We start from the raw sequence: 115,343 nt of genomic DNA on the forward strand, positions 1-115,343 counted from the left end.
CCACATTCCGGACATCGAGTTGACAGGTGAGGTGTAAGCCGCTGTCCTGGTGGGCATGCTCGCGAACTTGGCGCTTTCCGTGACCCGCAACAGCGGGTCTGCCGGTGCTGCCCCCGCGCGCTGTCGCTGTACCTGTGCGTGTGCCTGTTCCAGCTGTTGAGCCACACCGTCTCCAGCCGTTGAACCGCTGAGCCACCGCCAGGCCCCGGTCACCCCGCTCCCCGGCGCCCGCTCCGCACCCGGCCCGCACCCCCGAGCAGCACCTCTCCGCTTTCTGCCCCGCGACACCCCAGCACTCTTACGTTGAGGAACCACCGCACCCCATGAACAGCGACAGCGACCTCCAGATCGCCGGCGACATCCTCGAAGTCCCCCACCTCCTCCAGCCCCCGCGCGAGCACCCCGAAACCGTCGCGGAGTTCGCCGGACTCGCCCGCGCCATCGCCGCCGACCGCGCCCAGTGGGCACCCCTCGTCCAGTACGACGCCACCAGCCGCTGGTACCACCGCCTGCGCACCGCGCCCGGCTACGAGGTGTGGCTGCTCTCCTGGGTGCCGGGACAGAGCAGCGGCTTCCACGGCCACGGCCGCTCCTCCGGCGTACTGACCCTCCTGGAAGGCCGGTTGACCGAACGCACCCGGCGCGGCAGCCGCACCCTCGCCGCGGGGGCGCAGCGCGTCTTCGCGCCCGGCTACGACCACGAAGTCGTCAACGACTCCCTGGAACCCGCCGTGAGCCTGCACGTCTACTACCCCGGCCTCACCGAAATGCCGATGCACACGGCCCGTTGCGAGGCACACGCGCCGCGGGACCCGGCGCGCGACGCACTCACCGCGTAGGGCGCGCAACCGGCGCGATCCCGCCGACGTCACAGCCGATCCCCCGGCCGCCTGCCGCACTGTCACACCCGCCTGCGATGCTGGGCACATGCGCATTGTGGTTCTGGCCGGCGGCATCGGCGGCGCCCGTTTCCTCCGCGGCCTCAAGAAGGCCGCGCCCGACGCGGCGATCACCGTCATCGGCAACACCGGTGACGACATCCACCTGTTCGGCCTGAAGGTCTGCCCCGACCTCGACACGGTGATGTACACGCTCGGCGGCGGCATCAACGAGGAACAGGGCTGGGGCCGCGAGGACGAGACCTTCAAGGTGAAGGAGGAGCTCGCGGCCTACGGCGTCGGACCCGAGTGGTTCGGCCTCGGCGACCGCGACTTCGCCACGCACATCGTGCGGACCCAGATGCTCGCCGCGGGCTATCCGCTCAGCGCCGTCACCGAGGCGCTGTGCGAGCGCTGGCAGCCCGGCGTGCGGCTCATCCCCATGTCGGACGACCGCGTCGAGACCCACGTGGCCATCACCGTGCCCGACAGCGACTCCGGCGAGCGCAAGGCCGTGCACTTCCAGGAGTACTGGGTCCGCCTGCGGGCCTCCGTCGACGCCCACGCGATCGTGCCCGTCGGCGCCGAACAGGCCAAGCCCGCGCCCGGCGTCCTCGAAGCCATCGCCGAGGCCGACGTCATCCTCTTCCCGCCGTCCAACCCCGTCGTCAGCGTCGGCACGATCCTCGCCGTGCCCGGCATCCGCGAGGCCATCGCCGAGGCCGGGGTGCCCGTGGTGGGCCTGTCCCCCATCGTCGGGGACGCGCCCGTGCGCGGCATGGCCGACAAGGTGCTCGCCGCCGTGGGCGTCGACTCGACGGCCGCCGCCGTCGCCGAGCACTACGGCAGCGGACTGCTCGACGGCTGGCTCGTCGACACCGTGGACGCCGCCACCGTGGAGCGCGTCGAGACCGCGGGCATCCGGTGCCGCGCCATCCCGCTGATGATGACGGACGTCGACGCCACCGCGGCCATGGCCCGCGAGGCACTCGCCCTCGCCGAGGAGGTCCGCGCGTGACCGCCCCGGCGTTCCGGGCCTGGGCCGTGCCCGGACTGCCCGAGGTCCGCGAGGGCGACGACCTGGCGAAGCTGATCGCCACGGCCGAGCCCGGCCTCGCCGACGGGGACGTCGTCCTCGTCACCTCGAAGGTCGTCAGCAAGGCCGAGGGGCGCGTCGTCGCCGCCGCCGACCGCGAGGCCGCGATCGACGCGGAGACCGTCCGCGTCGTGGCCCGCCGCGGCACCCTGCGCATCGTCGAGAACCGCCAGGGCCTGGTGATGGCCGCCGCCGGGGTCGACGCCTCCAACACCCCCGCGGGGACCGTCCTGCTGCTGCCCGAGGACCCCGACGCGTCCGCGCGCGCCCTGCGCGAGGGCCTGCGCGACGCGCTCGGCGTCGACGTCGGCGTCCTCGTCACCGACACCTTCGGGCGCCCCTGGCGCTCCGGCCTGACGGACGTCGCCATCGGCGCCGCCGGGGTGCGCGTACTCGACGACCTGCGCGGCGGCGTCGACTCGTACGGGAATCCGCTCCAGGCCACCGTCGTCGCCACCGCCGACGAGCTGGCCGCCGCCGGTGACCTCGTGAAGGGCAAGGCCGCCGGGCTTCCCGTCGCGGTCGTACGGGGGCTGCCGCACGCGGTGCGCGGCGCGGACACCCCCGACGACACCGACACCGGGGCGCGGGCCCTGGTGCGCGACGCCCGCGACGACATGTTCCGGCTCGGTACGAGCGAGGCCGTGCGGGAGGCGCTCGCGCTGCGGCGCACGGTGCGGGAGTTCACCGACGAGCCCGTCGACCCCGGGGCCGTGCGGCGCGCCGTCGCCGCCGCCGTGACCGCGCCCGCTCCGCACCACACGACACCCTGGCGGTTCGTGCTCCTGGAGTCGGCGGAGTCCCGGCTGCGGCTGCTCGACGCCATGCGGGAGGCGTGGATCGCCGACCTGCGGCGGGACGGCAAGTCCGAGGAGTCCATCGCCCGCCGCGTGCGCCGCGGCGACGTCCTGCGCAACGCGCCCTATCTGGTGGTCCCCTGCCTCGTCACGGACGGCGCGCACACGTACGGCGACGAGCGGCGGGACACCGCCGAGCGGGAGATGTTCGTCGTCGCCGCGGGCGCGGGGGTGCAGAACCTCCTGGTGGCCCTCGCCGGGGAGCGACTCGGGTCCGCGTGGGTGTCCTCGACGATGTTCTGCCGTGACGTGGTGCGGGACGTGCTGGGCCTGCCGCCGGAGTGGGAGCCGATGGGGGCCGTCGCGGTGGGGCACCCCGCGGGGGCGCCGGGGGCGCGGGTCGGTCGGGACGCGGAGGAGTTCCTCGTCGTGCGGTAGCCGGGCCCTCGCGGGGGCGCCCCAGGCCCGCCCCTTCCCGATCCGGGGGCTGCCGCCCCCGTGCCCCCGCTCTTTTCGGCGCTCCGCGCCTCGTCCTCAAACGCCGGACAGGCTGATTGGTGCCGGGCGGGCTCGTGGCTCAGAGGGCCGCGATGTCGGCTTTCGGCATCTTGGGCTTGCGGCGCGGCGGGGTGTGGCCGCTGAGGCAGATCAGCCGGGCCGCGCGGTGGCGCTGGCCCGCGTAGGGGGCCAGGAGTTCCAGCATGCGGGCGTCGTCGGCGTCGCGTTCGCCCGCCAGGGCGTAGCCGATGATGCCGGGCAGGTGCAGATCGCCGACGGTGACGGCGTCGGGGGCGCCGTTGCTGCGCTGGACCGTCTCCGCCGAGGTCCAGGGGCCGATGCCGGGGACCAGTTCGAGCCGGGCCCGGGCCTCTTCCACGGGCATCGCCGCCGCCTCCTCCAGGCGGGCGGCCACCCGCGCGGCCCGCAGGATCGCCGAGGCCCGCTTGTCGTCCACCCCTGCCCTGTGCCACTCCCAGGACGGGATGCGGCGCCACGTCTCCGGATCCGGCATCACGTGCATGCGGGCCTGCGGGGGCGTCGGGCCCGGGGCCGGTTCGCCGTACGCGCGGACCAGCAGGCGCCAGGCGCGGTACGCCTCGTCCGTGGTGACCTTCTGTTCGAGCACCGACGGGATCAGGGACTCGAGCACCAGGCCCGTACGGGTCAGGCGCAGGCCCTGGCGGCGGCGCTCCGTGTGCGCGACCAGGCGGTGGCTGGCGGTGAAGCCGTCCGGGGCGTCCGCCGCGCCGAGCAGGTCGGGCAGGGTGTCCAGGGCCCAGTCCGCGCCCGGACCCCAGGCCTCCGCCTCCGCCGTGCCCGCGCGCAGCGCCACGCGCAGGGTCGCGGGGCCCTGCGGGGTGCGGGTCGCCCGCCAGACCGAGCCGTCCGGGGTGGTGCGGAAGGTGGGGTCGGCGGGGCCCCGGCGCAGCGGGCCCAGGGTGAGGCCCAGGTGCAGCGGGGCCTCGGGGGTCCAGGTGCGGCGCATGGCCGCGGTGGCGGGCCGGGGGCTCGCCACGGGGACACGGGTTTCGCCGCCGCGCACGGTGGTGCGGGTGGGGCGGGGGGCGAAACGGGAGGACATCCGTCGAGGGTAGCCCCGCCGGAAGCCCGCACGCCCGCCCCTTCCCGAAGACGGGGCCCACGCCCCGGGCGACCTGCCCGAACCCGGGGGTCCGCCCACCCGGAGAGCCCACCCGAACACGGGGGGGGCCACCCGCCGGAGAGCCCGCCCGAACACGAGGGTCCGCCCACCGGAGAGCCGCCCGAGCACGGGGGCCACCCGGCGGTCCGTCCCGCCCGAAGGCGCCCTACTGGTCCGAGGAGAAGCGGACCGCTCCCGCCGGGAGCGTGGCCTCGCACCAGACGCGTACGCCGTCCCGCAGTTCGTTGTCCGCGCCGATGCGGGCGCCGTCGCCCACCACCGCGCCGGTGAGGACCGAGCGGGCCCCGACCGAGGCGCGGGCCCCGATGAGGGAGTCGGTGATGACGGCGCCGGGCTCGATGACCGCGCCGGACAGGATCGTGCTGCCGTACAGCCGGGCGCCCTCGCCCACCACCGCGTGTTCGCCGATCACCGTGCCGCCGGTCAGCTTCGCGTCGGAGGCGACCCGGGCGGACGGCAGGACCAGGCGGTCGCCGCAGCGGCCGGGCACCGCGGGCGAGGGGGCGCGGCCGAGGACGAGGTCGGCGGAGCCGCGCACGAAGGCCTGCGGGGTGCCGAGGTCCAGCCAGTACGTCGAGTCGACCAGGCCCTGCAGATGCGCGCCGGAGGCGAGCAGCTCGGGGAAGGTCTCGCGCTCGACGGAGACGGGGCGGCCCGCGGGGATGGTGTCGATGACCGAGCGGCGGAACACGTACGCGCCCGCGTTGATCTGGTCGGTGACGATCTCCTCGGGCGTCTGCGGCTTCTCCAGGAAGGCGAGGACCTTGCCCGTCCCGTCGGTGGGGACGAGGCCGTACGCGCGCGGGTCCGTGACCCGGGTCAGATGGAGCGAGACGTCCGCCCGCGTCCGCTCGTGCTCGGCGACCAGGGCACGGATGTCCAGGCCCGTGAGGATGTCGCCGTTGAAGACGAGGACGGGATCCTGCGGCCCGGAGCGCAGCCGCGACGCCACGTTGCGGAGGGCGCCGCCGGTGCCCAGGGGCTCCTCCTCGGTGACGTACTCGATGTGGAGACCGAACGCCGAGCCGTCGCCGAAGTACGGCTCGAACACCTCCGCCAGGTACGACGTGGCGAGGACGATGTGGTCCACACCCGCCGCACGGGCCCTGGCCAGCTGGTGGGTGAGGAACGGGACGCCCGCCGCCGGGACCATGGGCTTGGGTGTGTTCACCGTGAGCGGCCGCAACCGGGTGCCCTTGCCGCCGACCAGGAGGATCGCTTCTGTCACCTGTCGTCTCTGCTTCCTGCTGGGGCCGGCCGAACTCTGTTTCGGCCGGCCAGTGTATGCAGACGTGTATGCGGGCCGTGCGGTGCGATCGGGGTCAGCGGCCCTGGTAGCGCGCCGACGCGGTACGGGCCGTGCCGAGTTTGCTGTAAAGGCGGCGACCCGGGCACTCGGTGGCGAAACCGTCCCGGTGGCCGGAGATCACATGCAGCCGGACCTTCGTGCCTTTCGAGTAGAGGTTGCCACCTCCCGACTTCAGGTATGTCGTTCCGCGGGGATTCGCCCCGAACAGGCCCAGCTTCCACGCCGTGAGGCGGGCGACGGCGGTGACCGCGGCCTTCGGCGGGGCGGCACTGGTGTAGGTGCCGAGGACGGCGATGCCCATGCTGTTGGTGTTGAAACCGAGCGTGTGGGCGCCGAGGACGGCCTTCGCCACGCCACCGGCGCGGCCTTCGTAGATGTTTCCGCACTTGTCGACGGCGAAGTTGTAGCCGATGTCGCGCCAGCCACTGCTCTCGACGTGGTAGCGGTAGATACTGCGCAGGACGGAGGGCGCCTGTGAGCAGCGGTAGTTGTTGCCGGTGGCGCTGTGGTGCACGAAGGCGGCCTTGACGGTCTTCGTGTACGCGAAGTTCCGTTCGCGAAGCCGCTCGTCGGCGCCCCAGCCGCGGCGCGTGACGATGCGCGGGCGCGGGCCGACGTAGGGCCGGGCCCCGGTGGCGCCGGGCAGGCCGCGGGCGGCGAGCAGGTCCGCGCGGGTGCGCTCCTTCGTCAGCTCGGGGACGGCCAGGGCGCCCAGTGGGGCGAGGTCGGCGTTCACGGCGGAGGAGGCCGCGGCCTCGGCGGTCAGGGTGGTGGCGCGCGGGGCGTCGGCCGGGGCGCCGCCGGGCGGGGGCTCCGCCCCGGGATCCACGAGCTCCAGGCGCAGCCCGGCGGGGAGGAGCCCCGGGGAGCCGTCCGCCGGGGCACCGTCCGCCGAGGTCCGGCCTTCCACGCCGTCCGTCGGGGTCCGCCCTTCCACGCCGTCCGCCGAGGTCCGGCCTCCCCCGTCGCCTGCCGGGGCCCGGCCCTCCGCGTCGGCCGTCGAAGCGTGGGCGTGCGACGCCGGGGCGCGGTCGCGCGCGGTGTCCGGTCGTCCGGCGCGTGCGCCCGTCGCGGGCTCCGCGCCGCGCGCCCGTACGCGTACCTCCACTCCGTCCGAGTCCCCCACCCACAGGGGCGCCGTCGCCCCGCGCACCCGGCCCGAGCCGCGCTCGGCCGCGCCGGGGTCCGCGGCGTGCTCGTGGTTGTGCGTCTCGACGTCCTGCCAGGCGGACCAGACCGTGGTGCCGGTGGCGCGGGTGCGGACCTGGACGGTGCCGCGCAGCTCGGCGTCCGCGTCGTCCCAGACCACGCCGAGCAGCGAGAACGGCCGTACGTCACGCCGCGGCAGGCCCTCCGCCCGCGGCCCGCCGCCCGCCCGGTCGGAGCCGAGCGGGGCCAGCGGGAGCGACTGGGTACTGCCGGGCAGCGCGCCCGCCGCGGGCGGCCCGGCGGCCGTGGCGGCGGCCGTCGACGGAAGGGCGACGGGCAGGGCCAGCGCCGCCGCACAGGTGACACCGATCGAGGAAGCAAGGAATCCACGCATGCAGACGATCGTCCGCATACCGGTCATATCTGTCCATTGGGGAACTGACGGTCCGTCGGCCCGGAGTCGGCCGAACCGGTGTCCCCAACTGCCCCGCCCGCACCGGCGGCACGCGGGCCCCCGCGTACCCTTGCGGCCGTGAACGCCAACGACCGCACCCCTGCCGACCTGCTGCGATCCGCGCTCGCCGCCGACCCGGCGCGCCCGCTCGTCACGTACTACGACGACGCCACCGGTGAGCGCGTGGAATTGTCCGTGGCCACCTTCGCCAATTGGGTGGCCAAGACCGCCAACCTGCTCCAGGGCGACCTCGCCGCCGAGCCCGGCGACCGGCTCGCCCTGCTCCTTCCCGCGCACTGGCAGACCGCCGTGTGGCTGCTCGCCTGCTCCTCGGTGGGCGTCGTCGCGGACGTCGGCGGCGACCCGGCCGGCGCCGACCTCGTCGTCAGCGGCCCCGACACCCTCGAAGCCGCGCGGGCCTGCTCCGGGGAGCGGGTGGCGCTCGCGCTGCGGCCGCTCGGCGGGCGCTTCCCCGAGGCCCCGGACGGGTTCGCCGACTACGCGGTGGAGGTGCCGAGCCAGGGCGACCGCTTCGCGCCGTACGCGCCCGTGGACCCGGACGGACCCGCCCTGGCCGTCGGCGGGGCCGAGCTGACCGGGGCCGAGGTGGTGGCGCGGGCCCTGGACGACGCCGCCGGGCTCGGGCTCGCGGCCGGGGCGCGGCTGCTGTCCGGCCGCCCCTACGACAGCTGGGACGGGCTGAGCGCCGGGCTGTACGCACCGCTCGCCTCCGGCGGCTCCGTGGTGCTGTGCCGCCACCTCGACCGGGCCCCGGAGGGCGGCCTGGAGAAGCGGGTGGAGGCGGAGCGGGTCACCGTGACGGTGCGGTAGCCGGGGCGGGCCGGTGGCCGGTGAGAGCCGGTGGCCGGTGAGAGCCGGCCCCGGGGCCCCTCACCCGTTCGGCCCTCCATCCGCGAGCCCCCCGCCCCCGGCCGGGTCATGGTCGTAGGAGCGCCATGCACCGACGCAGCCACGAGGGGTGGATCCACACGTGACCGACAGCACGTACGGACCGGGCGCGGGAGCGAGTCCGTCGGGGCTCGCCGCGCGGCGCCGCAGACGACGCTGGCTGCGGTACGCCGGGGTCGGCACGGCCGTGGTCGTACTGGCGGCGGGCGGTGTCGGCTGGGCCGTGTACCAGAAGCTCGACGGGAACATCACGGAGGACACCGACGCCGCCGCCGAGCTCGCGCGGTACGAGAAGGAGCGGCCGACGCCGCTCGTGCACGACGCCCAGAACATCCTGCTGATCGGCTCGGACACCCGCTCGGGGCGCGGCAACCACAAGTACGGGCGCGACCTCGGCACCCAGCGCTCGGACACCACGATCCTGCTGCACCTGGCCGCCGACCGGCAGAGCGCCACCGCGGTGTCGCTGCCGCGCGACCTGATGGTGCGGATCCCGAGCTGCCGCCGCCCGGACGGCTCCCGCACGCGGGCCCAATTCGCGCAGTTCAACTGGGCGTTCGAGTTCGGCGGCACGGCCTGCACGATCCGTACGGTGGAGAAGCTCACGAACATCCGGGTCGACCACCACATGGTCGTGGACTTCGCCGGGTTCAAGGACATGGTGGACGCCGTCGACGGCGTGCAGGTGTGCCTCAAGGCGCCGGTGGACGACGCGGCCGCGAAGCTGCGGCTCCCCGCCGGACGGCAGACCCTCAACGGCGAGCAGGCCCTCGGATTCGTCCGCGCCCGCAAGTCGCTCGGCAACGGCAGCGACACCGAACGCATGGACCGGCAGCAGGAGTTCCTCGGCGCGCTCGTCAACAAAGTGCGCAGCAACGACGTCCTGCTGAATCCGGTGAAGCTCTATCCCGTTCTGGACGCGGCCACGTCGTCGCTCACCACCGACCCGGGACTCGCGAGCCTGCGCGGTTTGTACGAACTGGTGCGCGGACTACGCAATATCCCCACAGAACGGGTTCAATTCCTCACGGTGCCACGCCGCTCTTACACGTACGACGCGAATCGCGACGAGCTGGTGGAACCCGCGGCCGACGAACTCTTCACCCGGCTCCGCACGGACGAGCCGGTGCAGGTCACCCGCGCCCGGCCGGACGTATCGAATGCCTCAGCCACCTCGAACAGTGACGGATCCTCGTACGAGAACGGCGACGACGGCGGGGAGTACGAAGAAGAGGACGACTCCGGCGACGGAGCCGATGAGTACACGGACTCCGGGGACTACGAAGACGGCGGCGAGTGGAGCGACGAGAAGCCGGACGACCCCACGCACACGCCGAGTCCGGCACCCACATTCCGGGGCAACACGGCCGCCGGATCCACCTGTGCGTAATCCGAACACCGGGTGGACAGGGCCTCGCGGCCAAGAAATTGGGCGGATTGCCCAGTTGTAGGGGAGTGGAATTTGTCACCGGCGTCGCTGGACGCTGAACTGGGCGGATAGTGTGAGCCGATCCGGTGTCCGGCCGATGGGCCGCACACCGCTGGTACGACTGGACCGAGCGCCTTCTTGAGGGGGGAAAGGCGCCGCGTGGCCCTGACGGAGGACGCAAACAACCGTGGACGCGCAAGGCCGTGGGCGGGCGGAGAACATCGATCCCGCAGACCAGTGGGTACTCAATCCGCAGACCGGCGACTACGAACTGCGACTGAGCCCTTCCGCTGAGCAGTCGGCGCCCCAGACCGGCGTGCCGGGCCCGCGCAGGGGGGCGCCCCGGCGGGGAGCCCCGCGCCCGGCGGATCCGCAGCAGAGCACGCCGCAGCAGGGCGCCCCGCGCCCGGGTACGCGCGGGCCCGAGCGCCCGGGCGGCCGGGAGCAGCAGGTGCCGGGCCAGCGCAGGCGCCGCGCCGCGCAGCCGGAGGCGGCGGGCAGCCGCCGCAAGGGCAAGACCAAGAAGAAGAAGTCCACGGGCAAGCGGATACTGGCGTGGACGGGGGGCACGGTCGCCTTCGTGATCGTCGCGGCCGGCGTCGGCGGCTATCTGTACTACCAGCACCTCAACGACAACATCACGGCGGTCTCCGACGACGGCGCCGGCACCGGCGGGTTCAGCAAGGACCGCGCGATCAACATCCTGCTCGTGGGCACGGACGAGCGCAGCGGCGACGGCAACAAGGGCTACGGCGATGAGGGCAGCGTCGGGCACGCGGACACCACGATCCTGCTGCACGTGTCCAAGGACCGGTCCAACGCGACCGCGCTGAGCATCCCCCGGGACCTGATCACCGACATCCCGGACTGCCCCACCAAGCAGGACGACGGCTCCACCAAGACGATCCCGGGCTCGCAGAAGGTCCGCTTCAACGAGAGCCTCGGGCAGAACGAGCGCACGCCCAGCTGTGTCATGCGCACGGTCACGCAGATCACCGGCATAGAGCTCGACCACTTCATGGTGGCCGACTTCAACGCGGTCAAGACGCTGTCCAGCGCGGTCGACGGCGTGGACGTATGCCTCGCCAAGGACTTCGACGACCCCAAGTCGCATCTGAAGCTGCCCGCGGGCAAGCACTCGATCGAGGGCGAGGAGGCGCTGGCGTTCGTCCGGACCCGGTACACCGTGGGCACCGGCGGTGACCTCAGCCGGATCCAGCTGCAGCAGCAGTTCCTCAGCTCGCTGATGCGCAAGCTGAAGTCGAAGGGCACGCTGACCAGCCCGACGAAGATCATAAGTCTGGCGGAGGCGGGCACGAAGGCGCTGACCGTCGACTCCAAGATCAAGGACATACTGAAGCTCCGCGACCTCGGCATGGAACTCGGCAAGTTCGACATGAAGAACCTGACCTTCGCGACGACCCCGGTGATCGACAACCCCGCCGAGAAGAAGCCCGTCACGGTCGTGCTGAACAAGGCCAAGTCCGACGAGCTGTTCTCGATGCTGCGCGAGGACGTGTCGCTGACCGAGGTCAAGAAGAAGGAGAAGAAGGAGAAGGCCGCCGTGGCCGCGCGGCTCAAGGGCCCGCGCGCCGAGGCCGCCGACGTCCGCGTCGACGTCTACAACGGCAGCGACCGCAACGGCGCCGCTCAGGAAACTCTCAGCTGGCTGCAGAACACTGAGGGCGTGACGAAGTCCAGCCAGCTCGGCAACGCCGGCAAACAGGGCAAGACGACCGTGGAGTACAGCGCCGGGCAGGCCGACGAGGCCCGGAAGCTGGCCGACCTCATGGGGCTGCCCGCCGCCGCCCTGAAGCCGGGCAAGAGCGAGAAGAACGCGCAGGGCCTGCCGGCGATCGTGCTGACCCTCGGTGCCGACTTCAAGGGCGCGGGGGTGCCCGTCAAGGCCCCGTCGAAGGCTCCGGACGGCATCCAGAAGGTCGAGGCCGACAAAACCGTGTGTGCCAAGTGACCTGAGGCGGTCGTTTCACGTCTCACAGAACGCCCCGGTGGTTGAAGCGTGACATACCGCGCCGGCCGCCGGGGCGGCGGCAGCGTGCCGCAAGTGGCCACGGGTGGGCCACACTTGGGAAGCACGGCGGGGAGGGACAGGGGATGGGGCAGAACAGCGTGCGTGGGGAGGGAGTGTCCTCGGGGGCGGGCACCCACGAGGCCACGAGTGAGCGGTCCCGCGCGGAAGGCGACCGTCCGGACAGCGATGCCAAGGACGCGGAGCCACACGCGCGGGACACCGCGGAGCCACACGCGCGGGACACGAAGGCCCCGGGGCCGTCCCGCGGCACAGCGGGCGGGGGGCGCTCCCGCGGAAAAGGCGACGCGGAAGGCGAGGGCCGCTCCCGCCGCAAAGAGGCCCGGGGCTCCCGCAGCCGCACGCGCCGCGCGGCGCCCCGGCGCAAGCGGCGGGTGCTGCGCTGGTCGGCGACCGTCCTGGCCGTACTGATACTCGGCACCGCGGGGGCCGGATACCTCTACTACCAGCACCTCAACAGCAACCTCGAAACGGACGACCTGAACCTGGGCGACCACCGGGCGCCCGCGCCCACGCCCAACGCCGCGGGCCAGACCCCGCTCAACATCCTCCTGATCGGCTCGGACGCGCGGGACTCCAAGGCGAACCAGAAGCTCGGCGGCGCCAAGGACACCTTCGGCGGCCCCCCGCTCGCGGACGTGCAGATGCTGCTCCACCTGTCGGCGGACCGCACCAACATGTCGATGGTCAGCATGCCCCGCGACACGCTCCTGACCATCCCCAAGTGCACGGACCCGGACGACGGCAAGGTGTACGACGAGCTCGGGCCGCGGGCGATGACGAACGAGTCCCTGGGCCGCGGCGGCCCCGGCTGCACGGTCGCCACCTGGGAGAAGCTGACCAACATCCGCATCGACCACTTCATGATGGTCGACTTCTCCGGCGTGGTGTCGATGGCCGACGCCATCGGCGGCGTCCCCGTGTGCGTGGACAAGAACATCCACTCGCGCACCCGCGCGGGCAAGGGCTCCGGTCTGAAGCTGCCCAAGGGCACCTCGAAGATCCAGGGCGAGCAGGCCCTCCAGTGGCTGCGCACGCGCTACGGCTTCGAGGACGGCAGCGACATCGGCCGCGCCAAGGCCCAGCACATGTACATGAACTCGCTGGTCCGCACCCTGCGCGACAACGCGAGCCTGACCAGCCCGAACCGGCTGCGCAAGCTCGCCGAGAACGCCACGAAGGCCCTGAAGGTCGACCCGGGCCTCGGCTCGGTCCTCAAGCTGTACGACCTCGGCAACGAGCTGAAGAAGGTCTCGCCGGAGCGCACGACGATGACCACGATGCCGTTCGAGTACTCCGGTTCGCGCGTGGTGCCCAAGCCGGGCGACGCCGAGCAGCTCTTCCGCCTCGTACGCGACGACATCCCCCTGGACGGCAAGGGCAAGAAGAAGAAGCCGAAGGAGAAGCCGTCCGACGACCCGGCCGCGCCGGACGCCGACATCGCGGTGCAGGTCCAGAACGGCACCCGCACCGCCACCGAGCCGCCGGTCAGCGGCCGGGCGAGCACGGTCGCGCAGCTGCTCGCCGCGGCGGGCTTCAGCAAGGCGGCGCCGGACACGGCGACGGCCCTCACCGAGGCCAGGACGGTGGTGCGCTATCCGTCGGTCGACCTGGAGGGCGACGCCCAGCGGGTCGCGAAGTCCCTGGGCCTGCCGCTGAGCGCGGCCAAGAGGTCGACCGACGTCTCCGGCGTGACGCTGGTCGTGGGCGCCGACTGGCGCGAGGGCGACAAGCCGGAGAAGGCGAAGAGGCAGGACGACTCGACGCCGAAGTCGGCGGACGCGCTCAACGGCTCCGACAAGAAGGCGTGCATGAAGGTGGACCCGAACTTCACCTGGTGAGGCGGGAGTCCGGGTCCGGCCGCGGGCCCCGGGGTCAGGCTTCCTGGGGCTTGCGGTCCGTGCCGAGGACCGCGGGGCGGCGCGAGGCGATGACCTTCTTGGCGAGCGAGCGCGGGCTGGTGAGGAAGCCCCAGCCCCACGACATGTGCATCGTCGCGAGGGCCACGGGGATCTGGAGGCGCGCCTTCAGGGGCAGGCCCTTGCCCGCGGGCACGGACCCGGCGGCGATCGCCGCCAGATAGCCGCCGGGGATCACCAGGCCCCACGGCGTCAGGGCCGCGCCCACGACCAGGCCCGCGGCGATGGCGCACACGGCCGTCGGCGGCGCGAGGTAGCGCAGGTTGATGGAGCCCTCGTGGTAGCGGGCGACGACGTGCCGCCAGCGGCCGTAGTCCTTGTACTGCTTGGCGAGGGCCTTCACGCTGGGGCGCGGCCGGTAGGAGACCTTCAGCTCCGGCGAGAACCAGATGAGGCCGCCCGCCTCGCGGATGCGGAAGTTCAGCTCCCAGTCCTGGGCGCGGATGAACTCCTCGTTGTACCCGCCCTGTTGTTCGAGGGCCTCGCGGCGGAAGACGCCCAGATAGACCGTCTCGGCCTGCTGGGCGTCGCCGCCGGTGTGGAAGGCGGCGTTGCCGACGCCGATCTTCGAGGTCATGGCGGCGGCGACGGCGTGCTCCCAGTCGTTCTCGCCCTCGGCGTGCATGATGCCGCCGACGTTCATCGCGCCGGTCTCCTCCAGGAGGCGCACGGCGGTGGTGATGTACCCCGGCGAGAGCGCGGCATGGCCGTCCACGCGCACCACGATCGGGTGACGCGAGGCCTTGATGGCCGCGTTCAGGGCCGCGGGCGTACGCCCCGTCGGATTCGGGACCGTGTGCACACGGGGGTCCTCGGCGACCAGCTCGGCGGCGATCTCGTCCGTGCGGTCGGTGGAGGGGCCGAGTGCGACGACGACCTCCATCTCACCCGCGTACTCCTGCTTGAGGATCGCGTGGACGGCTTCGCGCAGATGCCGCTCCTCGTTGAGGACCGGCATGATCACGGAGACGGCGGGAGGCTGACCGTCAGAATTCACGTGCGGAGTTTCCTTCTCGTCTCGCGGCCCGGGTTCCCGGGGGACGCCCCCGGAGAATGCAGCATCGGGCGTCACGTTACCGCGAACGGGGGACACGGGCGCGCGCCGTCCGGGTCGCTACCCCGGGCCGCAGATCGTATGGGCCTACGGTTCTGGCGTCCCCCGGCTCACGCCGCGACCGCGGAGGTGTCCTCGCACGTGCCCGCACCGCACCGCTCCCCCGCCCCGCCCCCGCGCCGACCCCACCCGCCGCGGCCGCCGCGCCCCCCGGCCCGACCGGCGGCCCGGCGGACGCGGCGGCCGCGCTGGGCGATGCGGATCGCGACGGCGCTGTCCGTCACGGTGCTGGGCGCCGCCGGGATCGGGCATTCCGTGGTGTCCAGCCTGGACACCGGCATCAGGCGCGTCGACGCCTTCAAGGACATGAAGAACCGGCCCGAGGGCAGCCACGGCACGAACGTGCTGCTCGTCGGCACGGACGGGCGCGACCGGATCAGCCGCGCGGAGAAGAGGAAGTACCGGCTCGGCGGCGCCCCCTGCCACTGCACGGACACGATCATGATCGTGCACATCTCGGAGGACCGGGAGCGCGCCAGCGTGGTGAGCCTGCCCCGGGACTCGTACGCGGAGCTGCCGCCGCACGTCGACCAGAACTCGCGCAAGCACCACAGGTCGCACCCCGTGAAGATCAACGCGGCGTACGCGGAGGGCGGCCCCAACCTCACGGTCCGCACGGTCGAGCGCATGACGAAGGTGAAGATCGACCACTATCTGGAGGTCGACTTCACCAGCTTCATGAAGACCGTCGACGTCGTCGGCGGCGTGGAGATCTGCACCGCGATCCCCCTGAAGGACTCCTACACGGGCCTCGACCTGTCCGTCGGTACGCACCAGCTCAGCGGGGGCCAGGCGCTGCAGTACGTCCGCTCGCGGCACATCGACGGGGCCGCCGACCTCGGGCGGATGCAGCGCCAGCAGCGGTTCCTCGCGGCGCTCATCGCGAAGGCCACGAGCAGCGGCGTGCTGTTGAATCCGGTCAAGTTCCGCGACGTCTCGAAGACGCTGCTCGGCTCGGTGCGGGCCGACGACGGCTTCGGTACGACGGACATGCTGGCGCTCGGCCGGGCCATGCGGAACTTCTCGCCCTCGTCGTCGGAGTTCACGACCGTGCCGCTGGCGCCCAAGGGGCAGCTGATCCCCGGTGTCGGGTCGACGCTGAAGTGGGACCCGCAGAAGTCCGCGAAGCTGTTCCAGGCGCTGCGCGACGACAAGCCGCTGGCTCCGCACCGGGAGCGGCGGAAGGCGGCGCTCGTGCCGGTCTCCCCCGGGCAGATCCGGGTGCAGGTCGACAACGGCACGCGGACGTCCGGGCTCGGGCGGCGGGTGGACTCGGCGCTGCGCAAGTCCGGCTTCCGCACCTCCGGGGTGCCCGGCTCCGTCCCCCTCGCCCCCGGCGCCGGGCCCCTCGCCCGCACGGTCGTCGCCTACGACCCGCGCTGGGACCGCTCCGCGAAGTCCCTGGCCACCGCGTTGCCCGGCTGCGAGATGCGGCGGGTGAACGGGCAGGGGCCGACGCTGAAGGTGCTGGCCGGGGCGGATTTCCGCGGGGTCCGCGCGGTCCGGGCGGAGGACGCCCACCAGGGCGAGTTCGGCGCCATCACCGGCGACCAGGTGATCTGCCCCTGACCCCGGGGACCTCCGGTCCGCTGGGGCCTCACGGATGCCGCGCCCCCACCGGCCCCGTGGGACGCGACGCGCGGGCGCTCCGCGTCGGGGCCGGGCCTCGCGCAGCCGGGGAGGGACGGGTGGGCGGGTGGGAGAACCGCCGCGGTAGCGGCGGAAACGGGGACGGCGCCACGCGCAGGCGCACCGCGTCGGGGCCCGGCCTCGCGCAGCCGGGGAGGGACGGGTGGGCGGGTGGGAGGAAGCCCCGGCGGGGAAGGCGGGGCCGGGGCTCAGTCCTCGTAGCCCTCCCGGGCCCGGGCTTCGCGGAGGTCCTTGATGGCCCGACGCCGGGCCAGCCGGTGGGTGCGGCGGATCTGCGCCTCCTGGTAGCGCCGCCGGTCCCGGTCGGTCTCGGGCTCGACCGGCGGCACGAGCCGCGGCTTGCCGTCGGCGTCGACCGCGGCGAAGACCAGGTACGCGGAGCCCACCTGCTGCGCGGGCGTCGACTCGTTCCAGCGCTCGGCGAGCACCCGTACGCCGACCTCCATGGAGGTGCGCCCGGTCCAGTTGACCTGGGCTTTCACATGGACGAGGTCGCCGACGCGCACGGGCGAGAGGAAGGCCATCTCGTCCATGGAGGCGGTCACCGCGGGCCCGCCGGAGTGGCGCCCGGCGACGGCGCCCGCCGCGTCGTCCACGAGCTTCATGATCACGCCACCGTGCACCGTGCCGAGGAGGTTGGTGTCGGCGTGGGTCATGATGTGGCTGAGGGTGGTGCGGGACACCGAGGTCGGCTTGCCCGGAATCTCCGGCTCCGGAGCAGTGGCCTGATCTGTCATGCCCTCCACCCTATGTCGCCGGGGGCATCGTGCCGGTTACGGGCGCATTGCCACAGCTCTGCAACAGGCGTGACCCGAAATCACGCCCTCCCTGTAAGGGAGGGCTCGCGGCACTGCACACTAAGCCACATGAGCGATTGGCCAGACGCGCGGAACGGCAACAACGGGGACCGCCACGGGTACGGCAGCGGCAACGCACAGCCCGAGGGCGCCCGCGTGATGCGCCACGTCCAGCGGCCCGACGGAGTCCCGCGCCAGCCCTCGTACGACGACAACGTGTACGACGACCTGTACCGCGACCAGCGGGCCCAGCCCGGGCAGCAGCACGGCCAGCAGCACGCCCAGGGCCCCGGCGGCCCGGAGGGCTACGACAGCGGCTACAACACCGGCCAGGTGTACGGCTCGCCCGGCGGGCCCCGCCGCGGCCAGGCGCCCGGCGGCCCGCAGGGACCGGGCGGCCCGCCCGCCCCGCCGCGCCCGAAGCCCCCGGTGAACTGGAAGAAGCGGATCACCTGGGGCCTGGTGACGTTCCTCGCGCTGCTGATCGTGGTCTCCGTGAGCACGTACTTCTGGGCGGACTCCAAGCTCAAGCGCGAGGTCGACCTGTCGAAGGTGATCGAGCGGCCCGCGGGCGGCAAGGGCACGAACTACCTGATCGTCGGCTCGGACAGCCGCGCGGGCATGTCCGACGAGGAGAAGAAGAAGCTCCACACCGGCTCGGCCGAGGGCAAGCGGACCGACTCGATGATGATCCTGCACGTCGCGGACGACGGCGGGAACACGATGGTCTCGCTGCCGCGCGACTCGAACGTCACGATCCCGTCCTTCAAGGGAGCCGAGTCCGGCAAGCTCTACCCGGCCACGGGCCGCCAGACGAAGCTGAACGCCGCGTACGCCGAGGACGGCCCCGAGCTGCTCGTCCGGACCGTCGAGGCCAACACGGGCCTGCGCATCGACCACTACGCGGAGATCGGCTTCGGCGGCTTCGCGAAGATCGTGGACTCGGTCGGCGGCGTCGAGATGAACATCCCCAAGGACTTCAAGGACAAGTGGTCGGGCGCCGACTTCAAGAAGGGCAAGCAGAAGCTGAGCGGCCAGGAGGCGCTCGCCTTCGTCCGCACCCGGCACGCCTTCGGCAGCGACCTGGAGCGTACGAAGAACCAGCAGAAGTTCCTCTCGGCCCTCGCCCACCAGGTGGCGACGCCCGGCACCGTCATGAATCCGTTCAAGCTCTACCCCACGATGGGCGCGGGCCTGGACACGCTGATCGTCGACAAGGACATGGGCCTGTTCGACGTGGCGTCGATGTTCTGGGCGATGAAGGGCGTCACGGGCGGCGACGGCAAGTCCATGAACATGCCGATCTCGGGCTCGGTCGGCAGCAACCTCGTCTGGGACAAGGCGAAGGTCAAGCAGCTCGTCGAGCAGCTCAACAACGACGAGACGGTGACCGTGTCGGACAACTGACCGGACACCCGAAGCCCGCGGGCCCCGCCGTCACCGACGGCGGGGCCCGCGGCGTTCCGGCGGCGGCATACCCCGAACGCTCCGCCCGCCGCGAAGCCGCGGGCTCGCCGTGCGACGGTGGTGGACCAGCGAGAAAGTGCCCACCGGACCGCGGAGCTGCCATGGCGGACCTGCAGGACGAATTCGACACCACCGCAGAGGCCGGAGAGCTCGACCGGCTGCCGGACGCCGTACCGGGCGCCGGGGCGGCCGAGCCCGAGCCCGGCGCGCGCCTAGACGACGCCGACGGGCGGGCCCGTGCCCTGCTGGCCGCCCATCCCGTCGCCGACGGCTACAGCGGCCTGCCGTGGGCGCTGCGCGGCCTTCCGTACTGCGACCTGGAGCCCGGCGACAGCTGTTTGGAGACCGATGTGCCAAGGCTGAGAGCGGGTGCGGTCGGCGCGCAGTTCTGGTCGCTGCACGTGCCCGAGGACCTCGCCGGTGACCGTGCGGTGAGCGCGACCCTCGAACAGCTCGACCTGGTGCGCCACGTCGTCACCCGCTACGGCGACGACCTGCGGCTCGCCCGGGACGCCTCCGAGGCCGCCGACGCCCGCAACCACGGCCGCGTCGCCACCGTCGTCGGCCCGGCGAGCGCCCGCGCCATCGGCGACTCGCTGGGCGCGCTGCGCTCGCTGCACGCGCTCGGCCTGAGCGTCCTCACGCTCGCCGGTACGTCGTGGGCGGGCGGGGACGGGCTGAGCGCCTTCGGCGAGGAGGTCGTACGGGAGATGAACCGGCTCGGCGTCCTCGCCGATCTGTCCGGGGCGCCCGAGGAGACCGCGCGCCGGGTGCTCTCGGTGTCCAGGGCGCCGGTCCTGTTCACCCGGTCCGGGGCGCGGGCGCTGTGCGAGCACCCCGCGAACCTCGGTGACGACCTGCTCGCCGCCGTGGGCGCGGCGAAGGGCCTGTGCCTGGTGCCGTTCGCGACCGAGCAGACGGGGACCTCGGTACGGGACGTCGTGAGCCATCTGGAGCACGTGCGCCGGATCGCGGGGCCGGAGTGCGTGGGGATCGCGGGCACGTACGACACCACGGCCGCGCACCCCGAGGAGCTCGACGACGCCTCGCGCTTCCCCCGGCTCGTCACCGAGCTGCTCGGGCAGGGCTGGAGCGATGCCGAGATCGGGGCGCTCACCTGGGGCAACGTCCAACGGGCGCTGCGCGGGGCGGACTTCACGGCCCGGGCGGCGCGGGAGCGCAGGGAGGCGTCGACGGCGACGATCGGCCGGCTCGACGGCTAGCCGGGCGGCGCCGGGCCCGGGTCAGGCCACCGGCCTGCCCATGGCGCGGTACGTCCAGCCTCCGGCGCGCCAGCGCTCCGGGTCGAGCGCGTTGCGCCCGTCCAGCAGGACGCGGTGTCCGGCGACGGCCCCGAGCGCCTCGGGGTCGAGGTCGCGGAACTCCCGCCACTCCGTGAGGTGCAGGACGACGTCGGCGCCCCGGACCGCCTCCTCGGCGGAGGCGGCGTACCCGAGGGTCGGGAAGAGGCGGCGGGCGTTGTCCATGCCCTTGGGGTCGTAGACGGTGACCTGGCCGCCCTGGAGGTGGATCTGCCCGGCGACGTTCAGGGCGGGCGAGTCGCGCACGTCGTCCGAGTCGGGCTTGAAGGTGGCGCCGAGGACGGCCACCCGCTTGCCGAGGAAGGAGCCGCCGCCGACGGCCTCGCGGGCCAGCTCCACCATGTGTCCGCGGCGGCGCATGTTGATGGAGTCGACCTCGCGCAGGAAGGTGAGGGCCTGGTCGGCGCCCAGCTCGCCGGCGCGCGCCATGAACGCGCGGATGTCCTTGGGCAGACAGCCGCCGCCGAAGCCGATCCCGGCGCGCAGGAACTTGGCGCCGATGCGGTCGTCGTACCCGAGGGCCTCGGCCAGCTTCACCACGTCGCCGCCCGCGGCCTCGCACACCTCGGCCATGGCGTTGATGAAGGAGATCTTCGTGGCGAGGAAGGAGTTCGCCGCCGTCTTCACGAGTTCGGCCGTGGGGAAGTCCGTCACGACGAAGGGGGTGCCCTCGGCGACGGGCTTCGCGTAGACGTCGCGGAGCAGCTTCTCGGCCCGCTCGCTGTCCACGCCGACCACGATCCGGTCCGGGTGCAGCGTGTCGTCCACGGCGAAGCCCTCGCGCAGGAACTCCGGGTTCCACGCCAGCTCCGTGCCCTCGGGAAGGAGCCCGGACAGGCGCTGGGCCGAGCCGACCGGCACCGTCGACTTGCCGACGACCAGCGCGCCCGGCTTCAGGTGCGGGGCGAGGGAGGAGAAGGCGGCGTCGACGTAGCTCATGTCGCAGGCGTACTCGCCGTGCTTCTGCGGGGTGTTCACGCAGACGAAGTGGACGTCGCCGAACTCCGCGGCCTCGGCGAAGTCCATCGTGAAGCGCAGCCGGCCGCTGGATCCCTCGATCCCGGCGACGTGGCGGCGCAGCAGCTCCTCCAGGCCGGGTTCGTACATGGGGACTTCGCCCCGCGTGAGCATCTCGATCTTCTCGGGCACGACGTCGAGCCCGAGGACCTCGAAGCCGAGCTCCGCCATGGCCGCGGCGTGCGTGGCGCCGAGGTAGCCGGTGCCGATCACGGTGATCTTCAGGGCCATGAAGTGCTCCAGAGGTGTACTGGCCGGGGTGCGCTGCCCGAGCATAGTCGGGGCGCGGTCAGGCGTGCCCAGGGCTCTCACCGGGCACGTTTCCCCCTGTCGTCAAGCTCACGTATCCGTGGCGCGGGCGGCACCCTAAAATTCGAGTACCCATCGTGTTACTTAACGGTAATTAGCAAGGGTGACTAGCGTCCACAGCGTCCTTGGAGCGTGAGAGACCTTGGCCGGATCGGCTGACTTCGACCTGTACCGCCCGTCCGATGAGCACGTCATGCTCCGCGACACGATCCGCTCGCTCGCCGAGTCGAAGATCGCGCCGTTCGCCGCCGCCGTGGACGAGGAGGCCCGCTTCCCGCAGGAGGCCCTGGACGCCCTGGTGGCCTCCGACCTGCACGCGGTGCACGTACCGGAGAGCTACGGCGGTGGCGGCGCCGACGCGCTCGCCACGGTCATCGTGATCGAGGAGGTGGCCCGCGTCTGCGCGTCGTCCTCCCTCATCCCGGCCGTGAACAAGCTGGGTTCGCTGCCCGTGATCCTCTCCGGCTCCGAGGAGCTGAAGAAGAAGTACATGACGCCGCTGGCCAAGGGCGAGGGCATGTTCTCGTACTGCCTCTCGGAGCCGGACGCCGGTTCGGACGCGGCGGGCATGAAGACGAAGGCCGTGCGCGACGGCGACTCCTACGTCCTGAACGGCGTGAAGCGCTGGATCACCAACGCGGGCGTCTCCGAGTACTACACGGTCATGGCCGTCACCGACCCGGAGAAGCGCTCCAAGGGCATCAGCGCCTTCGTCGTGGAGAAGGGCGACGAGGGCGTCTCCTTCGGCGCCCCGGAGAAGAAGCTCGGCATCAAGGGCTCGCCGACCCGCGAGGTCTACCTCGACAACGTGCGCATCCCCGCCGACCGCATGATCGGCGAGGAGGGCACGGGCTTCGCCACGGCGATGAAGACGCTCGACCACACCCGCATCACGATCGCCGCCCAGGCCCTCGGCATCGCCCAGGGCGCCCTCGACTACGCCAAGGGCTACGTCCAGGAGCGCAAGCAGTTCGGCAAGCCGATCGCCGACTTCCAGGGCATCCAGTTCATGCTCGCCGACATGGCGATGAAGATCTCCGCCGCCCGCGCCCTGACCTACCAGGCCGCGGCCGCCTCCGAGCGCGGCGACGCCGACCTCACCTACCTCGGCGCCGCGGCCAAGTGCTTCGCCTCCGACATCGCCATGGAGGTCACCACGGACGCCGTCCAGCTCCTCGGCGGCTACGGCTACACCCGTGACTACCCGGTCGAGCGCATGATGCGCGACGCAAAGATCACGCAGATCTACGAGGGCACGAACCAGGTCCAGCGGATCGTGATGGCCCGCAACCTGCCGTAGCCCGACCGGACCGGCCCCTTCCCGCGCTCACGGGGAGGGGGCCGATCCGTCGGCGGGGCAGGCGAGTCGGCGCCCTTCCGGCTCGGCTTCACGGTGCGTCAGGCGAAGAACTCCACCAGCTCCGCCGTCACCTGCTCCGGCCGCTCCTCGGGGAGGTAGTGGCCGCTGCCCTCGATCCGCCGGAGGCGGAAGTCCTCGGCGTGGCCGGGCAGGATGGCGCGCAGATACGCGTGGCTGCGGTCGCCCGCGAGCGCGAGGACGGGGACGCCCACCCGGTCGTACGTCTCGAAGTCCTCGACGTCCTGAAGGAAGGTCTGGTACCAGGCGTTGCCCGCGCGGACCGCGTCGGGCGTGGCGTAGGCCGCCGCGTACACCGCGCGCGAGCGCTCGTCGATCGTGGACTGGTCCTGGAGCAGATAGCCGAAGAGCCAGTCGACGAGGACGTCGGTCCGGCCGGCGAGCAGCCGCTCCGGCAACCCCTTGACCTGGTTGAACGCGAACCACCAGAGATAGACGCCACCAGGGGTGGTCTCCCACTCGGCCCCGTCGCCGACCGGGAGCAGGGTGAGCTCGCGCAGGCTCGGGTCGGGGTGGGCCACGTCCAGGAGGGCCAGCTTCCGGGTGGCTTCGGGGTGGTTGACGGCGAAGGCGTGGGCGACCATCGCGCCGATGTCGTGCCCGGCGAGGTGCACGCGGTCGTGGCCGAGGTGGCGGACCAGCGCGTGGATGTCCTCGGCCATCGTCTTCTTGTCGTAGCCGGACGGCGGCTTCGCGGAGCCGCCCATGCCGCGCAGGTCCACGGCTATGACGCGGTAGCGGCGCGCGAGGGCCGGCATGACCTTGTGGAACTGCCACCAGGTCTGCGGCCAGCCGCCGAGCAGGACGAGCGGGTCGCCGCTGCCGCCCGCCACGTAGTGCAGCCGGACGCCGTTCACCTCGGCGTACGCGCTGGTGAAGTCGCCCTCCAGGGAGTGGGCCAGCTCCTCGTCGGTGGGCACGGCGGGAACGGCGTCGGACATGGGAGTCTCCTCCGAGAGTTTTAGACTGATCAGTTCATAACCTCTGCGAGGACGGTAGCCCATCCAGACCGATCGTTCAAGAATGAGGGACGACGAAGGGGCGCGGCCCTGCGGCCGCGCCCCTGACGCCCGGTGATGACCCGTCAGCCGTCGAGCTGCTCCAGGGTCGCGATCGACGGGCCCCTGCGGGCCTTCGCCGCGCGGGCCACGTCCTCCGCCGCGCCCAGGACCCGGGCCGCGTTCCGCCAGGTCAGCTTGGCGAGGTCGGGCTCGGACCAGCCGCGGTCGAGGAGCTCCGCGACGAGGTTCGGATAGCCGGAGACGTCGTCGAGGCCGGACGGGGTGAACGCCGTGCCGTCGTAGTCCCCGCCGATGCCGATGTGGTCGACGCCCGCGACCTCCCGCATGTGGTCGAGGTGGTCGGCCACCGTCGCCGCGGTGGCGACGGGGCGCGGGTGCGACTCCTCGAAGGCCGCGTGCACCTTCATGGCCTCCGGGGTGGTGTCCAGGTGGTGGAAGCCGTGCGCCCGCATGTTCTCGTCGGCCGCGAGGGTCCAGTCGACCGCCGCCTGGAGGACGAACTTCGGCACGAAGGTGGCCATCGCCACGCCGCCGTTCGCGGGCAGCCGCTCCAGGACGTCGTCCGGGATGTTGCGCGGGTGGTCGCACACCGCGCGGGACGAGGAGTGCGAGAAGATCACCGGCGCCTCGGAGGTGTCCAGGGCCGCCCGCATCGTCGTCGCCGCCACGTGCGAGAGGTCCACCAGCATGCCGAGCCGGTTCATCTCGCGGACCACCTCGCGGCCGAACGCGGACAGGCCGCCGACGCCCGGGACGTCCGTCGCCGAGTCCGCCCAGGCGATGTTGTCGTTGTGCGTCAGCGTCATGTAGCGCACGCCGAGGGCGTACAACGCCCGCAGCGTGGCGAGGGAGTTGTTGATCGAGTGGCCGCCCTCGGCGCCCATCAGGGACGCGATGCGGCCCTCCGCGCGGGCCGCCTCCAGGTCGGCGGCGGTCAGCGCGGGGCGCAGCTCCTCCGGGTGGCGGGCGAGCAGCCGCTGGACGCAGTCGATCTGCTCCAGCGTGGCGCTGACCGCGTCGTCGCCCGCCATGTCGCTGCGCACGTACACCGACCAGTACTGCGCGCCGACGCCGCCCGCGCGAAGGCGTGCCAGGTCGGTGTGGAGCCGGCCCGACTGGTCGGCGCCGACGTCCAGGCGGTCGAGGTCGTACCCGGCCTTCTCGCGCAGCGCCCACGGCAGGTCGTTGTGCCCGTCCACGACGGGGAACTCGGCGAGCAGGGAGCGGGCTCGGGCCAGGGAATCGGTCAGCGTCGTCATGCGGCCACTGTTCCCTCGATCGCGCGCGCTGTCACGGGGTCACTTCCCGAAGCCGAAGCCGGACCCCGCGCCCTCGACCTTGGCGCGCAGGCGCTTGCCCTTCTCGGTCGCCTGCTCGTTCAGCTCCTGCTGGAACTCGCGCATCCGGCCGAGCAGTTCGGCGTCGTGCGCGGCGAGGGTCCGCGCGGCGAGCAGGCCCGCGTTGCGCGCGCCGCCCACCGAGACCGTCGCGACCGGCACGCCCGCGGGCATCTGCACGATGGAGAGCAGGGAGTCCATGCCGTCGAGGTACTTCAGCGGCACGGGCACGCCGATCACCGGCAGCGGGGTCACCGACGCCAGCATGCCCGGCAGGTGCGCGGCGCCGCCCGCGCCCGCGATGATCACCTTCAGGCCGCGGCCGGCGGCCTCCTCGCCGTACGCGATCATCTCGCGCGGCATGCGGTGCGCGGACACCACGTCCACCTCGTACGGGATCTCGAACTCGTCGAGGGCCTTGGCGGCGGCCTCCATGACGGGCCAGTCGGAGTCCGAGCCCATGACGATGCCGACGACGGGACTGCTCACGGATGTGCTCATTCGGTGATCGTTCCTCGGAGGTAGCCGGCAGCGTGACGGGCGCGGTCGAGGACCTCGTCCAGGTCGTCGCCGTAGGTGTTGACGTGTCCGACCTTGCGGCCGGGCTTCACGTCCTTGCCGTACATGTGGATCTTCAGCTGCGGGTCCCGCGCCATGCAGTGCAGGTACGCGGTGTACATGTCGGGGTAGTCGCCGCCCAGGACGTTCGTCATGACCGTCCACTTCGCGCGCGGGCGCGGGTCGCCCAGCGGCAGGTCGAGGACCGCGCGGACGTGGTTGGCGAACTGGGAGGTCACGGCGCCGTCCTGGCTCCAGTGGCCGGAATTGTGCGGTCGCATCGCGAGCTCGTTGACCAGGACGCGGCCGTCGCGGGTCTCGAACAGCTCCACGGCGAGGTGTCCGACCACGCCGAGCTCCTGGGCCACGCGGAGCGCCAGCTCCTGGGCCCGACCGGCGAGTTCGTCGCTGAGGTCGGGGGCGGGCGCGATCACGGTGTCGCAGACGCCGTCGACCTGCCGGGACTCCACGACCGGGTACGCCACGGCCTGGCCGTGCGGCGAGCGCACGACGTTCGCCGCCAGCTCCCTGGCGAAGTCGACCATCTCCTCGGCGAGGACAGGCACGCCCGCGCGGAACGGCTCGGCGGCGTCGGCCGCGGAGCGCACGACCCAGACGCCCTTGCCGTCGTACCCGCCGCGCACGGTCTTCAGGATGACCGGGAAGCCGTCACCCTCCGTGGCCCCTTCCGCCGCGAAGGCCACGACGTCCGCCGGGTCCTCCACGATGCGGTGGCGTGGGCACGGCACTCCGAGCTCATCCAGCTTCGCGCGCATCACCCCCTTGTCCTGGGCGTGCACCAAGGCGTCGGGCCCCGGGCGCACGGGGATGCCGTCCGCCTCCAGGGCCCGTAGATGCTCGGTGGGTACATGTTCGTGATCGAAGGTGATCACGTCGCAGCCCCGCGCGAAGTCACGCAGCGTGTCCAGGTCGCGATAGTCGCCGATGACGACGTCGCTGACGACCTGCGCCGCGGAATCCTGCGGAGTGTCACTGAGGAGCTTGAACCTGATGCCTAGCGGGATGCCCGCCTCGTGGGTCATACGAGCGAGCTGCCCCCCGCCGACCATGCCGACTACCGGGAACGTCACACCCACAGGGTATCGGCCATCCGGGAACGGCCCGATCCCGTGCACTGGCGTCACAGCCGTGCCACGGATTGGACGGCGTCCCCGCGCACCACCGGGAGGGGCTGGTTAGCATGGCTGGGTTGACGCGACCGGGGAAACCGCAAACGAGGCGGGCGCGGCACCACAGGAGCGGCACCACCGGCACGACCCGCCGGCAGGGCCGGCCGACACGGGCAACACGACCGATGGACACCAAACACGGGGCTGGGGCGACCAACCATGACGGACCGCGGCGCACTGCGGGTGCGAATGGACCGGCTCACGCGGGAAGTGGCCAAGTTCGGGGCCGTGGGCGCGGTGGGGACGCTGGTGAACTTCGCCGTCTTCAACCTCGTGCGCCACCTCACCGACCTCCAGGTGGTGCGCGCCAGCGTCATCGCGACGGTGGTCGCGATCTGCTGCAACTACGTGGGGTTCCGCTACTTCACCTACCGTGACCGCGACAAGAACGGCCGCACCAAGGAGCTGACGCTCTTCCTGCTGTTCAGCGTCGTCGGCCTGGTGATCGAGAACGGCGTCCTGTACGTCGCGACGTACGGCTTCGAGTGGGACAGCAAGCTCCAGGCGAACGTCTTCAAGTTCCTCGGCATGGGCATCGCCACGCTGTTCCGCTTCTGGTCGTACCGCACCTGGGTGTTCCGGGCGCTGCCCGCGCGCGCCGCGGTCGCCGATGCCGAATCGTTCCTGGAGGACGCCCCGGCGGCCGACGGCGGGCGACCGGCCGCGTCGGGCGGGCGCCGCCAGGCCTGACCTGCGCCGACCCCGGCCCTCGGGCCCCGGGGGCGCGGGGGCACTCAGCGCACCGTCTCGTCCTCGTGGCGCTCCTCGCGGTGCGTCGGCGTCCGCGAGAGGAAAAGACCGAACACCGGCGGCTTGCCCTGGAGCATCTCCAGGCGGCCGCCGTCCGCTTCGGCCAGATCCCGGGCCACGGCGAGGCCGATCCCCGTCGAATTGCGGCCGCTGATGGTGCGCTCGAAGATCCGCGCGCCGAGGTCGGCGGGCACGCCCGGGCCGCTGTCCGTGACCTCGACGACCGCCTGGTTGCCGGTGACGCGGGTGCGCAGGGCCACGGTGCCGCCGCCGTGCATCAGCGAGTTCTCGATCAGCGCCGCGAGGACCTGGGCGACCGCGCCCGGCGTGCCGACCGCCTGGAGGTGGCGCTTGCCGGAGCTGACGATGGCGCGGCCCGCGCTGCGGTAGGCGGGGCGCCACTCCTCCAGCTGCTGCTTGATCACCTCGTCCAGGTCGAAGGAGACCGCGGAGCCCGTGCGGGGGTCGCGGGAGTTGGTGAGCAGCCGCTCCACGACGTCGGTGAGCCGCTCCACCTGGGTCAGGGCGATCGTCGCCTCCTCCTTCACCGTGTCCAGGTCGTCGGTCACGGCGACCTCCTCCAGGCGCATGGACAGGGCGGTCAGCGGGGTGCGCAGCTGGTGCGAGGCGTCGGCGGCGAGGCGGCGCTCGGCGGTGAGCATGCGGGCGATCCGCTCCGCGCTGGCGTCCAGGACGTCCGCGACCCGGTCGAGCTCCGGTACGCCGTAGCGGCGGTGGCGGGGGCGCGGGTCGCCCGAGCCAAGGCGTTCGGCGGTCTCCGCGAGGTCCGTGAGCGGGGAGGCGAGGCGGTTCGCCTGGCGTACGGCGAGCAGGACCGCGGCGATGATGGCGAGCAGGGCCACGCCGCCGATGATCAGCAGGGTGCGGCCGACCTCCTGGGTGACGGCGGTGCGGGGCTCCTCGACGGTGACCTTCTCGCCCTCCTCGCCGTCCTCCGTGGCCCGGATGACGTCGCCCGTAGGGCGGGTGCCGACCTCGATGGGGGCGCGGCCCGGGATGTCGATGCGGGCGTACCGGTCGGTGTCCACCTGTTCCCGCAGGATCGCCCCGCTGACGCGCTCGTCGCTGATCAGACGGCTGTCCACGATGCTCGCGAGGCGGACGGCCTCGGAGTTCACGCGTTCCTGGGCGCTGTTGCTGATCGTGCGGGTCTCGACGATCACCAGTGAGACGCCGAAGACGGCGATCACTACGAGTACGACGGCGAGGGTCGAGTTGATGAGGCGACGGCGCACGGGGCCCTCCGGCCGGGCAGGGGGACGGACCTGACCAGTGTGCCCCTCCCCCGCGGGGCCCTGGTGACCCCGGGCCCTTGCCCTGGCCTGGGCGGGGCCTCACCTTCCGGTCGCCCGGGGCGCCGTGCCGCCGCTGCCGCGGCGGGGCCTTTCCCACCCGCCCGCCCGGAACTCCCCGGCTGCGCGGGACCGGCCCCGACGCGGAGCGCCGCCGGCGAGTGGTCGCCTGCCCGGGTGGGGGCGGGTGGGTGGGCCCCCTCCGGGCGCGCGCAGCGCGGCCACGGTGCGCGGATCGCGTGCAGCCCGGCCCCGGCACGCGCCCCCGCAGGGAAGCGCGGCTACGACTTCTCGAAGCGGAAGCCGACTCCTCGGACCGTGGCGATGTAGCGGGGGTTCGCCGCGTCGTCGCCGAGCTTCTTGCGGAGCCAGGAGATGTGCATGTCGAGGGTCTTGGTGGAGGACCACCACGTCGTGTCCCAGACCTCGCGCATCAGCTGGTCCCGGGTGACGACCCGGCCCGCGTCCCGGACGAGTACCCGCAGGAGGTCGAACTCCTTCGCCGTGAGCTGGAGTTCCTCCTCGCCCATCCAGGCCCGGTGCGACTCGACGTCGATCCGCACCCCGTGCGTGGCGGGCGGCTGCGCCGACTCCGTGGCGCCGCGCCGCAGCAGGGCCCGGACCCGGGCGAGCAGCTCGGCGAGCCGGAACGGTTTGGTGACGTAGTCGTCGGCGCCCGCGTCGAGCCCGACGACCGTGTCGACCTCGTCGGCGCGCGCGGTGAGGATGAGGATCGGCACCGTGTGCCCCTCGGCGCGCAGCCGCCTCGCGACCTCCAGGCCGTCCATGCCGGGCAGGCCCAGGTCGAGCACGACCAGGTCCACGCTGCCCTGCAGCCCGGCGTCGAGGGCGGTGGGACCGTCCTCGCGCACTTCGACCTCGTAGCCCTCGCGGCGCAGTGCGCGGGCCAGCGGCTCCGAGATGGACGCGTCGTCCTCGGCGAGCAGTACACGGGTCATGGAGTGATGGTAGTCCGCTGCGGACGGCCGTCGAAGGGTGATCGCCAGGAGCGGGCGCGGCATGCGCCGGGGGCCCGTACGGGGCGGCCCCCCGGTACCGGAAGATCACAATCCAGGATGCGATCCTTGGATACATCTAGGGGACACCTTGGAATGTGTTCCATTGGTTCCTAGGTCACCTGTGATCCATGTCTCAACTCCTTCCAAATCACGCTCTGTCGTGGCGTATGGTGGCGAGACGCCTGTAGCACTACTCAAGGACCTTTGGCCCGCTATTGCGCGCCAAGGGTCCTTCTGTGTGTGGGCTGGTGATCACCAGCCTGAAAGCAATGACCTGTGGTCGGGCCCCGCTCGCGACGATGCGTCCGGGGTGTGGATCTCGGTGTCGCCGTCTCTCGTGCTCCGCCCAGCGGACCGGTTCCCCTCGCAGGCGTGGGGGGTGGACGGTCCGGCGCCGGTGCCGACCGCCCCCACCGGGCGCGCCCACGGCGGCCTCGCCACGCGCGTCCCGACACCACGAGGATCGACCCATGGCGTCCAGCCTGACGAAGGACTCGGCCAGCACTCCTGGCTCCGAGAAGACCTTCTTCGGCCACCCCCGCGGCCTGGCCACTCTCTTCATGACCGAGATGTGGGAGCGCTTCAGCTTCTACGGCATGAAGGCCCTGCTCCCCTTGTACCTGGTCGCGCCCGGCGGCATGGACATGAACGCCGCCACAGCCACGGCGATCTTCTCGATCTACATGGCGATGGTCTATCTGCTCGCCCTGCCGGGCGGCTGGTTCGCGGACCGCCTGTGGGGCCCGCGCAAGACGATCACGATAGCCGCTCTGGTGATCATGCTCGGTCACCTCACGCTCGCGCTGCCGGGCCAGGCGATGTTCTTCCTCGGCCTGGTCTTCGTGGCGATCGGCTCCGGCCTCCTGAAGGCCAACATCTCCACGATGGTCGGCCACCTCTACAACGGCCCGGACGACCCGCGCCGCGACGGCGGCTTCACGGTCTTCTACATCGGCATCAACCTGGGCGCCTTCTTCGCCCCGCTGGCCATCGGCACCGTCGGCGAGAAGGTCAACTGGCACCTCGGCTTCGCCATCGCCGCCTTCGGCATGGGCCTCGGCCTGATCCAGTTCCTGCTCGGCGGCCGCCACCTGAGCCCGCAGAGCAGCGTCGTGCCGAAGCCGGTGCCGCGCGCCGAGCTGATGGGCCTGGTCCGCAAGGCCATGCTGTGGATCATCGCCGCCGTCGTCTTCTACGGCGTCGCCGTCGCCACGGACGTCTACACCCTGAACTGGGCCATCGTCCCGATCACGGTCTCCGGTCTGCTCATCCCGATCTGGGTCCTGACCAAGATCAAGCGCGACAAGTCGCTGAACGAGACCGAGCAGTCCAAGATGACGGCGTACATCTGGTTCTTCGTGGCCGCCGCGGTCTTCTGGATGATCTACGACCAGGGCGCGTCCACCGTGGCCCTGTTCGGCAAGAACTCCACCGACACCTCGATCCTCGGCTTCGACTTCCCGGTCTCCTGGTTCCAGTCGGTCAACCCCGTCCTGATCATGGCCCTCGCCCCGGTCGTCGCCTGGATCTGGCTGGCGCTCAACCGGCGCGGCCAGGAGCCGAACTCGGTCGTGAAGTTCGCCTCCGGTCTCTTCATCGTCGGCATCTCGTTCTTCGTCTTCCTGATCCCGCTGTCCATGGCGGGCGACGGCGACAAGGTCGGCGCGTACTGGATCGTCGCGATCTACTTCATCCACACCGTCGGTGAGCTGTGCGTCTCCCCCGTCGGCCTGTCGGTCACCACGAAGATGGCCCCGGAGAAGTACGCCTCCCAGATGCTGGGCGTCTGGTTCCTCGCCGTCACCGCCGGTGACTGCACCACGGGTCTGCTCTCCATCGCGGGCGTCGACCTGAACAAGTCCGGTGTGGTCGCCATGGAGGCCACGATGGCGGTCATCGCGGCCGTCGCGGTGTTCATGTACCGCAAGAAGGTCAAGGCGCTCATGGGCGACGTCCACTAAGCGCTTCGCCGGTGCCGCGGTGGTGAACCTGCGGGCCGTCCGTGGCCGGTCGCGCTCGCGCGGCGGACCACGTCTGCCCGCCGCACGCCGCACCCGTACGAACTGAGGGCCGCCGCACCACCCGGTGCGGTGGCCCTCGGGCCTTTTCGGGGGCGGCGCCGCGGCCGCCGGTGCAGCATCGGGCCATGACCGTACGCCGGACGCTCCTCACCCTCGCCCTGTGCGGCACGCTCCTGTCCTCCAGCGCGGCCGCCGAGGCCTCGCACGCGCCCGGACGCGCCTACTCCTACGGGGCGCACCCGCGCCAGACCGTGACCGTGTACGGCCACGGCGGCACGGCCCTGGTGATCCTGCACGGCGGCTCGTGGGCGCGGGACAACGACTGGAGCGGCTGGTCCCGGTGGTTCGCCGCGCGCGGCTTCACCGTGTACGAGACCGACTACCGGCTCTCCTCGGACGCCGTCTGGCCCGCGCAGCGCACCGACGTCCTGGCCGCGCTGCGCTGGATCGCCCGCCGCGAGGGGCCGGGCGCGCCCCGGCCCCTGCTGCTCGGCTCGTCGGCGGGCGGGCACCTGGCCGTGAGCGTCGGGGCGTACCGCGACGGGCGCGCGTACACCCGGGGCGTGGCCGCCCTCTCCCCCGTCGCCTCGCCGTACCGGGCCTGGCGCGACGGCACCGCGCCGGGCGCCCCGGACCGGCGGCGGGCGCTCGCCCGGGCGGCGAAACGTCTCGCCGGGTGCGACCCGGACCGCGCCGGACAGCCCTGCCGGGAGCGCTGGGACGACCTGTCGGCCGCCTCCCACGCGTCGGGCCCGCGGGACGCTCCGCTGTACCTGGCGCACTCGGCGGGCGACTTCGTGCCGCCCGCGCACTCCGCGGACCTCGCCGCCGCGCAGCGCCGCGCGGGGCTGCGGGACGTGACCGTGCGTACGCTGCCGGGCGCGGCGCACGGCGGGGCTCTGCTGCGGGAGCGGGGGCTCGCCGCGGGCGTCCTGCGGTGGCTGCGGGAGCACGCCGGGCTGCCCCGGGGCCGGTGACCGGCTGCGGGTTCGCCGTGGCTGGTCGCGCCCGCGCGGCGGAGCCGCACAGAGACACAGCCCCGCGCCCCTTCGGGGCGCTTCAGCGCAGCCGCCGCCTCCCGCGCGGCAGGAACGTGAACACCGCGCCGCCCAGGAGGACCGCCGTGCCCGCGACCAGGCCGAGCGCCCGCAGCGCGCCGTTGTCGTCGGCACCGGTGTCGGCGAGGCCGCCGCCGGACGCGTCACCGGCACCGCCCGCGGAGCCGCCGCCGGAGCCCGAGCCGGACCCCGAACCCGAGCCCGAACCCGAGCCGCCTGCCGCGCCGCCCGGCTGCGCCGAGGTGTCGAGCACCAGGGACACCCCGGTCTTCACGGGCGTACAGGTGGTGGTCGTGCCGAGGGCCTTCACGGTGAGGACACCGGGCGAGAGCGTCGCTTTGCCGTCGGCGCCCGGGGTGTAGGTGCCGGTCAGGTCCGGGACGGCGATGGGCGCGCCGGACTTGATGGGCTCCTTGTTGGCGGGGCCCTCGACGGGCACCGTGCCTTTGTCGGCGCCGCCGAGGAGCACGGCCATGGAGGGCTTCACCGCGCCCTTGGGGATGTCGACCGGGCTGTCCATCACGGACTTCTTGAACCGCACGGTCAGGCCGTACTTCCCGCCGTCCTTCCGGGCGTCGATCTGCACCGGCGAGGTCGCCTCCTTGTCGCCGATCGGCGTCTTGCACTTGTACGGGACCTGCACCTCCTTGCCGGGGAAGTCGGTCTGGCCGTCGCCGCCGCCGGAGGAGCCACCGGCGGAGCCACCCGACGAGCCGCCCGTCGTCCCGCCCGACGTACCGCCGCTGTCACCGCCGCTGTCACCGCCGCCGGAGGTCGTACCGCCGGAGGACCCACCGGACGTCGTACCACCGGACGTCCCGCCCGAGGAGCCCCCGGACGTGCCGCCGCCGTCGGTCACCTTGATGGTCACGGCGGGCTTCACGGCCTCCTCGGGCTTGCACGGGGTGTCCGTGGAGATCGGCTTGTTCACGTTGATGGCGTACGCGCCCGGAGTCAGCGTCACCTCGCCCGGCGCGGTCAGCTTCAGCTTGCCCTTCATGTCGGACAGGACCATCGCGCCGCCCTTGGGGATGGGCGGATTGGTGCGGGTCCCCTCGACCTTCAGGTCGCCGCTCTGGGCACCGCCCACCGTGACGGTGCCGGTCGGCAGGACGGTGTCCTCGCCGAGGTCGAGGATGTCGGGGTTCTTGGAGGCGGCCTCGACCGTCTTCCACACCACCTCGACCTCGTCGCCGACCTTCGCCTCGGCGGGCGCCGTCACGTCCGCCTTCGTGGTGCCGTGCACCGGCGGCAGCTGGGAGATGGGCGGCGGCACGCACTCGGTCCTGTAGGCGACCTCGGCTGCGCTCGCCGGGCCCGCCGCGCCGAGCACGGCGAGGCCCGCGCCGCCGAGCGCCAGGGCGACCGAGGCCGCGGCCGCTCTCGTCCGGGGTGGTGCGCCCCTTCCCGGTCTGCCCGCTCTTCCCGCTCTCGCGCTCCGTTGCGTCGGCTTCCTCGTCACGGCTTTCCTTTCGTCGGGGGGCCGTTGTCGGACGGTGCGGAGAGCTGTCCCGCCGGGGCGCCCGGGTCGGTGTCCGGGGTGAACCACGGCAGGCCGGTGGAGGTGGACCCGGTGTCCCGGGAGGTGGGTGCCGGGTCGTCGGCGGCGGTGTCCGTCCTTCTGAGCAGCGCCGCCTTGGCGAGCAGGGCGCTCTTCGTGAGCCGGGTGCCGCCGGGCAGGGCCGCGGTGACGCGCCGCGTGCGGTGGCGGCCCTGCGGGCGGCCGCCGGGCCCCTTGGCGGGGCGGAGCCGGTCGACGGCCACCATGCCGACGCGGAAGACGGCCGCGGGCACGACGAGGGCGAGGAGCACCCAGAACAGCGTCACGCCCCAGGGCCGCCCCACGCCCCACGGCTGCTCGGCGAGGACGTCGCTGCCGTACCGGAGCGAGACCAGGTAGTCGCCGTGGGCGCCCGCGGGCAGCTCGACCGGCAGCCTGATCCTCGCCTTCGCGCCGGGCGCGATGGTGCCGCGCCACTGCTGCTGCTCCCACTGCGGGGCGAACACGCCGTGGGAGGTGCCGACCTGGAAGACCGGGTTCCTGACCGGCGCGGTGCCCAGGTTGCCCACGGTGACCACCAGCTGCCGCGAGGGCGGGGAGCCGAACCACGTGAGGAGGCCGCTCGACCCGTCGAGCCGGGTGTCCGCGAGCACCGCGAGCCGCCCGCCGCGCGGCTTGCGCAACGGCTTCACCGGATGCCCCGCGACCTTGAACGCCGCGTCCACCGCGGCCTTCCCGCCGGTCACCGTGGCGACGTGCACGACGCACGGGCAGGGCTTCGGCGGCTCGGCCACGGGCAGCCGCTTGCGGAACCTGCCGTCGCCGCCGGTGGTGACGGCACGGCCCTCGGCGTTGGCGCAGGAGTTGGTGCCGCCGGGCACCCCCGCGGCGGGCGTGCCCTGCCCGCAGACGAGCATCATGAGCAGCGCGCGCGGCCGCCACCCCTTGCCGGTCACGGTGACCGAGCCCCCGGCCCCCGCCTGGGACGCGGAGAGCGTCACCGTCGGCTTCGGCTCGGCCGCGGCGTCCGGCACGGCCCCGAGCAGCGCGCAGGCCAGGGCGAGGACCAGGGCCGACGCGCAGCCGCGCGGCCACGTCCGCTGTCCGTTCACGGCTTGCCTCCCGTCCCCGTGGCCGTCGGCTCCCGCTCCGCCGCCGCCTCCGCTTCCGCTGCCGTCTCCGCCGCCGCTGTCGCTTCCGCCGCCGCCTCCGCTGTCGCTGCCGTCTCCGCCGGTGCGCCGGCGTCCCGTCTCCGGCGGCGTACGGCGTGCCGTACGGCGCACCACGCGGCGACGCCCGCCGCGACGGCACCGGCGCCCGCGCCCGCGGCGGCGGGCCACGGCACGAGGCGTGCGGACGCGGACCCCTCGGCCCGCACCCCGCCCGCCGCCGTGACCGTCAGGCGCACGTCCACGGCGTCGAACGACGGCACGCCGGGCCACGGCTCGCTCAGCGCGACCCGGCTGCCGGGCGCGACACGCACGGGCACGCGGTGCGGCGCCCGGTCGAGCAGTTCCCCGAAGACGCCGTCGGCCCGCACCGCGACGCGCGGCGCCAGCACCGTGGTGCCCCGGTTCACCAGCTCGTACGTGATCCGCTCCGCGTCCGCGTCGAGGCGTACGCGCTCCACGGTCAGCGCGGCCAGGGCGGGCCCGGCCACCCGCAGGCGCAGGGGCACCCGGGCGTCCCGGCCACCGCCGCGCGCGACGACCGCGCCGGAGCGGTCGCCCGGCGCGGCCCCCTTCGGCACCGCCACGGTGAACGGGACGTCGGCCCGGGTGCGCGGCGGCACCGTCACCTTCCGCCGGGCGAAGGCCAGCCACGCCCCGATGCCGTCGGGGCCGGTGCCGCGCAGGGTCACCGTGCGGGGCCGCGCGCTCCGGTTCGTGACGGACACCTTGTCCTCCAGGACGGCACCGGGCGCGCCCTCCGCGTACAGGGACGGCCGTGCGGAGCCCGCGGGGTCGAGCGACCAGCCGTCGCCGTCGGCCGCGCGGGCGAGGGGCGCGGCAGCGCACCCGAGCAGCGCGCCGGCCGCGGCGAGCGCCCGCGCGGCGGCCCGCACCCGCATCGCCCGCGTCCCCGCCCTCAGCGCGGCGCCTGGTTCCGGCGCGTCAGCCACAGCACCCCGGCCGCGCCCGCGAGCAGCACCGTGCCGCCGAGCGTGCCGAGCGCGATCGCGGAGTCGGCGGGTCCGGTCTGCGGCAGGTCCTCGCCGCCGGACGGCGTGCCCCGCGCGCCGTCGGACGCGTCGCCGGAGCCGGAGCCCGTCCCGGAACCGGAACCGGCGTCGGATCCCGAGCCCGCGCCGGAGCCGGCGTCCGAGCCGCTCCCCTTCACGTTCAGGGTCAGCGACGGCTTCGGGTCGTTCGCGGGCGTGCACGTCGTCGTCGTACCGAGCGCCTTGATGGTCAGGACACCGGCGGTGAAGGTGACCTTGCCGGACTTCTTGGGCGTGTACGTGCCCGTCAGGGTGCTGATCTTGATGGGCGTGTTGGCCGGGACGGGCCCGGAGTTGGGCGGCCCCGACACCGGGACGGTGCCGCTCTCCGCGCCGCCGAGCTCGATGAGCGCGCTCGGCTTCATGGCGCCCTTGCCCAGCTCGACGGGGCTGGAGGAGACGCCCTTCTGGAAGGACATCGTGAGCTTGTAGCCGCTGCCGCTCTTGACGCTCTTGATGTCGATCGGCGAGACGGCGCCCTTGTTCCCGATGGGCGTCTTGCACTGGTAGTCGACGTCCTGGACCTCGGCCCGTGCGGCGGGTGCGGTCAGCAGCAGCGCCGATCCGGCCAGGGCGGCGGTGAGTGCGAGCGCGGTGGGTTTCCTCTGGTACGGCACCTCGTGGTCCCCTCATGCCGGTGGCGAAATCCGTGCCGCGCGCACTGATTTGCTGACGGCACATCAGATCGGGCGCTCAAGGTACGCCGGGGACCTTGTCGAGGGAAGACAAAGGACGCGCCGGATCCGTGGAGATCCGGCGCGTCCTTCGAACCGCGGGTAACCCTTGTGACTCCGGGCGCGGGCGCTAGCCCGGCGCCTCCAGCTCCGCCCACACCGTCTTGCCCGTCGCCCCAGGGGTCCGCACAACCCCCCAGTCCAGACAGAGCCGCTGCACGATGAACATGCCGTGCCCGCCGGGCCGCCCGGCCCGGTGCGGCGTGCGCGGCGCGGGCTGTCCGGCACCGCGGTCGGAGACCTCGATGCGCAGCACCTTCCGGCCGCCGTCACAGGACAGCCAGAGCTCGTCGGGGCCCTCGGCGTGCAGGCAGGCGTTGGTGACCAGCTCGGAGACCACGAGCAGGACGTCCTCCGCCGCGGCGCGCCGGTCGGCGGTGGCCGCGGGCAGCCAGCCCCAGGCGTGCAGCGCCTCGCGGGTGAAGTCCCGCGAGAGCGGGACCACGCCGCTCGCGCCGTCCAGGCTCAGCCTGCGGACCTGGCGGCCGCCGGGCCCGGGGGTGGCCGCGTGCGCGGGAGCGTCCGCGACAGCGGCCTCCGGCTCCGGGCCACGGTCGCCCGGCGAGTAAGGCCGGGTGGCGCTCATCAGCACTTCACCTCACCGACAAGAGGACTCTGGACAAGGACGGACCACGGGAGCCCGGCGGCGGGGCCTCCGCCCGCCCGGCCGCTCCCCGGCCGCTTGCCATTTCTGACGTTTGATCCGACGTTGGTCTGGCTGTGTTGGTCTGCTGTTCGGTCCGGCGCCCGCCGGACGACGGCCGACTCCGGATTCAGGGTGACTCCTGCCCGGCCGAACCGGACGAACACCCATGGATTCGGTGAGAACCGTGTGACGCTGGTAACGCATTGGTCACACAGCGGCAACTGACACATAACGCTTCACGTCACCCGTCATATCGCCCCCACACATCCCGTTCTCCCCGCGAAAAGAGGTCCGGCTCAGTCGGCCAGTGCCGCTTCGAGCGTCTCGTGGACGGTGAAGACGGCGTCGGCCCCCGTGATCTCGAACACCCTGGCCACCACCGGCAGCATCCCGGCGAGATGCACGCCGCCGCCCGCGGCCTCGGCCTTGAGGCGGGCCCCGAGGAGCACGTTGAGACCCGTGGAATCACAGAACTCCAACCGTGAGCAGTCGACCACGAGGCGCGAGAAGCCCTCGTCGACGCAGCCCTCGAGCGGTTCGCGCAGCACATCGGCGGTGTGGTGATCGAGCTCACCCGCCGGAGTCACGACGGCGCTGCGGCCCTCTTTCCGGACTTCGACCGAAAGTCGGCCCCTGTGTGCGCTGCCGACCGTCCCGCGGTCCATGCCGTCACTCTCTTCCGACCGTTGGGCTGTTACTGGCGCGCGCCGTGACGCGCGATGACGCCCTTGAACATTACGCCTTCCGTACGCCCCGGGGTACCCGAACATCCCCCTGAATTCGGACATTTCGCCACGCACCGCACTTGCGACTCCGCGTCGGAAGCGGGTAGGGGTAGAAGAGACATCACCCGACCCGGACGGCCATGGAGGCGCCGCACACCGCAGTGCACGTAGTGGCATCGGCAGCCATATGCCGAGAACGATGGAGGACACCATGTCACCCCGGCTCGACGAATCGCGTACTGACCAAGCGACGTCGACACCCCCGCCGAACCGCACCCGAACCTCGATCCCCGGCCCCGCCGAAGAGGCCCTGCCGGCGGCCGCGACGGACCCGTCGCGCCCCGACGAGCGGCCCGAGTCACTCTCCGGGCTCCCCGAGATCCCCCCGTTCGACGAGGTGGGCCCCCTCGACGCGCGAGCCCTGTCCAAGACGCTCTTCGAGCGGCTCGAGTCCCTCGAAGAGGGCACCCACGCCCACGCGTACGTACGCAACACCCTCGTCGAGCTCAACCTCGCCCTGGTGAAGTTCGCCGCCTCCCGGTTCCGCTCCCGCAGCGAGCCGATGGAGGACATCATCCAGGTCGGCACCATCGGCCTGATCAAGGCGATCGACCGCTTCGAGCTCAGCCGCGGCGTCGAGTTCCCCACCTTCGCGATGCCGACCATCGTCGGCGAGATCAAGCGCTTCTTCCGCGACACCTCGTGGTCGGTGCGCGTGCCGCGACGGCTCCAGGAGCTCCGCCTCGACCTCGCCAAGGCGGGTGACGAACTCGCTCAGCAGCTCGACCGCTCGCCGACGGTGGCCGAGCTCGCCGAGCGCCTCGGCCTCTCGCCCGACGAGGTCGTCGAAGGCATGGCGGCGTCCAACGCCTACACCGCGAGCTCGCTCGACGCGCAGCCCGAGGACGACGACTCCGAAGGCGCGCTCGCCGACCGCATCGGCTACGAGGACCACGGGCTCGAAGGCATCGAGTACGTCGAGTCGTTGAAGCCGCTGATCGCCGAACTGCCGCCGCGGGACCGGAAGATCCTCTCCCTGCGGTTCGTGGCGAACATGACCCAGTCGGAGATCGGTGAGGAGCTGGGCATCTCCCAGATGCACGTCTCGCGTCTGCTGTCCCGCACGCTGGTGCGGCTGCGCAGAGCGCTGACGGTCGAGGAGTAACAGCGCCCCGTCGTCGCTCCGCGCCCCGGAACTCGAACGCCGGAGGAGCCGGACGGTGCCGCTCGCGGCAGCGTTCGCCCCCTCCGGCGTTCGAGTTCCGGGGCCCCCTCCGCCGCGGTCAGGCCTCCGTACGCGCCCGCATCACCAGCTTGTTCACCGCCCACAGGGCGATGCCGATCGCGAGCAGCACGCCCGCGCGGACGTAGACGTCGGCCGGGCGGTCGGCGAGCGGGCTCGCGAGGACGAGCGCGGTGATCGCGCCGAGCACGGGCAGGGCCGTGGGCGTGCGGAAGTGGTCGTGGTCCACGGGGTCCCTGCGCAGCACCAGGACCGCGACGTTGACGACGGCGAACACGCACAGGAGCAGGAACGCCGTGGTGTCGCCGAGGCCCTCGATCTCGCCGGTGGAGACCAGGCCGATGGCGAGCAGGGACACGAACGCGATGCCCACGACGGGCGTGCGGCGACCGGCCAGGACGCGGCCCATGGAGCGCGGCAGGATGCGCTCGTTGGCCATGCCGTAGCAGAGGCGGGACGCCATCATGATGTTGATGAGGGCGGAGTTGGTGACCGCGAACAGGGCGATGAGCGCGAAGAGTTTGTGCGGGAAGTCCACGCCGCCCGCCTTCACCACCTCCAGGAGCGGTCCGCTGGAGCCCTCCAGGGTCCTGTAGTCCACCAGGAGCGAGGAGACCAGGGCGACCAGGACGTAGATGGTGCCGGTCACCGCCACGCCGATGAAGATCGCGCGCGGGAAGGTGCGGGTGGGGTCCTTGGTCTCCTCGGCCATGTTCACCGAGTCCTCGAAGCCGACGAAGGCGAAGAAGCCGAGCGCGGTGGCCCCGAGGACTCCCGTGAACAGGGCGTATCCGGTGCCGCTCGACTCGAACTCGGTGAGCCGCGACGGCTCCCCGTCCCCCGTGAGCACGGCCCACGCGCCGATCGCGAGGATGATCAGCAGACCGGTCAGCTCGACCGCGGTCAGCACGACGTTCGCCTTCACCGACTCCGACACGCCCCGCAGGTTCAGCGCGGCGAGGGCGAGGACGAACGCGATCGCCACCAGCGTCGGCGGCAGCGCGTCATCGGTCAGCTCGCTCAGGTAGTCCCCGCTGAAGGCGCGGGCGGCCGCGCTCGCGGACGACAGGCCCGAGCACATCACCATGAACGCGATGATGAAGGTCAGGAAGGGGACCTTGAAGGCCTTCTGGGTGTAGAGCGCGGCACCCGCCGCCTTGGGGTACTTGCCGACCAGTTCCACGTACGACGCGGCCGTCAGGATCGCCACGACGAAGCCGATGAGGAACGGCACCCACAGGGCGCCGCCCACCTTTCCCGCCACCTTGCCGGTGGTGGCGTAGATGCCGGTGCCGAGGATGTCGCCGATCACGAAGAGGATCAGCAGCTTGGGGCCGAGGACCCGGCGCAGGCCGGGCTCCTCCTCGGCCGGATGCGTGGTGGTACCGCTCGTTCCTGAAGTCGTCACAGGAGCCTCCCCCGAACGTGACCGGGAACTTCGGAAGGATCTCTTGCCCGTGACACGCCGGGACGATGCGGGAGTTGAGCAACATCAGAGCCCGTGGCGGCGCCTCACAGCCCGTTCAGCGCGTCCGGTACGCCGCCGCCGGCCTCCTCGACCAGCTCCGCCACCGGCTGCGGCGCGCGCACGGTGGCGAAGCGGACCGTGCCGTCCGCCCCCGCGGCGAAGCCGTGGATCCCGGGCCGGGGCAGGCTGTTGTACGAGTAGTGCTGGGCGAAGTAGTAGGCGCCGGTGTCGAGGGCGGCCACGTGGTCGCCCGCTTCGAGCCGGGGCAGCGGGTGGTCGGCGGCGAGCAGGTCGCCCGCGAAGCAGGCCGGGCCCGCGACGTCCTGGCCGACGACGGGCCCCTGCTTGGGGCGGCCCTTGGCGTCGTACGCGGCGAGCCGGAGCGGCCAGGACTCGGGCGCGTACACCGTGCGGGTCGCCACCTGGACGCCCGCGTGGGTCAGCGCGATGGGCCGCCCGCCCGCCTCCTTGACGTACTCGACGCGGGCGAGCAGCACCCCCTGCTTGGCGAGCAGCGAGCGGCCGAACTCGGTGACCAGGCCGTAGCGCCCGTCGAGCAGGCCGGGCACGCGGTCCTTGAGCAGGCGCGCGTACTGGCCGTGGGTCGGGCTCGCCTCGTCGGAGGAGAAGTTGACGGGGAGGCCGCCGCCGATGTCGACGGTGTCGATCTGGCGGCGCCCGGCGCGGGCGTTGACCTCCTCGGCGAGTTCGTACACCGCGGCGACACCCCGCACGAGCAGGTCGAGGGGGATGCCCTGGGAGCCGGTGTGCGCGTGCAGGCGGGTCAGCCAGGGCCGGTCGAGACAGGCCTGGACGAGCCAGTCGCGGGCGCCCTCGTCCCGCAGCGGCACGCCGAACTTCGAGGTCGCCGTCGCCGTCGAGAGCGCGCCGATGGAGCCCGCGCCGACCTGCGGGTTCACCCGTATCCCGAGCGGCGATCCGGTGGGCGCGGAGCGCACCAGGGCGTCGACGCGGGCCAGCTCCTGCGGGTTGTCGGCGTTGACGGCGATGCCCAGGGCGAGGGCCTCGCGCAGCTCGGCGGGGGTCTTGGCGGGCGAGTCGAGGACGGTGTGCGCGGGCGGCACCCCGGCGGCGCGGGCGAGGGCCAGTTCGCCGGGGCTCGCGACCTCGGCGCCGATCCCCTCCTCGTGCAGCAGCCGCAGGACCGGCACCAGGGGCGTCGCCTTCACGGCGAAGGCGTGCAGGACGGGGGTGCCGGGCGGGGTGACCCCGGCGAAGGCGGCGCGCAGCGCGACGGCGGCCGCGCGGACGCCGGTGACGTCGACGAGGCCCGCGAGCGGGTGCTCCGGGCTCACCACGCCCTGCTCGATCGCGGCGCGTACGGCCTGGTCCCGGCGGGCGGCGGCCTCCGCGCCGGGGGGACTCGTGGGGTCGACGGTGGGGCCGGGAACCGTCGCGTCGTCGGGGCTCATGTGATCCACGCAAGGGGGCTCATGTGATCCACACAATCACCCGAGCGCCGCGTCCGCTGGCCCTACGGTGCTATTGACTAGAGCTATTCACCGACCGAGGATGTGAATAACAAGGTCACAGCCCTCAGGAGGCACCGCCATGTCAGGACCCCGCCCCGTACGAGCGCCGCGCGGCACCGAACTGAGCGCCCTGGGATGGCAGCAGGAAGCCGCCCTGCGCATGCTCCAGAACAACCTCGACCCCGAGGTCGCCGAGCACCCCGACAAGCTCGTCGTCTACGGCGGCACCGGCAAGGCGGCCCGCGACTGGCGCTCCTTCGACGCGATGGTGCGCACGCTGCGGACCCTCAAGCAGGACGAGACGATGCTCGTCCAGTCCGGCCGCCCCGTCGGCGTCATGCAGACCCACGAGTGGGCGCCGCGCGTGCTCATCGCCAACTCCAACCTGGTCGGCGACTGGGCGAACTGGGAGGAGTTCCGCCGCCTGGAGGCGCTCGGCCTCACCATGTACGGCCAGATGACCGCCGGTTCCTGGATCTACATCGGCACCCAGGGCATCCTCCAGGGCACGTACGAGACCTTCGCGGCCGTCGCGGCGAAGAAGTTCGGCGGCACGCTCGCCGGGACCATCACGCTCACCGCCGGGCTCGGCGGCATGGGCGGCGCCCAGCCGCTGGCCGTCACCATGAACGACGGCGTCGCGATCTGTATCGACTGCGACCCGCGCGCCATCGAGCGCCGCATCGAGCACCGCTACCTCGACGTGAAGGCGGACTCCCTGGAGCACGCGCTCCAGCTCGCCACCGAGGCCCGCGACGCCCGCCGCCCGCTCTCCATCGGCCTGCTCGGCAACGCGGCGGAGCTGCTGCCGCGCATGCTCGCCGAGGGCGCGCCCGTCGACATCGTCACGGACCAGACGAGCGCCCACGACCCGCTCGCCTACCTCCCCGTCGGCGTCGACTTCGACGACATGGCGACGGCCGCCGAGAAGGACCCGGCGGGCTTCACCACCCGGGCCCGCGAGTCCATGGCCCGGCACGTCGAGGCCATGGTCGGCTTCATGGACGCGGGCGCCGAGGTCTTCGACTACGGCAACTCCATCCGCGGCGAGGCCCAACTGGCGGGCTACGACCGGGCGTTCGCCTTCCCCGGCTTCGTCCCCGCGTACATCCGGCCGCTGTTCTGCGAGGGCAAGGGCCCGTTCCGCTGGGCGGCGCTCTCGGGCGAGGCCTCGGACATCCACAAGACCGACAAGGCGATCCTCGACCTCTTCCCCGAGAACGAATCGCTGCACCGCTGGATCAAGATGGCGGGCGAGCGCGTCCACTTCCAGGGCCTGCCCGCCCGCATCTGCTGGCTCGGCTACGGCGAGCGCGACAAGGCGGGCGAGCGGTTCAACGACATGGTGGCCTCCGGTGAGCTCCAGGCCCCGCTCGCGATCGGCCGCGACCACCTCGACTGCGGCTCGGTGGCCTCGCCGTACCGCGAGACCGAGGGCATGCGCGACGGCTCCGACGCCATCGCCGACTGGCCCCTCCTGAACGCCATGGTCAACGTGGCCTCCGGCGCCTCCTGGGTCTCCCTCCACCACGGCGGCGGCGTCGGCATGGGCCGCTCCATCCACGCGGGCCAGGTCACGGTCGCCGACGGCACGAAGCTCGGGGGCGAGAAGATCCGCAGGGTCCTCACCAACGACCCGGGCATGGGCGTGATCCGGCACGTCGACGCGGGCTACGAGGGCGCCGAGGCCGTGGCCGCGGAGCGCGGTGTCCGCGTGCCCATGCGGGAGGGCGAGTGAAGCGCCCCGAAGGGGCGCGGGGAACTGCGCGCCCGGCCACGACGGCACCGCAGTCGCCGACGCCGCCCGACTTCACGGCGATGTGGCGCGACCTGCTTCCCATCGGCCGCAACGCCGAGACCGGCGGCTACCGCCGCCACGCCTGGACCGGGGCCGACGCCGACTGCCGGACCTGGTTCCAGGAGCAGGCCGAGAGCCGGGGGCTCGCGTACGAGACGGACCGGAACGGCAACCAGTGGGCGTGGCTCGGCGACCCGGCCGCGGGAGACGCCGTCGTCACCGGCTCGCACCTGGACTCCGTCCCCGACGGCGGCGCCTTCGACGGCCCCCTCGGCGTCGTCTCCGCCTTCGCCGCACTCGACGAACTCCGCGCCAGGGGCGCGGAGTTCACCCGCCCCCTCGCCCTCACGAACTTCGGCGACGAGGAGGGCGCCCGCTTCGGCCTGGCCTGCGTCGGCTCCCGGCTCACGGCCGGGCAGCTCACCAAGGAGCAGGCGTACGAGCTGCGCGACGGCGACGGCGTGCGCCTGCCGGAGGCGATGGAGGCCGCCGGGTACGACCCGGCGGCGATCGGCCCGGACCCCGAGCGGCTCGCCCGGATCGGCGCGTTCGTGGAGCTGCACGTGGAGCAGGGCCGGGCCCTGGACCTGTCCGGCGACGAGGTCGGCATCGCCAGCGCCATCTGGCCGCACGGCCGCTGGCGCTTCGACTTCCGCGGCGAGGCCAACCACGCGGGCACCACCCGCCTCGTCGACCGCAGCGACCCGATGCTGAGCTACGCGGAGACGGTCCTCGCGGCCCGCCGCGAGGCGGAGCTCGCGGGCGCGGTGGCGACGTTCGGCAAGATCTCCGTCGAGCCCAACGGCGTCAACGCCATCCCGTCCCTGGTGCGCGGCTGGCTCGACTCGCGCGCCGCGGACCAGGAGACGCTCGACACGGTGGTGACGGCGGTCGAGAAGGCGGCCCGCGAGTACGCGGACCGGCACGGCGTCGACCTCGCCGTCGTACGCGAGTCGTTCACGCCGGTCATCGAGTTCGAGCACGCGCTGCGCGACGAGCTGGGCGCGCTCCTGCGCGGGCGCACCGGCCGCGAGGTGCCCGTGCTCGGCACCGGCGCCGGGCACGACGCGGGCATCCTCTCCGCGTCCGTCCCGACCGCCATGCTGTTCGTCCGCAACCCCACGGGCGTCTCGCACTCCCCCGCCGAGTACGCGGCGGAGGACGACTGCGTCGCCGGGGTGCGGGCGCTCGCCGACGTACTGGAGGGCCTGGCGTGCCGGTGACGCACACGTACTGGGCGGAGCACGCCTGGCTGGAGCCGGCCGTGGAGCCCGGCGTGGCGCTCGACGTGGGTGCGGACGGGCGGATCGCCGCCGTCCGCACCGGCGTCGGGGCCCCGCCGCCGGGGGCCACGGTCCTGCGCGGCCTGACCCTGCCCGGCCTCGCCAACGCCCACTCGCATGCTTTCCACCGGGCGCTGCGCTCCACCGTGCAGGTCGGCAGCGGCACGTTCTGGACGTGGCGCGAGGTCATGTACTCCGTGGCCGACCGGCTCACGCCGGAGACGTACCACGCGCTCGCGCGGGCGGTGTACGCGGAGATGGCGCTCGCCGGGATCACGGCCGTCGGCGAGTTCCACTACCTGCACCACGCGCCCGGCGGGAAGCGCTACGCCGACCCGAACGCGATGGGCGAGGCCCTCATCGCCGCCGCGGCCGACGCGGGCATCCGCATCACGCTCCTCGACACCGCGTACGTGGCCTCCGGCCTGCGCGACGCCGCCGAGGGCGCCCCGCCCGACCACCACCAGCTGCGGTTCTCCGACGGCACGGCCCAGGCGTGGGCGGAGCGGGCCGCGCTCCTGAAGGACCGCGAGCACGCCCGGATCGGCGCGGCGATCCACTCCGTACGGGCCGTGCCCGCGCGGCAGTTGGGCACCGTGGCCGAGTGGGCCGCGACGCGCGGCGCCCCGCTGCACGTGCACCTGTCCGAGCAGACCGCCGAGAACGAGGCGTGCCTGGCCGTGCACGGCCGCACGCCCACGCGGCTGCTCGCCGACCACGGGGTGCTCGGGGCGCGCACGACGGGCGTCCACAACACGCACCTCACGGACGACGACATCGCCCTGATCGGCGGCTCGGGCACCGGCACCTGCATGTGCCCCACCACCGAGCGGGACCTCGCCGACGGCATCGGGCCCGCGCCCGCCCTCCAGCGGGCGGGCAGCCCGCTCTCCCTCGGCAGCGACAGCCACGCCGTCATCGACCTCTTCGAGGAGGCGCGGGCGATGGAGCTCAACGAGCGGCTGCGGACCCACACGCGGGGGCACTGGACGGCGGCCGCGCTGCTGCGGGCGGCGTCCGCCGACGGGCACGCCGCGCTCGGCTGGGCCGATGCCGGGGCCCTGGAGGCGGGGCGGCTCGCCGACTTCGCCACGGTCGCGCTCGACTCCGTGCGGACGGCGGGGGCCGTGCCGCGGCTCGGGGCGGAGGTCGCGGTGTTCGCGGCGAGCGCGGTGGATGTGCGGCACACCGTGGTCGGGGGCCGCCACGTGGTCCGCGACGGCGCCCACACCCTCGTCCCCGACGTACCGTCGGCCCTGACCGAAGCGGTGACAGCCCTGCACTAGCCCTCGCGGTGCGCCCCAGGCCCGCCCCTTCCCGAACTGGGGCTCCGCCCCAGACCCCGCTCCTCAAACGCCGGAGAGGCTGGATCTTTCAGCCCGTCCGGCGTTTGAGGACCGGGGGTACGGGGGCGGAGCCCCCGGAGCGGGAAGGGGCGGGCCTGGGGCGCACCGCGAGGGACCACCCGCACCCACCCACGAACAGGACCCCCATGACCACCACCGTCATCCGCAACATCGGCAGCCTCGTCACCAACGACCCTGCCCTGGGCCGGGGCCCGCTCGGGCTCATCGAGGACGCCGCCGTCGTCCTGGACGGCGAGGAGGTCGCCTGGGTGGGCCCGAGCGCCGAGGCCCCGGCGGCGGACGAGGCGTACGACGCCCAGGGCCGCGCGGCCCTGCCCGGCTTCGTGGACTCCCACTCCCACCTCCTCTTCGCGGGCGACCGCACCCAGGAGTTCAACGCCCGCATGGAGGGCCGCCCCTACGAGGCGGGCGGCATCCGCACAACCGTGGCGGCGACCCGCGCCGCGTCGGACGAGGCCCTGGAGGCGAACCTCGCCCGCTACCTCGCCGAGGCCCTGCGCCAGGGCACCACGACGTTCGAGACGAAGTCGGGCTACGGCCTGACGACCGAGGACGAGGCCCGCGCCCTGCGCATCGCGGCGCGCCACACGGACGAGGTCACCTTCCTCGGCGCCCACATCGTGTCGCCGGACCACGCCGGCGACCCGGCGGCGTACGTGGCCCTGGTGACGGGCGAGATGCTGGACGCCTGCGCCCCGCACGCCCGCTGGATCGACGTGTTCTGCGAGAAGGGCGCCTTCGACGGCGACCAGGCGCGGGCGATCCTGACCGCGGGGAAGGCGAAGGGGCTGCACCCGCGCGTGCACGCCAACCAGCTCAGCTACGGCCCGGGCGTCCAGCTGGCCGTGGAGCTCGACGCCGCGAGCGCCGACCACTGCACGCATCTGACGGACGCCGACGTGGACGCCCTCGCCCACAGCGACACGGTGGCCACGCTGCTGCCGGGCGCGGAGTTCTCCACGCGCGCCGAGTGGCCCGACGCCCGGCGGCTGCTCGACGCGGGCGCGACGGTGGCCCTGTCGACGGACTGCAACCCGGGCTCGTCGTTCACCTCGTCCGTGCCGTTCTGCGTCGCGCTCGCCGTACGGGACATGGGGATGACCCCCGACGAGGCGGTGTGGGCGGCCACGGCGGGCGGCGCCGCGGCGCTGCGCCGCACGGACGTCGGCCGCCTCTCCCCCGGCGCCCGCGCCGACCTGGCGCTCCTGGACGCGCCGAGCCACGTCCACCTGGCCTACCGGCCGGGCGTACCGCTGGTCTCGGCGGTGTGGCGGCGCGGCGCCCGCGTCGCCTGACGGGGCGTCACTCGACGAAGAGGCCGCGCTCGGCCGCCCCCACGTCGAACTCCTCCAGGCGCGCCTGCGCGTCGGGCAGCGCGTCGCACATGGCCTCCAGGAGCGCCCGGCCGAGCAGCATGGGGGCGCAGGCCGTGTCGAAGGCGAGGCCGGTGCCGACGGCGGCGGGCAGCAGCAGGTCGGAGTGCGCGGCCACGGGCGCGAAGGCGGAGTCGGCGACGGTGACGACGGTCAGGCCCGCGGCCCGGGCGTGGGCGAGGGCGTCCACGACCTCGCGCGGGTGCCGGGGCAGCGCGAAGCAGAGCAGGGCGTCGGCCCCGGCGCGCACGGCCGCGTCCAGGCGGTCGGTGAGCATGGAGCCGCCCTCGTCGAGCAGCCGCACGTCGGGGTGGACCTTCGCGGCGAAGTACGAGAAGCCGTAGGCCTGGGAGGCGGCGGCCCGCAGGCCGAGGACCGGCAGCGGGCGGGAAGCGGCCAGGAGGCGGCCCGCGCGTTCGACGGGCGCGGGGTCGGCGAGGACGGCCGCGAGGTGGCGCAGGTTCTCGATCTCCGCCTCGACGGCCTGCTGGTACTCGTTCGCCGCGGCGTCCTCCGGCGCCTCCGCGGGGGCCACGTCGCGCAGGTGGCGCCGCAGCGCCGGGTAGCCGTCGAAGCCGAGCGCGACCGCGAAGCGGGTCACGGACGGCTGGCTGACACCCGCGAGTTCGGCCAGCTCGACGCTGGACAGGAAGGGCGCGTCGGCGGCGCGCCGCACCATGCAGTGGGCGATGCGGCGCTGCGTCGGCGTGAGCCGGTGCCCCTCGAAGAGCGCCTGAAGCCGTGCCGCTGGACTGTCACTCATGCCGGACTCCTCACGCCGCTCCCGCTCCTGTCGCCACCCGACCATTGACAAAGTATTCAGCAAACCAGAACTCTGCATGACCATATACAGTCCGGCGAGGCGAGGACCGGCGCACCATGACGGAGTCACCCAAGTCCCTGGTGGAGCAGCGCTCCATCGACGTCGTACCGGACGCCGAGCGGCACGGCAGCCCGGTCAGCCAGTTCACGCTCTGGCTCGGCGCGAACCTCCAGATCACGGCGGTCGTCACGGGCGCGCTCGCCGTCGTCTTCGGCGGCGACGTGGTGTGGTCGATCGTGGGCCTCGCCCTCGGCAACGTGCTCGGCGGCGCCGTCATGGCCCTGCACTCCGCGCAGGGCCCCCGGCTCGGGCTGCCCCAGATGATCCAGTCCCGGGCCCAGTTCGGGGTGCGCGGCGCCGTCGTGCCGCTGCTCCTCGTGATCCTGATGTACGTCGGCTTCTTCGCCAGCGGCAGCGTGCTCGCCGGGCAGGCCACCGCCGAGCTGACGCACACCGGCGACACCACCGGGATCGTCCTCTTCGCGGTGGTCACGGCGGTGACGGCCACGGTCGGCTACCGCGTGATCCACGTCCTCGGCCGGATCGCGAGCGTGGTCTGCGCGCTCGCCTTCGTCTACCTCGGCATCCGCCTCCTGGACCGCGTCGACCTCGCGGACCTGCTCGCGGACGCCCGCTTCGACCTGCCGGTCTTCCTGCTCGCGGTGTCGCTCTCGGCGTCGTGGCAGCTGGCGTTCGGCCCGTACGTCGCGGACTACTCGCGCTATCTGCCGCGCACGACGTCGGCCCGCGCCACGTTCTGGTGGACCCTGTCCGGCTCGGCGCTCGGCTCCCAGTGGTCCATGACGTTCGGCGTGCTGGTGGCGGCCGGCGCGGGCGGGGCGTTCATGGACCACCAGGTCGAGTACGTCGTGGGGCTCGGCGGGACCGGCCTCGTGGCCTCGCTCCTGTACTTCGTGATCGCGCTCGGCAAGCTGACCATCAACGTGCTCAACACGTACGGCGGCTTCATGTCGATGGTCACCGGCATCGGCGGCTTCCGCGGCCGGAAGACGCTCTCGCCGCGCGGGCGGGCCGCGTACATCGGTCTGATCATGGTCGCGGGCACCGCGGTGGCGCTCCTCGGCAAGGACAGCTTCCTGACGTCCTTCAAGGACTTCCTGCTGTTCCTGCTGACGTTCTTCACCCCGTGGTCCGCGATCAACCTGGTCGACTACTACCTGATCTCCAAGGAGCGGTACGACATCCCGGCCCTGTTCGACCCGCACGGCCGGTACGGCGCCTGGCGCTGGGACGCGCTCGCCGTCTACGGGGTCGGCCTCCTGGCCCAACTCCCGTTCCTCGTCACGCACTTCTACACCGGGCCGCTGGTGGACTCCCTCGGCGGCGCCGACGTCTCCTGGATCGTGGGGCTCGTGGTCCCGGCCCTCCTGTACTGGCTGCTCGCCCGGCGCGACCCGGACCACGCGCCGGCGGACGGGGGCCTCGCCCAGGACGGAATGGGGGGTTAGCCCCACTGTCCGGGGGCCGCGGGCTGCGTACCGTAAGGGGTATGGAAGCCACACGTGACGCCGAACTCAAGAAGGAACTCGACGCCGCCTTGCACGCGCGCAAGGACCTCGGCGAGGAGTACGAGTCCGCGCTCGTCGACTCGTTCCTCGAAAAGGTCGAGAAGCGCCTGGACGGGACGATCGACCGGCAGATGCGCCGTCACCTGGCCGAACAGCAGATGATCATGGCCCGTAGCGCCCGCAACCCCGCCAGCGGAGTCGACTCCTGGGGCGAGCGCTTCGGCTTCGGCATCGTCTCGCTCATCCTCGCGATCCCCCTCTCGGCGATCGGCGTGGTGAACGCGGGGCTGTCCGGCCTCTTCGTGACGTGGTTCGGCATCGTCGGCGTCAACGCGGTCCACGCCGCGCGCGGCACGGGCCTCCTCCCCTTCCTCCGCCGCTCCCCCCGCAAGCCCGACTGGGAAGACTGACCCCAGCCGAAGCCCCCAGCCCGTCCGCAAGCCTCCAGCCCGTCCGGCGTTTGAGGACAAGCGCGGTAGCGCGGTGCAGTGAGGGCGCCCGACGACAGGGCGAGCCGGCGAACGGGCAGGGGCCCGGAAACAGCGCCCGCGCATAGCGCGGGGACCGCCGCACCCCCGGCAGCGCCGGAGGGCGGGACGACGGCGGTCCCCGCGGGGACGGGCGCGCAGGTCAGGGCCGAGCGCTCGCGTCCGGGCGCCGCTGGAGGTCCGGGAGCCGCTCCGGAAGTCCTGACGCCGACACCCCCTACGGTGCCCGACCCGTGTTAAGGGGGTGCTGCGCGGACGTGTCGCGTGCGTACCGGTTCCGCGAAGTCCGGGCCTAGCTGCCCTGCTGCTCCGCGAGGAAGGCCAGGAGGTCCTGGCGGCTCACGACGCCCGTGGGCTTGCCCTCGACGAGGACGATGGCCGCGTCCGCCGTGCCGAGCACGGACATCAGGTCCCCGACCGGCTCACCGGAGCCGACCTGCGGCAGCGGGTCGGACATGTGCTTCTCCAGCGGGTCGTGCAGCGACGCCCGCTGCGCGAACAGCGCGTCGAGCAGCTCGCGCTCCACCACCGAGCCGATGACCTCCGCGGCCATGACGTCGGGGTGCCCGGCGCCCGGCTTCACGATGGGCATCTGCGAGACCCCGTACTCGCGCAGGACCTCGATCGCCTCGCCGACCGTCTCCTCCGGGTGCATGTGGACGAGCGAGGGCAGCTCGCCGCCCTCCTTGCGGCGCAGGACGTCGCCGACGCGCGGCTGGTCACCGGCCTCCTCCAGGAAGCCGTAGTCGTTCATCCACTCGTCGCTGAAGATCTTGCTCATGTAGCCGCGGCCGCTGTCGGGCAGCAGGACGACCACGACGTCGTCGGGGCCGAGGCCCTCCGCCGCGCGCAGCGCAGCGACGACGGCCATGCCGCAGGAGCCGCCCACCAGGAGGCCCTCCTCCTTGGCGAGGCGCCGCGTCATCTGGAAGGAGTCCTTGTCGGACACGGCGATGATCTCGTCGGTGACGTTGCGGTCGTAGGCCGTCGGCCAGAAGTCCTCACCGACGCCCTCGACCAGGTACGGCCGCCCGGAGCCGCCGGAGTACACGGAACCCTCGGGGTCCGCGCCGACGATCCTGACCTTGCCGCCGGAGACCTCCTTCAGGTACCCGCCGGTGCCGGAGATCGTGCCGCCGGTGCCGATGCCCGCCACGAAGTGGGTGATCTTCCCCTCCGTCTGCTCCCACAGCTCGGGCCCGGTGGAGTGGTAGTGCGACAGGGGGTTGTTCGGGTTGGAGTACTGGTCCGGCTTCCAGGCGTCCGGGATCTCACGGACCAGGCGGTCGGAGACGTTGTAGTACGAGTCCGGGTGCTCGGGGTCGACGGCGGTCGGGCAGACGACCACCTCGGCACCGTAGGCACGCAGCACGTTGATCTTGTCGGTGCTCACCTTGTCCGGGCACACGAAGACGCACTTGTAGCCCTTCTGCTGGGCCACGATCGCCAGGCCGACACCGGTGTTGCCGCTGGTCGGCTCGACGATGGTGCCGCCGGGGCGGAGCTCGCCGCCGGCCTCGGCCGCCTCGATCATGCGCAGGGCGATGCGGTCCTTCACGGAGCCGCCCGGGTTGAAGTACTCGACCTTGGCGAGGACGGTGGCCTTCAGGCCCTGCGTCACGTTGTTGAGCCTGACCAGCGGGGTGTTGCCGACGAGGCTGGTCATCGAGTCGTGGAATTGCACGTTGTCTCCGTGTATCCGGCCGGGTATCCGGGGCGCGACGTCGTGAGGGCATGGCTGCTCGCACGAGGTGTTCGTATTTCGGTTTTCGGTAACCGTCAGACTACGGGGCCATCTGCCCGAGTCACCTCCTCTCACGATTGGCCGACCGTCCCGACGGGGCAATGAGTGGATGTAAGGGACGAACGGCTCCACAGGGACCTGGCAGAGGTGACAGCGGGGATGTCGAGGGCGAGGGTGGCGCGGCGCATCGCCGCGGGCGCGGCGTACGGCGGCGGAGGCATCGGGCTGCTCGGCGCGGCCACGGTCGGGATCGTCCTCGCCGAGGTGCAGCTGGCCAAGCGGTCCGTGGGCAACGGCGGACACGGGACGCCGCCGCGGGCCGACGGACGGTACGGGGCGGCCTTCGCGGCGCGGGCCGCGTGCGGGGAGCCGCTGCGGTTCGCGATGCTCGGGGACTCCACGGCCGCGGGCCTCGGCGTGCACCGGGCCCGGCAGACGCCCGCCGCGCTGCTGGCGTCCGGGCTCGCCGCGGTGGCCGAGCGGCCGGTGGACCTGCGGGTCGTGGCCAAGGCCGGGGCGCAGTCCGACGACCTCGACCGGCAGGTGACGCTGGTCCTGTCCGACGAGACGGGCTGGCTGCCCGACGTGTGCGTCCTGATGATCGGGGCCAACGACGTGACGCACCGGATGCCGCCGACGCGGTCGGTGCGGCTGCTCGCGTCGGCGGTGCGCAGACTGCGTACCGCGGGCGCCGAGGTGGTCGTCGGCACGTGTCCCGACCTCGGCACGATCGAGCCCGTCTACCAGCCGCTGCGGTGGCTGGCCCGCCGGGTGTCGCGGCAGCTGGCCGCCGCGCAGACGATCGGCGTGGTCGAGCAGGGCGGCCGCACGGTGTCGCTCGGCGACCTGCTCGGCCCGGAGTTCGCCGCGAACCCCCGCGAACTGTTCGGCCCCGACAACTACCACCCGTCCGCGGAGGGGTACGCCACGGCGGCGATGGCGGTCCTGCCCACGCTCTGCGCGGCGCTCGGCCTGTGGCCGGAGGAGGAGCGCCCCGACGTGTCGCGGCGCGAGGGCTTCCTGCCGGTGGCCCGGGCGGCCGCGCGGGCCGCCTCCGAAGGCGGCACGGAAGTGACCGGAGCAATGCCCTCCGGCCCACGCGGCCCCTTCGCCCTCCTCAAGCGCAGGCGCCGCCGCCGGATCCAGACGCCGGACCCGACGCCGATCGCCTGACGGCGGGCAACCCGGCCGCCGCGCCGCGCTCCGCGCCTGCTCGGCTGCGCTCGCTGGAATATGCCGCGACAGGGCCGTCGGGCGCCTGCGGACCCTTGGTGGCTGATCGCGCCCACGCGGCGGAGCCGCACAGGGGCACAGTCCCGCGCCCCTTTCGGGGCGCCACGCTGAGCGCTCGCTTAGAAATGCGGCCCGCGTCACAGTCCGGGCCCCGTGACCCTCACCATACGGGCGGGTAACTTCCCCTTAAGCCCTCCCCGTTACCCCCTGGAGCCCCGTGATGCCCGAAGCCGTGATCGTCTCCGCCGCCCGCTCCCCCATCGGCCGTGCCTTCAAGGGCTCGCTCAAGGAGCTCCGCCCCGACGACCTGACGGCCACGATCGTCCGGGCCGCCCTCGACAAGATCCCCGCGCTCGACCCCAGGGACATCGACGACCTCATGCTGGGCTGCGGTCTGCCCGGCGGCGAGCAGGGCCACAACCTCGGCCGGATCGTGGCCGTGCAGATGGGCATGGACCACCTGCCGGGCTGCACCATCACCCGCTACTGTTCCTCGTCCCTCCAGACGTCCCGCATGGCCCTGCACGCCATCAAGGCGGGCGAGGGCGACGTCTTCGTCTCGGCGGGCGTGGAGATGGTGTCCCGCAGCGTCAAGGGCAGCAGCGACGGCCAGCCCGACACCCACAACCCGCTCTTCGCCGACGCCGAGGCCCGCACCGCCGAGCGCGCCCAGCAGACGGACACCGACTGGCACGACCCCCGCGAGGACGGCCTCGTGCCGGACGCGTACATCGCGATGGGCCAGACCGCGGAGAACCTCGCCCGGCTCAAGGGCGTCACCCGCCAGGACATGGACGAGTTCGGCGTACGGTCCCAGAACCTCGCCGAGGAGGCCCTCAAGAACGGCTTCTGGCAGCGCGAGATCACCCCGGTGACGCTGCCCGACGGCACGGTCGTCGCCAAGGACGACGGCCCGCGCGCGGGCGTCACCATGGAGGGCGTCGCGGGCCTCAAGCCGGTCTTCCGCCCGGACGGGCTCGTCACGGCGGGCAACTGCTGCCCGCTGAACGACGGCGCCGCCGCCCTCGTGATCATGTCCGACACCAAGGCCCGCGAGCTCGGCCTGACCCCGCTGGCCCGGATCGTGTCGACCGGCGTCTCCGCGCTCTCCCCCGAGATCATGGGCCTCGGCCCGGTCGAGGCCAGCAAGCAGGCCCTGCGGCGGGCCGGGCTCACGATCTCCGACATCGACCTCGTCGAGATCAACGAGGCCTTCGCCGCCCAGGTCATCCCCTCCTACCGCGACCTGGACATCCCCCTCGACAAGCTGAACGTCAACGGCGGCGCGATCGCCGTGGGCCACCCCTTCGGCATGACCGGCGCCCGCATCACCGGCACGCTGATCAACAGCCTCCAGTTCCACGACAAGCAGTTCGGCCTGGAGACCATGTGCGTCGGCGGCGGCCAGGGCATGGCCATGGTGATCGAGCGCCTCAGCTGACGCGCCGGACCCGCGCCCGGGGCCGCCCGTCTCACCCACCGGGAAACGGCGGCACCTCCGCCCCCTCCACACATTCGTGACCCAATCTCCCCCAGGATGTGACCAATCTCCTGGGGGAGATTCATCTGCCCAGGTCAGCGCGGATCCACTGATAAACACCGGGCCGAAAGTCCTGTCCAATTCGTGACGTAATGCACTGACAGGGGGATGGTGCAGGCTTCAAGCTGATGTAGTAAGTCGGGGGTCGACTTGAAACCGGGAGTACGTCAGTGAGCGCCATGAGTCTTGCCTTGCTGCTCTCCGCGGCCGCCGCCACGGCCGTGGGCGCCGCGTCCCTGCACACCGTGCGGGGCCTGCGGCAGCAGATCACCGACCTGCGCACCGAGCTCTCCGAGAGCCACGCCGCGGCCGGTGGCCGGGCCACGGTGCCGGCCGCCCGCACCACGGTGGACACCGACGAGATACGCGCCGCGGTCGCCGACGCCCTCGCCGAGGAGCGGGAGCGGGAGCTGGCCGAGGCGCGCGCGTTCTGGGCCGCGCAGGAGGCCCGTGACATCGCGGACGCCCCCTCGCTGCTCGGCGGTCTTCCGGAGAGCATCGCGGACGAGCTGTTCCTGCCGCGCCAGGCCGATCTGGCGGGTCTGGAATCGGACAGTCTCGAACCGGTCGTGGAGCCCTTCGCCGACCCCGACGAGTTCGCGGGCGACTCCGCGGAGCTGGCCGCGGCCCGCCGCCGCCACCCCTCGCACCCCGACTTCGTCCCGGTGCAGTCCCCCGCCTACACCGACCACGAGCGCACGGTGGCCTGCCTGGAGGAGCTCGCCGACGCCCGCACCGCCCTCGCCGACGTCCGCCCGGGGCCGCTCGGCACCCTCGACGTGTACGTCTTCGCGGACGGCACGACGCTGTGCATGACCCCCGGCCACCGCGAGACCGCGGAGCTGCTCGCCGCGGCCCTGCGCGACGGCCGGGCCCCGGTCCTGCTCGGCGGCTCCGGCGTCTCGGGCGCGTACGCACTGACGTTCGCCTGTGGTACGGAGAACGTCTACATCCTGGCGGACCGCGTCATCGCCTCGGTCTGAGGAACGGGCCGCGGCCCGCCGACCCCCGGCCGCGGTCACACCCCGGCCCGCGCCAGCGCCTCCTCCACCAGACGTACCGCCTCCGTCAGCTCCCCCTCGTCCCGCAGGACGACCGCCAGGTCACGGCCCGCCACGGTGATCTGGTCGGCGGCCGCGAACATCCCGGCGTCCGGCATCAGCCGGGGCTCGGCCTCCGGCGCCTCGTTGAGCTGGGCCCGCACCGCCAACTCTCGGGCGAGTGCCAGGGCTTCGGCGGCCGCGCCGCGCTGCAGACGGGACTGGGGCGCGGCCCGCAGCCGGTCGGCGAACCGGTCCACGGCGGCGATCAAAGGCGTCGTATCGAACACACCGCGACCCTATGCGCCGAGCCGGGACTGTTGCCAATGTCCGAACGCTCAGGCACGGTGGCGTGAAGGACGGACCACATCGAACGCGTCCGGAGGCGCCGATGTCCCAAGTCTTCTCCGCGGAGACCCACCGGAATCTGCTCGCTCGTATCCCCCACTGCACCGGTCGTGAAGTCTCCGACTGGCTGCGCACCGTCGACGAGGGCCCTTCCCTCTTCCGCTTCGAGGAGAAGGTCAGCTGGCTCCGCGGCGAGCACAATCTGGCCTACGGTCACGCCAAGGCGATCATCCACGAGTACGACCTCAGGCGTGCCGCGCGCAACCTGGGCTGACCGGCACCCGTAGTAGTTCCGCCGTTCCCCCCCGTTCCCCCGATTCCGATCCCCACCACGACACGACGAAGGGCCCGCGGACCGTGGTCCGCGGGCCCTTCGGCCGCTGTGTCACCGACCGGCCGGTGGGGTCACCGGCGCGTCGGCGATGCTCAGTCGTTCCCTTGCAGGATCGCGATCAGGCGCAGGAACTCCATGTAGATCCAGACCAGCGTCATCGTGAGGCCGAAGGCGGCGAGCCAGGCCTCCTCGCGCGGGGCGCCGTACGCGATGCCGTCCTCGACCTGCTTGAAGTCCAGGGCCAGGAAGCACGCGCCGAGCAGCACGCCGATGATGCCGAACATGATGCCGAGGCCACCGCTGCGGAAGCCCAGGCCGTCGCCGCCGCCGAAGACGGAGAACAGCAGGTTCACCGCCATCAGGAGGACGAAGCCGAGGGCCGCGGCCATCACGAAGCCGTAGAAGCGGCGGTTGACGCGGATCCAGCCCGCCTTGTACGCCACCAGGACGGCGAGGAAGACGGCCATCGTGCCGAGCACGGCCTGCATGGCCGCGCCGCTCGCGATGCGGTTGTCGACGACGCTGGAGACGACGCCGAGGAAGACGCCTTCCAGGGCGGCGTACGCCAGGATCAGCGGCGGGGACGCCTTGCGCTTGAAGGCCTGGACGAAGCCCAGGACCATCGCCACGAGGCCGGCGCCGATCGCGATGCCGTACGACTTGCTGATGTTCGCGTCGTCGACGGGGAGCAGCGCCCAGGCGAGCGCGGCCGTCACGACGAGGACACCGAGCGTGGTGGCGGTGCGCATGACGACGTCGTCCATCGTCATGCGGGTGGTCACCGGGGCGTGCGGCGGGGCGCCCTGGAGGTCCTGCTGGCCGTACGGGTTCGCCGCGTACGGGTTGGTGGGGGCCTGCTGGCCCGCTTGCGGGTTGCCCGGGGCGTACGGATTGCCCTGGGTCGCGACTGCGGGGCCCCCGGCCTGCGGCTGCGCGTTGAAGCCCGCATAGCCGTTGTCGCGGCTGAACCCCCGTCGCGAGAAGACCGGGTTGCTGCTCCTCATCTCACTCCTCCATGGCCACCGTGCGTGGCTTTGGTTCAAGAGTAATGCGTAGGCAAAAGGATGTGCCTAGTGCTTGGGGAGGATCTTTCCCGCCAGGTGGCGGGGGATCCCTCTCGAAATCCCCACTCTTCGCCCGGAGAACGCGCGGGACCGGGCGTGCTGTTCCCGGCCCGCCCGCGACCCCCCTATCGGGTGGTGTCGGTCACAGTACGCCGTCCAGGGGGCGGCCCGTATAGGCCTCGGCGAGGTCCGCGCGGGCCGCGCGCGAGGTGGCGACGCGGTCGAGCTGGGCGAGCTGGATGCGGTCGTCGAAGGGAGTGGCGTCCGGGTGGCGGTGCAGCAGGGCCGTCAGCGCGTTCGAGAACCGCTCGGCCTGCCAGACGCGCCGCAGACAGGTCGCGGAGTACGCGTCCAGGAGCGCGGGGTCGCCGGTGCGCGCGTGCGCGACGAGGGCGCGGGCGAGGGTGGCGACGTCGCCGACGGCGAGGTTGAGGCCCTTGGCGCCGGTGGGCGGCACGATGTGCGCGGCGTCCCCGGCGAGGAAGAGCCGTCCGTGGCGCATCGGCTCGTGCACGTAGGAGCGCAGGGGCGTGACGGACTTCGCGCTGAGGGGACCGCGCGCGAGCCGCCAGCCGTCGTCGGTCTCGCAGCGGCGCTCCAGCTCGTCCCAGATCTCCGTGTCGCTCCAGGCGGCGGGGTCGGTGTCCGCGGGCACCTGGAGGTAGAGCCGGGAGACGGCGGGCGAGCGGTGGCTGAGCAGGGCGAAGCCGCGGTCGTGGCGGGCGTAGACCAGCTCGTGGTGCGAGGGCGGCGCGGCGGCGAGGACCCCGAGCCAGGCGAAGGGGTACGCGCGCTCGTAGGTGCGCGCCACCGCGGCCGGTACGGCGGCGCGGGCCACGCCCCAGAAGCCGTCGCACCCGGCGACGTAGTCGCACTCCAGGGTCCGCTCGCGGCCCTCGTGGCGGTAGCGGACGCGCGGCCGGTCGGTGTCCGCGCCCTCCACGGCGAGCGCCTCGGCGCCGAAGAGCAGCGGGCCGCCGTCCCGGAGCCGCAGGGCGATGAGGTCCTTGCACACCTCGGTCTGCGCGTAGACCCGCACGGACCTGCCGCCGGTGAGCGAGGGGAAGTCGACGCGGTGTCTGCGGCGGTCGAAGCGGAGCTCGATGCCGTCGTGCCGTGCCCCTTCGCGGTCCATGCGCTCGCCCGCGCCCGCCGCGCGCAGCACCTCGGCGGTGCCGTGCTCCAGGATTCCGGCTCGTTGGCGGCCCTCCACGTAGGCCCGGTCGCGGGCCTCGATGACGGTGGTCGCGATGCCCGCGCCGTGCAGGAGCCGGGCCAGCACGAGTCCCGCGGGGCCCGCCCCGATGATCCCCACCTGCGTCCGCATCCGGGGAGTCTCCGGCCCACCCGCGCCGGGTGTCAACGGGGCCTGCCGGAGCCCCGTGCGCGGTGCTCAAGAGCGCATCCCCCGACCGCAGTTGACGAAACGTCAGCAAGGGTGTTGGATGCGGGACGCCCCAGGTCAGGACGGGCTGCTGAAGGTGGCGGAGGTGCCCGGAACCGGACTTGAACCGGTACGCCCATGAAGGGCAGCGAGGTTTAAGCTCGCCGTGTCTGCATTCCACCACCCGGGCAGGCCGTAGGCTCCGCATCAAGGCTTCGACCCTATCGGGAGGCATCCCCCGAATAGCGGAACGGCAGCCCGACGTTGTCTTATTTTATTGACGCCTGAGGGTGCATCAGCACCTGGTACGCGCCGGTGGTACTTGCCCCGGGCCTCACCGGCCAAGGGCCGCGCACACGAGGGAATTGACGGAATTTAGCCCTCTCCGTGCCCCGTGCGGCATGCGTTCCCCGCCCGCCCCCGCGAGGGCCGCGCTCCGTTGTGCGCCGCCCCCGCGCACACCACCGGCCGGCCAGTGCCCCGGGCGCTTCCCCCGGTCGTGTCCCCCGGGTTCCCCCGGTCGTGTGCACGGGGCCGGACCGGCCGTTCCCCGGTCCCCGCGTCTCAGGGGTGCCCGTCATCCCCAGGTATGACATGAACGCCCCGGGTCCGACCGCAGTCGCCCCCGGAACCGGGAGCAGCGGCTGACTACGGGGCCCTCCTGGGACAGGACGATGGATGGAGTCCCCCCGACACGTCGTCCCGACAGGAGCACCGCCCCGTGACCACCACCACTCCCTTCGCCGCCCACGCCACCGCCGTGGCCGCGCGCGCCACGGATCTGTCCAAGGTGTACGGCCAGGGCGAGACCCAGGTGGTCGCGCTCGACCGGGTCTCCGTCGACTTCGGACAGGGCCAGTTCACCGCGATCATGGGCCCCTCGGGCTCCGGCAAGTCCACCCTGATGCACTGCGTGGCCGGTCTGGACAGCTTCAGCTCCGGCTCGGTGCGCATCGGCGAGACCGAGCTGTCGACGCTGAAGGACAAGCAGCTCACCAAGCTCCGCCGGGACAAGATCGGCTTCATCTTCCAGGCGTTCAACCTGCTGCCGACGCTGACCGCCCTGGAGAACATCACGCTCCCCATGGACATCGCGGGCCGCAAGGTCAACAAGCAGTGGCTGGAGCAGGTGATCTCCATGGTGGGCCTGGCCGGGCGCCTCTCCCACCGGCCCACCGAGCTCTCCGGCGGTCAGCAGCAGCGCGTCGCCGTGGCCCGCGCGCTCGCCTCCCAGCCCGAGATCATCTTCGGTGACGAGCCGACCGGAAACCTCGACTCGCGCTCCGGCGCCGAGGTCCTCGGCTTCCTCCGCAACTCCGTGCGCGAGCTGGGGCAGACCGTCGTCATGGTCACCCACGACCCGGTGGCCGCGTCGTACGCGGACCGCGTGATCTTCCTCGCGGACGGGCGGATCGTCGACGAGATGCACCAGCCCTCCGCCGAGCGCGTGCTCGACCGCATGAAGGACTTCGATGCGAAGGGCCGCGTGAGCTAGCGCTTCGTCGGTCAGTTCTCTTTCTGCGGGCCGCATGTGGCTGGTCGCGCAGTTCCCCGCGCCCCTAGGGGGCGCTCCCGCCCCCAGGCCCGCCCTCACCAGGACTCACACCCATGTTCCGTACTGCCCTGCGCAACGTGCTCGCGCACAAGGCCCGGCTCTTGATGACCGTGCTCGCCGTCATGCTCGGCGTCGCGTTCGTCTCCGGCACGCTGGTCTTCACCGACACCTTCGGCTCCGCCTACAAGAACAAGTCGGCGAAGAGCTTCGACCACGTCTCCGTCGCCGTCCGCCCCGACGGCGGCTCCCACGACAACGACGGCCAGGAGGCCAAGCAGACCCCCCGGCTCACCGACGCCCTGCTCGGCAAGGCCAAGGAGCTGCCCGGCGCGGAGTCCGCGATCGGCGCGTACTCCGGCTTCACCGCCGTCGCCGACAAGGACGGCAAGCTCGTCGGCGGCGAGTGGGGCACCACCGGCGCCAACTACTACCCCGGCAAGGACGGCAAGGACCCGCGCTACGACTTCGCCGAGGGCCGCGCCCCGAAGTCCGGGGCCGACATCGCCCTGGACAGCCGTACCGCCGACCGCGCCGGATACGAGGTCGGCGACACCGTCCGCTACTCCACCGACGGCCCCGTGAAGACCGCGAAGATCTCCGGCATCTTCGACACCGACGACGGCAGCGTCGTCGCGGGCGGCAGCCTCGTCGTCTTCGACAACGACACCGCGCGCAAGGTCCTCGGCAAGTCCGAGTACGACGAGATCGACGTGAAGGCCGCCGCGGGCACCAGCGAGACCGCCCTGAAGAGCGCCGTCGAGAAGCTCCTGCCGAAGGACACCGAGGCGGAGACCGGGGCCTCGCTCAAGGACGAGCAGGACCGGATGATCGAGCAGAACACCAGCGCCATGAGCCAGGTGCTGCTGATCTTCGCCGGGATCGCGCTGTTCGTCGGCATCTTCATCATCGCCAACACCTTCACCATGCTGGTCGCCCAGCGCACCAAGGAACTGGCCCTGATGCGGGCCGTCGGCGCCTCGCGCCGCCAGGTCACGCGCTCGGTCCTGATCGAGGCGTTCATCGTCGGCCTGGTCGCCGCCGTCGCGGGCTTCGCGCTCGGCATCGGCGTGGCCGTGGGCCTGGAGTCCCTGATGAACGCGGGCGGCGCCTCGCTGCCCGACGGGCCCCTGGTCGTCGGGCCCACGACGATCGTGGTCGCGCTGCTCATCGGCGTCGTCGTGACGATGCTGGCCGCGTGGCTGCCCGGCCGCCGGGCCGCGAAGATCCCGCCGGTCGCCGCCATGAACAGCGTCCACGCCTCGCCCACCACGCGCGGCCTGGTCATCCGCAACACCATCGGCTCGGTCATCGTCGCGCTCGGCGTGGTCATGCTGTTCATGAACGACAACTACGTGAAGTCCGGGGGCGCCGCGACGATCCTCGTCGGCGTCATCGTCCTCACGCCGCTGCTCTCCCGCCCGTTCATCGCCGCCGCGGGACCGCTGCTCAAGCCGTTCGGCGTCACCGGCAAGCTGGCCCGCCTCAACTCGGTGCGCAACCCGCGCCGCACCGCCTCCACGGCCTCGGCCCTGATGATCGGCCTGACCCTCATCACGGCGATGACGGTCATCGCGACCTCGCTGGGCAGCGCCATCAACAAGATGGCCGCCGACTCCCTGAAGGCCGACTACACCGTCTCGATGGCCAACTACCAGCCGCTGAGCCCCAAGGTCCGCGCCGACCTGGCCAAGCTGCCGGACGTCGAGGCGTCCAGCCCGCTGCGCTCCACCTGGGGCGAGGCCGACGGCACGTCCACGCGCATCACGGGTGTGGACCCGAAGTCCTTCGGCAAGCTGGTCTCCCTCGACTACACCAGCGGCTCCGCCGCCGGCTTCAAGGGCGGCAGCGTGCTCGTCGACGACGGCACCGCGAAGAAGAAGGGCCTGAAGGCGGGCGACACCGTCCCGGTGAAGTTCGACGACCACAAGACCGTCCGTCTGACGGTCGCGGGCGTGTACCAGTCGAACGAGATGCTCGACGGCCTGTTCACGCCGACGGCCGTGGTCGACCCGCACCTCAACAAGATCGCCGACCAGCAGGTCCTGCTGAAGATGAAGGACGGCGTGAGCGACGCGTCGGAGGACGCCGTCGTCAAGGCCCTCGGCGACAACCCCGCCATCAAGATCCAGGACAAGGACGACATCAGCAACGAGATCGGCGGCGCCATCAACCTGATCCTCAACATGCTGTACGGCCTGCTCGCCATGGCGATCCTGGTCGCGGTCCTCGGCGTGATCAACACCCTCGCGATGTCCGTCTTCGAGCGGAAGCACGAGATCGGCATGCTCCGTGCGATCGGCCTCGACCGCGCGAAGATCAAGCAGATGGTGCGCCTGGAGTCCGTCGTGATCTCCCTGTTCGGCGCGGTGCTCGGCGTCGGCCTCGGCCTGTTCCTCGGCTGGGTCGCGGGCGACAGCATCTCCGGCTCGGTGAAGACGTACACCATGGAGATCCCCGCCGGGCGGATCCTGCTCTTCCTCGCCATCGCGGCGGTGGTGGGCGTGCTCGCGGCGGTGTGGCCCGCGCGGAGCGCCGCGCGGCTGAACCCGCTGCAGGCCATCAAGTCCGACTGACGTCGGGCTGAGCGGGGGCCCGGGTGCACCAGCACCCGGGCCCCCCTTTTTTTCAGTGCTCCGTCTGCCTTTTCAGTGCTCCGTCTGCGGGTCCGTCGTGGCTTGTCGCGCAGTTCCCCGCGCCCCTTCGGGGCGCCAGTCACGAGCCCGCAACGGCAGGCCCGATCTGCCGTCCTCCGGGGTCCTGACCGCGAGGACCTGGTTGACCCCGATGCGGTTGCGCTCGAAGGCCAGGGCCGACGCGGCCATGTACAGGCGCCAGATGCGGGCGCGGCCCGGCGTCGTCAGGCGCTGGCCCCGCTTCCAGTCGGCCTCCAGGTTGGCGACCCAGCGGCGCAGGGTGTGGGCGTAGTGCTCGCGGATGGACTCCACGTCGCGGACCTCGAAGCCCGCGCGCTCCAGGAGGCCCACGGTGGTGCCGAGCGGGGCCAGTTCGCCGTCGGGGAAGACGTAGGCGTCGATGAACTCGTCGACGGAGTACGCCGCCTCGTCGCCCAGGGGGCGGCGCGCGATCTGGTGGTTGAGCAGCCTCCCGCCGGGCTTGAGGAGGGTGTGGAGGTCGCGCGCGTAGTCCAGATAGCGGTCGGAGCCGACGTGTTCGGCCATGCCGATGGACGAGATCGCGTCGTACGGGCCGTCGCGCACGTCGCGGTAGTCCTGGACGCGGATCTCGACGCGGTCGGTCAGGCCCTCCTCCGCGATGCGCTTGCGGGCGTACGCGGCCTGCTCGCGGGAGAGCGTGACGCCGACGACGTGCACGCCGTGCTCGCGGGCGGCGTGGATGGCCATGGAGCCCCAGCCGCAGCCGACGTCGAGGAGGCGCATGCCGGGCTTCAGGCCGAGCTTGCGGCAGATCAGTTCGAGCTTGTCGCGCTGGGCGTCCTCCAGGGTGCTCCCGGGCTCCTCGAAGTAGGCGCAGGAGTAGACCATGGAGGGGCCGAGGACCAGCTCGTAGAAGTCGTTGCCGACGTCGTAGTGGTGGCTGATGGCCTGTCTGTCGCTGCCCTTGGTGTGCCGGTGCAGCCTGCCCTGCTTGCGCATCTCCTCGCGCGGCACGGGCGGCGGCACGAACGGCGCGGCGAGCGCGAGCAGCGAGCGGACGGCGGCGCGCACCCGCGGGTCGCGCAGCGACTGCCGCAGCGTGGGGGCGTCGTCGTCGCGCTCCCAGATGAACTCGGCGAGCAGGTCGAGGGCTTGGTAGAGGTCGCCCTCGACGTCGAGGTCCCCGGCCACCCAGGCCCGGGCGAGCCCCAGCTCCCCGGGCTTCCACAGCAGCCTGCGCAGGGCGCGCCGATGGCGTACGACGAGGACGGGCGCCCCCGGCGGGCCCTCCTCCGAACCGTCCCAGGCGCGGATCCGAACGGGGAGCCGGGCTCCCAGCATCTGTTCGGCGATGTCCTTCAGCCGCGAAGCGGCGTCCTGCATGGCACACACCTCCGCAATGGGGTACCCCGGAACGGTTCGACTCCACGTAAACACCAGCGGCACGTCCGCGCAGTCCCGTCACGGCGTCACGAATCGGCAAAATACATGTACGGGGCATGAAAATCGGCCAACGGGAAGCGCTCCTTCCCGTTCTTCCCACCGGGACGCGAAAAACCCGAAGGGCCCCCGCTCCACGGATAGCGGGGGCCCTTCGGGTCTTGATACGACGTGCGCCGGGCCTTAAGAGGCCTTGGCCTTCTCCTCGACCGGAGCGGCGGCGGCCGGCTTGGGCGCGGGCTTGGCGGCCTCGTAGAACTCCTCGCGCGGGGTCTCCATCGCACCGAGGGAGACGACCTCGCGCTTGAGGAACATGCCGAGGGTCCAGTCCGCGAAGACGCGGATCTTGCGGTTGAACGTCGGCATCGCCATGCCGTGGTAGCCACGGTGCATGTACCAGGCGAGACGGCCCTTGAGCTTGATCTTCATCTTGCCCATGACGATCATCGCGACGCCCTTGTGCAGGCCGAGACCCGCGACCGCGCCCTTGTTGGCGTGGCTGTACTCCTTCTGCGGGAAGCCCCGCATGCCGGAGACCACGTTGTCGCCGAGGACCTTGGCCTGGCGCAGGGCGTGCTGGGCGTTCGGCGGGCACCAGGCGTTCTCGTTGCCCGCCTTGCGGCCGACGAGGTCCGGGACCTGGGCGTTGTCGCCCGCGGCCCAGATGTAGTCGGTGCCCTGGACCTGGAGGGTCGTCTGGGTGTCGACGTGGCCGCGCGGGCCGAGCGGGAGGCCGAAGCGGGCGAGCGCCGGGTTCGGCTTCACACCGGCGGTCCAGACGATCGTGTTGGAGTCGACCTCGAGGCCGTTCTTCAGCACGACGTGGCCGTCGACGCAGGAGTCCATGGAGGTGGAGAGGTAGACCTCGACCCCGCGGCTCTCCAGGTGCTCCTTGCCGTACTGGCCGAGCTTCGGGCCGACCTCCGGCAGGATCTTGTCGGCCGCGTCGACCAGGACGAAGCGCATGTCGTCGCGGGACACGGTGTTGTAGTACTTGGCCGCGTCGCGGGCCATGTCCTCGACCTCGCCGATGGTCTCGGCACCGGCGAAGCCACCGCCGACGAAGACGAAGGTCAGCGCCTTGCGGCGGACCTCCTCGTCGGTCGTGGAGTCGGCCTTGTCCAGCTGCTCGAGCACGTGGTTGCGCAGACCGATGGCCTCCTCGATGCCCTTCATGCCGATGCCCTGCTCGGCGAGGCCGGGGATCGGGAAGGTGCGGGAGACCGCGCCCATGGCGATGACCAGGTAGTCGAACGGCAGCTCGTACGCCTCGCCGACGAGCGGCGCGATCGTGGCGACCTTGCGGTCCTGGTCGATGGTCGTGACCCGACCGGTCAGTACCTCGGCCTTGGGCAGCACGCGTCGCAGCGGGACGACGACGTGCCTCGGCGAGATGCTGCCGGCGGCGGCTTCGGGGAGGAAGGGCTGGTACGTCATGTACGAGCGCGGGTCGACGACCGTGACGGTCGCCTCGCCGTAGCGCATCTTCTTGAGAATGCGACGAGCTGCGTACAGGCCTACGTACCCACCGCCTACTACGAGGATCCTGGGACGCTCCGTGGTGCTCATGCCATTGAGTATCCACCCCCTCGGAGGGGGTCGCTCGTGCGCCCCTTCACAAGGATGGGTGGGGCCTCTGCTACACTTCGCCGCCCACGTGACGGAGGTCATGACACCTCAGGGGAACCAGCCGGTGCCGCGAGTCGTTGTCAACCCCTCTTGAGCAGCCACTCCGGGCCGCAACGCCGGGTGAACCACTCCTCGGTTCACACGCCTGTAACGCCTGCGATGCGCCGCGAACGTCAGTCTCGCGCCTTCAAAACCCCGCCTCCGGACCCGAAACTCCTCGGAACCACGCCCTACAGGGCCGTTTTCCTTGTGAAGAACTTCACGAACTTTCCCGACGGAGTGTCGCCGCCGGGCCGCCGAAGCCGCCCGACGGCTGCTCAAACGACATCCGCCCCGCTCAAGCGATGATCCACCGGGCCTCGCCGAGAGGGTCCGCGGGGCCTCGCCGAGGGGGCCCGCGGGGGGCTAGGCGTCGAGCTCCTCCGCCACCTTCCAGGCGATTCCGTCCAGGATGTCGTGTTCGCTCACGACCACCTCGCGGGCACCGACCCGCTCCATGATCGAGAGCAGCACGAGGGCGCCCGCCACGATCACGTCGACCCGGCCCGGGTGCATCACGGGGATCGCCGCGCGCTCGGCGTGCGTCGACTGCGTGAGCCGCTCCACGATGGCCTTGACCTGCTCGTACGAGACGCGCGAGTGGTGGATCGCGGCGGACTCGTACGCGTCGAGGCCGAGCGCGATCCCGGCCACCGTGGTGACCGAGCCCGCGAGCCCCACCAGGGTCCGCGCCGCGCGCAGCGGGACCGTCTCCTCGGCGAGGTCGAGCGCCGCGGCGATGTCCGCGCGGACGGCGGCGAGCTGCTCGGCGGTCGGCGGGTCGGTGACGGCGCCGTCGCGCACGAAGTGCCGCTCGGTCATGCGGACGCAGCCGACGTCCACGGAGCGGGCCGCCCGTACGCTGCCGTCGCCCACGACGAACTCCGTGGAGCCGCCGCCGATGTCCACGACGAGGTAGGGCGTCTCCAGGTCGGCGCGGCCCGTCAGCTCCTTGGTGGCGCCCGTGAAGGAGAACTCCGCCTCCTGGTCGCCGCTGATCACCTCCGGCTCGACGCCGAGGATGTCCAGGACGCCGCGGACGAACTCCTCGCGGTTCTCCGCGTCGCGCGACGCGGAGGTCGCCACGAAGCGGGTGCGCTGCGCGCCGTGCTCCTTGATGACGGCGGCGTACTCGCGGCAGGCCGCGAAGGTCCGCTCCAGGGCCTCGGGGGCCAGGCGGCCCGTCTTGTCCACGCCCTGTCCGAGGCGGACGATCTGCATGCGGCGGTCGAGGTCGACGAGCTCGCCGGTCCGCGGGTCCGCGTCCGCGACGAGGAGGCGGATCGAGTTCGTGCCACAGTCGATGGCGGCCACGCGGGTCACGCTGGGTGCTCCTTTGCGTTGACGGGTAGGGGGCAGCGGGGGGGCTGTGCCCACCCGTTCCGCCCTGCGGAACGACTGCCCACAGCGGGGAAGCGGCTCAGCAGGCGTCGCCCGAGACACACGGGCCCTTGCGCCACCACTCCGGGAGCATGGCGATGGCCTCGTCGCCCAGGGGGTTCACGCCGGGGCCCGCGGCCAGGGAGTGGGCGACCAGGACGTGCAGGCACTTCACGCGGTCCGGCATGCCGCCGGCCGAGGGAAAGCCCTCCAGGACCTCGATGGAGTCGCGCCGGGCGATGTAGTCCTCGTGCGCCGCGCGGTACGCGGCGGCGAGCTCCGGGTCGGTCGCGAGCCGCTCCGTCATCTCCTTCATCACGCCGTTCGCCTCCAGCGTGCCGATCGCGGAGGCCGCGCGCGGGCACGACAGATAGAACGTCGTCGGGAACGGCGTGCCGTCCTCCAGACGGGGGGCCGTCTCGACCACGTCCGGGTTCCCGCAGGGGCAGCGGTGCGCGATGGCCCGCAGGCCGCGCGGCGGGCGGCCCAGCTGCTCCTGGAACGCGGCGATGTCGGCGTCCGTGGGCGCGGTGGACTCGGTCTGGGGCGGGGGCGTTTCCATGCCTGTCTTTCGGTGGGTGCGAGGGTCGGATCAGTTGTCGTCGGGACGGCCCGCGGCGCCGGAGCCGTCCGCCTTGTCGATGCCGTCCCAGACGTTGGAGTACCAGGGCCGGTCGGTGCCGCCCCCGTCGGGGCGGTGGCGTTCGGCGGCCTGGGGGTCGATCACCGTGAAGCCGGTCTCGCCGGGCATCACGTAGTGCAGCCGGTCGCGGATGCGCTGCTCGGCGTAGGCGTCGTCCTGCCAGCGGGCCTTCTCGTCGCGCAGGCGCTCGACGTTCTCGCGGTGCTCGGCCTGCTTCTGCCGCTGCTCGGCGATCTCGGCGCGCTGCGCGACGTACTGCCGTATCGGGTAGGCGAGCGCGACCACCAGCGAGCACACCACGAGGACGAGCAGCGCCGCGCGCCCGGTGAGCCGGGAGCGGCGGGCCTGGCGCTTGGTCTGGGAGCGGTAGACGCGCTGCGCGGTCTGCTCGCCGAGCAGCTTGAGCCGCGTCGCGGTGGAGAACCGGTCGCGGTTCTTCACTGCCATGTCCGCCTCCCCACTACGTGCGTACGTCCCCGCACACGGTACGGGACCGAGTACGGGGACGTACGTACGACTGGCTAGGCCTTAGCCCTTGAAGCGCGGGAACGCGCTGCGGCCCGCGTACACCGCGGCGTCGTCGAGGATCTCCTCGATGCGCAGCAGCTGGTTGTACTTGGCGACGCGGTCCGAGCGGGCCGGGGCGCCGGTCTTGATCTGGCCGCAGTTCACCGCGACGGCGAGGTCGGCGATGGTGACGTCCTCGGTCTCGCCGGAGCGGTGGGACATCATGCACTTGAAGCCGTTGCGCTGGGCCAGCTCGACGGCGTCCAGGGTCTCGGTCAGCGAGCCGATCTGGTTGACCTTGACGAGCAGCGCGTTGGCGGCGTCCTCGTCGATGCCGCGCTGGAGGCGCTCGGGGTTGGTGACGAAGAGGTCGTCGCCGACGATCTGGACCTTGTCGCCCAGCTTCTCGGTGATGATCTTCCAGCCGTCCCAGTCGTCCTCGTACAGCGGGTCCTCGATGGAGACCAGCGGGTACGCGGAGACAAGCTCGGCGTAGTAGTCGGTCATCTCGGCGGCCGAGCGGGACTTGCCCTCGAACTCGTAGGAGCCGTCCTTGTAGAACTCGGACGCGGCGACGTCGAGCGCCAGCGCGATCTGCTCGCCCGGGACGTAACCGGCCTGCTTGATGGCCTCGACGATGAGGTCGAGGGCGGCGCGGTTGGACTCCAGGTTCGGCGCGAAGCCGCCCTCGTCGCCGAGGCCGGTGGACAGGCCCTTGTTCTTCAGGACCTTCTTCAGCGTGTGGTAGACCTCGGCGCCCCAGCGCAGGGCCTCGGAGAAGGACTCCGCGCCGATCGGGGCGATCATGAACTCCTGGATGTCGACGTTGGAGTCCGCGTGGGATCCGCCGTTCAGGATGTTCATCATCGGCACCGGCAGCAGGTGCGCGTTCGGACCGCCCAGGTAGCGGAAGAGCGGCAGGTCGGAGGCCTCGGAGGCGGCGTGGGCCACGGCGAGGGAGACGCCGAGGATGGCGTTGGCGCCGAGGGAGCCCTTGTTGTCCGTGGCGTCCAGGTCGAACATGGCCTGGTCGATCAGGCGCTGCTCGGTGGCGTCGTAGCCGACGAGCTCCGGGCCGATCTGCTCGATGACGGCGAGGACGGCCTTCTCCACGCCCTTGCCGCCGTAGCGGTTGGCGTCTCCGTCACGGAGTTCGATGGCCTCGAAGGCGCCGGTGGAGGCGCCGGACGGGACGGCGGCACGGCCGGTGGAGCCGTCGTCGAGGCCGACCTCGACCTCGACCGTGGGATTGCCTCGGGAGTCCAGGATTTCCCGGGCTACGACGACGTCGATGGACGGCACGAGCATCTCCTTATGGGATGTGACGCGGGGTACGCGGGGGTACTAGGGGCCGCGCTGGCCCCTGCGACACGAGCCTAACCGGCTCCGGGGCATCGGCCATCCGACCGCCCAGCACATGGACGGGCCGACGGGCCGAACGCGGATAGTTCCCTCAGCAAACAAACTACCGGACAAAAAGGTACCGCCCCGGTGCGGCGGGGGGACGCGCACCGGGGCGGTAGCCCATGGGGACGGGGCGGCTCCGGGCGCTGCCGGGGCCGGGGCGGGTCAGCTGAGGTGCAGCTGCTGGCCCGGGTAGATGAAGTCGGCGTCGGAGACGATGTCGTCGTTCAGCTGGTACAGCTTCTGCCAGCCGCCCTTGACGTCGTGCTCCTGGGCGATCTTCGACAGGGTGTCGCCGGACTCGACCTTGTACTCGCCGTCGCCCTTCTTCACGACCTTGCCGGTCGGGGTCTGGACGGTCTTCTTCTCGACCTGCGGGGCGGCCTGCTGCGGCTGGTGCTGCGGCTGCGCCTGCGGCTTGGGAGCGGCCTGCTGCTGCGGCTGCGCCTGCTGCTGGGGCCGCGGCTTGTTCTGCTGCTGCGGCTGCTGCTGGCCACCGCCGGAGGAGCCGCCGCCGGTGTACGGGGAGCCGGACAGGCCCACGCCGCACTTCGGCCACGCGCCCTTGCCCTGGCCCGCGAGGACCTTCTCGGCGATCTCGATCTGCTGGGCCTTGGAGGCCTTGTCGGCGGTCGGCGCGTACTTCGTGCCGCCGTACGCCGCCCAGGTGGAGGCGGAGAACTGCACGCCGCCGTAGTAGCCGTTGCCGGTGTTGATGGACCAGTTGCCGCCCGACTCGCACGCGGCGACGCGGTCCCACTCGGCGGGAGTGGCGGCGTTGGCCGTGCCGGCGGCCATCAGCGGGGCGGCGACAGCGGCACCGGTGACACCGACGACGGTGGCGGCGCGGGTGGCCTTGTCGAGCTTGGTCGGACGACGGTGCTTGCCCTTGCCGGAACGCAGCATGAAGTGATCCCCTCACCGACGCCTGCGAGGTGAGCTGTCGGGTTCGGGCGGGTGAGTGCCCGGCCGCACGTCCTAGCGCGCGACTTCACCCCTAGCCGTGTCCGTGCGTCCCGCGGTCTGGCGACCGCTCAACGTCCGGGCCCGGCACTTACCTTGGGTCCCCCGCTCCTGCCTTCGGCGCTCGAAGCGACGACTGTTCCCGTCCGGCCGTTGGCAGGATTCGGCGTACCGACCGGCGGGGCCCGCTGTGGCGAGCGGTCATGACCGTAGTCAGGCAATCATCCGAATTTCAAAGACGATCAGGGCTTCTGAGACCCATCTCTCACTTGCCTCTCACCGTCTTTAAACCGGACATTCATCGCGAACTGCCGGGCTTTCGGCCTACTTCCCGCCCGGCTTCCCCTCAGTCACTTCCTTGCCGTCCGCCCCCAGTTCGAGCCGCTGACCGGGGAGGATGAGGTCCGGGTCGGAGCCCACGGTCTTCTTGTTGCCCGCGTACAGATCCGTCCAGCCGCCGTCAAGGTCGTGGCTGTCGGCGATCGCCGAGAGGTTGTCACCGGAGCGGACCGTGTACGTGCCCGCGGCGCGCTCGGTGCCGGGGACGTCCCGCGCGTCGCCGCGCGAGGCGTGGCGCCCGGGGCCGGTGTCGCCGGACGGGGCGTTCTCGTCGGCGCGGTCGCCGCGGTGGCGGCCGGCGGAGCCGTCCCGGGGCGCGTCGTCCGCGCCGGGCCCGGCGCTGTCGGACTCCCGCGGCGAAGCGCTGTCGTCCGCACCGGACTTGTCGGAGCCGTCGGCGGCGGGCTTGCGGTGCTTGCCGCCGCGCCCGTCGCTCTTCCCGCCCTCGTCGGCGCGGTCGGCGTCGCCGTCCCGGCTGTCCGTTTCGTGACTCTTGTCTCGCGCGTCGGCGGAACTGCCGGGCCTCTCGGCCTTCTCGGAGCCGTCCGCGTCCGTGGCGGCGCCCTCGCGCTCGCCCTTCGCGTCCTTCTCCCCGGCCTTGCCCTTCTCGCCCTTGTCCTCGTCCTTGTCCTTCTCCTTGCCCTCGTCCTTGCCGGACGCGGCGGACCCGTCGGAGTCCGCGGGGCGCGGCGGGGACGTCGGCAGGCCCGGGTCGACGTCGGCGGCCTCGCCGCCCTTCGTCAGGCCCGCGGCCGGGGCACAGTTCGGCCAGGCGTCGGGGCCCCGGTCGGCGAGCACGTTCTCGGCGACGTGGATCTGCTGGGAGCGGCTCGCCTGGTCGGCGCTCGGCGCGTAGGAGAGGCCGCCGTACCGCTCCCAGGTGTCCTGGGTGAGCTGGAGGCCGCCGTAGTAGCCGCTGCCCTTGGCGCTCCACGCGCCGCCGCTCTCGCACTCCGCGACCTTGTCCCACGTCTCGGCGTCCGCCGCGCTCGCGCTCGACGCGCCGAGGAGCGGGATGGCGATGGCGGATCCGGTGACGCCCGCCGTGACGAGGATCGCCGGGACCTGGCGGGGGCGACGGTGACGGCCTTGGCCGGAGAGCATGCAGGTGCCTTTCGTGGACGACAGGTCGGGCGCGGCGCGAGCGCGCGAGCGCGCGGGTGCCGGGCCGTCGTGAACGTAGCGGCACTCGAACGCCAGTCACAAGTCGGTTCAGCCGAGATCACGCGAAAGTCACATTGTTGACGGCCCATCAGCACGAGTGGCCCGCGGGGCGGGTGTGAAACGCACCGGCAACGTCCTGAGGCCCCGCATGATGAGCCCGCCGCGCCACCTCAACTCCTCCGGGGCCGAGGCCAGTTGCAGGTCGGGCAGGCGGCGCAGCAGGGTGGCCAGGGCGGTCTGCCCCTCCAGGCGGGCGAGCGGGGCGCCGAGGCAGTAGTGGATGCCGTGGCCGTAGCCGAGGTGCTGGTTGTCGCGGCGGGACAGGTCGAGGCGGTCGGGCTCGGCGAAGCGGTCGGGGTCGCGGTCGGCGGCGGCGAGCACGACGAGCACCGGGTCGCCCGCCGCGACGTCCTGGCCGCCGATGCGCAGCGGCTCGGTGGCGAACCGCCAGGTGGCCAGCTCCACGGGCCCGTCGTAGCGCAGGAGTTCCTCCAGGCCCGTGGCGAGGAGGCCGGTGTCGCCCGCGGCCAGGGAGCGCTCCAGCAGGGCCCGCTGCTCGGGGTGGGTGAGCAGGGCGTACGTGCCGTTCCCGATGAGGTTCACGGTCGTCTCGAAGCCGGCGAAGAGGAGGATGAAGGCCATCGCCGCGGCCTCGTTCTCGGTGAGGTGCTCGCCGTGGTCGGAGGCGCGGATCAGCCCGGAGATCAGGTCGTCGTCGCCCTCGTCCGCGAGGGACTCCCGCTTGCGGTGGATGAGCTCGGCGAGGTAGCCGCGCATCTTCTTCACCGAGCGCGCCACGCCGCCGCGCGGGCCCCCGCCGTGCCGGATCATCATCCCGGCCCAGTCCCGGAAGTCGTCCTGGTCCTCGCGCGGTACGCCGAGCATGTCGCAGATGGCGTAGATCGGCAGCGGGAACGCGAACTCGTGGATGAGGTCGGCCTCGCCCCGCTCCGCGAACCCGTCGATGAGCTGGTCCGTCAGCTCCTGCACCCGGGACTCGAACTCCGCCACGCGGCGCGGCGTGAACGCCTTCGACACCAGGCGGCGCAGCCGGGTGTGGTCCGGCGGGTCGATGTTCAGCAGATGCGTCATCAGCTCGGCCTTGCGCTCACCCGGGATGCCCGTCTTGCCCTTGGCGTGCGCGGGCTCGTCGTGGTGTGCCGGGTTCTTGCTGAGGCGCTGGTCGGCCAGGGCCTGGCGCGCGTCCGCGTAGCGGGTGACCAGCCAGGCCTCGACGCCGCTCGGGAGCCGCCGCTTCGTCACCGGGGCGTGCTCGCGCAGCCAGGCGTAGGCGGGGTAGGGGTCGCTGGCGAACTCCCAGGTGAAGAGCTCGGGCTGTGGGGGGACGGGGGGCTTGTCGTGCATGCGGTCGACGGTAGCCGCCCGTCCCTCGCGGTGCGCCCCAGGCCCGCCCCTTCCCGATCCGGGGGGCTCCGCCCCCCGTGCCCCCCGTTTGTCGGCGCTCCGCGCCTCGTCCTCAAACGCCGGACGGGCTGGAACTGTCGCCGGTTGCGGCAGATCTTTCAGCCTCTCCGGCGTTTGAGGAGCGGGGGTCTGGGGGCGGAGCCCCCAGGAAGCGGGAAGGGGCGGGTCAGGGGCGCCCCGCGAGGGTTACGCCGTCTCCGCCGTGCGGATCGCGTCCCGGTAGGCGCGGGCCGCCGCCCGTAGCGCGGCTTCCGGGTCGATGCCTGCGGCCTCCGCGCGGACGGCCATCGCCAGGAGTTCGTAGCCGATGCCCTCGCCCGTCGGCAGCGGCACGTCCAGGGCGGCCGTGCGGGCGCGGGAGGCGAGCTTGGCGGCGAGGGCGAGGCCGGGCTGGCCGAGGGGGATGCCCTCCGTCACGGAGTCGCGCTGCTTCTCCACCGCCTTGGTGCGCAGCCAGTGCGCCTTGACCTCCTCGGGCGTCGAGGCCGTGTCGTCGCCGAAGACGTGGGGGTGGCGGTGGATGAGCTTGTCGACGATGGTGCCCGCCACGTCGTCCACGGAGAACGGCGCCTGATCGTCCTCCTCCGCGATGCGCGCGTGGAAGACGACCTGGAGCAGGACGTCGCCCAGCTCCTCCCGGAGTTCCGTGCGGTCGCCGTCCTCGATCGCCTCCACCAGTTCGTACGCCTCCTCGATGCCGTACTTCGCGAGGCTGCGGTGGGTCTGGCGCGACGACCACGGGCACTCGGCCCGGATGCGGTCCATGACCTGGACGAGGTCGAGGAGGCGGGCGCCCGGCAGGTCGTACGAGCCGGGGAGCAGCTCCAGGTCCGGCATGGCGTGGCGGCCGGAGCCCGCGAGGCGGGCCAGGCCGTCCGTCAGCGGGCGGTCGCCCTCGGCCGTGGCCACGACCAGGACGGTGCGGCCGCCCGCGCAGGCGCGCACCAGTTCCTCGGCGGTGGGTGCGGCCTGCTTGACGTCGACGCCCGCCTCGCGCAGATACGGCAGCTGCGGATGGCCGGCGTCGGCGCACAGCACGTCGTCGGCGGCGTGCAGGGCCTGCCAGGCGGGCCAGGACAGGAGGCCGGGGGCTACGCGGTGGCTGGTGGTGAGCAGGACGACGCGCCCCGCCGGGGTTTCGTTCACCGCTCGAACGTAACCCACGGCCGCGACGGCGGCGGAGCCGCGGCGGAGGTCAGGCCGCCGCTTCGCGGAGCCAGGGGGTCTTGGTGTCGACCCGCTTGTTCTGGGTGGTGTCCCAGGTGCCGTAGCGCGGGTTCACATCGACGTCGAGCTTCTTGGAGGCCTTGGACAGGGCGGCCCAGAAGGTGTCCTGGCCCGCCTTGGAGGTCATGTCGGCGCCGAGCTTCGCCGACAGCTTCCGGGCCTCGATCTCCGTGCGGATGCTGTCGTCGAGGCGCTTGGGCGCGATGCTGTACTGCTGGAGCCAGCCCGCCTCAAGGGCCTTGCGGCCGCCCGCCTGTTGCGTCATCTCGGCGCGGGTGGTCTGGATCTCCTTGCGGGTGACGCTCACCCCGGCGTCGCGCGCGGCGCGGTGCAGGACCCGGTCGAGGACCATCGTGTGCAGCGTGTTGCGGGTGAGGCTGCCGGTCTTGGCGATGACTTGCTCGTACTGCCGGTCGTCGGGGACGGCGGCGCGCTGCGCGGAACGCACCTCGTTCACCCGGTGTTCGAGCTGCGCCACCGTGATGCGGTCGTCGCCCACGACGGCCGCGGCGCCGGGGCGCGCGTCACTGCCGCAGGCGGTGAGGAGCGGGGCAGCGGCGACGGCCGCGGCGGAGAGGAGGAGCGCGGTGCGACGGCGGCGGTGCAAGTTGGCCTCCCGGTGGAGAGATTGTGCTTCGCTGCACAAAGTCTTGCGGTGATCGATGGTAGGCAGCGGTGGTCGTCTCGGCCACCCTTCCCCCAGAACTCGTCCGGTTCGTTCAGGGGGACGCGCCACCACCAACGACTCACCGGGAGTTGGGGCACCCCCGGTGCCCGGAATCCGCCCTATCCGCGCACTTGCCCCAGCCACTGGAGGGTTCGGCGGATCTCCGCGGGGAAGGGGTGCCCGACGCCGTGGACGCGCTCCGCGTCCAGGACGAGGCGGGCCAGCGTGTCGTGGGCCGCCGAGCGGTCGCCGAGGGCGAGCAGGAGGTGGCCGATGCGGCGGCGGATCTCCAGGGACTGGCGGATGTCGTCGGTCGCGTACTGGTTCTCGTAGTAAGGGAGCAGGGCGCGGTACTCGGCCAGGGCCGCGGCGGGTTCGCCGAGCTGCTCCAGGCACTGGGCCGCCTCGTAGCGGAACTGGAGGGACTGCGGGTCGGCGTGGCCGGACTCGGCGGCGCGCTGGTCGGCGAGGCGGCGCAGCTCGGGCAGGGCGCGGCGGTACTGGCCGTCGTCCATCAGCGTGGCCGCGTACTGCTTGCGCAGGGTGCGGACGACGGGCGAGTGCTCGCCGTGCTGGGCGGCGGCGGCCGGCAGGATCGAGCCGAGGACGTCGACGGCCTGGGTGATGCGGCCCTCGCCGAGCAGCCGCTTGACCTCGTCGACGGCGCGGGCGACGTCCTGGCCGTGGCCGGGCCGGGGCGGCTGGGCCTGGGGGGTGGCGGCGGGGGTCGCGGCCCGGTCGGGCCAGGGCGCGTGCGGGCGCAGGAAGGGGCGGGTCGGGTCGAGCGGGCGGCCGGACGGCGCGGAGCGCGCGGGCAGCAGCGGCACCAGCTCCTCGTAGACGTCCTGGGCGCTCGCGGGCCGGTGCTGGGGGTCCTTGGCGAGCAGCCGCAGGACCAGGGACTCGACGGACTCGGGGACCTCGGGGCGCAGCCTGCGCACCGGCAGCGGCGGCTCGTACAGGTGCCGGTGCAGCACGCCGAGGGCGGTCGAGCCGGAGAACGGCACGTCGCCGCTGAGGAGTTCGTGGAGCAGCACGCCGAGCGCGTACAGATCGGTGTACGGGCCGACGGCGCCGCCCATGGCCTGCTCCGGCGCCATGTACGAGGGGCTGCCGATCGGGGAGCCGGTGTGGGTGAGACGGGTGGTGTCGGTGTCCATGACCGAGGCGATGCCGAGGTCGAGGATGGTGAGCGTGCCGTCCTGGCGGACCATCACGTTCCGCGGCTTGAGGTCGCGGTGCACGATCGGCACGGCGTGCACCGCGGAGAGCACGGCGCACAGCTGGGCGGCGACGGCGACGGCCCACTGCCAGGGGTAGGGCGCGTGCTCGGCGAGGTGGTCGCCGAGGTCGGCGCCGTCGACGTACTGCATGACGAGGTAGAGGTCGTCGCCGTCGCTGCCCGCGTCGTGCACGGTGACCAGGCCGGGGTGGTCGACCTGCGCGGTGACGCGGCACTCGCGGATGAAGCGGCGGCGCAGCTCGTCGGCCTCGGCGCCCGCGACCTTGTCCGGGCGGAGCAGCTTGACCGCGACGCGGCGGTCCAGACGCTGGTCGTACGCCGTCCAGACCTGGCCCATGCCGCCCTGGCCGATGAGGGTGGCCAGCTCGTAGCGCCCGGCGACGACGCGTCGGTCGGTCCCGGATGCCACGGTCAGCTGCCGCCTTCCTGCTTGCGCAGATAGTCGCTCAGCTCGTCGAGCTCGGCGCGGACCTGGTCGATGCGGGCGGGCTGCTGGCGGCCCGGCGGGGTCGGCGGCGGGGCCGGGCTCGGCGCGGGCGCGGGGACGGGCGTGTTCTGCGTCGGGTAGCCGTACGCGGGCGGGGACGGCTGCGGGGGGTAGGCCGGGAACTGCGTCTGCTGGTACGGGGCCTGGGCGCGGGCGAGCCGCGCGTGGTGGCGGATGTCCATGGTCAGGTAGTAGGCGATCACGGGCACCAGGGTGGCGACGAGGATCGTCATGCCCGTGTTGCCGGGCCCGGTGAACTCCTCGTCGCCCTTGTCGACGCCGATGAGCACGACGGCGAGCACGTCGAGGGCGACGACGGCCACGAAGAGCACCCAGTCGCGGACCGCGCGCGTGACGAGCGCGAGCCGGAGCATCGCGGCCCACGCCAGCAGGCCGCACGTCAGGGCCGCGAGCACGACGAACAGCACGCGCAGCGTCACGGGCGAACCCGTCGACGGGGGCCCCGGGGTCGGCGGGGGCGGCGGCGCATAGCCGTGGCCGTGCATGGCTGCTCCTGGTTACCTGACGAGACGGACGGTTGAGGATTCGAGCGTATAGGCCGACTCCGCGGACCCGAATCGGGTTGTACCGAACCGTTGTCGTACTGATCACGCGGTACGTGTCGGTCCGGCGCTCCCGGTGCGCGTGGTGCGGGTGGTGCCGGTCGTGGGGTCGGTCGTGGGGTCGGTCAGGGGGCGGCCGCGGGGCCGGTCGTGCGGTGGGTCACGGGGCCGGGTCGGGCTCGTCCGGCGCGACCGTGCCGTCGGTGAGCCCGTCGTACATCCCGCGCACCAGTTGCTCGCCCAGGCGGCCCGCGAGCCGCAGCGCGTCCTCGAAGGCGGCGAGCGCCCGGAACCGCTCGCCGTAGCCGCGCTGGCGCTCCGGCGGGAGGCGGGGCAGCTGGAGGCGGCGCACGTCGAGCCGGGCGGAGGTGGAGGCGTAGCTGCTGGCCCGGCGGGTGTTGGCCGTGCCGCGCAGGAACCCGGCGAGGAACCAGGGGTCGAGCGCCGCCGGGTCGGGGCGCAGCAGGGCGAGGCCGCGGCCGAGGGCGGCGCCCGCGGTGGTCCCGTCGACGACGCGGGCGGCGGCGGTGCCGGAGACGGGCACGACGACGTCGCCGGGCTCGGTGAGCACGGGCCGCTCCGGCCGCTCGGTCAGGGAGGTGTCGTCGTGGGGCGCGGCCGGGACGGCGGGCGGCGCGCCGGTGAGCACGTCGTGGTCGGTGAGGACGGGCACGCCGGGGGCGCCGCCGACGCCGCCGGTGTGGATCACCAGGTGGCCCGCGCGGGCCAGTTCGCCGACGGTGGTGAGCGGCCAGCGGGCCGTGTCGGGGGTGCCGGGCGCGGCCCGCGGCGGGGTGAGCTCGGCGGTCAGGCGCAGGGTCTCGCCGAGCCGGTCGCGGACCGCGCGCAGCTCCGTCGCGCCGCCGCCCGCGGCCCGGGGCGGCAGGCGGCGCGCGGGCGCCAGGTCGACCTCGTCGTCGAGGAGGTCGAGCACGGGCACGGACAGGGCGAAGCCGGGGATCTCGGCGAGGGTGCCGTGCCGCTCGAAGCGGCGCCAGGCGTCGAGCACGGCGTCCTGCACCGGCGGCCAGGCGCGCGGGTCGCGCCCGTCGGTGTGGCGGGACTCGGGGTGGCGGGGGTCGGGGTGCCTGCCGTCGGCGGCGGCCGCGGCCCCGGCCGCCTCGACGAGGAGGGCCTCGGGGGCGGCGGGCGCGCCGGGGCCCGGCCTGCGCAGGACCCAGACGTGCAGCGGCAGGTTGTACGGGGGCGCCGCGCCCGGCGGCAGCGCGATCACGGCGCGCAGGGCGCCGCGGCGCAGCAGGTCGGCGCGGATGCGGCGCCCGGAGCGGCGGGACGCGGCGGCGGGCGGCATCAGCAGGACGGCGGTGCCGCCGTCGCGCAGCCGGGCGAGGGCGTGCTGCACCCAGGCGAGTTCGGACTCGGTGCGCGCCGGCAGGCCGTACTCCCAGCGGGCGTCGTAGGACAGCTCGTCGTGGCCCCAGTTGCGGTCGTTGAACGGCGGGTGGCACAGGACGGCGTCGACGGCGAGATCCGGGTGGGCGTCGGCGCGCAGGGTGTCGGCGGCGGCGGTGCGCACGGTGGCCGGGGCGTCGGAGCCGAGGGCCAGGCGCAGCGCGGTGAGCGCCGCGAGGTCGGCGGCGCTGTCCTGGCCGTAGAGCTGCTGGCCGGGGGCGCCGGCGGCGGCCCGCAGCAGGGCGCCGGTGCCGCAGGCCGGGTCGAGCACGCTGCGGGCGGGCCCGGCGAGTTCGGCCATGAGGTCGGCGGGGCCCTGGGGGGTGAGCGTGTACTGCCGGGGGTTGGCGTCGAGGTGGCGGCCGAGCAGGAACTCGTACGCCGTGTGCGCGCCGAGTTCGGCGGCGAGTTCGGCGGCGGAGCGCAGCAGCGGGACGGACGGCAGGAGGTCGGGCGTCGCGGGGACGGGCACGGCGCGGGTGCGCCGCGGCTTGCCGAACCTCGGTGTGAGCACGGCGTCCAGGGCGTCCGGGAGCCCGCGCGCCAGGTGCGCGTCGGACACCGCGCTCAGGCGCAGCCAGTCGGTGTGCCGGTCGTGTACGAGGAGCAGGCCGCAGCCCGCGTGCAGCAGGGCGGTGACGGGGCCCGCGGGGTGGCCCGCGAGCTGCTGCCAGACCCGTTCGCGCAGCGGCACTTCGGAGAGCTTGCCCTGGCCGCGCAGCCAGCGCTCGACCTCGGCGAGCGCGAAGGAGGGGCTGGTGTCGGTGCCGCCGACGGGCTTGGGGAAGTCGGCGTGGCGGCGGCGCCAGTTGCTGACGGCGGCGCGGCCGACTCCGGCGAGGCGGGCGATCCCGGCGGCGGTCACCTCGGTGGCCCCCGGCCCGGCGGCCCCGCCTTCGTCGTACGCCGCGACGTAGGTCGCTTCGCGCGTCGCGCCGTGCGTCACGTCGCGCGTCGCGCCGTGCGCCGCGTCATGCGTCACGCCGCGCGTCGCGTCGTACGTCACGTCCCCCCTGCTCCCGCCCGGCCGCGTCGGCCCGCTGGTCCCCACTGCCCCGCCCCTTGTCACATCGGTCCCGCGTGCGGTGCGCGTCGGTCATCGCCCACCGCGTGTGACGCCGAGCCTACCCAGGCGAGTCGGGCGAACCCCTTTCACGGCCGTTAACCACCCATCGACCGTGAACAGTGTTGACTCGGTTCACAAGCATCTGGTCTGATGTCCGAGCTGAACACGAACTCCCTGGGGGGACTCTCCATGCACGCCTACTCGCGCCGCACCGCCTTCGCCGCGCTCTGCCTCGCCACCGCCGCGACCGTCACGCTCACGGCCTGTGGGGGCGACAAGTCCGACGACACCAAGAAGGCGGCGGCCACGAAGAAGAAGGACCCGTTCGCGGACCTCTCGGGGCCCCAGATCGTCGACAAGGCCATGAAGGCGACGTCCGGCGCGTCCTCGGTCCGTATGAAGGGGTCCATGTCGGAGGGCGGCGGTCCGGGCTCCATCGACCTCGCGCTCGACACCAAGGGGAGCTGCGTCGGCACCATCGGCACCGGCGGCGAGGGCTCGGTCGACCTGATCGGCACGGGCCGGACGGTGTACATGCGCAACGACGCCGCGTTCCTGCGCTCCGAGATGAAGGGCGAGCCGAAGGCCGACGTCCAGGCGTCGATCGACATGATGGCGGACCGCTGGGTGAAGACCACCACGACGAAGTCCGACGAGAAGGACTTCGACCAGTTCTGCGACCTGAAGACGGTCCTCTCCGACTTCAAGGACACCCGGTCGGCGGCGCGCAAGGGCAAGGCCACCACGGTTGACGGCACCCCGGCGATCACCCTGCACGAGACCGACGGCGAGGGGCGGGCGACGCTCTACGTGGCCACCGAGGGCAAGCCGTACCTCCTGAAGGCGGTCAACGACCCCGGCAAGGGCAAGAAGCGGGACACGATCGTCTTCACCGACTTCGACAAGCCCGTGAAGGCGACCCCGCCGAAGGGCGACGTGCTCGACCTCGACAAGCTGGACGGCTGACCCCCACCGGACCCGGCCGACGGACCCCCACCGGGCCCGCCGGGCGGACACCCACCGGACCCACCAGGCGGACGCCCGCCGGGCCGTGCGGCACCCCTGTCACAGGGCGTGCCGCACCCACACGTTCGGCTCGACGTAGACCGCGCAGCCCTGCTCCGGCACGCGGTGCACCGGCACGAGCGCGCCCGGCACCTCGACGCGGCGCTCCCCGCCGGGCCCGTCGAACGGCAGCCCCGTCCACTCCCGCCACTGCGCGAGCGAACCCGACACCGTCATCGACACCGGCGCCACCTTCGCGATGACGCCGCCCGCGCGGACGTGGACGCGCAGCCAGGGGTCGTACGGCAGCCCGTCGTCGCGGGTGCGCCGCGCGTACTCCTCGATCGGGGTCGCGGGCTCCTGGTGCTTGGCGTTGGGCCGCACCGGCGCGACGACCTCCGCGAAGCCGCGGGCGCGCGCGTTCTCGCGCATCGCGGCCAGCATCCGGCCGGAGAGGCCGTGCCCTTGGCACGCGGGGTCGACGGCGACCTCGATCGCGCTGACCGTGTCCGCCTTCTCACCGCCGTGCCGGTCGTCGAACGCCCAGACCAGGACCTGGTCCCAGCCCCCGTCCGGCAGCTCGGCGCGGTCGCCGCCCCGCTCCTCGGAGCGCAGCGCGAACGGCACGCTGAACGCCCGTGCCACCACCCGCTCCTGACCGTCCGTGGCCAGCAGGACGTACTCCGGGAACGCCTCGGGGATCAGGCCCATGTGCGACCGGGCGACCAGGTCGTGGCCCACGAACTCGGCCCAGGAGTCGTCCATGGCCCACATCGGCCCGGCCAGACCGGGTCGCTCGGCGAGGGTGGTGATCGTCAGGTCCACGCGCAGCACGCTAGCCGCGCGGGCCCGGCCCGCCCACCGAATATCCGCGCACCACCGCCGGATGTCCGCGCGCCACCGCCGAATGTCCGCGCGTCACCGCGCCCGGAAGCGCTCCGGGGCCCGGGTCGGGCTGCCGCCGCCGGGGAGCTTCTCCCGCGGGCAGCCCGACAGGACCTTGCGCATCGCGTCGCGCTCGGCGCCCGTCACCGACAGCTCGTACTTCTTCTTCACGGCCACCTGCCGGGCCACATAGGTGCAGCGGAAGCCCTTGTCCGGCGGCAGCCACGTCGCGGTGTCGCCGTCGCCCTTGCCGCGGTTGGGGCCCGCGTCGACGGCGAGCAGGTTCAGGGGGTCGTTGGCAAGGGCGATGCGCTTGCTCGCGTCCCAGCGCTGGGCGCCCTTCTGCCAGGCGTCGGAGAGCGCCACGACGTGGTCGATGTCGACGCGGCTGCGGCCGCGCGTGAACGTCACGTCCTTGCCGGTGTACGGGTCGGGCGCGAGCTTCCCCGCGGTGACCACGCAGTCGCCGCCCCGGAACTTCACGTCCTTCAGGTCCCGCTTGAGTATGTCGTCGCGGGTGCCGCAGCCGTTGGAGTCGGTGTCGGCCCAGGCGCTGCCGAAGCGCGCGCGCTCGTAACCGGTCTTGGGGGCGCGGCCCTTGACGGTCAGTGAGTCCACGGCGGCGAGCGCGGAGCCCGCGCGGCCACCGGGCGCGCCGCCCTTCCCGGCCCCGTCCTTCTCGTCCTTGTCGCAGGCGGCCAGGCCGCCGAGGGCGACCACCAGTACGACGGCGTGAGCGGCCGCGCGCCGCCCCGTGACTCCGAACCTCACGAATTTCCCTCCCATGGAACGGTCCCCACCGTACTTGCATTGCCGGGTTGGGCCGTCCGCAACCTGCGGGTTCGTGGTGGCTGGTCGCGCAGTTCCCCGCGCCCCTTCGGGGCGCTACCTCGGAGGTAATCGCGCGCCGCCGCGCGCCCTGGCAGTCTCAAGGGACGATCACGTCAAACGAGGGAGTCCCCATGGTCACGGAAGCCCGCACGGTCGAGGACGCCACCCGCGCCACCGTCGACGCCTTCTTCGCCGCGCGCCTCGCGAACGACACCGCGCGCCTCACCGAGATCTTCGCCGACGACGTCGACTGGCTGCTCGCCGAGAACCCGGTCGTGCCGTGGATACGCCCGCGCTCCACCGCCGCCGAATGCGCCGCCCAGGGCGAGGAGTTGGCGAGTCACACGGTCGCCGAGGACGCGCGGGCCAGCGTCGACACCTACCTGGTGAGCGGGCAGGACGCCGTGATCATGGGCCATCTGTCGGGCACCGTACGCGCCACCGGGAAGTCCTTCGAGGGCCCGTTCGCGCTGCGCCTGACCGTCGAGGGCGGCCGGATCACCCGGCACCACCTGTACGAGAACAGCCTCTCCATCGCGGCGGCGTGCACGCCCTGAGCGCGCACGCCGCAACGCGCCGGGAGCACGCGCGCCGCCACCCGCCCGAGGCGTGCGCGCCGCCCGGCTACGACCCGAGGACCGAGGCCAGGAACTCCCCCACCCAGCCGAGCAGTTCCCGCCCGACCAGCGGCTTGCCGCCGACCTTCGCGGTCTTCGGCCGGGGCACGAGCACCTGGTGCGCGGCCCCCTTGATGACCGAGCCGGGGTAGAGCCGCTTCAGGCGCAGCTCCTGGGACTCCCTCAGCTCCACCGGAGCGAAGCGGATGTTCGTGCCCTGGAGCACGATCTCGCCCACTCCGCAGGCGCGGGCCAGCATCCGCAGGCCCGCCACGAGCAGCAGGTTCTCGACCGGCTCCGGCAGCTTGCCGTAGCGGTCGGTGAGCTCCTCGCGGACGGCCTTGACGTCCTCCTCGGAGTTGGCGGAGGCGATCGCGCGGTAGGCCTGCAGGCGCAGCCGCTCGCCGGGCGCGTAGTCGTGCGGGACGTGCGCGTCGACCGGCAGCTCGATCTTCACCTCAAGGGGCGGCTCCTCCTCGGCGCCACCGCCCTCCAGGGACTTGCGGTAGTCCGCGACGGCCTCGCCCACCATGCGCACGTACAGGTCGAAGCCGACGCCCGCGATGTGCCCGGACTGCTCGCCGCCGAGCAGATTGCCCGCGCCGCGGATCTCCAGGTCCTTCATCGCCACGTACATGCCCGCGCCCATCTCCGTGTGCTGGGCGATCGTCGCGAGCCGCTCGTGCGCGGTCTCCGTGAGCGGCTTCTCCGGCGGGTACAGGAAGTACGCGTAGCCGCGCTCGCGGCCGCGGCCGACGCGGCCGCGCAGCTGGTGCAGCTGGCTCAGGCCGAAGTTGTCGCCGCGCTCCACGATCAGGGTGTTGGCGTTGGAGATGTCGATGCCGGACTCGACGATCGTCGTGGACACGAGTACGTCGAATTTCTTCTCCCAGAAGTCCACCACGACCTGCTCCAGGGCCTGCTCGGACATCTGGCCGTGGGCGGTGGCGATCCGCGCCTCCGGCACGATCTCGCGCAGCCGGGCGGCGGCCCGGTCGATGGACTCCACCCGGTTGTGGATGTAGAAGACCTGGCCCTCGCGCAGCAGTTCACGGCGGACGGCCGCGCCGATCTGCTTCTCCTCGTACGGCCCCACGAAGGTGAGCACCGGGTGGCGCTCCTCGGGCGGCGTCGTGATCGTCGACATCTCGCGGATGCCGGTGACGGCCATCTCCAGCGTACGGGGGATGGGCGTGGCCGACATCGTCAGCACGTCCACGTTGGCGCGCAGCTTCTTCAGCTGCTCCTTGTGCTCGACGCCGAAGCGCTGCTCCTCGTCGACGATGACCAGGCCCAGGTCCTTGAACTTCGTCTCGGAGGAGAAGAGCCGGTGCGTGCCGATGACGATGTCGACCGAGCCGTCGCGCAGCCCCTCCAGGGTCGCCTTCGACTCGGTGTCGGTCTGGAAGCGGCTGAGCGCCCGTACCTTGACGGGGAACTGGCCGTAGCGCTCGGTGAACGTGCCGAAGTGCTGCTGCACGAGCAGCGTCGTGGGCACGAGGACCGCGACCTGCTTGCCGTCCTGGACGGCCTTGAACGCGGCGCGCACCGCGATCTCCGTCTTGCCGTAGCCGACGTCGCCGCAGATCAGCCGGTCCATCGGGACCGACTTCTCCATGTCCTCCTTGACCTCGGCGATCGTCGTGAGCTGGTCGGGCGTCTCCGCGTACGGGAACGCGTCCTCCAGCTCGCGCTGCCAGGGCGTGTCGGGGCCGAAGGTGTGACCGGGGGCCGCCATCCGCGCCGAGTACAGCTTGATCAGGTCCGCGGCGATCTCCTTGACCGCCTTCTTCGCGCGGGCCTTGGTCTTGGTCCAGTCGGCGCCGCCGAGCCGGTGCAGCGTGGGGGCCTCGCCGCCCACGTACTTGGTGATCTGCTCCAGCTGGTCCGTCGGGATGTACAGGCGGTCGCCGGGCTGGCCGCGCTTGGCCGGGGCGTACTCCACGACCAGGTACTCGCGGGTCGCGCCCTGCACGGTGCGCTGCACCATCTCGATGTAGCGGCCCACGCCGTGCTGCTCGTGGACGATGTAGTCGCCCGGCTCCAGGGTGAGCGGGTCGATGGTCTTGCGGCGGCGGGCGGGCATGCGCTGCCCGTCCTTGCCCGCGGCCTTCTGGCCGGTGAGGTCGGTCTCCGTCAGGACGGCGAGCCGCAGCCGCGGGTCGACGAAGCCGTAGTCGATGGAGCCGCAGGCCACGTGCACCACGGACGGGGTGAGCTCGGCGAGGTCCGCGTCCAGGCGGGCCGCGATGCCCTCGCCGCCGAGCACCTCCACGGTGCGGGCGGCCGGGCCGTGGCCCTCCGTGACGTACACCGTCCGCCAGCCGTCGGCCAGCCAGCCCTTGGTGTCGGCCAGCGCCTTCGCCGTGTCCCCGCGGTAGGTCTCCGGGGCGTGCATGCCGAGCGTGAGCGTGTCGTCGTCCGCGTCGAGGTCGGCCGCGAACGGGCTCACCGACCACCACATCATGCCGAGCTCCCTGGCCCGGTCGCGGACGTCCGCGATGCCCCACAGCGAGGCCGCGCCCACGTCGATGGGGGCCTCGCCGCCGCCGGCCGTGGCCGCCCAGCTGGCCTGGAGGAACTCCTGGCTCGTCGCCACCAGGTCGGCGGCCCGTGTCCGCACCCGCTCCGGGTCGCACACGACGGCCATCGCGCCCTCGGGCAGCACGTCGAGCAGCAGCTCCATGTCGTCCACGAGCACCGGGGCGAGGGACTCCATGCCCTCGACGGCGATGCCCTCGGCGATCTTGCCGAGCAGTTCGCCCAGCTCGGGATGGGCCTCGGCGAGCTCCCGGGCGCGGGCGCGCACGTCGTCGGTGAGCAGCAGCTCCCGGCACGGCGGCGCCCACAGGCCGTGCTCGGCCACCTCCAGGGACCGCTGGTCGGCGACCTTGAAGTAGCGGATCTCCTCCACGTCGTCGCCCCAGAACTCCACCCGCAGGGGGTGCTCCTCGGTGGGCGGGAAGACGTCGAGGATGCCGCCGCGCACGGCGAACTCGCCGCGCTTCTCCACCAGCTCCACACGGGAGTACGCGGCGGCGCCGAGCGCGTCGACCACGTCGTTGAGGTCGGCCGAACGCCCGGTGCGCAGGGCCACGGGCTCCAGGTCGCCCAACCCCTTGACCTGGGGCTGGAGCACGGAGCGCACGGGCGCCACGATCACGCTCACGGGGCCCGTCTCGGGGTCGGCGCCGTCGGTGCTCGGGTGCGCGAGGCGGCGCAGGACGGCCAGGCGGCGGCCCACGGTGTCGCTGCGCGGGCTCAGCCGCTCGTGCGGCAGCGTCTCCCACGAGGGGTACTCGGCCACGCCTTCCGGCGGCAGGATCGTGCGCAGCGCCGCGGCCAGGTCCTCGGCCTCGCGGCCGGTCGCCGTCACGGCGAGCACGGTCCGCCGTGTCTCGCGCGCGAGGGCGGCCACGGCGAAGGGCCGGGCGGCCGGGGGGCCGACGAGGTCGATGTGGTGCCGGTTGCCGTCTGCGGCCGCCTTCACCGCTTCGGTGAGGGCCGCGTCCTTGACGACGGCGTCCAGCAGTCCGTGCAGGGTCATGAAGGGGCATCCCGTCCGGGGGGCGTGGGCAACGCGAACCACCCGACACGTCGCACGGGCCGGGGGGCCTCCAGCGTACGACGCCCGGCCGGAGCCCACGCCCCGGCGAGCCCCGGGGCGTGGTGCTCGGGCGGTGTTCTAGAGGTGCCCGGCGGTGCGGACGGCGTTGTAGTACGTCTTCGCCGTCTTGTTGCACGCGTCCTTCATCTTCTTGCGCAGGGCGGGCGTGAGCGGGTCGGCCCAGAACTTCCTGCCGCACTGCTTCTGCATATCCTGAAGAAAGACGTCGTCAATACGCTTGCGGTGATACTTCTTGAAATTGTACTCACCGGCGTACTTCTTGTAGTTCCGGTAGCCGAAATCATGCCGGTAGCAGGAGAAGGTGAAATCGTATCCACCGGGCTGCTTCTCGGTCGCGGGGCCCGAGCAGTAGTCGGTGTCCCAATTGAACCGGAAGTAGTTCGAACCCTGCCGGTAGAGACCCAGGTACTTGAACCACTCGTCACGCGAGGCGTCGCCCTTGCTCGTCAGGGCCTTGAGCTTCTGCAGCCGGTAGGCCGCGCCGACCATGGGCAGCGCGGTGGCCGAGGCGTCCGCCTTCGCGGCGTCCGAGACCGAGGCCGGAGCCTTCGGTTCCGTGTGCGCGACGGCGGGCAGCGCCGAGGTGGCGACGACCGCACCGGCCAGCAGGGCACCTCCAAGAGAGATACACGCTTTATTCACTTTTCTCCATTCCCCGTTGTCCCCGTTGTTCCCCGTTTACGCCGATGCCCCGCCGCCCGGACAGTTCCGGGTGGCGTGCTCGGCCGGGAGTAAATTAGCCCATCACCCGGCGCCCGCAAAGGGAAAATCGGAGAAGAGCGCTTACCGTGGCGCACACCACAGTGCCCCGGCCGTGCGGGCCGGGGCACCGTGGGTGTCGCTCGCGGGTGGCGCTACTCCGTCGCGATCGCGTTCAGTACGTTCATCCGGCCCGCCCGGAACGCCGGGACCAGGGCGGCGAAGAGGCCCACGAAGGCGGAGCCCACGAAGACCGCGATGATCGTCGGCCAGGGGATCTCCAGGACCTTCAGGCCCTCCAGGGCGAGGAGCTTCTGGGCGGTCGCGCCCCAGCCCATGCCCAGGCCGAGGCCGAGGAGGGCGCCGAAGAGGGCGATGACCACCGACTCCATGCGGATCATGCGGCGCAGCTGACGGCGGGAGAGGCCGATGGCCCGCATCAGGCCGATCTCGCGGGTGCGCTCCACCACGGAGAGGGCCAGGGTGTTCACCACGCCCAGGATGGCCACGATGATCGCGAGGCCGAGGAGGCCGTAGACGATGTTCAGGAGCTGGCCGACCTGGTCCTTCAAGGTCTGCTTGAAGTCGGTCTGGTCCTGGACCTTGAGCTGGGGGTCCGTCGAGAGGGTCTTCTTGAGCGCCGCGTAGGCCTCGTCCTGCTTGCCGTCGACCGCCTTGGCGAAGACGGTGCCGCTCAGCGGCATCCGGTCGGGGGCGACGTACCGCTCGACGGTGGTGATGTTCAGATACATCGCGCCCCGGTCGAGGGTGCCCTCCTCCTCGGTGATCGCCGCGAGCTTCAGCTCTCCGGTCCGGCCGTCGTCGAACGCGACCTTGAGCTTGTCGCCCACCTTCAGGTGGTGGTCCTTGGCGAAGCCCTCGCCCACCGACATGGCGTTCGCCCCGTAGGCGGCGGACATGTCGCCCGCGGTGGTCTCGCGGCGCAGGTCCTGCACATAGGTGCGGTCGTTCGCGCTGAGGTCGACGCCCTTGTCGGTCTTGCCGTCGGGGGTGGTGATGTCGGCCTTGACCTCCTTGTAGCGGGTGGTGTGGGCGACGTACGGGGTGTCCTTGAGGCGCTGCTCCACCTGGTGGCTGACCGGCTGCCTGCCCTGGATGATGAAGTCCGCGCCGACCGACTTGTCCAGCTCGTCCGTGGCGGAGGCGACCATCGACGTGCCGACCACCGACAGGCAGGCCACCAGGGCCAGGCCGATCATCAGGGCGGCGCCGGTGGCGCCGGTGCGGCGGGGGTTGCGCAGGGCGTTGCGCTCGGCCATGCGGCCGACGGGGCCGAACATCCGCAGCAGGACCGCGCTGATCGCACGGACCACGAAGGACGCGAGGACCGGGCCGATGACGACGAAGCCGATGAGGGTGAGGACGACGCCGAGGCCGAGGAAGAGGGAGCCCTCCTTCGCCTTGTCGGCCGCCGCCGCGGCGTAGAGGCCGAAGACTCCGGCGCCGGTGAGGACCAGGCCGAGGACGGCGCGGACGGATCCGGACCTGCCGTCGGCCGGGGTGCCCGCGTCGCGCAGGGCGGCCATCGGGGAGACCTTGCCCGCGCGGCGGGCCGGGAGGTACGCGGCGAGGACGGTGACGATGATGCCGAGGAGCAGGCCCACCACCGGGGTCGTCACCGAGATGGTGAGGTCCTCGGTGGACAGCTCCATGCCGATGCCCGACATCAGCTTCATCAGGCCGACCGCGAGGCCGATGCCCGCGCCGATGCCGAGGACGGAGCCGACGACGCCGAGCAGCAGGGCCTCGACGAGCACCGAGCGGTTGACCTGCTTGCGGCTGGAGCCGATGGCCCGCATCAGGCCGATCTCGCGGGTGCGCTGGGCGACCAGCATGGAGAAGGTGTTGATGATCAGGAAGATGCCGACGAGGAAGGCGATCCCGGCGAAGCCGAGCATCGCGTACTTCATGACGTCCAGGAAGCCGCCGACGGACTTGCGGTTGGCGTCGGCGCTCTCCTTCTGCGTCTTGATCTTGTACGCGGCGGCGTCGGCGCCGAGGGTCTTCGCCACGTTCGCCTTGAGCAGGCTGTCGCTCACACCGCTCGCTGCGGTGACGTTGACGTGGGTGAACCGGCCGGTGGCACCGAGCAGTTCGCGCTGGGCGGTGGCGGTGTCGAAGTAGACCACGGTGGCGCCGGGGTTGGTCACCTTGAAGGTGGCGATGCCGGAGATCTTCGCGGTGAAGCTGCCGGTGGCGGCGATGGTGCGCAGCTCGTCACCGATCTTGAGGTTCTTCTTGTCGGCGGTGTCGGCGTCCAGCATCACCTCGGTGGGGCCGCGCGGGGAGTGGCCGGAGGTGATCTCCATGGACCGCAGGTCGTTCTTCGTCCAGTTGCCCGCGAGGGTGGGGGCGCCGCTGGAGGGGCCGATGTCCTTGTTCTTGGAGTTGACGACGGTGACGCTGTCGCTGCTGATCGCGCCCTCGGCGGACTTCACGCCGTCGGCCTTCTTCACCTGGGCGACCGTGGCGGCGGGCAGGGTCTCGGGCTTGCCGGTGCGCGGGCCCTCGTCGCCCGCGTCCGGCGCGTCCTTCGGGGTGAGGGTGACGTCGGAGGACGTGGCCGCGAAGAGCTTGTCGAAGGTGGTGGACATCGTGTCGGAGAACACCAGGGTGCCGCACACGAAGGCCACCGAGAGGACCACGGCGACCGCGGAGAGCGCCATGCGTCCCTTGTGCGCGAAGAAGTTGCGCATCGAGGTCTTCAGGACGGTCATGACGTGCGCCCCCGGGCGTCGAAGTGCTTCATGCGGTCCAGGACCTGCTCGGCGGTGGGGCTGTACATCTCGTCGACGATGCGGCCGTCGGCCAGATACAGCACGCGGTCCGCGTACGACGCGGCGACCGGGTCGTGGGTGACCATGACGATGGTCTGGCCGAGCTGCGTCACCGACGTGCGCAGGAAGCCGAGGACTTCGGCGCCCGCGCGGGAGTCGAGGTTTCCGGTCGGCTCGTCACCGAAGATGATCTCGGGCCGGGAGGCCAGGGCACGGGCCACGGCGACGCGCTGCTGCTGACCGCCGGAGAGCTCGGTGGGCCGGTGCTTGAGGCGCCCGGCGAGACCGACGGTCTGGACGACCTGGTCGAGCCAGCCCTTGTCGGGCTTGCGGCCGGCTATGTCCATCGGCAGCGTGATGTTCTCCAGGGCGTTCAGCGTCGGCAGGAGGTTGAACGCCTGGAAGATGAAGCCGACGCGGTCGCGGCGCAGCTGGGTGAGCTTCTTGTCCTTCAGGCCGGTGATCTCGGTCTCGTCGAGGTAGATCTGCCCGCTGCTGACCGTGTCGAGGCCCGCGAGGCAGTGCATCAGCGTGGACTTGCCGGACCCCGAGGGGCCCATGATCGCGGTGAACTGGCCGCGGGCGATGTCCACGTCGATGTGGTCGAGGGCGACGACCCGGGTCTCTCCGGAGCCGTACGCCTTGACGACCTGGCGTGCCCGCGCCGCGACGGCCGTACGCCCGCCAGTTCCCCCGTGCCTGGGAGTGGATACAGCCGTTGTCACGGTAAGTCTCCTATGTCGGTGACGAGGTGAACGCGTGTCGGCGCGCCCACGTGGATCAGTGTGGATCGCCGGGGTACTCCGGCGCCCTGGTGCCCAGCGCAGTCTTTTCCTGGGGAAAACCCCACCCCCCGCGCTGTGGTTCGTCGCAGGGCGCGGAGCCGGACCCCCGTTACCGGCCCCACGCCCCGTGCCGCGTGCCGCTCCCGGCGGCCCGGCCCGTGCCCGGCGCCTTCGCCCCGTGCCGTGCCCGGCGGCTTCGCCCCCGTGCCCTGCGGCGTAAAGCAAATCTAAGGACGGGCCCGCGCCTTCTCGTCCTCCGTCGGTACCAACGTCCCCCTGTCCCTAGTACGGAGGTCCCCCTAGGGGTTCTCCACCCGGCGGTGGAGCGCTTCTCAGGGTCGCTCCACCCCCTTGTTGACCAAGCAACCGCCCTACCAGGGGAGAAGCTCTCCACCCCCTCCCTGGAGCGCGCCAACAGTGAGAAGGTGACCGGGGCAACCGGTGCAGGGGGAAAGGACTTTGGCCATGGCGACAGCGCGGGCGCGGCGCTCGGACCGGCGCGGCGCCGTCGTCGCCGCGCTCATGCTCGTCATGGCGCTCGCCGCCCTGGACGCCACCATCGTCTCCACGGCCGTACCGCAGATCGTCGGCTCCCTCGGCGGCTTCTCCGTCTTCTCCTGGCTGTTCTCCGGCTATCTGCTCGCCGCGACGGTCACGCTGCCCGTCTACGGGAAGCTGTCCGACACCTTCGGCCGCAAGCCCGTCCTGATCGTGGGCTGCGCCCTGTTCCTCGCCGGCTCGGTGCTGTGCGCGCTCGCCTGGGACATGGGCTCCCTGATCGCCTTCCGCGTCCTCCAGGGCCTGGGCGGCGGCGCCCTCCAGGGCACCGTGCAGACCGTCGCCGCCGATCTGTACCCGCTCAAGGAGCGCCCCCGCATCCAGGCCAGGCTCTCGACCGTGTGGGCCGTGTCCGCCGTCGCGGGCCCCGCGGTCGGCGGCCTGCTCACCGCCTGCGCGGACTGGCGCTGGATCTTCCTGATCAACCTGCCCGTCGGCGCGTTCGCGCTCTGGCTGATCGTCCGCCACCTGCACGAGCCGGTACGCCCGCCGGGCGAGCGGCACCGCGTCGACTGGCCCGGGGCGCTCGCCGTGTTCGCCGCGGGCGGGGCGCTGCTCACCGCGCTCGTCCAGGGCGGCGTCGCCTGGGACTGGCTGTCGCCGCCCTCGCTCGCGCTGTTCGCGGCGGGACTCGCGTGCGTCGGCGCGGTCGTGGTCATCGAGCGACGCGCCGCGGACCCGATCATTCCGGGCTGGGTGTGGCGGCGCCGCCCCATCGCCGCCGTGAACCTGGCGCTCGGCTCGCTCGGCCTGCTGATGGTCGCGCCCACCGTGTTCCTGCCCACCTACGCGCAGTCGGTGCTCCAACTCGCCCCGACGGCCGCCGGTTTCGTCCTGTCCATCATGACCCTGAGCTGGCCCGTGTCGGCCGCCCTGAGCCAGCACGTCTACCGGCGCATCGGCTTCCGCAACAGCGCGATGACCGGGATCAGCGCCGCCGCCTGCGTCCTGTTCGCCTTCCCGCTGCTCCCCTACCCCGGCGCGGCCTGGCAGCCCGCGCTCCTGATGCTGCTGCTCGGCGCCGCGCTCGGGCTCTTCCAGCTCCCCCTGATCGTCGGCGTCCAGTCGACCGTCGGCTGGGCGGAGCGCGGCACGACCACCGCGTCCGTCCTCTTCTGCCGCCAGATCGGCCAGACCATGGGCGCGGCCGTCTTCGGGGCGATCGCCAACGGCGTCCTCAGCTCCAGGCTCGGCGGCGCGGGCTCGCTCGACGCGGTCGCGAAGTCCCTCGACGACCCGGGCTCCGTCGCCGACCCGGAGCGGCTGCGCCGGGCCGTCGACGCGGCCGTGGACGCCGTGTACGTGGGCGCGGCCTGCGCGGCGGTGCTGTGCCTGCTCGTCCTGCTGCTGCTCGCGCCCCGGCGGTTCCCCGTCATCCAGGAGCCGGACGCCGAGGGGACGAACGTCGAGGGGGCGAACGCCGAGGCGCCGGAAGCCGACGAGGCGGGCGCGGAGCCCGCCGCCGAAGCCGGGGCGCAACAGGCGCCCCAGGAGGCGCAGTTGACTCGTACGCGCCCCGAGAAGCCCCATACCGACTGATCAGTATGGGGAAAAGCCCACGCGCCTCCACTACCTGCCAGTAACGTTCTCGGCCCTCGCTCCCTCGCGGTCCGCACCGGACCGCACCCGCGGTCCCCTGCCGGACCCGACGCGCGGCCCCCCACCGGCCCGCGTCCGCGGTCCGCACCGGACCGAAGCCGCGCAAGGAGACGCAAGGAGACCGGGATGCCCCACCTCCCCCCAGACTCGTCCCCCCACCCTCCGTACGGTGCCCCCGACCCACAGGACCCGTACGCCGCCTCGTACGACCCCACCAGCCCACAGACCCCGTACACCCCCACCGCCTCACCGCCCCCACAGCCCCCGTCGCACCTCACCTACCCCTGGCAGCCCCCCGCCCCCGCCCCGCAGCCCGCGACCCCGTGTCCGCGCCGGGGCCCCGCCCCCGGGCACCGCGGCGACCTGCGCCAGCTGCGCGGCGCCTACCGGCGGCAGCGCCGCGTCGCCACCCTCACCGCCCTCGGCTGCTTCACGCTCTTCCTCCTCCTGTCCGCCTTCGCCCCCGCCCTCATGACCGGCCCGGTCACCGGCGGCCTCACCACCGGGCTCCTCGCCGGGCTCCTCCAGCTGCCCGTGATGTGCCTGGCCACCGTGGTGTACGAGATCACCGCCCGGCGCCGCCTGGACCGGCTCGCCGCCCGGCTGCGCACCCACCTCGAACGGGAGGCGAGCCGTGCCTGACACCACCCAGGGCACCTCCCTCGTCGCCTTCACCGCCGTCGTCACGCTCACGCTGCTGCTGTGCGTGATGACCGGCCCCGACCGCGACGACCTCGGCGAGTTCTACACCGGCTACGGCCGCCTCACCCCGCTGCGCAACGGCCTCGCCATCGCGGGCGACTACATCTCCGCCGCCACCGTCCTCGGCACCACCGGCATCATCGCGCTCCTCGGCCACGACGGCGTCGTCCTCGCCCTGAGCACCGCGCTCTCCCTGATGCTGCTGATGTTCCTGCTCGCCGAACCCCTGCGGAACGCCGGACGGTTCACCATGGGCGACGTCCTCGCCCGCCGCCAGCCCGGCCGCCTCGTCCGGGTCACCGCGAGCGCCGCGACCCTCGCCGCGCTGCTCCCCCTCATGCTGGTCCAGCTCGCGGGCGCGGGCGACCTGCTCGCCTTCATCCTCGGCTTCACCGGCCCCGGCCTGAAGACCGGCTGCGTGATCACGCTCGGCGCCCTCATGATCAGCTACGCGGCGATCGGCGGCATGAAGGGCACCGCCCTCATCCAGATCCTCAAGGTCGTCATCCTGCTCGGCTCCGGCGTCGCCGTCGCCGCCCTCATCCTGCGCCGCTACGACTGGGACCCCGGCGCCCTGCTCGCCGCCGCCCGCGCCGGCAGCGGCCTCGGCCCGGCCTTCCTGGAGTCGGGACTGCAGTTCGAGGACAGCCCCGCGCCCCGCCTCGACATGATCAGCTCGGAGCTCACCGTGGTCCTCGGCGGCGCCTGCCTGCCGCACGTCACCATGCGCATGTACACCGCGCGCACCGCGCCCGAGATACGGCGCTCGCTGTCCTGGGCCGTGGCGTGCGTGGCCCTCTTCGTCCTCGTCATCACCGTCATCGGCTTCGGCGCCACGGCCATGCTCGGCCGCGCGGCGATCGCCGGGCACGACCCGCAGGGCAACACGGCCTATCTGCTCGGCTCCCGCGCGGTGCTCGGCGCGGACACCTCCACCGCCGAGACGCTCCTCTTCACGACCGTCACCACCGCGATCTTCCTGACGCTGCTCGCGTCCGTGGCCGGAATGATCCTCGCCTGCGCCAACTCCCTCGCCCACGACGTCTTCGCCGCCTGCCGCCCCGACCTCTCCCCGCGCCACGAGCTGGCGCTCGCCCGGGGCTGCGCGCTCGCCGTGGGCGCGGGCGCCATCAGCCTCGCGGTCCTCGTCCGGGACCGCAGCCTCCAGCCGCTGGTCACCCTGTCGTTCTGCCTCGGCGCGTCCGCGCTCGCACCCGCGCTCGGCTACGCCCTGTTCTGGCGGCGCTTCACCCGGGCCGGACTCCTGTCGACCCTCATCGGCGGCACGGTCGGCTGCATCGTGCTCATGACCGGTACGAACCTGGTGTCCGGCTCACCCGGCGCGGCGTTCCCCGAGCACGACTTCGCCTGGTTCCCCTTCACCACGACGGGCGTCGTCTCGATCCCGCTGGGCTTCCTGCTCGGCTGGCTCGGTACGGTCCTCAGCCGCCGCCCCACCCGGCGCGCGGCGCGGGCACGCTACGAGGCCGTCGAAGCCCACCTCCTGGCCGGGCCCCGCCCTCAGGAGGCGTCCCCCGGGCTCTGGCCGGGGACGTCGCCGTAGCCCCGGCCGGTCAGCGAGGCCAGGCTGTTGCGGACGTGGTCCATGTGCGCCCGCACCTCGTCCCGGCGCTCGCCGTGCTCGCGCAGCAGCCGCTCCGTCTCCCGCCCGACCCGCTCCTCCCGCACCCGGGCCCCCGCGATCAGCTCGGCGGCGCGCGCGGCCGCGTCCTCCTCGCGGTGCCGGGCGGCCTCCTCCGCCTCGGCGCAGGCCCGCCGCGCCTCGGTGAGACGCGCCTCGGCCGCGGCGACCAGGGCCGCCTCGCGGGCGTCGGCGACGGCCTCCCGCTCGGCGATCTCCCGCTCCGTGGCCTCCCAGCGCTCGGCGTGCTCCTTCTCCTGCTCCGCCAGGAGCCCGCTCGTGCGCCGGCGCATCTCCCGCAGCGCGGCGAGCGCCTCCCCGCGCCACTCCTTCGCGTCGCGGCGCGCCGCGGCCCGCAGCTCGTCCTCGGCGGCCCGCGCGGCGAGCAGCCGCTGCCTGGCCCGCTCCTCGGCCTCGCCCCGCACCGAATCGGCGTACGCCCGCGCGGCCCCGCGCAGCTCGGTGACGGCGGCCGCGACGGCCTGCCCGAGCTCGTAGGTGTCCGCCGCCGCGGCGTCCCGCACGGCCGCGGCCTCCTCCTCGCTCAGCGCGAGCAGGTACTGGGCGCGCCGGCCGAGTTCGTCGTACGTCTGCGGGGCGAGGCGCGCGACGGCCTCGCGCAGCCGCGCCGCCTCCTCGCCCATGTCCCGGGCGAGGACGGTGAGGCGGGCGGCCCGCTCCCACGCGGCGTCCCGGTCCCGGGACAGCGCGTCGGCGTACGCGTCCACCTGCTCGGGACGGTAGCCGCGGCCGCGGCCGGTGACGAAGCCATGAGGTGACGCACCGCTGCCGCTCATCCTGGTTCCCCTCTTTCGCCCACACGGACTCTCACCGTCGCGCTGACTCTCTCCGCCGCGCCACCCGCGTACAACGCGATTGGCGCACATCTTGATGGATCAAGCGGAAGTGGTCATAACACGACACTCCGTCAGCGCCACCCGGTCAAGGATGCGCCAATTGGGACCAGAAGTCGGAATCGGGGTGCCGTTCCGCCGTACGTCGAAGAGCCGTTCGGCCGCCGACCGGGGGCGCAGCGCCGGGGCGCCCGACCCGTCGTACAGGTCGAGCGCCCCGGTCGCACACCGCGTACGGACTACAGCAGGCCGTCCCACATCTGCTCCAGGAGCACCGACCACCAGCTCTCCGGCGACGACAGCGCCGCCGGGTCGAGCGCGGCGAGCTGCGACTGGAAGTCGACGGTCCAGCGACCCGCCTGCTCCTGGTTGAGGCCGTAGCGCAGCCGCCACATGCGGCCGAGCAGCGCCAGACAGCGCACGAACTCCGGCAGCCCCGTGTTCACGAACTGCGGCGGCACCGGAGCCCCGCCAGGACCCGCCTCCACCGGCACCGCGACGATGTGCGCCGTGCCGTACTGGACACAGACGGCCCGGCCGAAGTCGCTGCCCATCACCAGGTACGAACCCGCGTCCGACGCGGGCGCCACCCCCCGCTCCTGCGCCAGCTCCGCGAGCGTCGGCACCGGCCGCCCCGGCTGGGCCTGCGCCCAGAAGAACGGACCGAAGTCGAGCGGAAGCCCCGCCACGACGAGCGTGTGCGCCACGACGTCCGGCACGCCCTGCCGGGACACCGCCCGCTGGTCGAACCGGAACACCCCGGGCCCGAACGCACCCGCCAGCTCCTGCGCCACGGCCTCCGGCGGCACCGGCGGCGTCGGCGCCACCGGCGGCAGCGGCGCCCGCACCGGCGCCGGACGCGCCGGACCGTCCGCGACCTGGTGCAACTCGCCCTGGTGCGCGAGCAGTTGCTGCATGCCCTGCTGCCGCGACGCGTGGTCCCTGCCGTACGGCGCGATCGAGGTGATGCGCGCCTGCGGCCACGTCTCGCGGATCATGCGCGCGCAGTACGCGCCCGGCAGCTCGCACGACTCCAGCTCCGTGTGCAGCTCCAGGACCTGGTCCGCCGGGATGTTCATGCCCCGCAGCTCGTGGAAGATCTGCCACTCCGGATGCGGGGTGCCCGGCGCCGACCGCCGGATCACCTGCTGCTCGGACCCGTCCGGGGCGCGGTACCGCAGCACCGCCTGATAGCCGGGGCCCACCGTGGGCTGCCCCACGGGCGGCTGCGGATAGCCGTACGGCTGCCCGGCACCGGGCGGCGGCATACCGGGCCCCGGCGGCACCATGCCCGGGGCGGGCGGCGGCATGCCGGGCGCACCCGGGGCCGCGGGCGGCGGGGGCGCACCCGGACCGCCGACGGCGGGACCCGCGAGCATGGTGGCGGCGTGGTGGACACCGCCACCGGGCGCACCCGGGGCGCCGGGCGCGCCGGGCGGCTGCGGCGCACCGGGAGCACCGGGCGGGCCCGGAGGCTGCGGCGCACCGGGAACACCCGGGGCACCGGGAGGCTTGGGCGCCCCGCCGAGGCTCGGGTCGGCCAGCATCGTCGCCGCGTGGTGCACCCCACCGGGCGGCGCACCCGGAACACCGGGCGGGCCCGGGGGCTGCGGCGCACCAGGAGCGCCGGGGGCACCAGGAGCAGCCGGAGGCTGCGGCCCACCGCCCAGGCTCGGGTCGGCCAGCATCGTCGCCGCGTGATGGACCCCACCGGGCGGCGCACCCGGAACACCGGGAGCGGCAGGCGGCTGCGGGGCACCGGGAGCAGGCGGCTGCGGCGCACCGGGAGGCTGCGGACCTTCGGGGCCGAGCGACGACACGAGCTGCGTCGCCACATAGGCACCACCGGGCGCACCGGGCTGCGGCGCGCCGCCGCCCTCGGCCGCGGGCGGCGCCTCAGGGCCGGGCGGGGGCGGCGTACCCGGACCACCCGCGGCCGCACCGACGGGCGGCGGCGGCACACCAGGGCCGCTCGGCGTCGCACCGGCGGGCGGCGGCGGCAGGCCCGGACCACTCGGAGCCACCCCGGCGGGCGGCGGCGTGCCAGGGCCCCCCGGAACCCCGCCCACCGGCGGAAGCGGCGTACCCGGCCCACCGGCAGACGGAAGCGGCGCACCAGGCCCGCCCGCGGTCGGAAGCGGCACATGAGAGCCACTGGCACCCGGACCAGAGGGCGGCGGCGGCACCGGGGGACCACTGGCAGCCGGACCGGCGGGCGGAGGCGGCACCTGCGGGCCGCTCACCGCCGAGCCGACGGGCGGAGGCGGCAGATCCGGGCCGCTCACGGCCGAACCCGCGGGCGGCGGAGGCAGATCCGGGCCGCTCACGGCCGAACCCGCGGGCGGCGGCGGAAGCTGCGGGCCACTCACCGCGGCACCCGCAGGCGGCGGCGGAAGCTGCGGCCCACTCACCGCGGCACCCGCAGGCGGCGGCGGAAGCTGCGGCCCCGAGCCCGGCGCCCCGGGTGCCGGGTCGTCCAGGGCGGGCGCGACCGCCGTCCTCGGGAGCTGACTGCCGCCCGACATCAGCGCGGTCTTCGCCTCCGGCGACACGCTCGGCGGCGGCACGTCCTCCTCGTCCCCGTCCAGATTCACCGGCGGCGAGAACACCGTCGCGGGCAGCGGCACCGCCACGTCGTCGTCATCCCCCCCGATGTTCGTGTCCGTACCGGCCCACGGCGTCTCCGACGACGGCACACCGGAACCGGACACACCCACCGACGCCCCGGCGGACCCACCGGCGGCAGGCCACGACGTGCCACCACCCTGCGGCGCCGCCGGAACAGGCCCCGCCGACGTCGCCGCGGGCTCCGGCTCCGGCTCCGGCGAAGCCACGGCCGCGGGCGCGGGCGCGGGCGCGGGCGCGGGCTCCGGAGCGGACGACGACGACCGCCGGTCCGGAATCCCCAGCTTGTCCGCCGCCTCCTGCAACCACTCCGGCGGACTCAACAGGAACGACGTCTGGTTCAGATCCATGCGCTCCGGCGCCGCGGGCGCGGCAGCGGGCTCCGGCGCGTCCGGCACCCCGTACTCCTCCTCGTACCGGCGGATCACCTCACCCACCGGCAGCGCGGGCCACAACGTGGCCTCACCGCTGTCCCGGGCGATGACGAGACGCTGACCGCCACCGTCCGAACGCGGACCGCCCTCGCGGTCCTCCGCCCACACCACGAAGCCCAGGTCGAACTCCCGCACCCGCACCTCACGGTGCCCGGGCGCCGGCACCTCACCGTTGATCCACTCCTCGGCGCGCTCCTGCGCCTGTGCGAAGGTCACCATCTCGGAGCTCACTCCCCCACCGGGACGACGCGCGCGAAGCCGCCGTCCACCATCAGGTTCGCCACGGTCTCCAGCTCGGGCGGACTGCCCGCGAGCCGGGACAGGAACGCGTCGAAGTCGTCCCCGCACGGCAACAGCAGCCGCTGCACCCGCTCCGCGGGCGCCCAGGACGGATCCACGTCACGCGCGTCGTCGTACGCGCAGAACCACACCGAGCCGATCCGATCGCCCTTCACCTTCACCGCGAGCAGACCGCCCTGCACAAAACCGACCCCCAGGAAATCCTTGGTCAGATGGTCGCGCAGACACTTGTTCACGTACACCAGGTCGTTCACGGCCGCCTCGTCACGCACCGTGAAGAACGGCTGGTCGATCAGCAGACCCAGCTCCGCGTCCAGAGCCGTCCCCACCGGCGCACAGCCGCCCGCCGCCTTCAAGAAGGAGCGATACGCCCCCGGCAGCCGATAGCCCAGATCCTCCTCGACCCCCGCGACCTGGCCCTCCGTGACCGCCAGCGCCCCCTTCGGCAACGCCAGGTGCGCCGGACGCGTCTCCTGCAACGGACGCGTCCCCCGCTTGCCGTGGTCCACGGCCGACGTGGCGATGCCGCCGTGATGCCGCAGCAACGCCTTCACCTCGACCGGCACCAGCTCAAGACGGCGACCACCCGGCACGTGGTGCCAGGTCCAGCCGTGCGGCGTCGCCACCGCCGGAATCGTGTCCCACAGCTCATGGCCCGACGCCGCGAGCGCCGCGTTCGCCGACACGTAGTCCGTGAGCCGCAGCTCGTCCACACCGAAGCCCTCCGGCGGCTCCGCGATCTCCGCCGCCGCACGCGCGTACGGCGAGAAGACCGGATAGCCCTCACCGTCCACCCGCACGCCCCTGGGGTGCCGCGCGGCACGGACCGGATCCGGGAAGTGCACGACCTGCCCGGCGTAGGCCGCGTTCGGCGGCGCGGCCTGCTGCCCGAGCCGACCTGGCCGACCTGTCGTCATGGCGGTTGCCCTCCTGCGGCACTGTCGAGGTTCACGAATGGCGACAGCCTATGCGGAAGGACGACACGGGTCATCGGCCCGCCGGATCCGTGACCACCCGCCACGAGCCCGTCACCCAGAGACGAAACCCCGCCGTGTCGCACCGACCCAGCTTCCGTACCACGCGCCCCATTTGGCAGTCTGTTCCCGCAACGCGGGGGCGTGGCACCAGCGGCCGACGCCGCGGGCACGGGGAGGGAAACACCACATGCACACGGCACAAACCAGCATGTCACGGACCACCGATACATCCACCGAAAGCGCCGGAACCGTTCACTCCACGACCACAGCCACCACCGCGCGCACCCCGGGGACCCCAGGCACCCCCGGCGGCGACCCCCGCGTCGGCTGGAGCAGCGTCCCCGCCGACGCACCCATCCTGCTCCACCGCCGCGACGGCATCCTGCCCACCGTCGCCGCCGCGCTCTCCGTCCGCGGCACCACCCTCACCAGCACCCCCAAACGCGGCGAAGAACCACCCGACCTCCACCCCCTCGTCCAGGACTTCCTCGACGCCCTCCCCAGCGCCCAACGCGAACGCTTCACCGGACGCTGCGCCGAAGCCCTGCTCGTCTCCCGGCACCTCACCACCGCCGACGCCGGCCGCTCCAAACGCGCCCGCCGCAAACCCATGACCAACGGCGAAGCCCGCAAAGCCCTCAAGCACGCCAAACTCACCACCCGCCGCATCCGCGAGGACGGCGACCCCCTGCACGGCTCCTTCGCCCGCCCCTGCCGCTCCTGCACCGCCCTCACCGACCACTTCGGCGTCCGCGTCGTGGACCCCACGGCGGCCGACGGCTGACACCCCCGCCGCACCGACGCAACCGCACCGCAACGCACCGCACCGCACCGCACCCGAGGGCGCCCACCACCATGCACACCGACCACTCCACCCGCTTCCCCGTACCCGTCGACGCCGCCCTGCGCACCGCCGGCTGGCGCCCCGGCCGCTGGGACATCAAACAGGCCGAGATCTGGGCCGACGTCCTGCGCCGCCACACCTCACCCGCAGGACACCAGCACGCCGTCTTCCCCGCCGCCGTCGAAGCCTGGGCCGAATTCGGCGGCCTCCACATCACCCCCCAGGGCCCCGGCCGCCAGATAGCCCCCGCCACCCTCCACCTCGACCCCATGTACGGCCTCCACACCGCACGCACCCTCGGCGACCTCGGCCGCGCCCTCGGCACCGAAGTCAGCCCCATCGGCGAAGAGACCGACACCCAGGCCCTCATCGCCATCGACGCCCGCGGCCGCCTCTACAGCCTCGACCACACCGGCGACTGGTACCTCGGCCAGCACATCGACCAGGCCCTCACCACCCTCATCGCAGGCACCCAGCCCGTACGCCTCACCGCCGGAGCGTAGGCGCTCCGCTGGATTTCACCGCCCCGTGCCGCCCGGCCACTGCGCCGCCCGGCCACTGCGCCGTCCGGCCACGCGCCGTCCGGCCACTGCGGGTCCATCGTGGCTGATCGCGCCCACGCGGCGGAGCCGCCATCGACACAGCCCCGCGCCCCTACGGGGCGCTCCCGTACGGCGGCAGACGCCGAGATCAGGCCCCGGCCGCCCCCGCCGGAAGCACCGCCGACACCCGGAAACCACCCGCGTCCGTCGGCCCCGACACGAACACCCCGCCGAGCGCCGTCACCCGCTCCTTCATCCCCACCAGACCATTGCCGCCACTCGGCAACCGCGCATCCGCAGGAGCCGTCTCCGGCGGCGGCCCGTTCTCCACCTGCATCGCGATCTCCACACCCCGATGCGCGAGCCGCACATACGCCTTCGCACCCGCCGCGTGCTTGAAGACGTTCGTCAACGCCTCCTGCACCACCCGGTACGCCGTCTCCTCCACATCCGCCGCATACAGCCGCGCCTCACCCTCCACGGACATGTCCACCACCATCCCCGCCGCCCGCGACTGATCCACCAACTCGTCCAGCTCCGCCAGACACGGCCCCTCCGCCAACTCCGCGGCCTCCCCACCACCCGCCCGCGACGCCGCCCGCGACGCCGCCTCCCCCACCGCCGCCAACGGCACCGGCACCGGAGCCGGAGCGGGCTTCGGCGGAGCCTCCCCCGCCCGCAACACCCCCAACATCTCCCGCAACTCCGTCAGCGCCTGCCGACCCATGTCCCCCACCAGCGCCGCGTTCTTCACCGCCTTCTCCGGATCCTTCCGCGCCACCGCCTGCAACGCCGCCGCGTGCACCACCATCAGACTCACCCGGTGCGCCACCACGTCGTGCATGTCCCGGGCGATCCGCGTCCGCTCCTCGTTACGCGCCCACTCCGCCCGCTCCTCCGCCCGCTCAGCCAGCAACTGAAGCTCCCGCTCCAGACTGTCCGCACGCTCCCGCAACGACTCCATCAGCCGCCGCCGCGCACCCACATACAGACCCAGCAACAACGGCGGCGCCGTCACCCCCAGCGACGTACTGATCGCGATGAACGGGATGACCCCCTCGCCGATCGTCAGATCCCCGCTCGCTATGTCCTGATTCGCCCGCACCATCGTCACGATCAACGTGCCCGCCAGCGACATCCCCGCAAGCGCCCCGATGATCCTGCGCGGCAGCTCCGACGCCGCCAGCGTGTACAGACCCACGATCGTCATCAGGACGCCCATCTGCGCCGGCGTGATCGCCACCGCGATCAGCACCACCGCGATCGGCCAACGACGACGCAACACCAGCGTCGCCCCGGCCAGCACCCCGAAGCCCACCCCCACCGCCAGCGGCAGCCCCGCGTCCCGCGCGAACTCGACGCCCTCCGCGCCGCACTCGGCCGCCGACACGACACCGAGCCCCACATCGAGCACGGCACTGCGCCGCCGCTCCCACCACCACGGCCCTGTCCTGGCCGCGGTTCCGCTGTCCCCCGTCGTGGTCATGTCTTCCAGCCTACGGGCGCCGACGCCCGGTTTTCCGGTGAGTTTCCGGCACGCGAGCACCCCGCGGCCCTACCCCGGCGGGCCACGGACGACGCCCGAACCGCCAGGTAACCCTCGAACAGTTGAACCGCCCAGATTTTCGACCCGGAACCCCGAAATCCGAACGAGGCTCGCCGCATGACCGAGATCACCGACTTCCCCTCCCTCCGCGCCCGAGCCATCACCCTGCGCCGGGAGGGCCTCAGCCGCCGCCAGATCCGCGACCGGCTCCACGTCTACAACAACGACCTCCTCAACCGCCTCCTGGAAGGCGAGCCCGCACCAGAGTGGACCAAGCGCCCCAACGCCAAGGACGACCTCAAGGAGAAGGCCCGCGAGCTACGCCTCCAGGGCTGGACGTACGACAAGATCAAGGCGGAGCTCGGCTGCTCCAAGAGCTCGGTGTCCCTCTGGGTGCGGGACCTGCCGACGCCGGAGCGACGACAGCGAACCCGCGAAGAGGCTTCAGCCATCGCCAAGCGCAGTTGGGAGCCAAAGCTGCGGCTGCGCGAAGAGGAGCGCCAACGCACGAAGAAGGCCGCCATGGACGAAGTGGGGCAACTCACCGACCGTGAGCTGTTCCTGATCGGCGTCGGGCTCTATTGGGCCGAGGGAACCAAGAGCAAGCCCTACAAACGGCGCGAGCGCGTCACGTTCGTGAACAGCGACCCGGGAATGGTCAAGATCTTCCTGAGCTGGCTCGACCTCCTCAACGTCGAGCGCGAAAACGTGCGCTTCTACGTCATGATCCATGAGACGGCGGACGTGCCGGGCGCCGAGCGGTACTGGGCGAACCTCGTCGGCGCCGACCGCTGCGCCTTCAACAAGACGACCATCAAGAAGCACAACCCCAAGACCGTGCGCAAGAACGTGGGCGAGACCTACCGCGGCTGCCTGGTGATCCAGGTCCGGCAGAGCGCAGAGTTGTACCGTCGCATCGAAGGCGCCTGGTGCGGCATAGTAGGGGCTGCGTCCGCAGGGGATCTTCCTAATCGGACATAGCGCCCATCCCGGGTCGTCTAAGGGCAAGACGTCAGATTTTGGTTCTGATCATGGGGGTTCGAGTCCTCCCCCGGGAGCATTGCTCGGTTCGGGTCCTGACCTAAAGGCCAGGGCCCGCTTCCTTTTGGCCTTGTGGGCCGCCCCGGGCGCCCCGCCCGCCCAAGGCCCCCGGCCCGATTACGCCCCGGTATCCTGCGGATGTCCGAACCCCACGCATCCGAAGCCGAAGGGCACCCCCGTGAGCGCCAATTGCCCGGCAGCCGTCGTCGTCCTCGCAGCGGGTGAGGGCACCCGTATGAAGTCGGCCACCCCGAAGGTCCTGCACGACATCTGTGGCCGTTCCCTCGTCGGGCACGTGCTCGCTGCCGCGCGCGAGCTCGCGCCGGAGCGCCTGGTCGCCGTCGTGGGGCACGGCAGCGAGCGCGTCACGGCGCACCTCGCCGAGATCGACCCGCAGGCCCGCACCGCGTACCAGGCGGAGCAGAACGGCACGGGCCACGCGGTCCGCATCGGCCTGGAGGAGATCGGCGGCAGGGTCGAGGGGACCGTGGTGGTCGTGTGCGGGGACACCCCGCTGCTGACGGGCGCGACCCTGCGCCGCCTGGCGGAGACCCACGCCACCGACGGCAACGCCGTCACCGTGCTGACCGCCGAGGTCCCCGACGCGACCGGTTACGGCCGCATCGTGCGCGACCCGGCGTCGGGCGCGGTGACGGCGATCGTGGAGCACAAGGACGCCAGTGACGCGCAGCGGGCGATCCGGGAGATCAACTCCGGGGTGTTCGCGTTCGACGGTCAGCTGCTGGCGGACGCGCTCGGCAAGGTGCGTACGGACAACAGCCAGGGCGAGGAGTACCTGACGGACGTGCTCGGCATCCTGCGGGAGGCGGGGCACCGGGTCGGGGCGTCGGTGGCGGGGGATCACCGGGAGATCGCGGGGATCAACAACCGGGTGCAACTGGCGGACGCGCGGCGGGTGTTGAACGACCGGCTGCTGACGGAGGCCATGCTGGCGGGGGTGACGGTCGTGGACCCGGCGTCGACGTGGGTGGACGCGACGGTGACGTTCGAGCGGGACGCGCTGGTGCATCCGGGGACGCAGCTGCTGGGGGCGACGCACCTGGGTGAGGGTGCGGAGGTCGGCCCGAACACGCGCCTGAAGGACACGGCGGTGGGTGCGGGCGCGCGGGTGGACAACACGGTGGCGGACGGTGCGGAGGTCGGCGAGGGGGCGTCGGTGGGCCCGTTCGCGTATCTGCGGCCGGGTACGCGGCTGGGGACGAGGGCCAAGGCCGGTACGTACGTGGAGATGAAGAACGCGACGATCGGTGAGGGCACGAAGGTGCCGCACCTGTCGTACGTGGGGGACGCGACGATCGGTGAGTACTCGAACATCGGGGCCGCGAGCGTCTTCGTGAACTACGACGGTGAGGCCAAGCACCACACGACGGTGGGGTCGCACTGCAAGACGGGTTCGGACAACATGTTTGTGGCTCCTGTCACGATTGGCGACGGTGCTTACACGGCGGCGGGGTCCGTGATCACGAAGGACGTGCCGCCGGGTTCGCTGGCCGTCGCCCGTGGCCAGCAGCGGAATATCGAGGGCTGGGTGGCCCGTAAGCGTCCGGGGAGCGCGGCGGCGAAGGCGGCCGAGGCGGCCTCCCGGGGGACCGGGAACGCGGTCGGCGAGGGCTGACCGGCAACCTGACTGGAAAAAGGTGCGCTGAACACCGCGTACCGTGATAGGTGCACACCAATCGGCTGACTCGTGGCGCGGCCTATGTCCTGGGATGCGGAGTATCGCTCCTGGACCTCTGGATGTATCGCGGGTGCAGCAGCGGAAGAACTCGTCTGAGGAGACAGTGCTGTGACCGGGATCAAGACGACCGGCGAGAAGAAGTTGATGTTCTTCTCCGGCCGCGCCCACCCCGAGTTGGCCGAGGAGGTTGCCCACGAGCTGGGCATCGGCGTCGTACCGACGAAGGCCTTCGATTTCGCCAACGGCGAGATCTACGTGCGGTACCAGGAGTCGGCACGTGGCGCGGACTGCTTCCTGATCCAGAGCCACACGGCTCCGATCAACAAGTGGATCATGGAGCAGCTGATCATGATCGACGCTCTGAAGCGGGCCTCCGCGCGGAGCATCACCGTGATCGTGCCGTTCTACGGCTACGCCCGTCAGGACAAGAAGCACCGCGGCCGTGAGCCGATCTCGGCGCGTCTGGTCGCGGACCTGCTGAAGACGGCGGGCGCGGACCGCATCGTCTCGGTGGACCTGCACACCGACCAGATCGTGGGCTTCTTCGACGGCCCGGTCGACCACCTCTTCGCGCTTCCGATCCTCGCGGACTACGTGGGCGCGAAGGTCGACAGGGACAAGCTCACGGTCGTGTCCCCGGACGCGGGCCGGGTGCGGGTGGCCGACCGCTGGTGCGACCGTCTGGGCGCGCCGCTGGCGATCGTGCACAAGCGTCGTGACAAGGACGTCGCCAACCAGGTGACGGTCCACGAGGTGGTCGGTAACGTCGAGGGCCGGGTGTGTGTCCTGGTCGACGACATGATCGACACGGGTGGCACGATCTGTGCGGCGGCCGACGCGCTGTTCGCGCACGGTGCCGAGGACGTCATCGTGACGGCGACGCACGGTGTGCTGTCGGGTCCGGCGGCGGACCGGCTGAAGAACTCGAAGGTGAGCGAGTTCGTGTTCACGAACACGCTGCCGACGCCGAACGAGCTGGAGCTCGACAAGATCACGGTGCTTTCGATCGCTCCGACCATCGCCAACGCGGTGCGGGAGATCTTCGAGGACGGGTCTGTGACCAGCCTCTTCGAGGAGCAGTCGGGTCCGACGGACTGAGTCCTGCTTGATCGTTTTGGGTGCGGCCTCCCTGCCGAGTAGACTGTTGAAGTTGCTCGGCGAGGGAGGCCGTACGCGTTTGTTCCGAACGCGGGTACGGCGGTCCGTTATCGACGCGCTCTTCGTAGCAGGCCAGTCGTATGGCCGGGTGACACCTTCGTTCACCTATCTACGAGGAGTGCCCCATGTCTGAGGTCAAGCTCAGCACCGAGATCCGTTCCGAGTTCGGCAAGGGTGCCGCCCGCCGCGTCCGTCGTGAGAACAAGGTTCCCGGCGTGCTGTACGGCCACGGCACGGACCCCGTCCACGTCACGCTGCCGGGTCACGACCTGATGATCGCCCTGCGTACGCCGAACGTCCTGCTGTCCCTGGACATCGACGGCAAGAGCGAGCTGGCGATCCCGAAGGCCGTGCAGCGTGACCCGCTGAAGGGCTTCATCGAGCACGTCGACCTGCTCCTGGTCAAGCGTGGCGAGAAGGTCACCGTCGAGGTTCCGGTCCACACCGAGGGCGAGCTGGCCGCCGGTGGCAACCTGCTCGAGCACGTGCTGTCCACGCTGCCGATCGAGGCCGAGGCCACGCACCTCCCCGAGGCCGTCACGGTCTCCATCGCGGGCCTGGAGGCCGGTGCCTCCATCCACGCCAAGGACATCACGCTGCCCGCCGGTGCGACCCTGGCCGTCGACGCCGACACCGTGGTCCTGCAGGTCCTGGCCGCGCAGGCCGAGGAAGCCCCGGCCGAGGGCGAGGGCGACGCGGCCGCCGAGGCCTGAGCCGCTTTCTCGAGGCAGTGACAACCGCCGTCCAGCGCCCCGGCGCTGGGCGGCGGTTGGGCTGTGAGCAGCGATGGAGGAGACACCCAGATGACGACGGACCCGAGCGCTCCCTGGCTGGTCGTGGGGCTCGGCAACCCCGGGCCCGGCTACGCGATGAACCGGCACAACGTGGGCTTCATGGTCGTCGACCTGCTCGCCCAGCGGATCGGCGGCACGTTCAAGCGTGCCGGCAAGGCCCAGGCGCAGGTCCTGGAGGGTCGTCTGGGGCCGATGGGTCCCGGCAGCCGCCGTGTCGTCCTCGCCAAGCCGACGTCGTACATGAATCTGTCGGGCGGTCCGGTGACGGCGCTGCGCGACTTCTACAAGGTGCCGACGGCGAACGTCGTCGCCGTCCACGACGAGCTCGACATCGACTACGGCACGCTGCGGCTGAAGCTCGGTGGCGGTGACAACGGGCACAACGGTCTGAAGTCGATGACCAAGGCCATGGGGTCCGACTACCACCGGGTCCGCTTCGGCATCGGCCGCCCGCCCGGGCGGATGCAGGTCGCGGACTTCGTACTGAAGGACTTCTCCTCCGCGGAGCGCAAGGAGCTGGACTACTTCGTGGACCGGGCCGCGGACGCGGTCGAGTGCCTGGTCGTGGAGGGCCTTGAGCGGGCCCAGGGCACGTACAACTCCTGAGCGGTGGGGGGCTCTTCTCTCCCACCCTCCCGCCCGTGCGGCCCCGGTTGCCCGGCTCGGCCCCGGCCTGGCGACTTTCCCGCCGTCGTCCGGATGCTCCCCCGCCCACCCGCCCCCTTTCGGGGCGGGTGGGCGGGGTTTTTTCAGCCCGGGGTCCCTGGGCGGGAGCCTCCTCGGTCGGGCTCAGCTCACAGGTGGCCCTGTTCCTCCCGGCGCCTGCGAGCGATCGCCGCGAGCAGCGCACCTGCCGCGAGCAGCGCCGCCGCGATCCCGGAGGCCAGCCACGCTCCCCCGGACCCGGTGTCCGGCAGCGTCGGCGGCCGGGTCGACTCCGAGGGCGAGGGCGAGTGCGACGGAGAGTCCGAGGGCGACGGGGACGGGGACGGGGAGTCAGACGGAGACGGGGAGGGGGACGGGGAGTCAGACGGCGAAGGCGAGGGCGAAGGCGAGTCAGACGGGGACGGGGACGGGGAAGGCGAGTCCGACGGCGACGGCGACGGGGAATCCGACGGAGACGGCGACGGCGACGGGGAGTCAGACGGCGACGGCGACGGCGACGGGGAATCCGACGGGGACGGCGACGGCGAAGGCGAGTCCGACGGCGAAGGCGACGGCGACGGCGACGGGGAATCCGACGGCGAAGGCGAAGGCGACGGGGAATCCGACGGCGAAGGCGACGGCGACGGCGACGGGGAATCCGACGGCGAAGGCGAAGGCGACGGCGAGTCCGACGGGGACGGAGAGGGCGACGGGGACGGGGAATCCGACGGGGAGGGGGACGGGGACGGGGATGGGGACGGTTGGACCTCGTCGACGACCCAGGGGGCCTCGGTGGCCAGGAGGCCCCGCGTGGAGCCGTCCGGCTGGCGGCGGTCGCCCGAGATGGCGATCTTGTTCCAGGTGCGTTCCCCGCCCTCGAACGGCTCCCCGTCCGGGGAGCGCTCCGGCACCTCCATCAGCCAGCGCAGCGTATAGCGCTCACCGGCGGAGAACACGTGCCCGTCGAAGTCGAAGCGGATGGAGCGGATCCGGCTCCAGTCGGTGACGTCGTCGGCGGGGACGAAGGAGGGGTCGGTCTCGCCCTCGCACTGGAAGGGCGCGCTCTTGTCGGGGGTGTTGTCCATCTCGGGGCGGCAGGGGTCGGGTTCCTCGGAGTAGGTGATGGTCACGGGGGCGCCGCCCGCGCCGATGGGTCCGGTGAGGGTGGGGCGCCACTGGCTGGTCACGTCGTCCTCGTAGCGGCCGCTGGTGACGCCGTAGGTGCCGGGTGCGGGCAGCAGGTCGTAGGCGACGACGTTGGTGAGGTCGGTGTTGCCCATGTTGCCGAGGACGGTGCGGTATTCGACGGTGCCGCCGATGGTGGACCGGCCGACCTCGTCCTCCTTGCCGGGGACCTCCGCGGAGCCCTTGAAGGCGTCGTCCTCGTCGCCCTTGACCTCTTTGGTGACGAACAGGGCGGAGGATTCGGCGATGGCGAAGTCGTCGGTGGCCTCGGCGACGTTCTCGGTGGTGTCGCCGTCGCCGTCGATGTCGTGGGTGTCGGTCCTGCGGGTGTTGATGGGCCGCTCGGCGTCGTAGAGCCCGGCGCGGTTGCCCGCGTAGTCGGCGCTGTCGGGCGAGCCGCCGTAGGTGCCGCTGGCGACGCCGGGTTCGACGGTGGTGCGGAACTCGTACGTGCAGGAGGAGTCGTCGGCGGGGATCTCGGCGCCGGGTGCGGCGGTGAGTTCGACGCGGGTGCGGCCGTCGGGGCCTTCGGAGACGGTCTCGGTGAAGCGGTCGGCGGCGGGGCAGTAGTCGGGCTGGCCGTCGGCGAGGGTCCAGGAGCCCTTGTCGTAGGCGAGCTGGCGGGGGACGAGGTCGACGAAGCGGGGGCGCAGCGGGGAGGAGCCGGTGCGGTAGCGGTCGTTGCGGAGGGTGACGGTCCAGGTGTGGCTGCCGCCGGGGCCGACGGGGGTGGGGTCGGTGGACTTGGTCAGCTCGGGCTGGGAGACCTCGGGTTCGATGTGGAAGCTGGTGCAGGACTCCTCGTCGGCGGTGCCCGCGGCGCCGGTGAGGTTCAGGCGGGCGCAGTTGTCGACGTCGCCGCTGCCGCCGGGGAGTCCGCTGCCGTCGGCGCTGCCGCCGATCTGGGCGATGAGGCTGGTGCCCGCGGCGAGGCCGGGGACGTCGACGCGTACGGACACGAGGTCGCCGAGGCGGCTCAGGTCGATGGTCTGGCCGCTGGGGGTGATGGTCTCGGTGGTGCCGTCGCGGCGGGTGACGGTGACGGTCCAGTCGCCGGTGTAGGCGCCGCCGGAGGGGGTGGAGAGGCTGAGGGTCTGGGGGGTGAAGCCGGTGGGGAGGGTGTCGCCGAGGCGGGCGTCGGCGGGGTCGGTTCCGGTGTTGGCGAAGCGCAGGACGTAGGAGACACGCTGGCCGTCGGCGGCGAGGGGGGTGTCGACGGATTTGTCGAGGGTGCCGGAGACTTCGCCGCCGCCGGTGCCGACGACGGTGTCGGCCGTGTCGGACTTGGTGATCTCTTCGGTGCCGGGGCCGAAGGGGTCGCCGCTGATGGTGGCGGTGTCGGTGAGGGTGGTGCCGTCGGCGACTCCGTCGCGTACCTTGACCCGGATTTCGTGGACGACGCCGTAGGGGTAGGTCTTGACCTGGGCGAGCTGGTCGCCGGGGCGGTCGGGTTCGGTGTCGACGGGCCAGCTGATGGTGCGGGTGGCGGGGTCGTAGGTGTATCCGGCGGGGGTGGCGTCGACGAGGTCGACGCCTTCGGGGAGTACGTCGGTGAGGACGGCGTTCTCCAGGGCGAGGTTGCCGCGGGGGCGGTTGGCGTTGCGCGGGTCGTTGGTGGCGGTGACCTTGTAGGTGATGGTCTCGCCGGGGCGGGCGCGGGAGGGGCCTTCCTTGCGGACGGCCGGGTTGGGTTCGGCGGTGACGGTGACGACGGCGTCGTCGGTGCTGGGGGTGCCGTCGCCGTTGGTGGCGGTCGCGGACATGGTCGCGCGCTGGTCGCCGGGGGGTGTCCAGTAGTCCTCGGTGGGCCAGCTGACGGTGAGCTGTGAGCTCTGGCCGCTGGCGATGGAGCTGTAGGTGACGGTGACGCTGCCGTCGTCGTGGGCGGTGACGCCGGTGATGCCGGGCGGGTACGGCTGGGAGATCACGCCTTTGCCGGAGGCGCCGGGCGGCGGGGTGAAGGTGACGGTCACCGACTGGCAGTCTCCGGGGATGGAGCACTGGATGAAGCCGTTGTAGGTGACGTGGTCGCCGGACGGCACCGGCGTGGTGCCGGGGTCGAGGCGGACGCTCATGCGGGCGTCGGCGCGGGCCGCGCTGTCGTGGGGGGCGAGGGCGAGCGCCGCGAGGGCGGTGAGCAGGACGGCCACCGCGGCGCCGAGCGCGCGACGGTACCGGTGGGCGAGGAGGACCACAGCACTTCCGACCACGAGGGGACCTGAGGACGGGTCAACTGTGGGGCGGCCGGGTCCGCTCTCACCGCTACGACAAGGCGTTAAGCGCACTTTTCACCTGAAAGGCCCCGAACCGCACCGGTTCGGGGCCTTTTGGTCGTGCGGTGGGGTCAGCCGGTGTTGCGCAGTCCGGCGGCGACGCCGTTGACGGTGAGCAGCAGGGCGCGGGCGAGCAGCGGGTCGGCTTCGCCGCCGTCGGCGGCCGCTTCGCGCTGGCGCTTGAGGAGGGCGACCTGGAGGTAGGAGATCGGGTCGAGGTAGGCGTCGCGGATGGCGAAGGTCTGGCGGAGCACGGGCTGGGCGTCGAGGAGTTCGTTCTCGCCGGTGACGCGGAGGACTTCGCGGACGGTCAGCTCGTGTTCGGCCTCGATGGTGGCGAAGACGTGCTTGAGGTCGTCGGGCACGAGGGAGTCGACGTAGTGCCGGGCGATCCTGAGGTCGGTCTTGGCCAGGGTCATCTCGACGTTGGAGATGAAGTTGCGGAAGAAGTGCCAGTGCTCGTGCATCTCTTCCAGGACGGTGTCCAGGCCCGCTTCGCGCAGGGCCTTGAGGCCGGAGCCGACGCCGAACCAGCCGGGCACGATCTGCCGCGA

The 115,343-nt window shown here is 72.6% G+C and carries 90 protein-coding genes, 2 tRNA genes and 1 riboswitch (1 of these 93 only partly in view); of the genes, 40 read left to right on the forward strand and 52 right to left on the reverse strand.

Annotated elements, in window-relative coordinates; all coding sequences use genetic code 11:
• Nucleotides 1–323 precede the first annotated feature (323 nt).
• From C9F11_RS16895 to C9F11_RS16905, 3 genes are all read left to right on the forward strand, one after another.
• Entirely contained in the window at nt 324–839 is a 516-nt protein-coding gene (locus C9F11_RS16895) for a cysteine dioxygenase family protein (RefSeq protein ID WP_138960077.1), read from the forward strand.
• Nucleotides 840–927: 88 nt separating this feature from the next.
• A complete protein-coding gene (cofD, locus tag C9F11_RS16900) occupies nt 928–1,896 on the forward strand; it encodes a 2-phospho-L-lactate transferase (protein WP_138960078.1) in 969 nt (322 codons plus the stop codon).
• On the forward strand, nt 1,893–3,209 hold the full coding sequence (locus C9F11_RS16905; protein WP_138960079.1) for a coenzyme F420-0:L-glutamate ligase: 1,317 nt from the start codon (nt 1,893–1,895) through the stop codon (nt 3,207–3,209). Before cofD ends, C9F11_RS16905 begins: the two co-directional genes overlap by 4 nt.
• Before the next feature lie 139 nt (nt 3,210–3,348).
• Here the strand turns inward: C9F11_RS16905 and C9F11_RS16910 are convergent, their stop codons facing one another.
• The 3 genes from C9F11_RS16910 to C9F11_RS16920 all read right to left on the reverse strand — a co-directional run bounded on the left by C9F11_RS16910 (nt 3,349) and on the right by C9F11_RS16920 (nt 7,286).
• Nucleotides 3,349–4,353, reverse strand: coding sequence for a DNA-3-methyladenine glycosylase (locus C9F11_RS16910; RefSeq protein ID WP_138960080.1), 1,005 nt, complete (start codon nt 4,351–4,353; stop codon nt 3,349–3,351).
• Between the two features lie 226 nt (nt 4,354–4,579).
• Nucleotides 4,580–5,662, reverse strand: a complete 1,083-nt coding sequence (locus C9F11_RS16915; RefSeq protein ID WP_138960081.1) for an NDP-sugar synthase — start codon at nt 5,660–5,662, stop codon at nt 4,580–4,582.
• Nucleotides 5,663–5,756: 94 nt separating this feature from the next.
• Nucleotides 5,757–7,286 carry a peptidoglycan recognition protein gene (locus tag C9F11_RS16920; RefSeq protein ID WP_138960082.1) on the reverse strand — a complete coding sequence of 510 codons (1,530 nt, stop codon included), beginning with the start codon at nt 7,284–7,286 and terminating at the stop codon, nt 5,757–5,759.
• 138 nt (nt 7,287–7,424) lie between these two features.
• Here C9F11_RS16920 and C9F11_RS16925 point away from each other — a divergent pair, with 138 nt between their 5' ends.
• The 4 genes from C9F11_RS16925 (at nt 7,425) to C9F11_RS16940 (ending at nt 13,575) form a co-directional block, all read left to right on the forward strand.
• The gene (locus C9F11_RS16925; RefSeq protein ID WP_138960083.1) at nt 7,425–8,177 is read left to right on the forward strand and encodes a TIGR03089 family protein; all 753 of its coding nucleotides are present in this window, start codon (nt 7,425–7,427) and stop codon (nt 8,175–8,177) included.
• A gap of 160 nt (nt 8,178–8,337) precedes the next feature.
• Complete coding sequence (locus C9F11_RS16930) at nt 8,338–9,645, forward strand: LCP family protein (protein ID WP_171075757.1); 1,308 nt, start codon at nt 8,338–8,340, stop codon at nt 9,643–9,645.
• Between the two features lie 226 nt (nt 9,646–9,871).
• Nucleotides 9,872–11,656: an LCP family protein gene (locus C9F11_RS16935; RefSeq protein ID WP_138960085.1), complete on the forward strand. Its 1,785-nt coding sequence runs from the start codon at nt 9,872–9,874 to the stop codon at nt 11,654–11,656.
• 143 nt (nt 11,657–11,799) lie between these two features.
• On the forward strand, nt 11,800–13,575 hold the full coding sequence (locus C9F11_RS16940; protein ID WP_138960086.1) for an LCP family protein: 1,776 nt from the start codon (nt 11,800–11,802) through the stop codon (nt 13,573–13,575).
• Nucleotides 13,576–13,609: 34 nt separating this feature from the next.
• Here the strand turns inward: C9F11_RS16940 and C9F11_RS16945 are convergent, their stop codons facing one another.
• Complete coding sequence (locus tag C9F11_RS16945) at nt 13,610–14,650, reverse strand: glycosyltransferase family 2 protein (protein WP_268255504.1); 1,041 nt, start codon at nt 14,648–14,650, stop codon at nt 13,610–13,612.
• 312 nt (nt 14,651–14,962) lie between these two features.
• Between C9F11_RS16945 and C9F11_RS16950 the strand changes: the two genes are divergently transcribed.
• On the forward strand, nt 14,963–16,336 hold the full coding sequence (locus C9F11_RS16950; protein WP_346347295.1) for an LCP family protein: 1,374 nt from the start codon (nt 14,963–14,965) through the stop codon (nt 16,334–16,336).
• Nucleotides 16,337–16,605: 269 nt separating this feature from the next.
• On the opposite strand, the gene C9F11_RS16955 is transcribed toward C9F11_RS16950, so the two are convergent.
• Nucleotides 16,606–17,154 (reverse strand): acyl-CoA thioesterase, encoded by a 549-nt coding sequence (locus C9F11_RS16955; RefSeq protein WP_138960088.1) that lies wholly within the window; start codon nt 17,152–17,154, stop codon nt 16,606–16,608.
• 129 nt (nt 17,155–17,283) lie between these two features.
• Here C9F11_RS16955 and C9F11_RS16960 point away from each other — a divergent pair, with 129 nt between their 5' ends.
• Nucleotides 17,284–18,621: an LCP family protein gene (locus C9F11_RS16960; RefSeq protein ID WP_138960089.1), complete on the forward strand. Its 1,338-nt coding sequence runs from the start codon at nt 17,284–17,286 to the stop codon at nt 18,619–18,621.
• 161 nt (nt 18,622–18,782) lie between these two features.
• A complete protein-coding gene (locus C9F11_RS16965) occupies nt 18,783–19,904 on the forward strand; it encodes a dipeptidase (protein WP_138960090.1) in 1,122 nt (373 codons plus the stop codon).
• 21 nt (nt 19,905–19,925) lie between these two features.
• Here the strand turns inward: C9F11_RS16965 and C9F11_RS16970 are convergent, their stop codons facing one another.
• On the reverse strand, nt 19,926–21,251 hold the full coding sequence (locus C9F11_RS16970; protein WP_138960091.1) for a UDP-glucose/GDP-mannose dehydrogenase family protein: 1,326 nt from the start codon (nt 21,249–21,251) through the stop codon (nt 19,926–19,928).
• Nucleotides 21,252–21,471: 220 nt separating this feature from the next.
• Here C9F11_RS16970 and C9F11_RS16975 point away from each other — a divergent pair, with 220 nt between their 5' ends.
• Nucleotides 21,472–22,629, forward strand: a complete 1,158-nt coding sequence (locus tag C9F11_RS16975) for an acyl-CoA dehydrogenase family protein (protein ID WP_138960092.1) — start codon at nt 21,472–21,474, stop codon at nt 22,627–22,629.
• A gap of 98 nt (nt 22,630–22,727) precedes the next feature.
• Here C9F11_RS16975 and C9F11_RS16980 read toward each other — a convergent pair whose 3' ends face one another.
• The 4 genes from C9F11_RS16980 to C9F11_RS16995 all read right to left on the reverse strand — a co-directional run bounded on the left by C9F11_RS16980 (nt 22,728) and on the right by C9F11_RS16995 (nt 26,715).
• On the reverse strand, nt 22,728–23,648 hold the full coding sequence (locus C9F11_RS16980; protein ID WP_212767821.1) for an alpha/beta hydrolase: 921 nt from the start codon (nt 23,646–23,648) through the stop codon (nt 22,728–22,730).
• Nucleotides 23,649–23,791: 143 nt separating this feature from the next.
• Complete coding sequence (locus C9F11_RS16985) at nt 23,792–24,988, reverse strand: dipeptidase (RefSeq protein ID WP_138960094.1); 1,197 nt, start codon at nt 24,986–24,988, stop codon at nt 23,792–23,794.
• A gap of 39 nt (nt 24,989–25,027) precedes the next feature.
• Nucleotides 25,028–25,567, reverse strand: coding sequence for a 5-(carboxyamino)imidazole ribonucleotide mutase (gene purE / locus C9F11_RS16990; RefSeq protein WP_138960095.1), 540 nt, complete (start codon nt 25,565–25,567; stop codon nt 25,028–25,030).
• A complete protein-coding gene (locus C9F11_RS16995; RefSeq protein WP_138960096.1) occupies nt 25,564–26,715 on the reverse strand; it encodes a 5-(carboxyamino)imidazole ribonucleotide synthase in 1,152 nt (383 codons plus the stop codon). The genes purE and C9F11_RS16995 overlap by 4 nt, the downstream gene beginning before the upstream one ends.
• 258 nt (nt 26,716–26,973) lie before the next feature.
• On the opposite strand from C9F11_RS16995, the gene C9F11_RS17000 reads away from it, so the two are divergent.
• Entirely contained in the window at nt 26,974–27,504 is a 531-nt protein-coding gene (locus C9F11_RS17000) for a GtrA family protein (RefSeq protein WP_138960097.1), read from the forward strand.
• A 44-nt stretch (nt 27,505–27,548) separates the two neighbouring features.
• Here C9F11_RS17000 and C9F11_RS17005 read toward each other — a convergent pair whose 3' ends face one another.
• Nucleotides 27,549–28,820: an ATP-binding protein gene (locus C9F11_RS17005; RefSeq protein ID WP_138960098.1), complete on the reverse strand. Its 1,272-nt coding sequence runs from the start codon at nt 28,818–28,820 to the stop codon at nt 27,549–27,551.
• A 338-nt stretch (nt 28,821–29,158) separates the two neighbouring features.
• Nucleotides 29,159–29,836 (reverse strand): response regulator transcription factor, encoded by a 678-nt coding sequence (locus tag C9F11_RS17010; protein WP_212767822.1) that lies wholly within the window; start codon nt 29,834–29,836, stop codon nt 29,159–29,161.
• Between the two features lie 530 nt (nt 29,837–30,366).
• Between C9F11_RS17010 and C9F11_RS17015 the strand changes: the two genes are divergently transcribed.
• A complete protein-coding gene (locus C9F11_RS17015) occupies nt 30,367–31,857 on the forward strand; it encodes an oligopeptide:H+ symporter (RefSeq protein ID WP_138960099.1) in 1,491 nt (496 codons plus the stop codon).
• A 185-nt stretch (nt 31,858–32,042) separates the two neighbouring features.
• Nucleotides 32,043–32,894 (forward strand): alpha/beta hydrolase, encoded by an 852-nt coding sequence (locus C9F11_RS17020; RefSeq protein ID WP_138960100.1) that lies wholly within the window; start codon nt 32,043–32,045, stop codon nt 32,892–32,894.
• A gap of 82 nt (nt 32,895–32,976) precedes the next feature.
• Here the strand turns inward: C9F11_RS17020 and C9F11_RS17025 are convergent, their stop codons facing one another.
• The 6 genes from C9F11_RS17025 to C9F11_RS17050 form a co-directional block, all read right to left on the reverse strand.
• Nucleotides 32,977–34,335: a hypothetical protein gene (locus C9F11_RS17025; RefSeq protein ID WP_138966587.1), complete on the reverse strand. Its 1,359-nt coding sequence runs from the start codon at nt 34,333–34,335 to the stop codon at nt 32,977–32,979.
• A 98-nt stretch (nt 34,336–34,433) separates the two neighbouring features.
• On the reverse strand, nt 34,434–35,546 hold the full coding sequence (locus C9F11_RS17030) for a hypothetical protein (protein ID WP_138966589.1): 1,113 nt from the start codon (nt 35,544–35,546) through the stop codon (nt 34,434–34,436).
• A gap of 38 nt (nt 35,547–35,584) precedes the next feature.
• The gene (locus tag C9F11_RS17035) at nt 35,585–36,541 is read right to left on the reverse strand and encodes a hypothetical protein (protein ID WP_249402188.1); all 957 of its coding nucleotides are present in this window, start codon (nt 36,539–36,541) and stop codon (nt 35,585–35,587) included.
• 23 nt (nt 36,542–36,564) lie between these two features.
• Nucleotides 36,565–37,314 carry an LPXTG cell wall anchor domain-containing protein gene (locus C9F11_RS17040; protein WP_138960101.1) on the reverse strand — a complete coding sequence of 250 codons (750 nt, stop codon included), beginning with the start codon at nt 37,312–37,314 and terminating at the stop codon, nt 36,565–36,567.
• A 187-nt stretch (nt 37,315–37,501) separates the two neighbouring features.
• The gene (locus tag C9F11_RS17045) at nt 37,502–38,017 is read right to left on the reverse strand and encodes an ATP-binding protein (protein WP_138960102.1); all 516 of its coding nucleotides are present in this window, start codon (nt 38,015–38,017) and stop codon (nt 37,502–37,504) included.
• Between the two features lie 356 nt (nt 38,018–38,373).
• Entirely contained in the window at nt 38,374–38,742 is a 369-nt protein-coding gene (locus tag C9F11_RS17050; protein ID WP_138960103.1) for an STAS domain-containing protein, read from the reverse strand.
• A 259-nt stretch (nt 38,743–39,001) separates the two neighbouring features.
• Here C9F11_RS17050 and C9F11_RS17055 point away from each other — a divergent pair, with 259 nt between their 5' ends.
• Nucleotides 39,002–39,967 (forward strand): RNA polymerase sigma factor SigF, encoded by a 966-nt coding sequence (locus C9F11_RS17055; RefSeq protein ID WP_249401763.1) that lies wholly within the window; start codon nt 39,002–39,004, stop codon nt 39,965–39,967.
• A gap of 118 nt (nt 39,968–40,085) precedes the next feature.
• Here the strand turns inward: C9F11_RS17055 and C9F11_RS17060 are convergent, their stop codons facing one another.
• Entirely contained in the window at nt 40,086–41,453 is a 1,368-nt protein-coding gene (locus C9F11_RS17060; RefSeq protein WP_138960104.1) for an APC family permease, read from the reverse strand.
• Nucleotides 41,454–41,557: 104 nt separating this feature from the next.
• Entirely contained in the window at nt 41,558–42,946 is a 1,389-nt protein-coding gene (locus tag C9F11_RS17065; RefSeq protein ID WP_138960105.1) for a diaminopimelate decarboxylase, read from the reverse strand.
• A gap of 139 nt (nt 42,947–43,085) precedes the next feature.
• Between C9F11_RS17065 and hutU the strand changes: the two genes are divergently transcribed.
• The 4 genes from hutU to hutI all read left to right on the forward strand — a co-directional run bounded on the left by hutU (nt 43,086) and on the right by hutI (nt 48,749).
• Nucleotides 43,086–44,744 carry a urocanate hydratase gene (hutU, locus tag C9F11_RS17070; RefSeq protein WP_138960106.1) on the forward strand — a complete coding sequence of 553 codons (1,659 nt, stop codon included), beginning with the start codon at nt 43,086–43,088 and terminating at the stop codon, nt 44,742–44,744.
• Between the two features lie 80 nt (nt 44,745–44,824).
• Complete coding sequence (locus C9F11_RS17075) at nt 44,825–46,027, forward strand: allantoate amidohydrolase (RefSeq protein ID WP_138966593.1); 1,203 nt, start codon at nt 44,825–44,827, stop codon at nt 46,025–46,027.
• Nucleotides 46,024–47,373 carry a formimidoylglutamate deiminase gene (locus C9F11_RS17080; protein WP_138966595.1) on the forward strand — a complete coding sequence of 450 codons (1,350 nt, stop codon included), beginning with the start codon at nt 46,024–46,026 and terminating at the stop codon, nt 47,371–47,373. Before C9F11_RS17075 ends, C9F11_RS17080 begins: the two co-directional genes overlap by 4 nt.
• A gap of 206 nt (nt 47,374–47,579) precedes the next feature.
• A complete protein-coding gene (hutI, locus tag C9F11_RS17090; RefSeq protein WP_138960108.1) occupies nt 47,580–48,749 on the forward strand; it encodes an imidazolonepropionase in 1,170 nt (389 codons plus the stop codon).
• Nucleotides 48,750–48,756: 7 nt separating this feature from the next.
• On the opposite strand, the gene C9F11_RS17095 is transcribed toward hutI, so the two are convergent.
• Nucleotides 48,757–49,590, reverse strand: coding sequence for a MurR/RpiR family transcriptional regulator (locus tag C9F11_RS17095; protein ID WP_138960109.1), 834 nt, complete (start codon nt 49,588–49,590; stop codon nt 48,757–48,759).
• 116 nt (nt 49,591–49,706) lie between these two features.
• Between C9F11_RS17095 and C9F11_RS17100 the strand changes: the two genes are divergently transcribed.
• A complete protein-coding gene (locus C9F11_RS17100; protein ID WP_138960110.1) occupies nt 49,707–51,119 on the forward strand; it encodes a cytosine permease in 1,413 nt (470 codons plus the stop codon).
• Nucleotides 51,120–51,160: 41 nt separating this feature from the next.
• Nucleotides 51,161–51,589 carry a hypothetical protein gene (locus C9F11_RS17105; protein ID WP_138960111.1) on the forward strand — a complete coding sequence of 143 codons (429 nt, stop codon included), beginning with the start codon at nt 51,161–51,163 and terminating at the stop codon, nt 51,587–51,589.
• 370 nt (nt 51,590–51,959) lie between these two features.
• On the opposite strand, the gene C9F11_RS17110 is transcribed toward C9F11_RS17105, so the two are convergent.
• The gene (locus C9F11_RS17110) at nt 51,960–53,351 is read right to left on the reverse strand and encodes a cystathionine beta-synthase (RefSeq protein WP_138960112.1); all 1,392 of its coding nucleotides are present in this window, start codon (nt 53,349–53,351) and stop codon (nt 51,960–51,962) included.
• A 234-nt stretch (nt 53,352–53,585) separates the two neighbouring features.
• Here C9F11_RS17110 and C9F11_RS17115 point away from each other — a divergent pair, with 234 nt between their 5' ends.
• The 3 genes from C9F11_RS17115 (at nt 53,586) to C9F11_RS17125 (ending at nt 57,167) form a co-directional block, all read left to right on the forward strand.
• The gene (locus C9F11_RS17115) at nt 53,586–54,584 is read left to right on the forward strand and encodes an SGNH/GDSL hydrolase family protein (RefSeq protein WP_138966597.1); all 999 of its coding nucleotides are present in this window, start codon (nt 53,586–53,588) and stop codon (nt 54,582–54,584) included.
• A 280-nt stretch (nt 54,585–54,864) separates the two neighbouring features.
• Nucleotides 54,865–56,085 carry an acetyl-CoA C-acetyltransferase gene (locus C9F11_RS17120; protein ID WP_138960113.1) on the forward strand — a complete coding sequence of 407 codons (1,221 nt, stop codon included), beginning with the start codon at nt 54,865–54,867 and terminating at the stop codon, nt 56,083–56,085.
• Nucleotides 56,086–56,363: 278 nt separating this feature from the next.
• Nucleotides 56,364–57,167, forward strand: a complete 804-nt coding sequence (locus C9F11_RS17125; protein WP_138960114.1) for a hypothetical protein — start codon at nt 56,364–56,366, stop codon at nt 57,165–57,167.
• Between the two features lie 35 nt (nt 57,168–57,202).
• Here C9F11_RS17125 and C9F11_RS17130 read toward each other — a convergent pair whose 3' ends face one another.
• Entirely contained in the window at nt 57,203–57,514 is a 312-nt protein-coding gene (locus C9F11_RS17130) for a hypothetical protein (RefSeq protein ID WP_138960115.1), read from the reverse strand.
• Nucleotides 57,515–57,615: 101 nt separating this feature from the next.
• Here C9F11_RS17130 and C9F11_RS17135 point away from each other — a divergent pair, with 101 nt between their 5' ends.
• Nucleotides 57,616–57,846 carry a DUF4287 domain-containing protein gene (locus C9F11_RS17135; RefSeq protein WP_138960116.1) on the forward strand — a complete coding sequence of 77 codons (231 nt, stop codon included), beginning with the start codon at nt 57,616–57,618 and terminating at the stop codon, nt 57,844–57,846.
• 152 nt (nt 57,847–57,998) lie between these two features.
• Here C9F11_RS17135 and C9F11_RS17140 read toward each other — a convergent pair whose 3' ends face one another.
• The 3 genes from C9F11_RS17140 to C9F11_RS17150 form a co-directional block, all read right to left on the reverse strand.
• Nucleotides 57,999–58,910: a Bax inhibitor-1/YccA family protein gene (locus C9F11_RS17140; protein ID WP_138960117.1), complete on the reverse strand. Its 912-nt coding sequence runs from the start codon at nt 58,908–58,910 to the stop codon at nt 57,999–58,001.
• Nucleotides 58,911–59,112: 202 nt separating this feature from the next.
• Nucleotides 59,113–60,297, reverse strand: coding sequence for a 4-hydroxybenzoate 3-monooxygenase (locus C9F11_RS17145; RefSeq protein ID WP_138960118.1), 1,185 nt, complete (start codon nt 60,295–60,297; stop codon nt 59,113–59,115).
• A 164-nt stretch (nt 60,298–60,461) separates the two neighbouring features.
• Nucleotides 60,462–60,544, reverse strand: a tRNA-Leu gene (locus C9F11_RS17150).
• Nucleotides 60,545–61,075: 531 nt separating this feature from the next.
• Between C9F11_RS17150 and C9F11_RS17155 the strand changes: the two genes are divergently transcribed.
• Together C9F11_RS17155 and C9F11_RS17160 are read left to right on the forward strand one after the other, a co-directional pair.
• Nucleotides 61,076–61,849: an ABC transporter ATP-binding protein gene (locus C9F11_RS17155; protein WP_138960119.1), complete on the forward strand. Its 774-nt coding sequence runs from the start codon at nt 61,076–61,078 to the stop codon at nt 61,847–61,849.
• 113 nt (nt 61,850–61,962) lie between these two features.
• A complete protein-coding gene (locus C9F11_RS17160; protein WP_138960120.1) occupies nt 61,963–64,482 on the forward strand; it encodes an ABC transporter permease in 2,520 nt (839 codons plus the stop codon).
• Between the two features lie 72 nt (nt 64,483–64,554).
• Here the strand turns inward: C9F11_RS17160 and C9F11_RS17165 are convergent, their stop codons facing one another.
• From C9F11_RS17165 to C9F11_RS17230, 14 genes are all read right to left on the reverse strand, one after another.
• A complete protein-coding gene (locus C9F11_RS17165; protein ID WP_138960121.1) occupies nt 64,555–65,907 on the reverse strand; it encodes a cyclopropane-fatty-acyl-phospholipid synthase family protein in 1,353 nt (450 codons plus the stop codon).
• Between the two features lie 240 nt (nt 65,908–66,147).
• Nucleotides 66,148–67,533 carry an NAD(P)/FAD-dependent oxidoreductase gene (locus C9F11_RS17170; protein ID WP_138960122.1) on the reverse strand — a complete coding sequence of 462 codons (1,386 nt, stop codon included), beginning with the start codon at nt 67,531–67,533 and terminating at the stop codon, nt 66,148–66,150.
• Nucleotides 67,534–67,998: 465 nt separating this feature from the next.
• Complete coding sequence (locus C9F11_RS17175) at nt 67,999–68,955, reverse strand: Ppx/GppA phosphatase family protein (protein ID WP_138960123.1); 957 nt, start codon at nt 68,953–68,955, stop codon at nt 67,999–68,001.
• Nucleotides 68,956–69,052: 97 nt separating this feature from the next.
• Nucleotides 69,053–69,574, reverse strand: coding sequence for a DUF501 domain-containing protein (locus C9F11_RS17180; RefSeq protein WP_138960124.1), 522 nt, complete (start codon nt 69,572–69,574; stop codon nt 69,053–69,055).
• Between the two features lie 30 nt (nt 69,575–69,604).
• Nucleotides 69,605–70,102 (reverse strand): septum formation initiator family protein, encoded by a 498-nt coding sequence (locus C9F11_RS17185; protein WP_138960125.1) that lies wholly within the window; start codon nt 70,100–70,102, stop codon nt 69,605–69,607.
• Nucleotides 70,103–70,183: 81 nt separating this feature from the next.
• Nucleotides 70,184–71,464, reverse strand: a complete 1,281-nt coding sequence (gene eno / locus C9F11_RS17190; protein WP_138960126.1) for a phosphopyruvate hydratase — start codon at nt 71,462–71,464, stop codon at nt 70,184–70,186.
• 267 nt (nt 71,465–71,731) lie between these two features.
• Nucleotides 71,732–72,472: a transglycosylase family protein gene (locus C9F11_RS17195; RefSeq protein WP_138960127.1), complete on the reverse strand. Its 741-nt coding sequence runs from the start codon at nt 72,470–72,472 to the stop codon at nt 71,732–71,734.
• 4 nt (nt 72,473–72,476) lie between these two features.
• Nucleotides 72,477–72,662, reverse strand: a riboswitch (cyclic di-AMP (ydaO/yuaA leader).
• Nucleotides 72,663–72,853: 191 nt separating this feature from the next.
• Complete coding sequence (locus C9F11_RS17200; RefSeq protein ID WP_138960128.1) at nt 72,854–73,972, reverse strand: transglycosylase family protein; 1,119 nt, start codon at nt 73,970–73,972, stop codon at nt 72,854–72,856.
• Nucleotides 73,973–74,101: 129 nt separating this feature from the next.
• A complete protein-coding gene (locus C9F11_RS17205) occupies nt 74,102–75,397 on the reverse strand; it encodes a cytochrome P450 (protein ID WP_138960129.1) in 1,296 nt (431 codons plus the stop codon).
• A 246-nt stretch (nt 75,398–75,643) separates the two neighbouring features.
• Complete coding sequence (locus C9F11_RS17210) at nt 75,644–76,603, reverse strand: nucleoside triphosphate pyrophosphohydrolase (protein WP_138960130.1); 960 nt, start codon at nt 76,601–76,603, stop codon at nt 75,644–75,646.
• Nucleotides 76,604–76,652: 49 nt separating this feature from the next.
• Complete coding sequence (locus tag C9F11_RS17215; RefSeq protein ID WP_138960131.1) at nt 76,653–77,291, reverse strand: SurA N-terminal domain-containing protein; 639 nt, start codon at nt 77,289–77,291, stop codon at nt 76,653–76,655.
• A gap of 179 nt (nt 77,292–77,470) precedes the next feature.
• Entirely contained in the window at nt 77,471–79,009 is a 1,539-nt protein-coding gene (locus tag C9F11_RS17220) for a serine/threonine-protein kinase (protein ID WP_138966599.1), read from the reverse strand.
• Nucleotides 79,006–79,587 carry a hypothetical protein gene (locus C9F11_RS17225; protein WP_138960132.1) on the reverse strand — a complete coding sequence of 194 codons (582 nt, stop codon included), beginning with the start codon at nt 79,585–79,587 and terminating at the stop codon, nt 79,006–79,008. Before C9F11_RS17225 ends, C9F11_RS17220 begins: the two co-directional genes overlap by 4 nt.
• A gap of 217 nt (nt 79,588–79,804) precedes the next feature.
• Nucleotides 79,805–81,922, reverse strand: coding sequence for an N-6 DNA methylase (locus tag C9F11_RS17230; protein WP_249402190.1), 2,118 nt, complete (start codon nt 81,920–81,922; stop codon nt 79,805–79,807).
• Between the two features lie 351 nt (nt 81,923–82,273).
• On the opposite strand from C9F11_RS17230, the gene C9F11_RS17235 reads away from it, so the two are divergent.
• Entirely contained in the window at nt 82,274–83,089 is an 816-nt protein-coding gene (locus tag C9F11_RS17235) for a hypothetical protein (protein WP_249401764.1), read from the forward strand.
• A 99-nt stretch (nt 83,090–83,188) separates the two neighbouring features.
• Here the strand turns inward: C9F11_RS17235 and C9F11_RS17240 are convergent, their stop codons facing one another.
• Nucleotides 83,189–83,953, reverse strand: coding sequence for a GNAT family N-acetyltransferase (locus C9F11_RS17240; protein ID WP_171075760.1), 765 nt, complete (start codon nt 83,951–83,953; stop codon nt 83,189–83,191).
• Between the two features lie 93 nt (nt 83,954–84,046).
• A complete protein-coding gene (locus C9F11_RS17245) occupies nt 84,047–84,799 on the reverse strand; it encodes an HNH endonuclease family protein (protein ID WP_138960134.1) in 753 nt (250 codons plus the stop codon).
• Nucleotides 84,800–84,975: 176 nt separating this feature from the next.
• On the opposite strand from C9F11_RS17245, the gene C9F11_RS17250 reads away from it, so the two are divergent.
• Nucleotides 84,976–85,401: a nuclear transport factor 2 family protein gene (locus C9F11_RS17250; RefSeq protein WP_138960135.1), complete on the forward strand. Its 426-nt coding sequence runs from the start codon at nt 84,976–84,978 to the stop codon at nt 85,399–85,401.
• 67 nt (nt 85,402–85,468) lie between these two features.
• On the opposite strand, the gene mfd is transcribed toward C9F11_RS17250, so the two are convergent.
• From mfd to C9F11_RS17270, 4 genes are all read right to left on the reverse strand, one after another.
• A complete protein-coding gene (gene mfd, locus C9F11_RS17255) occupies nt 85,469–89,008 on the reverse strand; it encodes a transcription-repair coupling factor (RefSeq protein WP_138960136.1) in 3,540 nt (1,179 codons plus the stop codon).
• Nucleotides 89,009–89,146: 138 nt separating this feature from the next.
• A complete protein-coding gene (locus tag C9F11_RS17260; RefSeq protein WP_138960137.1) occupies nt 89,147–89,731 on the reverse strand; it encodes a phospholipase A2 in 585 nt (194 codons plus the stop codon).
• A gap of 212 nt (nt 89,732–89,943) precedes the next feature.
• Entirely contained in the window at nt 89,944–92,526 is a 2,583-nt protein-coding gene (locus C9F11_RS17265; protein WP_138960138.1) for an FtsX-like permease family protein, read from the reverse strand.
• Nucleotides 92,523–93,311, reverse strand: a complete 789-nt coding sequence (locus tag C9F11_RS17270; protein WP_138960139.1) for an ABC transporter ATP-binding protein — start codon at nt 93,309–93,311, stop codon at nt 92,523–92,525. Before C9F11_RS17270 ends, C9F11_RS17265 begins: the two co-directional genes overlap by 4 nt.
• Before the next feature lie 525 nt (nt 93,312–93,836).
• Between C9F11_RS17270 and C9F11_RS17275 the strand changes: the two genes are divergently transcribed.
• The 3 genes from C9F11_RS17275 (at nt 93,837) to C9F11_RS17285 (ending at nt 97,794) form a co-directional block, all read left to right on the forward strand.
• Nucleotides 93,837–95,468, forward strand: coding sequence for an MFS transporter (locus tag C9F11_RS17275; protein ID WP_138960140.1), 1,632 nt, complete (start codon nt 93,837–93,839; stop codon nt 95,466–95,468).
• A gap of 186 nt (nt 95,469–95,654) precedes the next feature.
• Nucleotides 95,655–96,170 (forward strand): DUF485 domain-containing protein, encoded by a 516-nt coding sequence (locus C9F11_RS17280; RefSeq protein WP_138960141.1) that lies wholly within the window; start codon nt 95,655–95,657, stop codon nt 96,168–96,170.
• Nucleotides 96,163–97,794: a cation acetate symporter gene (locus tag C9F11_RS17285; RefSeq protein ID WP_249401765.1), complete on the forward strand. Its 1,632-nt coding sequence runs from the start codon at nt 96,163–96,165 to the stop codon at nt 97,792–97,794. The genes C9F11_RS17280 and C9F11_RS17285 overlap by 8 nt, the downstream gene beginning before the upstream one ends.
• On the opposite strand, the gene C9F11_RS17290 is transcribed toward C9F11_RS17285, so the two are convergent.
• From C9F11_RS17290 to C9F11_RS17300, 3 genes are all read right to left on the reverse strand, one after another.
• Complete coding sequence (locus C9F11_RS17290) at nt 97,752–98,669, reverse strand: cellulose-binding protein (RefSeq protein WP_138960142.1); 918 nt, start codon at nt 98,667–98,669, stop codon at nt 97,752–97,754. The two genes, C9F11_RS17285 and C9F11_RS17290, sit on opposite strands and share 43 nt — an antisense overlap.
• A gap of 296 nt (nt 98,670–98,965) precedes the next feature.
• Entirely contained in the window at nt 98,966–102,004 is a 3,039-nt protein-coding gene (locus C9F11_RS17295) for an SUKH-4 family immunity protein (RefSeq protein ID WP_138960143.1), read from the reverse strand.
• An 8-nt stretch (nt 102,005–102,012) separates the two neighbouring features.
• Nucleotides 102,013–103,002: an SMI1/KNR4 family protein gene (locus tag C9F11_RS17300; protein WP_138960144.1), complete on the reverse strand. Its 990-nt coding sequence runs from the start codon at nt 103,000–103,002 to the stop codon at nt 102,013–102,015.
• A 247-nt stretch (nt 103,003–103,249) separates the two neighbouring features.
• On the opposite strand from C9F11_RS17300, the gene C9F11_RS17305 reads away from it, so the two are divergent.
• Nucleotides 103,250–103,846 carry a YwqJ-related putative deaminase gene (locus C9F11_RS17305; protein ID WP_249401766.1) on the forward strand — a complete coding sequence of 199 codons (597 nt, stop codon included), beginning with the start codon at nt 103,250–103,252 and terminating at the stop codon, nt 103,844–103,846.
• Nucleotides 103,847–103,917: 71 nt separating this feature from the next.
• Nucleotides 103,918–104,409, forward strand: a complete 492-nt coding sequence (locus C9F11_RS17310) for an SUKH-3 domain-containing protein (protein WP_138960145.1) — start codon at nt 103,918–103,920, stop codon at nt 104,407–104,409.
• A 187-nt stretch (nt 104,410–104,596) separates the two neighbouring features.
• Here C9F11_RS17310 and C9F11_RS17315 read toward each other — a convergent pair whose 3' ends face one another.
• Nucleotides 104,597–105,934, reverse strand: a complete 1,338-nt coding sequence (locus tag C9F11_RS17315) for a histidine kinase (RefSeq protein WP_138960146.1) — start codon at nt 105,932–105,934, stop codon at nt 104,597–104,599.
• Nucleotides 105,935–106,111: 177 nt separating this feature from the next.
• On the opposite strand from C9F11_RS17315, the gene C9F11_RS17320 reads away from it, so the two are divergent.
• From C9F11_RS17320 to pth, 6 genes are all read left to right on the forward strand, one after another.
• On the forward strand, nt 106,112–106,975 hold the full coding sequence (locus C9F11_RS17320; protein WP_138960147.1) for a hypothetical protein: 864 nt from the start codon (nt 106,112–106,114) through the stop codon (nt 106,973–106,975).
• A gap of 6 nt (nt 106,976–106,981) precedes the next feature.
• Nucleotides 106,982–107,052, forward strand: a tRNA-Gln gene (locus C9F11_RS17325).
• Nucleotides 107,053–107,213: 161 nt separating this feature from the next.
• A complete protein-coding gene (gene glmU / locus C9F11_RS17330) occupies nt 107,214–108,671 on the forward strand; it encodes a bifunctional UDP-N-acetylglucosamine diphosphorylase/glucosamine-1-phosphate N-acetyltransferase GlmU (protein WP_138960148.1) in 1,458 nt (485 codons plus the stop codon).
• A 171-nt stretch (nt 108,672–108,842) separates the two neighbouring features.
• Nucleotides 108,843–109,832, forward strand: coding sequence for a ribose-phosphate diphosphokinase (locus C9F11_RS17335; protein WP_138960149.1), 990 nt, complete (start codon nt 108,843–108,845; stop codon nt 109,830–109,832).
• A 185-nt stretch (nt 109,833–110,017) separates the two neighbouring features.
• Nucleotides 110,018–110,605: a 50S ribosomal protein L25/general stress protein Ctc gene (locus C9F11_RS17340; RefSeq protein ID WP_138960150.1), complete on the forward strand. Its 588-nt coding sequence runs from the start codon at nt 110,018–110,020 to the stop codon at nt 110,603–110,605.
• 90 nt (nt 110,606–110,695) lie between these two features.
• Nucleotides 110,696–111,292, forward strand: coding sequence for an aminoacyl-tRNA hydrolase (pth, locus tag C9F11_RS17345; RefSeq protein ID WP_138960151.1), 597 nt, complete (start codon nt 110,696–110,698; stop codon nt 111,290–111,292).
• 188 nt (nt 111,293–111,480) lie between these two features.
• On the opposite strand, the gene C9F11_RS17350 is transcribed toward pth, so the two are convergent.
• On the reverse strand, nt 111,481–114,726 hold the full coding sequence (locus tag C9F11_RS17350) for a DUF11 domain-containing protein (RefSeq protein WP_138960152.1): 3,246 nt from the start codon (nt 114,724–114,726) through the stop codon (nt 111,481–111,483).
• Nucleotides 114,727–114,860: 134 nt separating this feature from the next.
• Nucleotides 114,861–115,343 carry the 3' portion of a phosphoenolpyruvate carboxylase gene (gene ppc, locus C9F11_RS17355; protein WP_138966609.1) on the reverse strand. The gene runs 2,208 nt beyond the window's last position, so 483 of the gene's 2,691 nt are visible here — the last part of the coding sequence; its start codon lies beyond the right edge, outside the window; its stop codon occupies nt 114,861–114,863.

The organism is Streptomyces sp. YIM 121038 (genome assembly GCF_006088715.1).
Classification (GTDB): domain Bacteria; phylum Actinomycetota; class Actinomycetes; order Streptomycetales; family Streptomycetaceae; genus Streptomyces.

Bases quoted from the DNA above. Each gene is read 5' to 3' on its own strand.
- C9F11_RS16895 (WP_138960077.1), top strand. From the start codon at position 324: ATGAACAGCGACAGCGACCTCCAGATCGCCGGCGACATCCTCGAAGTC.
- cofD (WP_138960078.1), top strand. From the start codon at position 928: ATGCGCATTGTGGTTCTGGCCGGCGGCATCGGCGGCGCCCGTTTCCTC.
- C9F11_RS16910 (WP_138960080.1), bottom strand. From the start codon at position 4,353: ATGTCCTCCCGTTTCGCCCCCCGCCCCACCCGCACCACCGTGCGCGGC.
- C9F11_RS16920 (WP_138960082.1), bottom strand. From the start codon at position 7,286: ATGCGTGGATTCCTTGCTTCCTCGATCGGTGTCACCTGTGCGGCGGCG.
- C9F11_RS16940 (WP_138960086.1), top strand. From the start codon at position 11,800: ATGGGGCAGAACAGCGTGCGTGGGGAGGGAGTGTCCTCGGGGGCGGGC.
- C9F11_RS16950 (WP_346347295.1), top strand. From the start codon at position 14,963: ATGCGGATCGCGACGGCGCTGTCCGTCACGGTGCTGGGCGCCGCCGGG.
- C9F11_RS16955 (WP_138960088.1), bottom strand. From the start codon at position 17,154: ATGACAGATCAGGCCACTGCTCCGGAGCCGGAGATTCCGGGCAAGCCG.
- C9F11_RS16960 (WP_138960089.1), top strand. From the start codon at position 17,284: ATGAGCGATTGGCCAGACGCGCGGAACGGCAACAACGGGGACCGCCAC.
- C9F11_RS16965 (WP_138960090.1), top strand. From the start codon at position 18,783: ATGGCGGACCTGCAGGACGAATTCGACACCACCGCAGAGGCCGGAGAG.
- C9F11_RS16970 (WP_138960091.1), bottom strand. From the start codon at position 21,251: ATGGCCCTGAAGATCACCGTGATCGGCACCGGCTACCTCGGCGCCACG.
- C9F11_RS16980 (WP_212767821.1), bottom strand. From the start codon at position 23,648: ATGTCCGACGCCGTTCCCGCCGTGCCCACCGACGAGGAGCTGGCCCAC.
- C9F11_RS16985 (WP_138960094.1), bottom strand. From the start codon at position 24,988: ATGACGACGCTGACCGATTCCCTGGCCCGAGCCCGCTCCCTGCTCGCC.
- purE (WP_138960095.1), bottom strand. From the start codon at position 25,567: ATGAGCACATCCGTGAGCAGTCCCGTCGTCGGCATCGTCATGGGCTCG.
- C9F11_RS17000 (WP_138960097.1), top strand. From the start codon at position 26,974: ATGACGGACCGCGGCGCACTGCGGGTGCGAATGGACCGGCTCACGCGG.
- C9F11_RS17010 (WP_212767822.1), bottom strand. From the start codon at position 29,836: ATGACCCGTGTACTGCTCGCCGAGGACGACGCGTCCATCTCGGAGCCG.
- C9F11_RS17015 (WP_138960099.1), top strand. From the start codon at position 30,367: ATGGCGTCCAGCCTGACGAAGGACTCGGCCAGCACTCCTGGCTCCGAG.
- C9F11_RS17020 (WP_138960100.1), top strand. From the start codon at position 32,043: ATGACCGTACGCCGGACGCTCCTCACCCTCGCCCTGTGCGGCACGCTC.
- C9F11_RS17045 (WP_138960102.1), bottom strand. From the start codon at position 38,017: ATGAGCGCCACCCGGCCTTACTCGCCGGGCGACCGTGGCCCGGAGCCG.
- C9F11_RS17050 (WP_138960103.1), bottom strand. From the start codon at position 38,742: ATGGACCGCGGGACGGTCGGCAGCGCACACAGGGGCCGACTTTCGGTC.
- C9F11_RS17055 (WP_249401763.1), top strand. From the start codon at position 39,002: ATGGAGGACACCATGTCACCCCGGCTCGACGAATCGCGTACTGACCAA.
- C9F11_RS17065 (WP_138960105.1), bottom strand. From the start codon at position 42,946: ATGAGCCCCGACGACGCGACGGTTCCCGGCCCCACCGTCGACCCCACG.
- hutU (WP_138960106.1), top strand. From the start codon at position 43,086: ATGTCAGGACCCCGCCCCGTACGAGCGCCGCGCGGCACCGAACTGAGC.
- C9F11_RS17075 (WP_138966593.1), top strand. From the start codon at position 44,825: ATGTGGCGCGACCTGCTTCCCATCGGCCGCAACGCCGAGACCGGCGGC.
- hutI (WP_138960108.1), top strand. From the start codon at position 47,580: ATGACCACCACCGTCATCCGCAACATCGGCAGCCTCGTCACCAACGAC.
- C9F11_RS17095 (WP_138960109.1), bottom strand. From the start codon at position 49,590: ATGAGTGACAGTCCAGCGGCACGGCTTCAGGCGCTCTTCGAGGGGCAC.
- C9F11_RS17100 (WP_138960110.1), top strand. From the start codon at position 49,707: ATGACGGAGTCACCCAAGTCCCTGGTGGAGCAGCGCTCCATCGACGTC.
- C9F11_RS17105 (WP_138960111.1), top strand. From the start codon at position 51,161: ATGGAAGCCACACGTGACGCCGAACTCAAGAAGGAACTCGACGCCGCC.
- C9F11_RS17120 (WP_138960113.1), top strand. From the start codon at position 54,865: ATGCCCGAAGCCGTGATCGTCTCCGCCGCCCGCTCCCCCATCGGCCGT.
- C9F11_RS17125 (WP_138960114.1), top strand. From the start codon at position 56,364: ATGAGTCTTGCCTTGCTGCTCTCCGCGGCCGCCGCCACGGCCGTGGGC.
- C9F11_RS17135 (WP_138960116.1), top strand. From the start codon at position 57,616: ATGTCCCAAGTCTTCTCCGCGGAGACCCACCGGAATCTGCTCGCTCGT.
- C9F11_RS17140 (WP_138960117.1), bottom strand. From the start codon at position 58,910: ATGAGGAGCAGCAACCCGGTCTTCTCGCGACGGGGGTTCAGCCGCGAC.
- C9F11_RS17145 (WP_138960118.1), bottom strand. From the start codon at position 60,297: ATGCGGACGCAGGTGGGGATCATCGGGGCGGGCCCCGCGGGACTCGTG.
- C9F11_RS17160 (WP_138960120.1), top strand. From the start codon at position 61,963: ATGTTCCGTACTGCCCTGCGCAACGTGCTCGCGCACAAGGCCCGGCTC.
- C9F11_RS17165 (WP_138960121.1), bottom strand. From the start codon at position 65,907: ATGCAGGACGCCGCTTCGCGGCTGAAGGACATCGCCGAACAGATGCTG.
- C9F11_RS17170 (WP_138960122.1), bottom strand. From the start codon at position 67,533: ATGAGCACCACGGAGCGTCCCAGGATCCTCGTAGTAGGCGGTGGGTAC.
- C9F11_RS17180 (WP_138960124.1), bottom strand. From the start codon at position 69,574: ATGGAAACGCCCCCGCCCCAGACCGAGTCCACCGCGCCCACGGACGCC.
- C9F11_RS17185 (WP_138960125.1), bottom strand. From the start codon at position 70,102: ATGGCAGTGAAGAACCGCGACCGGTTCTCCACCGCGACGCGGCTCAAG.
- C9F11_RS17195 (WP_138960127.1), bottom strand. From the start codon at position 72,472: ATGCTGCGTTCCGGCAAGGGCAAGCACCGTCGTCCGACCAAGCTCGAC.
- C9F11_RS17200 (WP_138960128.1), bottom strand. From the start codon at position 73,972: ATGCTCTCCGGCCAAGGCCGTCACCGTCGCCCCCGCCAGGTCCCGGCG.
- C9F11_RS17205 (WP_138960129.1), bottom strand. From the start codon at position 75,397: ATGCACGACAAGCCCCCCGTCCCCCCACAGCCCGAGCTCTTCACCTGG.
- C9F11_RS17225 (WP_138960132.1), bottom strand. From the start codon at position 79,587: ATGCACGGCCACGGCTATGCGCCGCCGCCCCCGCCGACCCCGGGGCCC.
- C9F11_RS17235 (WP_249401764.1), top strand. From the start codon at position 82,274: ATGTCCGAGCTGAACACGAACTCCCTGGGGGGACTCTCCATGCACGCC.
- C9F11_RS17245 (WP_138960134.1), bottom strand. From the start codon at position 84,799: ATGGGAGGGAAATTCGTGAGGTTCGGAGTCACGGGGCGGCGCGCGGCC.
- C9F11_RS17250 (WP_138960135.1), top strand. From the start codon at position 84,976: ATGGTCACGGAAGCCCGCACGGTCGAGGACGCCACCCGCGCCACCGTC.
- mfd (WP_138960136.1), bottom strand. From the start codon at position 89,008: ATGACCCTGCACGGACTGCTGGACGCCGTCGTCAAGGACGCGGCCCTC.
- C9F11_RS17265 (WP_138960138.1), bottom strand. From the start codon at position 92,526: ATGACCGTCCTGAAGACCTCGATGCGCAACTTCTTCGCGCACAAGGGA.
- C9F11_RS17275 (WP_138960140.1), top strand. From the start codon at position 93,837: ATGGCGACAGCGCGGGCGCGGCGCTCGGACCGGCGCGGCGCCGTCGTC.
- C9F11_RS17280 (WP_138960141.1), top strand. From the start codon at position 95,655: ATGCCCCACCTCCCCCCAGACTCGTCCCCCCACCCTCCGTACGGTGCC.
- C9F11_RS17290 (WP_138960142.1), bottom strand. From the start codon at position 98,669: ATGAGCGGCAGCGGTGCGTCACCTCATGGCTTCGTCACCGGCCGCGGC.
- C9F11_RS17295 (WP_138960143.1), bottom strand. From the start codon at position 102,004: ATGGTGACCTTCGCACAGGCGCAGGAGCGCGCCGAGGAGTGGATCAAC.
- C9F11_RS17300 (WP_138960144.1), bottom strand. From the start codon at position 103,002: ATGACGACAGGTCGGCCAGGTCGGCTCGGGCAGCAGGCCGCGCCGCCG.
- C9F11_RS17305 (WP_249401766.1), top strand. From the start codon at position 103,250: ATGCACACGGCACAAACCAGCATGTCACGGACCACCGATACATCCACC.
- C9F11_RS17310 (WP_138960145.1), top strand. From the start codon at position 103,918: ATGCACACCGACCACTCCACCCGCTTCCCCGTACCCGTCGACGCCGCC.
- C9F11_RS17315 (WP_138960146.1), bottom strand. From the start codon at position 105,934: ATGACCACGACGGGGGACAGCGGAACCGCGGCCAGGACAGGGCCGTGG.
- C9F11_RS17320 (WP_138960147.1), top strand. From the start codon at position 106,112: ATGACCGAGATCACCGACTTCCCCTCCCTCCGCGCCCGAGCCATCACC.
- C9F11_RS17340 (WP_138960150.1), top strand. From the start codon at position 110,018: ATGTCTGAGGTCAAGCTCAGCACCGAGATCCGTTCCGAGTTCGGCAAG.
- pth (WP_138960151.1), top strand. From the start codon at position 110,696: ATGACGACGGACCCGAGCGCTCCCTGGCTGGTCGTGGGGCTCGGCAAC.